General features: G+C 63.4%; 106 protein-coding genes and 3 rRNA genes (2 of these 109 cut by a window edge). 63 read left to right on the top strand and 46 right to left on the bottom strand.

The features are described 5' to 3' along the window. Positions 1–319 carry the 5' portion of a GNAT family protein gene (locus H4V99_RS15495; RefSeq protein ID WP_280679799.1) on the bottom strand. The gene continues 329 nt to the left of window position 1, outside the view, so the window shows 319 of its 648 coding nt (coding positions 1–319); it begins with the start codon at positions 317–319; the stop codon falls past the left edge of the window. 175 nt (positions 320–494) lie between these two features. On the opposite strand from H4V99_RS15495, the gene H4V99_RS15490 reads away from it, so the two are divergent. From H4V99_RS15490 to H4V99_RS15480, 3 genes are all read left to right on the top strand, one after another. Further along, positions 495–1001 carry a GNAT family N-acetyltransferase gene (locus tag H4V99_RS15490; RefSeq protein WP_280679797.1) on the top strand — a complete coding sequence of 169 codons (507 nt, stop codon included), beginning with the start codon at positions 495–497 and terminating at the stop codon, positions 999–1001. Positions 1002–1071: 70 nt separating this feature from the next. Then, positions 1072–1521, top strand: a complete 450-nt coding sequence (locus tag H4V99_RS15485; protein WP_280679795.1) for a cytidine deaminase — start codon at positions 1072–1074, stop codon at positions 1519–1521. Between the two features lie 71 nt (positions 1522–1592). Next, complete coding sequence (locus H4V99_RS15480; RefSeq protein WP_280679793.1) at positions 1593–2150, top strand: GNAT family N-acetyltransferase; 558 nt, start codon at positions 1593–1595, stop codon at positions 2148–2150. Between the two features lie 76 nt (positions 2151–2226). Here H4V99_RS15480 and H4V99_RS15475 read toward each other — a convergent pair whose 3' ends face one another. Together H4V99_RS15475 and H4V99_RS15470 are read right to left on the bottom strand one after the other, a co-directional pair. Beyond that, complete coding sequence (locus tag H4V99_RS15475; RefSeq protein WP_280679791.1) at positions 2227–2667, bottom strand: hypothetical protein; 441 nt, start codon at positions 2665–2667, stop codon at positions 2227–2229. 268 nt (positions 2668–2935) lie between these two features. After that, entirely contained in the window at positions 2936–3517 is a 582-nt protein-coding gene (locus tag H4V99_RS15470) for a recombinase family protein (protein WP_280679789.1), read from the bottom strand. A gap of 208 nt (positions 3518–3725) precedes the next feature. Between H4V99_RS15470 and H4V99_RS15465 the strand changes: the two genes are divergently transcribed. Further along, a complete protein-coding gene (locus H4V99_RS15465; protein WP_280679787.1) occupies positions 3726–4199 on the top strand; it encodes a cytidine deaminase in 474 nt (157 codons plus the stop codon). 36 nt (positions 4200–4235) lie between these two features. Here H4V99_RS15465 and H4V99_RS15460 read toward each other — a convergent pair whose 3' ends face one another. Next, positions 4236–4703 (bottom strand): DUF2087 domain-containing protein, encoded by a 468-nt coding sequence (locus H4V99_RS15460; protein ID WP_280679785.1) that lies wholly within the window; start codon positions 4701–4703, stop codon positions 4236–4238. Between the two features lie 91 nt (positions 4704–4794). Then, complete coding sequence (locus tag H4V99_RS15455) at positions 4795–5058, bottom strand: AAA family ATPase (RefSeq protein ID WP_280679783.1); 264 nt, start codon at positions 5056–5058, stop codon at positions 4795–4797. A gap of 292 nt (positions 5059–5350) precedes the next feature. Here H4V99_RS15455 and H4V99_RS15450 point away from each other — a divergent pair, with 292 nt between their 5' ends. Then, positions 5351–5752, top strand: coding sequence for an NUDIX hydrolase (locus H4V99_RS15450; protein ID WP_280679782.1), 402 nt, complete (start codon positions 5351–5353; stop codon positions 5750–5752). Positions 5753–5902: 150 nt separating this feature from the next. Here the strand turns inward: H4V99_RS15450 and H4V99_RS15445 are convergent, their stop codons facing one another. Both H4V99_RS15445 and H4V99_RS15440 read right to left on the bottom strand, forming a co-directional pair. Continuing rightward, entirely contained in the window at positions 5903–6796 is an 894-nt protein-coding gene (locus H4V99_RS15445; protein WP_280679780.1) for an alpha/beta hydrolase, read from the bottom strand. 125 nt (positions 6797–6921) lie between these two features. Then, positions 6922–7401, bottom strand: coding sequence for a hypothetical protein (locus H4V99_RS15440; protein WP_280679778.1), 480 nt, complete (start codon positions 7399–7401; stop codon positions 6922–6924). 902 nt (positions 7402–8303) lie between these two features. Between H4V99_RS15440 and H4V99_RS15435 the strand changes: the two genes are divergently transcribed. Together H4V99_RS15435 and H4V99_RS15430 are read left to right on the top strand one after the other, a co-directional pair. After that, a complete protein-coding gene (locus H4V99_RS15435) occupies positions 8304–8555 on the top strand; it encodes a type II toxin-antitoxin system prevent-host-death family antitoxin (RefSeq protein ID WP_280678385.1) in 252 nt (83 codons plus the stop codon). After that, complete coding sequence (locus tag H4V99_RS15430) at positions 8552–8812, top strand: Txe/YoeB family addiction module toxin (RefSeq protein ID WP_280678384.1); 261 nt, start codon at positions 8552–8554, stop codon at positions 8810–8812. Before H4V99_RS15435 ends, H4V99_RS15430 begins: the two co-directional genes overlap by 4 nt. 106 nt (positions 8813–8918) lie before the next feature. On the opposite strand, the gene H4V99_RS15425 is transcribed toward H4V99_RS15430, so the two are convergent. From H4V99_RS15425 to kynA, 12 genes are all read right to left on the bottom strand, one after another. Then, positions 8919–10190: a DUF4143 domain-containing protein gene (locus tag H4V99_RS15425; RefSeq protein ID WP_280679776.1), complete on the bottom strand. Its 1272-nt coding sequence runs from the start codon at positions 10188–10190 to the stop codon at positions 8919–8921. Positions 10191–10654: 464 nt separating this feature from the next. Continuing rightward, entirely contained in the window at positions 10655–11461 is an 807-nt protein-coding gene (locus H4V99_RS15420; RefSeq protein ID WP_280679775.1) for a hypothetical protein, read from the bottom strand. A 3-nt stretch (positions 11462–11464) separates the two neighbouring features. Further along, the gene (locus tag H4V99_RS15415) at positions 11465–11995 is read right to left on the bottom strand and encodes a hypothetical protein (RefSeq protein WP_280679773.1); all 531 of its coding nucleotides are present in this window, start codon (positions 11993–11995) and stop codon (positions 11465–11467) included. Between the two features lie 142 nt (positions 11996–12137). Then, on the bottom strand, positions 12138–12365 hold the full coding sequence (locus H4V99_RS15410) for a hypothetical protein (RefSeq protein WP_280679772.1): 228 nt from the start codon (positions 12363–12365) through the stop codon (positions 12138–12140). 713 nt (positions 12366–13078) lie between these two features. Then, the gene (locus H4V99_RS15405) at positions 13079–13639 is read right to left on the bottom strand and encodes a helix-turn-helix transcriptional regulator (protein ID WP_280679771.1); all 561 of its coding nucleotides are present in this window, start codon (positions 13637–13639) and stop codon (positions 13079–13081) included. Positions 13640–13678: 39 nt separating this feature from the next. Continuing rightward, entirely contained in the window at positions 13679–13948 is a 270-nt protein-coding gene (locus H4V99_RS15400) for a dihydrofolate reductase family protein (protein ID WP_280679770.1), read from the bottom strand. Between the two features lie 97 nt (positions 13949–14045). Next, the gene (gene panD, locus H4V99_RS15395; RefSeq protein WP_280679769.1) at positions 14046–14468 is read right to left on the bottom strand and encodes an aspartate 1-decarboxylase; all 423 of its coding nucleotides are present in this window, start codon (positions 14466–14468) and stop codon (positions 14046–14048) included. A 134-nt stretch (positions 14469–14602) separates the two neighbouring features. Beyond that, on the bottom strand, positions 14603–15301 hold the full coding sequence (gene purQ, locus H4V99_RS15390; protein ID WP_280679767.1) for a phosphoribosylformylglycinamidine synthase subunit PurQ: 699 nt from the start codon (positions 15299–15301) through the stop codon (positions 14603–14605). Continuing rightward, positions 15301–15558: a phosphoribosylformylglycinamidine synthase subunit PurS gene (gene purS, locus H4V99_RS15385; RefSeq protein ID WP_280679765.1), complete on the bottom strand. Its 258-nt coding sequence runs from the start codon at positions 15556–15558 to the stop codon at positions 15301–15303. Before purS ends, purQ begins: the two co-directional genes overlap by 1 nt. 63 nt (positions 15559–15621) lie before the next feature. After that, positions 15622–16857, bottom strand: coding sequence for an aminotransferase class V-fold PLP-dependent enzyme (locus H4V99_RS15380; RefSeq protein WP_280680162.1), 1236 nt, complete (start codon positions 16855–16857; stop codon positions 15622–15624). A gap of 87 nt (positions 16858–16944) precedes the next feature. Next, entirely contained in the window at positions 16945–17877 is a 933-nt protein-coding gene (locus H4V99_RS15375; RefSeq protein WP_280679763.1) for a hypothetical protein, read from the bottom strand. Between the two features lie 110 nt (positions 17878–17987). Beyond that, positions 17988–18842 (bottom strand): tryptophan 2,3-dioxygenase, encoded by an 855-nt coding sequence (gene kynA / locus H4V99_RS15370; RefSeq protein WP_280679761.1) that lies wholly within the window; start codon positions 18840–18842, stop codon positions 17988–17990. A 171-nt stretch (positions 18843–19013) separates the two neighbouring features. Here kynA and H4V99_RS15365 point away from each other — a divergent pair, with 171 nt between their 5' ends. Next, the gene (locus H4V99_RS15365; protein ID WP_280679759.1) at positions 19014–19718 is read left to right on the top strand and encodes a TetR/AcrR family transcriptional regulator; all 705 of its coding nucleotides are present in this window, start codon (positions 19014–19016) and stop codon (positions 19716–19718) included. A 341-nt stretch (positions 19719–20059) separates the two neighbouring features. On the opposite strand, the gene H4V99_RS15360 is transcribed toward H4V99_RS15365, so the two are convergent. The 3 genes from H4V99_RS15360 to H4V99_RS15350 form a co-directional block, all read right to left on the bottom strand. Then, on the bottom strand, positions 20060–20437 hold the full coding sequence (locus tag H4V99_RS15360; protein ID WP_280679757.1) for a VOC family protein: 378 nt from the start codon (positions 20435–20437) through the stop codon (positions 20060–20062). A gap of 270 nt (positions 20438–20707) precedes the next feature. After that, entirely contained in the window at positions 20708–21610 is a 903-nt protein-coding gene (locus tag H4V99_RS15355) for a phosphoribosylaminoimidazolesuccinocarboxamide synthase (RefSeq protein ID WP_280680160.1), read from the bottom strand. 56 nt (positions 21611–21666) lie between these two features. Beyond that, positions 21667–22368, bottom strand: coding sequence for a FadR/GntR family transcriptional regulator (locus tag H4V99_RS15350; protein WP_280679755.1), 702 nt, complete (start codon positions 22366–22368; stop codon positions 21667–21669). A 137-nt stretch (positions 22369–22505) separates the two neighbouring features. Between H4V99_RS15350 and H4V99_RS15345 the strand changes: the two genes are divergently transcribed. Genes H4V99_RS15345 through H4V99_RS15335 form a run of 3 tightly spaced genes read left to right on the top strand, consistent with a single transcriptional unit; the run spans position 22506 to position 26669 of the window. Further along, entirely contained in the window at positions 22506–23873 is a 1368-nt protein-coding gene (locus tag H4V99_RS15345) for an SLC13 family permease (protein ID WP_280679753.1), read from the top strand. A 41-nt stretch (positions 23874–23914) separates the two neighbouring features. Further along, positions 23915–25150, top strand: coding sequence for a CoA transferase (locus H4V99_RS15340; RefSeq protein ID WP_280679750.1), 1236 nt, complete (start codon positions 23915–23917; stop codon positions 25148–25150). Between the two features lies 1 nt (position 25151). After that, on the top strand, positions 25152–26669 hold the full coding sequence (locus H4V99_RS15335) for a carboxyl transferase domain-containing protein (protein WP_280679748.1): 1518 nt from the start codon (positions 25152–25154) through the stop codon (positions 26667–26669). A gap of 330 nt (positions 26670–26999) precedes the next feature. Here the strand turns inward: H4V99_RS15335 and purD are convergent, their stop codons facing one another. Beyond that, on the bottom strand, positions 27000–28265 hold the full coding sequence (purD, locus tag H4V99_RS15330; protein WP_280679746.1) for a phosphoribosylamine--glycine ligase: 1266 nt from the start codon (positions 28263–28265) through the stop codon (positions 27000–27002). Between the two features lie 61 nt (positions 28266–28326). Further along, positions 28327–28518 (bottom strand): hypothetical protein, encoded by a 192-nt coding sequence (locus H4V99_RS15325; protein WP_280679744.1) that lies wholly within the window; start codon positions 28516–28518, stop codon positions 28327–28329. A gap of 126 nt (positions 28519–28644) precedes the next feature. On the opposite strand from H4V99_RS15325, the gene H4V99_RS15320 reads away from it, so the two are divergent. Genes H4V99_RS15320 through H4V99_RS15310 form a run of 3 tightly spaced genes read left to right on the top strand, consistent with a single transcriptional unit; the run spans position 28645 to position 31339 of the window. Next, positions 28645–29487: a UbiA family prenyltransferase gene (locus tag H4V99_RS15320; RefSeq protein ID WP_280679742.1), complete on the top strand. Its 843-nt coding sequence runs from the start codon at positions 28645–28647 to the stop codon at positions 29485–29487. Next, a complete protein-coding gene (locus tag H4V99_RS15315; protein ID WP_280679740.1) occupies positions 29484–30920 on the top strand; it encodes an NAD(P)/FAD-dependent oxidoreductase in 1437 nt (478 codons plus the stop codon). Before H4V99_RS15320 ends, H4V99_RS15315 begins: the two co-directional genes overlap by 4 nt. A gap of 53 nt (positions 30921–30973) precedes the next feature. Further along, on the top strand, positions 30974–31339 hold the full coding sequence (locus H4V99_RS15310) for a sterol carrier family protein (RefSeq protein ID WP_280679738.1): 366 nt from the start codon (positions 30974–30976) through the stop codon (positions 31337–31339). 27 nt (positions 31340–31366) lie between these two features. On the opposite strand, the gene H4V99_RS15305 is transcribed toward H4V99_RS15310, so the two are convergent. After that, positions 31367–32275: a ribokinase gene (locus H4V99_RS15305; protein WP_280679736.1), complete on the bottom strand. Its 909-nt coding sequence runs from the start codon at positions 32273–32275 to the stop codon at positions 31367–31369. A 30-nt stretch (positions 32276–32305) separates the two neighbouring features. Here H4V99_RS15305 and H4V99_RS15300 point away from each other — a divergent pair, with 30 nt between their 5' ends. From H4V99_RS15300 to purM, 3 genes are read left to right on the top strand one after another with little or no spacing between them, the layout of a single operon-like run. Beyond that, positions 32306–32713: a hypothetical protein gene (locus H4V99_RS15300; RefSeq protein WP_280679734.1), complete on the top strand. Its 408-nt coding sequence runs from the start codon at positions 32306–32308 to the stop codon at positions 32711–32713. Positions 32714–32725: 12 nt separating this feature from the next. After that, positions 32726–34315, top strand: a complete 1590-nt coding sequence (gene purF, locus H4V99_RS15295; RefSeq protein WP_280679732.1) for an amidophosphoribosyltransferase — start codon at positions 32726–32728, stop codon at positions 34313–34315. Then, a complete protein-coding gene (purM, locus tag H4V99_RS15290; RefSeq protein ID WP_280679731.1) occupies positions 34312–35415 on the top strand; it encodes a phosphoribosylformylglycinamidine cyclo-ligase in 1104 nt (367 codons plus the stop codon). The genes purF and purM overlap by 4 nt, the downstream gene beginning before the upstream one ends. 174 nt (positions 35416–35589) lie before the next feature. On the opposite strand, the gene H4V99_RS15285 is transcribed toward purM, so the two are convergent. Beyond that, entirely contained in the window at positions 35590–35853 is a 264-nt protein-coding gene (locus H4V99_RS15285; RefSeq protein ID WP_280679729.1) for a DUF3073 domain-containing protein, read from the bottom strand. A gap of 170 nt (positions 35854–36023) precedes the next feature. On the opposite strand from H4V99_RS15285, the gene H4V99_RS15280 reads away from it, so the two are divergent. Next, positions 36024–37103 (top strand): NAD(P)-binding domain-containing protein, encoded by a 1080-nt coding sequence (locus H4V99_RS15280; protein WP_280679727.1) that lies wholly within the window; start codon positions 36024–36026, stop codon positions 37101–37103. 35 nt (positions 37104–37138) lie between these two features. Here the strand turns inward: H4V99_RS15280 and H4V99_RS15275 are convergent, their stop codons facing one another. Then, positions 37139–39262, bottom strand: coding sequence for an APC family permease (locus tag H4V99_RS15275; protein WP_280679725.1), 2124 nt, complete (start codon positions 39260–39262; stop codon positions 37139–37141). A 92-nt stretch (positions 39263–39354) separates the two neighbouring features. Between H4V99_RS15275 and H4V99_RS15270 the strand changes: the two genes are divergently transcribed. Beyond that, positions 39355–39615 (top strand): hypothetical protein, encoded by a 261-nt coding sequence (locus tag H4V99_RS15270; protein WP_280679723.1) that lies wholly within the window; start codon positions 39355–39357, stop codon positions 39613–39615. A 184-nt stretch (positions 39616–39799) separates the two neighbouring features. On the opposite strand, the gene H4V99_RS15265 is transcribed toward H4V99_RS15270, so the two are convergent. Both H4V99_RS15265 and H4V99_RS15260 read right to left on the bottom strand, forming a co-directional pair. Continuing rightward, a complete protein-coding gene (locus tag H4V99_RS15265) occupies positions 39800–41218 on the bottom strand; it encodes an integrase core domain-containing protein (protein WP_280676793.1) in 1419 nt (472 codons plus the stop codon). A 164-nt stretch (positions 41219–41382) separates the two neighbouring features. Further along, positions 41383–42222 carry a CPBP family intramembrane metalloprotease gene (locus H4V99_RS15260; RefSeq protein ID WP_280679721.1) on the bottom strand — a complete coding sequence of 280 codons (840 nt, stop codon included), beginning with the start codon at positions 42220–42222 and terminating at the stop codon, positions 41383–41385. A 50-nt stretch (positions 42223–42272) separates the two neighbouring features. On the opposite strand from H4V99_RS15260, the gene H4V99_RS15255 reads away from it, so the two are divergent. Continuing rightward, positions 42273–43430: a M20/M25/M40 family metallo-hydrolase gene (locus tag H4V99_RS15255; RefSeq protein ID WP_280679719.1), complete on the top strand. Its 1158-nt coding sequence runs from the start codon at positions 42273–42275 to the stop codon at positions 43428–43430. Between the two features lie 11 nt (positions 43431–43441). Here H4V99_RS15255 and H4V99_RS15250 read toward each other — a convergent pair whose 3' ends face one another. Next, on the bottom strand, positions 43442–44065 hold the full coding sequence (locus H4V99_RS15250) for a hypothetical protein (RefSeq protein WP_280679717.1): 624 nt from the start codon (positions 44063–44065) through the stop codon (positions 43442–43444). A 120-nt stretch (positions 44066–44185) separates the two neighbouring features. Here H4V99_RS15250 and H4V99_RS15245 point away from each other — a divergent pair, with 120 nt between their 5' ends. Both H4V99_RS15245 and H4V99_RS15240 read left to right on the top strand, forming a co-directional pair. Then, positions 44186–47584 (top strand): efflux RND transporter permease subunit, encoded by a 3399-nt coding sequence (locus tag H4V99_RS15245; RefSeq protein WP_280679715.1) that lies wholly within the window; start codon positions 44186–44188, stop codon positions 47582–47584. Beyond that, positions 47581–48078, top strand: a complete 498-nt coding sequence (locus H4V99_RS15240) for an NUDIX domain-containing protein (protein WP_280679713.1) — start codon at positions 47581–47583, stop codon at positions 48076–48078. Before H4V99_RS15245 ends, H4V99_RS15240 begins: the two co-directional genes overlap by 4 nt. Positions 48079–48088: 10 nt before the next feature. On the opposite strand, the gene hutH is transcribed toward H4V99_RS15240, so the two are convergent. Next, complete coding sequence (hutH, locus tag H4V99_RS15235) at positions 48089–49672, bottom strand: histidine ammonia-lyase (protein WP_280679711.1); 1584 nt, start codon at positions 49670–49672, stop codon at positions 48089–48091. An 89-nt stretch (positions 49673–49761) separates the two neighbouring features. Here hutH and H4V99_RS15230 point away from each other — a divergent pair, with 89 nt between their 5' ends. Further along, positions 49762–50592 carry an IclR family transcriptional regulator gene (locus H4V99_RS15230; protein ID WP_280679709.1) on the top strand — a complete coding sequence of 277 codons (831 nt, stop codon included), beginning with the start codon at positions 49762–49764 and terminating at the stop codon, positions 50590–50592. Between the two features lie 143 nt (positions 50593–50735). On the opposite strand, the gene H4V99_RS15225 is transcribed toward H4V99_RS15230, so the two are convergent. Beyond that, positions 50736–51194, bottom strand: a complete 459-nt coding sequence (locus H4V99_RS15225; protein WP_280679707.1) for a GNAT family N-acetyltransferase — start codon at positions 51192–51194, stop codon at positions 50736–50738. Between the two features lie 258 nt (positions 51195–51452). Between H4V99_RS15225 and H4V99_RS15220 the strand changes: the two genes are divergently transcribed. Next, complete coding sequence (locus H4V99_RS15220) at positions 51453–53681, top strand: DEAD/DEAH box helicase (protein WP_280679705.1); 2229 nt, start codon at positions 51453–51455, stop codon at positions 53679–53681. Positions 53682–53765: 84 nt separating this feature from the next. Here H4V99_RS15220 and H4V99_RS15215 read toward each other — a convergent pair whose 3' ends face one another. The 3 genes from H4V99_RS15215 to H4V99_RS15205 are packed head-to-tail and all read right to left on the bottom strand — an operon-like array spanning position 53766 to position 58044. Further along, entirely contained in the window at positions 53766–54083 is a 318-nt protein-coding gene (locus H4V99_RS15215; protein WP_280679703.1) for a transcriptional regulator, read from the bottom strand. Positions 54084–54094: 11 nt separating this feature from the next. Next, positions 54095–56515: a DUF2309 domain-containing protein gene (locus H4V99_RS15210; protein WP_280679701.1), complete on the bottom strand. Its 2421-nt coding sequence runs from the start codon at positions 56513–56515 to the stop codon at positions 54095–54097. After that, positions 56512–58044, bottom strand: a complete 1533-nt coding sequence (locus H4V99_RS15205; protein ID WP_280679699.1) for a proton-conducting transporter membrane subunit — start codon at positions 58042–58044, stop codon at positions 56512–56514. The genes H4V99_RS15210 and H4V99_RS15205 overlap by 4 nt, the downstream gene beginning before the upstream one ends. A gap of 108 nt (positions 58045–58152) precedes the next feature. Here H4V99_RS15205 and H4V99_RS15200 point away from each other — a divergent pair, with 108 nt between their 5' ends. Further along, positions 58153–58446, top strand: coding sequence for a winged helix-turn-helix domain-containing protein (locus H4V99_RS15200; protein ID WP_280679697.1), 294 nt, complete (start codon positions 58153–58155; stop codon positions 58444–58446). A gap of 13 nt (positions 58447–58459) precedes the next feature. After that, entirely contained in the window at positions 58460–59566 is a 1107-nt protein-coding gene (locus H4V99_RS15195; RefSeq protein ID WP_280679695.1) for a DUF2891 family protein, read from the top strand. Positions 59567–59588: 22 nt separating this feature from the next. On the opposite strand, the gene H4V99_RS15190 is transcribed toward H4V99_RS15195, so the two are convergent. After that, positions 59589–60260 (bottom strand): hypothetical protein, encoded by a 672-nt coding sequence (locus H4V99_RS15190; protein WP_280679693.1) that lies wholly within the window; start codon positions 60258–60260, stop codon positions 59589–59591. A 268-nt stretch (positions 60261–60528) separates the two neighbouring features. Here H4V99_RS15190 and H4V99_RS15185 point away from each other — a divergent pair, with 268 nt between their 5' ends. The 5 genes from H4V99_RS15185 to H4V99_RS15165 all read left to right on the top strand — a co-directional run bounded on the left by H4V99_RS15185 (position 60529) and on the right by H4V99_RS15165 (position 67028). Then, on the top strand, positions 60529–61713 hold the full coding sequence (locus H4V99_RS15185) for an acetyl-CoA C-acyltransferase (RefSeq protein WP_280679691.1): 1185 nt from the start codon (positions 60529–60531) through the stop codon (positions 61711–61713). After that, the gene (locus H4V99_RS15180; protein WP_280679689.1) at positions 61713–62606 is read left to right on the top strand and encodes a 3-hydroxyacyl-CoA dehydrogenase family protein; all 894 of its coding nucleotides are present in this window, start codon (positions 61713–61715) and stop codon (positions 62604–62606) included. Before H4V99_RS15185 ends, H4V99_RS15180 begins: the two co-directional genes overlap by 1 nt. Before the next feature lie 41 nt (positions 62607–62647). After that, the gene (paaZ, locus tag H4V99_RS15175; protein WP_280680158.1) at positions 62648–64714 is read left to right on the top strand and encodes a phenylacetic acid degradation bifunctional protein PaaZ; all 2067 of its coding nucleotides are present in this window, start codon (positions 62648–62650) and stop codon (positions 64712–64714) included. Positions 64715–65008: 294 nt separating this feature from the next. Then, entirely contained in the window at positions 65009–66226 is a 1218-nt protein-coding gene (fdhA, locus tag H4V99_RS15170; protein WP_280679687.1) for a formaldehyde dehydrogenase, glutathione-independent, read from the top strand. 187 nt (positions 66227–66413) lie between these two features. Then, positions 66414–67028 carry a hypothetical protein gene (locus H4V99_RS15165; protein WP_280679686.1) on the top strand — a complete coding sequence of 205 codons (615 nt, stop codon included), beginning with the start codon at positions 66414–66416 and terminating at the stop codon, positions 67026–67028. Between the two features lie 54 nt (positions 67029–67082). Here H4V99_RS15165 and H4V99_RS15160 read toward each other — a convergent pair whose 3' ends face one another. Genes H4V99_RS15160 through H4V99_RS15150 form a run of 3 tightly spaced genes read right to left on the bottom strand, consistent with a single transcriptional unit; the run spans position 67083 to position 69729 of the window. Then, complete coding sequence (locus H4V99_RS15160) at positions 67083–68369, bottom strand: M28 family metallopeptidase (RefSeq protein WP_280679685.1); 1287 nt, start codon at positions 68367–68369, stop codon at positions 67083–67085. A gap of 31 nt (positions 68370–68400) precedes the next feature. Next, a complete protein-coding gene (locus H4V99_RS15155) occupies positions 68401–68694 on the bottom strand; it encodes a hypothetical protein (RefSeq protein WP_280679684.1) in 294 nt (97 codons plus the stop codon). 54 nt (positions 68695–68748) lie between these two features. Continuing rightward, entirely contained in the window at positions 68749–69729 is a 981-nt protein-coding gene (locus tag H4V99_RS15150) for a zinc metalloprotease (protein ID WP_280679683.1), read from the bottom strand. A gap of 165 nt (positions 69730–69894) precedes the next feature. On the opposite strand from H4V99_RS15150, the gene H4V99_RS15145 reads away from it, so the two are divergent. Both H4V99_RS15145 and H4V99_RS15140 read left to right on the top strand, forming a co-directional pair. Next, positions 69895–71016: a M4 family metallopeptidase gene (locus H4V99_RS15145; RefSeq protein WP_280679682.1), complete on the top strand. Its 1122-nt coding sequence runs from the start codon at positions 69895–69897 to the stop codon at positions 71014–71016. Beyond that, entirely contained in the window at positions 71013–71324 is a 312-nt protein-coding gene (locus H4V99_RS15140) for a protealysin inhibitor emfourin (RefSeq protein ID WP_280679680.1), read from the top strand. The genes H4V99_RS15145 and H4V99_RS15140 overlap by 4 nt, the downstream gene beginning before the upstream one ends. Here H4V99_RS15140 and H4V99_RS15135 read toward each other — a convergent pair. Beyond that, positions 71321–71917 (bottom strand): hypothetical protein, encoded by a 597-nt coding sequence (locus H4V99_RS15135; RefSeq protein ID WP_280679678.1) that lies wholly within the window; start codon positions 71915–71917, stop codon positions 71321–71323. The two genes, H4V99_RS15140 and H4V99_RS15135, sit on opposite strands and share 4 nt — an antisense overlap. Positions 71918–72625: 708 nt before the next feature. On the opposite strand from H4V99_RS15135, the gene H4V99_RS15130 reads away from it, so the two are divergent. The 3 genes from H4V99_RS15130 (at position 72626) to rrf (ending at position 77969) form a co-directional block, all read left to right on the top strand. Then, positions 72626–74160 (top strand): 16S ribosomal RNA (locus tag H4V99_RS15130). A gap of 439 nt (positions 74161–74599) precedes the next feature. After that, positions 74600–77727, top strand: a 23S ribosomal RNA gene (locus H4V99_RS15125). A gap of 125 nt (positions 77728–77852) precedes the next feature. Continuing rightward, positions 77853–77969 (top strand): 5S ribosomal RNA (gene rrf, locus H4V99_RS15120). Together the 16S, 23S and 5S rRNA genes form the textbook arrangement of a ribosomal RNA operon. Positions 77970–78091: 122 nt before the next feature. On the opposite strand, the gene H4V99_RS15115 is transcribed toward rrf, so the two are convergent. The 3 genes from H4V99_RS15115 to paaI are packed head-to-tail and all read right to left on the bottom strand — an operon-like array spanning position 78092 to position 80498. Beyond that, positions 78092–78694 (bottom strand): TetR/AcrR family transcriptional regulator, encoded by a 603-nt coding sequence (locus tag H4V99_RS15115; RefSeq protein ID WP_280679676.1) that lies wholly within the window; start codon positions 78692–78694, stop codon positions 78092–78094. Between the two features lie 39 nt (positions 78695–78733). Then, positions 78734–80053 (bottom strand): phenylacetate--CoA ligase PaaK, encoded by a 1320-nt coding sequence (paaK, locus tag H4V99_RS15110; RefSeq protein ID WP_280679674.1) that lies wholly within the window; start codon positions 80051–80053, stop codon positions 78734–78736. Positions 80054–80069: 16 nt separating this feature from the next. Beyond that, positions 80070–80498: a hydroxyphenylacetyl-CoA thioesterase PaaI gene (gene paaI, locus H4V99_RS15105; RefSeq protein WP_280679672.1), complete on the bottom strand. Its 429-nt coding sequence runs from the start codon at positions 80496–80498 to the stop codon at positions 80070–80072. Between the two features lie 157 nt (positions 80499–80655). On the opposite strand from paaI, the gene paaA reads away from it, so the two are divergent. From paaA to H4V99_RS15075, 6 genes are read left to right on the top strand one after another with little or no spacing between them, the layout of a single operon-like run. Continuing rightward, positions 80656–81657 carry a 1,2-phenylacetyl-CoA epoxidase subunit PaaA gene (gene paaA / locus H4V99_RS15100; RefSeq protein WP_280679670.1) on the top strand — a complete coding sequence of 334 codons (1002 nt, stop codon included), beginning with the start codon at positions 80656–80658 and terminating at the stop codon, positions 81655–81657. Then, positions 81654–81959: a 1,2-phenylacetyl-CoA epoxidase subunit PaaB gene (gene paaB, locus H4V99_RS15095; RefSeq protein WP_280679668.1), complete on the top strand. Its 306-nt coding sequence runs from the start codon at positions 81654–81656 to the stop codon at positions 81957–81959. Before paaA ends, paaB begins: the two co-directional genes overlap by 4 nt. After that, a complete protein-coding gene (paaC, locus tag H4V99_RS15090) occupies positions 81956–82816 on the top strand; it encodes a 1,2-phenylacetyl-CoA epoxidase subunit PaaC (protein WP_280679666.1) in 861 nt (286 codons plus the stop codon). Before paaB ends, paaC begins: the two co-directional genes overlap by 4 nt. Then, positions 82810–83355 carry a 1,2-phenylacetyl-CoA epoxidase subunit PaaD gene (gene paaD, locus H4V99_RS15085; RefSeq protein ID WP_280679664.1) on the top strand — a complete coding sequence of 182 codons (546 nt, stop codon included), beginning with the start codon at positions 82810–82812 and terminating at the stop codon, positions 83353–83355. The genes paaC and paaD overlap by 7 nt, the downstream gene beginning before the upstream one ends. A gap of 2 nt (positions 83356–83357) precedes the next feature. Next, on the top strand, positions 83358–84482 hold the full coding sequence (paaE, locus tag H4V99_RS15080) for a 1,2-phenylacetyl-CoA epoxidase subunit PaaE (RefSeq protein WP_280679662.1): 1125 nt from the start codon (positions 83358–83360) through the stop codon (positions 84480–84482). Between the two features lie 27 nt (positions 84483–84509). Beyond that, on the top strand, positions 84510–85283 hold the full coding sequence (locus H4V99_RS15075) for an enoyl-CoA hydratase/isomerase family protein (RefSeq protein ID WP_280679659.1): 774 nt from the start codon (positions 84510–84512) through the stop codon (positions 85281–85283). 10 nt (positions 85284–85293) lie between these two features. On the opposite strand, the gene H4V99_RS15070 is transcribed toward H4V99_RS15075, so the two are convergent. Then, entirely contained in the window at positions 85294–86268 is a 975-nt protein-coding gene (locus tag H4V99_RS15070; RefSeq protein ID WP_280677374.1) for an IS481 family transposase, read from the bottom strand. A 280-nt stretch (positions 86269–86548) separates the two neighbouring features. Between H4V99_RS15070 and H4V99_RS15065 the strand changes: the two genes are divergently transcribed. The 21 genes from H4V99_RS15065 to H4V99_RS14965 all read left to right on the top strand — a co-directional run bounded on the left by H4V99_RS15065 (position 86549) and on the right by H4V99_RS14965 (position 113719). Continuing rightward, positions 86549–88432, top strand: coding sequence for an ExeM/NucH family extracellular endonuclease (locus tag H4V99_RS15065; protein WP_280679657.1), 1884 nt, complete (start codon positions 86549–86551; stop codon positions 88430–88432). Between the two features lie 52 nt (positions 88433–88484). Next, positions 88485–89105 carry a hypothetical protein gene (locus H4V99_RS15060; RefSeq protein WP_280679655.1) on the top strand — a complete coding sequence of 207 codons (621 nt, stop codon included), beginning with the start codon at positions 88485–88487 and terminating at the stop codon, positions 89103–89105. A gap of 132 nt (positions 89106–89237) precedes the next feature. Continuing rightward, a complete protein-coding gene (locus H4V99_RS15055) occupies positions 89238–89954 on the top strand; it encodes a copper resistance protein CopC (protein WP_280679653.1) in 717 nt (238 codons plus the stop codon). An 86-nt stretch (positions 89955–90040) separates the two neighbouring features. After that, positions 90041–92071: a DNA helicase RecQ gene (gene recQ, locus H4V99_RS15050; protein WP_280679651.1), complete on the top strand. Its 2031-nt coding sequence runs from the start codon at positions 90041–90043 to the stop codon at positions 92069–92071. 333 nt (positions 92072–92404) lie between these two features. Beyond that, a complete protein-coding gene (locus tag H4V99_RS15045) occupies positions 92405–94513 on the top strand; it encodes an acyl-CoA dehydrogenase (RefSeq protein ID WP_280679649.1) in 2109 nt (702 codons plus the stop codon). Positions 94514–94666: 153 nt separating this feature from the next. Further along, positions 94667–95623, top strand: coding sequence for an ATP-binding cassette domain-containing protein (locus tag H4V99_RS15040; RefSeq protein ID WP_280679647.1), 957 nt, complete (start codon positions 94667–94669; stop codon positions 95621–95623). Beyond that, the gene (locus H4V99_RS15035; RefSeq protein WP_280679645.1) at positions 95620–96483 is read left to right on the top strand and encodes an ABC transporter permease; all 864 of its coding nucleotides are present in this window, start codon (positions 95620–95622) and stop codon (positions 96481–96483) included. Before H4V99_RS15040 ends, H4V99_RS15035 begins: the two co-directional genes overlap by 4 nt. Positions 96484–96522: 39 nt before the next feature. Beyond that, complete coding sequence (locus H4V99_RS15030) at positions 96523–97827, top strand: histidine kinase (RefSeq protein WP_280679643.1); 1305 nt, start codon at positions 96523–96525, stop codon at positions 97825–97827. Next, entirely contained in the window at positions 97824–98483 is a 660-nt protein-coding gene (locus H4V99_RS15025; RefSeq protein WP_280679641.1) for a response regulator transcription factor, read from the top strand. The genes H4V99_RS15030 and H4V99_RS15025 overlap by 4 nt, the downstream gene beginning before the upstream one ends. A 53-nt stretch (positions 98484–98536) precedes the next feature. After that, entirely contained in the window at positions 98537–99493 is a 957-nt protein-coding gene (gene pip, locus H4V99_RS15020) for a prolyl aminopeptidase (protein WP_280679639.1), read from the top strand. Between the two features lie 239 nt (positions 99494–99732). Next, positions 99733–100836, top strand: a complete 1104-nt coding sequence (locus tag H4V99_RS15015; protein ID WP_280679637.1) for a Gfo/Idh/MocA family oxidoreductase — start codon at positions 99733–99735, stop codon at positions 100834–100836. Continuing rightward, positions 100833–101870 carry a GDP-mannose 4,6-dehydratase gene (locus H4V99_RS15010; RefSeq protein ID WP_280679635.1) on the top strand — a complete coding sequence of 346 codons (1038 nt, stop codon included), beginning with the start codon at positions 100833–100835 and terminating at the stop codon, positions 101868–101870. The genes H4V99_RS15015 and H4V99_RS15010 overlap by 4 nt, the downstream gene beginning before the upstream one ends. Then, complete coding sequence (locus tag H4V99_RS15005; RefSeq protein WP_280679633.1) at positions 101870–103018, top strand: DegT/DnrJ/EryC1/StrS family aminotransferase; 1149 nt, start codon at positions 101870–101872, stop codon at positions 103016–103018. The genes H4V99_RS15010 and H4V99_RS15005 overlap by 1 nt, the downstream gene beginning before the upstream one ends. Further along, positions 103011–103667 carry a NeuD/PglB/VioB family sugar acetyltransferase gene (locus H4V99_RS15000; protein ID WP_280679631.1) on the top strand — a complete coding sequence of 219 codons (657 nt, stop codon included), beginning with the start codon at positions 103011–103013 and terminating at the stop codon, positions 103665–103667. The genes H4V99_RS15005 and H4V99_RS15000 overlap by 8 nt, the downstream gene beginning before the upstream one ends. Further along, positions 103664–104878 carry a glycosyltransferase gene (locus tag H4V99_RS14995; protein WP_280679629.1) on the top strand — a complete coding sequence of 405 codons (1215 nt, stop codon included), beginning with the start codon at positions 103664–103666 and terminating at the stop codon, positions 104876–104878. Before H4V99_RS15000 ends, H4V99_RS14995 begins: the two co-directional genes overlap by 4 nt. Before the next feature lie 1057 nt (positions 104879–105935). Further along, positions 105936–107480: a lipopolysaccharide biosynthesis protein gene (locus H4V99_RS14990; protein WP_280679627.1), complete on the top strand. Its 1545-nt coding sequence runs from the start codon at positions 105936–105938 to the stop codon at positions 107478–107480. Then, on the top strand, positions 107473–108594 hold the full coding sequence (locus H4V99_RS14985) for a DegT/DnrJ/EryC1/StrS family aminotransferase (protein ID WP_280679626.1): 1122 nt from the start codon (positions 107473–107475) through the stop codon (positions 108592–108594). The genes H4V99_RS14990 and H4V99_RS14985 overlap by 8 nt, the downstream gene beginning before the upstream one ends. 80 nt (positions 108595–108674) lie before the next feature. Beyond that, entirely contained in the window at positions 108675–109697 is a 1023-nt protein-coding gene (locus H4V99_RS14980) for a glycosyltransferase (RefSeq protein WP_280679625.1), read from the top strand. Between the two features lie 10 nt (positions 109698–109707). Further along, positions 109708–110919: a glycosyltransferase family 1 protein gene (locus H4V99_RS14975; protein WP_280679624.1), complete on the top strand. Its 1212-nt coding sequence runs from the start codon at positions 109708–109710 to the stop codon at positions 110917–110919. Then, positions 110916–111728, top strand: a complete 813-nt coding sequence (locus H4V99_RS14970; RefSeq protein ID WP_280679623.1) for a hypothetical protein — start codon at positions 110916–110918, stop codon at positions 111726–111728. Before H4V99_RS14975 ends, H4V99_RS14970 begins: the two co-directional genes overlap by 4 nt. A gap of 104 nt (positions 111729–111832) precedes the next feature. Further along, positions 111833–113719, top strand: coding sequence for an O-antigen ligase family protein (locus H4V99_RS14965; RefSeq protein ID WP_280679622.1), 1887 nt, complete (start codon positions 111833–111835; stop codon positions 113717–113719). Here H4V99_RS14965 and H4V99_RS14960 read toward each other — a convergent pair. Next, positions 113667–114833: a glycosyltransferase family 4 protein gene (locus H4V99_RS14960; protein WP_280679620.1), complete on the bottom strand. Its 1167-nt coding sequence runs from the start codon at positions 114831–114833 to the stop codon at positions 113667–113669. The genes H4V99_RS14965 and H4V99_RS14960 overlap by 53 nt on opposite strands. A gap of 215 nt (positions 114834–115048) precedes the next feature. After that, on the bottom strand, positions 115049–115343 hold the end of the coding sequence (locus tag H4V99_RS14955) for a DUF4082 domain-containing protein (RefSeq protein ID WP_280679618.1). 1805 nt of this gene lie beyond the right edge of the window; only the last 295 of its 2100 coding nucleotides appear in the window; its start codon lies off the right edge, out of view; it ends in the stop codon at positions 115049–115051.

Raw genomic sequence — 115343 nt, 5'->3', positions numbered from 1 at the left:
CGCGTAGGACGGGGAAATCTCGTCCACGGAGGGCGACCATTCCCACAGGACGCGCCTCGTAGAAAAGGCCAAGTTCCAGAGTCCAGGCGTCGATGGTCCAATTTCCCCGTCGGCTCCAATGTTGCTGCACGACGTGGACGGCACGCTGTCGTGGTGACACTTCCGTCCACGGCGTCAGGTAGGGCCGCTCACCAGGGCTATGTACACCGTCAGCCGCGACCTCGGCAAGGGCCGCTAGCTCTTCCTCGGTCGGGAGCCGAAGCTCCAGTCGCGGTGTCGTCAGCCGTAGACGAAGCAGGGGCCAGAAGTCGCTAAGCACCGTATAAGCATGCCATGGAGGAAATTTACCTGTCTCTGTCCGGAGTCGAGAAGCAACCGTCCTTGTCGCGTCCGCTACGGCGATCCCCCACATGAGGTTCGTCTTGTGGGTGCTCCCGCTTCGTCCCTCCGATCTCGTTGGGTGTCAGGATCTCGTTGGGTGTCAGTATGAGGGCATGCATCGATTAGCGACTGTCAACGATCTCTTCAGGATCCAGGAGATTGAGCGCGCAGCAGGGCAAACGTTTCGCACGGTTGGCATGGAGAGCGTCGCGGAAGATGAGCCGATAAGTGCAGCAGTGTTCGAGTCCTTCTTGAACGAGGGTGAGGCGTGGGTGACGGTTTCTGACGACCGTTTCGTAATCGCCTACCTGCTTGTCGAGCCTCTGGATGGAGCCATGCATGTCGAGCAAGTAACGGTGCATCCGAGCGTTGCGCGCAGGGGCATTGGTGCGCGACTTCTTGATGTCGCAAATGAGCGTGCTACGGAACGCAAATTGGACGCGCTGACGTTGACCACGTTTCGCGATGTCCCATGGAACGCTCCGTACTACACTCGCCTCGGCTTCGGCGTCATCGCTTCAGAGCGCTGGGGGCGGGGACTGCACCAAAAAATGTCGGTGGAAGCGACGAACGGCTTGGGCAAATGGCCCCGCGTCGTCATGCAGCGACTTGTGAGCTGAGTGGCCGCCGACATTTCCGGTGCGATTCGTTTAGGAGGCAGAGCGTGTATTCCGCAATACGCTGAACAGTATGGATATGCGACAGCTCACCGAGGACGACTTGGAACTCATCGCGCGAGCGGAGGAGGCCATTGATGCCAACGCGGACGTTGAAGGTGGGGTGCACACGGTCGGAGCTGCTGTTCGGGATGCCGCGGGACGCATCCACGTTGGCGTCAATGTTTATCACTTCACGGGTGGCCCCTGCGCTGAACTTGTCGCGCTGGGAACAGCCCGAACCTCTGGAGCGCGCGAGCTGACGGCAATTGTGGCCGTGGGCGACAGTGGGCGCGGCGTGAAGTCTCCATGTGGCCGTGATCGCCAAGTCCTTGCTGATTACCACCCCAACATTCGAGTACTTGTCCCCACGCCACTGGGGGTTCGAAACGTCGCAATCGGCGATCTGCTGCCATTGGGTTTCGATTGGCTCGCCGAGGAGAAAGCGGCTGCTGACCGGTTAGCCAGCCCGATTGCTGGTTAACGCGATGGTCGTCCGCCAACGGACGGCTGGCCACCCTGCGAGCAGATAGCTCGCCGTGGCAAGGTTGGTTGATGGATATCGATCCCGATAGGGGTAACGAGTTGGTCCTCCCGCTACTGATGGGCCGAACCGTCGTACTGCGCTCGTTTCAGCCCAACGATGCGCCGATGATTCAGGAGGCATCCGGTGATCCTCTGATTCCACTCATCACCAGTGTCCCGTCCGACAACAGTGTTGATGCTGCTCTGGCTTTCATCGAGCGCCAACACCAACGTCTGCAGGTTCGTGCCGGGTACTCGTTCGCAATCGCTGACGAGAATGATCGCGCGGTCGGCCAGATCGGACTCTGGCTGCGCGACGAGGATTACGGGCGGGCGAGTGTCGGTTATTGGATTCGACCCTCGGCGCGACAACGTGGATACGCGGCGGACGCTCTCCTCACCTTGGTCACCTGGGCTCTGGCCCTGCCGAACCTCCACAGACTAGAGCTGTATGTAGAACCGTGGAACGAGGGCTCCTGGCGAGCCGCCGAGAAGGTAGGTTTCCAACGCGAGGGCCTCCTGCATGCCTGGCAGCAAGTTTCTGGCGTGTACCGCGACATGTTCATCTATTCGCTGGTCATGAGGTGAGATCGCCCGTAAGGGGTTCGGCTTACGGGCACAGAAACGATCAGGTTCTGGCGTTCTCCTGGTGTCGTCTAGCTAGCTACTTGGGGTCGATGATTCCCTGTTCGGCGCGCGCTTGTCTGATCAGTGCGTTGCGACCTTCGAGGTAGGGCTCGATGTCTTCGATGGGTGCGATATTCAGCTCTTCTAAACCGATACCGTGAGTGCGCAGCACGATGTGCTGCCCATCCACAGTGGCATCGGCCACAAGATAATCGTCCACACTGCGGACATCAAAAGTGACGTGCTGCCCTGAGACCGATACTTCGATTCGCTCGGACACGACGGGAAGTTGAGCGGTCCGCAACCGATTCATGCGTTCCTCGAAGGGTTCCTCCGATGGCAGGTTCCAAATGATGTGCTGAACCGGATCTTCAATGTCGTCCTCGGAGGTTGCCACCACCACTTGCCTCGGCTCACCGGCTTGGCCGTATTGGACGCTGCGGAACGTACTATCGCCCAGGGCCCATTCGGCGATCATGCGCGGTCCCGTCCAACAATCGAGTCCAAAGCACGGTCGCTGCGCGAAAGATCCACGCAACTGGACATCCATGGTCTCTATCCGCTCCCAGAACTCGTCCGGGTTCAGCGTTGGTCCGGTCTGCATCCGCCTTATTCCCATGAGGCCACGGTACCGGGAGACGTTCCGCTGTGACACGGCTCGACCCTGGAAATGACTGCTGCCGCCCCTGGGGTCGGCTGTCCCGTTGCTGACTTGCTTGGCTCGGCAACGGGAGCGCGAGTATGTTTCAGCGGTCGACCGTCTGCCGTTGGACGGTGCGGTAGAGGGTGGAGCGGGCGACGTTGAACAATTCAGCGAGCTCGCTCGTGGAATGCGTCCCCGCGAGGTGCACTTCCATCAGGTGACGTTGTTGCGCCGGCGACAGCTTCGGCTGTTTGCCGCGGAGGTGGCCTTTTGCTTTGGCCACTTGCATCCCTTCGCGTGTTCGGGCGCGGATGAGGTCGGATTCGAACTCTGCCACCATCGCGAGGACGTTGAACAGCAGGCGCCCGACCGGGTCGGTCGGGTCGTGGACGGATCCGCCGATGCTGAGTTTGACGCCTTTGACGGTGAGTTCGTCGATGATGTCTTTCGCATCCCGGAGAGAGCGGGCAAGTCGGTCGAGTTTGGCGACGACGAGGGTGTCGCCGTTCCGGCAGGCGGCGAGTGCTTCGCGGAGGCCGGGGCGTGCTCGGTTGGTGCCGGTGAGTCCGTGGTCGGTGTAGATCAGGTTCGATCTAACGCCGAGGGCTTCCAGGGCGTTTTGTTGGGCGGTGAGATCTTGCTCGTTCGTGGACACGCGTGCGTATCCGATCAGAAATTCATTCATAGTTCGAACGGTGCACCTCGGCCGGTCGAAGGGTCAAGAACAATCCCGCAAGCGGTCGCCCCCAACCGGGCACCCTTCCTAGGCTGCAAGCCCCGACAATTGGCCCCTCTTTGAGGACCTAATTTCGCGTCCGCTGATGGTCCGTCTTGCGGGCAGGCAGGCAGGCAGGCCAAGAGTTGGATCCGTTTCGATCCCTAGGATTACCCTCATGCTCCTAAACGCTGAACTTGCAGTGCCGACGGCCGAAGACCTTGAGCTCGTTGAGCTCGTTGAGCTCGCAAGGGAGGTCATCGACGCGAACACGGATGCCGGGCCCGATGAAGATGGTGCACACACGATGGGCTCGGCGGTTCGAGACGCCGACGGCCGCATGTTCGCCGGGGTAAATCTTTTCCACTTCACCGGCGGTCCGTGCGCCGAACTAATTGCACTGGGCGTGGCGCGTGCACAGGGCGCGCGAGACATCACGACAATTGTCGCTGTTGGCAATCACGGGCGCGGTGTTGTCGGCCCGTGCGGGCGTGACAGGCAGGTTCTTTTTGATTACTACCCAGGCATCAGGGTGCTTCTTCCCACCATGGAGGGCGTTCGCGTCGCCACCATTGAGGCCCTGATGCCGTTCGCCGCAGCATGGACCATGGAGGGCGGCACTCAGCAGTTCGACGAAGAGCGTTTTCGCTGACATCGAGCGGTATTGAATGACGTTCGGCTTCCGTAGTTAGCGCTGCCGGACTTCGTACACCGCGCCGTCTGGCGTGCGCACGAGAGTTTCGGCATCGACGAGGTACCGGCGAAGAGTCACGACATCGTCGGCAACCAGCGCGAGGCGGTCGCCAAGCTCGCGTTCGGTCATCTTGTATCCGGCCGGGAGTGCCCCGGCGACCCACTCAAGCAGTTCGTGGCGAAGTGACGGTTTCGCGGGGTAGTGCTCGATTCGCCCATTCCGAATGAAGCGATCGATGCCTTCACGACGCACCTCCGGTTCAATCGCCAACAGTTCATTGAACACGACGGTGACGGCGTTCCCCTCTTGATCGAGGAGGCCAGCATCCCGCAGCGCGTTGACGGCCTTTGCCCGTTTGGCGTCAGACAAGTCTGCAGAGGTGACGAGGACCGCGGCAGCCCAAACAGCTCGGCGGTCAGGATTAGCGAGTGCTGCAATGATCCGGCGCCATTCATTCGTCATGCGCGAATCGTATTGCCCGGCCTCACCCGGCACAAATCAGCGGGAGCGTCCGGATGCCGTTCCCCACTGGCATCCGGGTGGCGCGCCGAGCCTATGCGACCACGGTCAAGGGGCCCTCCTCAGGGGTGGGAACCTCAAAGTGATCGAAGTAGGCGGCCGCCAGCTCATCGGGTAGCTGGACGTCATTGGGCTCCTGCCCCGCCCGCGCGCGGACACGAGCCAGGACCACCTTTCGCGGAGTGGCCAGATAGATCGTCTCCGGCTCGACTCCCAGCGGCCGGAGGATGGCGCGGTAGTCCTCGCGCATGCGTCGGGACCAGAAGGAGTAGTCCAGCACCACATCGGTCTGTTTCATCACAAGGTCACGAAGTCTCTGGCGCAGGTGGCTTTCGATCTCGAGCCGGACCACCTCGACCAGAGGTTGGGATTAAATACCCCGCCGCCAGGCTTCCTCGTCAAAGTCAGCCGCGCCATGCCGCCAGACTCAAGCTCGCGTGCAACCGTGGACTTGCCTGAACCGGCTGGGCCACACATGAAGACGACACGGGTCATGCCGAGGATCCTATGTCGCCCTACCCATTTGGGGGTTCGGCACCCGAGCGTGGGTCCTGTCACCCCAGCTGGTGGGCTGTCCGTAGGCTCATCTCATGGATGAACACCTCACGCATCATGTGTCGTGCGGATTGCTCGTAAGCGCAGGGCGGGTGTTTCTCGTGCATCGATCACCGTCGAAGGCCTGGTATCCCAATGTTTGGGACCTCCCGGGAGGTCATCTCGAACCTGACGAGAATGGTCGCCAAGCTCTTGTGCGTGAGCTTCGAGAAGAGTTGAGCGTGGAGATCGCTCCACCTAGCGGAAACGCGTTATTTACGCGTCAAGAAGCTGGCCTCTTCCTGGAGGTCTGGAGGGTTGAGGAGTGGGACGGTGACATCATCAATGCCGCGCCGGATGAACACGATGCCTTCGGTTGGTTCAGTTTGGACGAGGCAGTATCTCTGGACCTGGCTGATGGTGACTACCCTGCGCTCTTCAAGCAGGTGCTGAGCTGATTCCTGTTCGGTAGGTGTTCCCCTTGCGGGCGGCCCTGCCTGTCGAAATAGGGCCTCGACCGCGCTCTGGTGAGCACCTGAAAACCCGTCCATTGGCCGTCCGTCTTGCGGGCCTCGCACGCGGCCGCGTTGAAGACGAGTAGACAATGCTCAGGTGAGCAGGCTCAGCACGGCGTCGGCGAACGCTTGCGGATTCTCCTGAGGAACGTTGTGTCCTATACTTGGGAGGACTCTTTGGTCATAACGGCCGGTGAAATGCTCCCGGTCCTCGCATACGTTGGTGCCGCCGACGCCGTCGTCCCCAGCTTCGAGCACGACCGTTGGAACTGTGATCTGTGGCTCTTGCGCGATCAGGTCTTCGAATCCCTGGTACTGAGGGTCGCCCTCGACGAGTCCATACCGGTGGCGGTAAGAGTGAATGACGACGTCAACGAAATCGGGGTTGTGAAGGCTCGGAGCGCTTGCGGGAAACGCCTGGGATGCGCCACGCCACGTCGGTGACCAAATGCGCCACAGCAACTCGCACAGCTCGTCACGGTTTCGGTCCAGTCCGCGGCGCCCTCGCTCCGACTGAAAGTAATACTGATACCAGTAGGTTCGCTCCCACTCCGGGTCTACAGGCTCGCCGGCAGACGCGAGATTTTGCATGTTGTAGCCACCCACCGAGACGAGCCCGGAGACGCGTCCAGGTTCCAGTGCTGCTGCGATGCATGCGGCCCGGCCGCCCCAGTCGTAACCCGCAACGACCGCTTTCTCGATGTTGAGCCCATCCATGAAGTCGATGAGGTCCTGCCCGAGGGCGCCTTGTTGTCCTGAGCGGATCGTTGTGTCATCGAGGAAACGAGTGGGACCAAAGCCGCGAAGGTAGGGCGCGAGTACGAATGCGTCTTGGTCGGCGAGGAGCGGCGCGACCTCGTCAAAAGCTCGAACGTCGTATGGGAACCCATGTAAGAGAATGATCGTTGTTCCGCCGGGATCGCCTGAAAACTCGTATGCGATGTCTAAGACGGGTGTCGTGATGCGACCGAAGGACGTAAAGCTCATACGCATATTCTCGCCCACCGACCTGTTCGCCCCGGTCTTCCGCAGGAGCCGCCCGCACAGCGTCCGGCTTGCGGGACGTCAGGTTTCAGGACCCCGAGAACTGTCGCAGTGATGTCCGGCGTCGGTCAGAATTCGTAGATCGTGGCGAGCTCATCCGACAGCAGCACTGTGTGCGGAAGATCGCGCAGTGCCTCGGCGTCAACCGCGATTCCCCTCAGCTGGGCGGCCTCCGCATATGCTTCCCACGGAAACGAATCGGGTTTCGCAGCATCATCCCCCCGCACCAGGATGAGAACTTCTGCGATCACGTCGGCCGCTGGGCGTTTCCAAGAGACAGGCCGGACGTGCCCATACTTGGACGAGGCCACCCCACGATCCATATCGAGCCGAATCATCGATTCGTCAGATAGGCGCAAATACTGGGTCATCGTCATGGTCATAGTTGGCCTTACGTTTTCTAGAACCGGATCACCGAGTTCGCAAATAATGACCAGACCGGTCACTGACAGGCGGGAAATGTCGAACGGTAGACGCTGAGCGCGCTCACTACCCACCGATCCTCGCTGCATCGGTACGTATCGACCCCGCTTATCGCTATCCGTCATGCTGGCAGCCTAGGTCCTTCGCTGTTCCACTGCGACGCAGCGTGCGAGCCACCCTGTGGCCCGCCAAAGCGACGTTCACCTGTTCCGCTCACCGTTCGACTTACGGGCACCTCCGCGCAGACGTCGGCAGGGTTGGCTTCACCCGATTCGGTCTCGTTGATCGTCCGGCTTACGGGCAGCGACTGAGTCGGGACTGAGTCGCGTGCTTGTCCGTCCGTGCGATACGGCCTTGTACGATCGAGCTGTGGAACTGCCCGAACTAATTCAGCGAATCGAGACGCGACGTCAAGAAGCCGCGCGACCGGTTGTGGTTGGAGTATCCGGATACGGCGGTTCCGGGAAATCCACCCTCACTCGTCAACTTGTTGCTCGACTCCCGGGTGCGGTGAGAATACGTGGAGACGATTTTCTCGACCCCACGCGATCTCACAAACGATCCGCTGACTGGGACGGTGTCGAGCGGCTACGGCTCGTCTCGGAAGTTCTTGCACCGGTACGAGATGGTCGGCCGAGCATATTCCGACGCTACGACTGGAGCAGCAGAAAACTTGGTGTGCCCGAACGGCTTCCCTACGCAGAAATCTTGGTCGTAGATCTGATTGGTCTGTTCCACCCTGACGCGCTTCCTTCGATTGATCTAGCGATCTGGTGTGACGTCGATCTGGAGACGTCGGCTCAACGAGGGATAAATCGGGACGCAGGGATGGGCCGAAACCACGATGCCCTCTGGCACGACGTCTGGTTGCCGAATGAGCGCGACTTTGAGAATCAATTCGCTCCTCGAACGCGGGCGAACGTCGTTTACCCGACGTCCGGCTGACGGTTCCCCTGTCGGGAGCGGAGCGCTTCCCTCGCCGCATCCTGCAGTGGTACGCTATCAAGTACCACTCAGGGAGGCAATCATGTCGGCGATCACCGCGACGGAAGCACGCAAGAGCCTATTTGGGCTTATCCAACAGGTCAATGACGACCACATCGCTGTCGAGGTCGTATCCCGGCACGGAAACGCGGTCATCCTGTCGAAAGAGGACTACGACGCGATGACCGAGACGGCCTACCTCCTACGGAGCCCCGCCAGTGCCGAGCGATTGCTCACGGCGATCGAGCGGGCCCGACGCGGCGAGTTCGAGCAACACGACCTCCTCGACGCGTGACGCGAAAGATCGCCTTCGACCCAAATGGGTGGGAGGACTGCATCGACTGGCAAACTCAGGACCGTAAAACTCTCAAGCGAATCAACCAGCTGATTACCGACGCACTGCGCGATCCGTTCGCCGGTATCGGCAAACCCGAAGCCCTCAAGCACATCCTCTCCGGCGCCTGGTCCCGCCGCATCGACGATACGAACCGCCTGGTCTATTACGTCACGGACGATCACATCGTCATCCTGCAAGCCCGCGAACACTACTAACCCGACGTCCAGCTCAGTTGCCGCAGGACGTTCGCCTTTCGGGCGGTCCTCATCAGTATCGTGCCACGAGCCACTGCACCAGTTCCGGCTCCCGCCAGGGCGTGCCTCAGACGGTGAGCAACGCGAGGGGGATGACCGCGACGCCATCCTGTCGACGATAGGCGTGGGCGCCGGTGTTGATGACGACGAGGTCGACGATTTGGTCGGGGAGCGATTCTTTCAACCAGATCAGGTGCCGCACGTCGTGGTCGGTGATCGAGGACTTGAGCTTCACTTCAACACCGACAGCTTCTGCGTCTCCTCGGTGCACGATGAAGTCAATCTCGTGCCGCCCATCATGGTCGCGGAAGTGCGACACCTGCGCGTCATTCGCCTGTGCATAGGTCTGGAGGCTGAGAGCGACGAGGGCTTCGAAGAAGTCACTGAGGCGAGTGCGGTCCCCGTTGTTGATCGCAGGTTGGGCGGCGGACATCAGTTTGACCTCGTTGAGGCCCAGCAGGCGCGCGGCGAGTGCCGGATCGGCGAGAAAATGCTTCGGCGACAGGGCAGCTCGCGATAGGAGCTTCTGGCTGGGCGACCAGGCGTCGACTTGGTCGAGCAAGTACAGGCTGCTGAGAACGTCCCGGTAGGCGATCGAGGTCTTCTTCGTCGGTCCTGTTGGTTCACCTGGGTCGAGACTGGCACCGATCTTCGCGAACGTGGTTGCCGAGGCCGTTGCCGAGGCGTAACCCCGCAACCAACCTCGCAGCAGCTCAGGCCGGCGAATGCGGTGTCCCTGGTCGGTGAAGTCATGGGTGATGACTCGCTCGATGTAGTCGTCCAGCCAAACTCCGCGGGCGCGATCGCTCATCTGCCGAGGCTGCGGAAATCCCGAGGCGACTATTTCGCGGACGTAGTCACGCAGATCGACGTCGCTGGAGCCTTGGATGTTCGGTTTGTCTGCGCTGAGCAGATCGCGGAGGCGGACGGTGGGCGTCGCTAGGCCGCGCTCCGCGATGGAGAGAGGTCGCATCCGGAATCTGATGATGCGGCCGGCGCCGGAGTGGAGGTGGGTGCCAACGGGTGCAGCACTGCCGGCCAAGATGAATCGTTCTCCGGTCGAATCACTGTCGACGAGGCGGCGAACACGATCCCACACCTCGGGAACATGTTGCCATTCATCGATAAGGACGGGGGTGTGTGCTCTGCTCAAATACTTGGGATCCGCTTGCACTAACTCTCGTACTTCGGGGAGGTCCAAGTCGAGAATTGTCTTCGCTCGCTGCCTCCCAGTGGAGGTCTTTCCGATTGCGCGAGCCCCATCGATGGAGATTGCAGCGAACGAAGGGACGAGCTCGTCGATTGCGTCATCGATGATCCGTCGCTTGTAGCCGTCCATCGTGATGAACCTCCCGCTCCTCGCATCTAGTACACCATTTTGAGCGTATTCAAGATACCATTTTGAGTGTAGCTAGTCCACTATCTTGAGCGGTACCGTTCCACCATTGCGAGCGGTCATTGTCCATCACCTCTGCGGACCGGCTCGCGCTCGATCGTCCTGCAGAGGGTTCGGCGAATTCAACTGGTCGTTGCAACGACCGGTTGAATCCGCCGTTCCTCTGCGAGACAACGTCGGCCACCTCGGCCGCCGGGTGCTGTGGCCCTAACTCTGTTTCGTTCGCGGTCCGCTCTGTGATTCGGCCGGCTGGTCTCAGAACGGAGAACACGGAAGGCGCGACCTGCGGCCTACATCATCTTCACCACGAACGATTTGATCGAAAACCACTACGGGGTGAGTCGTTCACCTAGCAGAATCTATTCACCGAGAAAAGCCGTGAAATGCCCTCACACTTCACTGCTGTTCTATCTGCCGACGAGAACCCCGTGCACGAAGATGATCGACGGAAATGTGGCGGTGAAGGCCCAAAAGAACGTGTCGAGGCCAATCAGCACGGATGTGCCGAGATGGAGCATAGCCCCGATAATAAGCAGCCCTATCAGTAAGCCCGGGGGAGCCACAGCAGCGACGGGAAAAATGATTTCCACGACGATAACTGACCATCCGACGAAGCCGCCAATCCACGGTCGTCTACGAAGTACGGTTGACGCCGTGGGGTGTCCGTACGTAGCTGTGTTGAGAATGCTTTGCATCGCTGATCCTTGACGCCACTGTGCGTTGGATAGCTTCGATATTCCAGCCGCGAAATATGCAAACAAAGCCTGCGCCGCGATGAAATACAAACCCACAGCCTGAAAGGCACTCGACGTTGGGAGCAGGAAGGTGAACGCCAAGCCCGCAAGGATGATGACCGATATTTGATTGGAGCCATCTTTGCCGTAGCGAATTTGATAAGCCAGGAAGAGGCTTGATAGCAAAATGATCGTTGCGTAACTGGCGTAGAGCAGGTTGCTTTGAAACGGAATGATGAGCGCTATGGTGCTGACGATTCGAGCAATCACAACAATACGTAGCCACATTGAGCCACTGCGCCCGACCATCCATCCACGTGACGCACCGTGTGACTTAGCGAGGATCTGTCTGCTATTCCAGTCAAACAGCCCGCTCGAGCCGAATTCTTTCAAACTGAAAAGCAATTGCAAAGAACCTTGAAGGATGCCTATTCCCACGATGACGGCGGTAATCCGTGCGGCACTTTCGATTGTCAACATGGTTTATGCCACCGGGTGGGTCAGCGAATAAAAAAGAACGAGTGGTACAGAAGCTCCGCTTGGACCGCGTGTTTCAACCAAAGCAAACTGGTAGAACGCCTGCGACGACAATGAACCTCCGAGTCGCTTGCGCGCAACGTCAAGCAAGATTATGTACGGCGCGGTGAACTGAAGCCGCTCTACAGAGGTGGTGATACTGGAAAGCGCCAGCAGCTGAAACAATTCGATCATGCCCTCTCGGTAGCGTTTCCGCGGGTTCCACAGGGGAAAGAGAGGTCCTCTCGGGGACAAATTCAATTCCAACCATGGGCTGACGCTCGTTTCATCGTTACGACTGCGATAAACAAAGTGATAGTTCGTCGCACCGGGATCTGGCGTAAAAAATGACCATTTTGGTACAAGTGTGAACCGGTCAAACCGTTTAGTTAGCCGGCTGAGCTGATTATTTTTCTGAAAAGCGATCGTCAGTAAAAACCAGACGGAGAAAACAACGATTCCAATAACGCCGAATACGGCGCTTGTAATATCAATCATGATGTGATCTTCCTCAGATCGAATTGGCCGACGAACAGTTTGTAACGGAAGCGACTTGACGAACGAACTCGTGGTGGGATCGTTTACCGTGTCTGGTAGCAGGCAGCTGTTGCTGATTTGAGAATACGAAGCAGAGTTCGGGTCATCTCGATCGGGCGGCACGTGCATCCGCTTGGTAGGCCCGAAGGACCTCCAACGTCTGTGCCGATCGGTGCTCTACAGGAACTGTTGCGAGCTCTTCGCTCATACCCTCTGTGTCGCAACGGATAGCCGAACCGCCGTCCGTGACGACCCAGTCGTCATTGGGGTCGACAGGGGTGATGCGGATGTCGAGGGTCGAGAGTTCGAGATCGGTGAGGCTGATCGCCATGTGCGTTCCGTCTTTCGGGCTCAGAGAAGAAGTGTCGACGCGCTCTCACTATGAATCTCGGATAACTTACGGCCGCTCATAATCAAGCGGGCCGGTCCACAGAAAGGCGAGCCGTGTCGGTCAACTAAAGGTCTATTCTGACAATCATTTTTTTCGACTATGAAAGTAAACAGTCTTACAGACACACTAGCTCGTTAGGGGAAGGCCCTGCAGCGATGTGTTCTGGGGGTGCCGAAGCATCAACCCGCCATCCCTGCTTACTGCGATTGCCTCCTGACGGCCGGCAACTTCTGGCATGCCGTTCAAGGTTCGCCTACCGAACATGGACGGGACCACCAGTCACTCGACTGTGTCGCGCAAACAACCGCCAGAAGTCCCAAACCCGCGGGAACGACCAATGGTCTGCCGCTGCCGCCTTAAACGATGAATTCTGATGAAACGCTGAATCGTCTACGGTCTTGACGTGATGTGACTGCAGGGTGTCGGCCGGAGGGCGGACCTCCCGCAACCAAGATGCCTCAGTTCCGTCGTCCCTGAGACGTCTGTTTGACCCCCTCGATTCACAGACTCTCAAAAGTCGGGCGCTTTTTGGGGCGTGACAGGCGTGGTGATTGGTCGAAATAAGTTGCTGCAAGCGGCAGATCATCGTCGGTCCTGACACTGGACTCGTGATGAGTAAGCACGCTATGAGCGACGCGACCGGCTTTTGCACACTAGGACATCGGCGGTCTTGAATCCGCTCCCTCTTGCTCAGTCGCGTTCTCTTCCCTGACTCGCCAGGAGCCTTTCGCTGAATCTCGCCGTGCTCGGATCTGCTGCTTGCTCATGGAGCGCGGATAGTCCTTCTGGAGCCTCGGTTCGAGGTAGATCCTGCGGACGGACACCAGAATCATGTACCCGCCGATCCAGTACGAGAAGAACACCGTGGCAGCGTACAGAGGAAAATTAATGCTAACGACGGTGATGACGACACCGATCCCGACGTATAACCAACGCCACCCCTTTTCGATCCGTTCACGAGCTGACTGCTCCTCCGCGACACGAGCATCGAAGAATTCGACCCGGTCACGAAGCACCGCGTCATCGATCTCGGAATAAAGATCGCGCACCGATACCCGAAGGGCAAACGCGACCAAAGACAATGTCTCGAGGCTCGCTTCATGCCCTGCTTCCAGCCGTTGAATGGTTCGTAGTCCAACACCGGCTGTCGTCGCGAGGCGGTCCTGCGTCCAACCATGATCCAGCCGAAGTTGCACGATCTTCGTTGTATTCATGGGTTGAATGGTGGCATGCCAGGCTCTGCCCGCACAACGTCACGTGGCCGCCAGTGCGCCGCCACGTTCCCGCCACACCTCGGCATACTCTCGAACGACCGCGGGCTCGTTCGTCAAGCACTGGTCATCCCCCCAGACGCGCATCGTCTCGTACAGGCGACGGCCATAGAGCGACGTGCCGATGTGTCGCTCGTGCTCGTTCCAGAACGCGTGCACTTCCTCATTGGGCACGGACCAGTCGAAGGAACCGTTCTCGTCTTCGAGGTAGCCGTCGAGAGAAATGTTGGCCGCGTAGATCAGCTTGCCCATGAGTGCCTCCGGTCGAACGGATGACTCCGTTCTACCGCGTCCGTGTGGCCCCGGCACGAGCATTCATGGAGAGATTAGGGCGGCGAGCCGGAGCCGGCTACTCGGACGAGACGCGGGCGAAGGGCGGGGTGGTGAGCCCGTCCGTGACCGCTTCGGCGGGGCGAGTGCCCACAGCCACGATGCGGTTGTCGGCGTCGACGTGCACGATACGTGGTCTGTGGGCGTGCGCCTCGGCATCCGTCATGAGTGCGTACGCAATGACGATCACGAGGTCGCCGGGAACGATGAGGTGCGCCGCCGCGCCGTTGATGCCGAGCACCCCGCTTCCGGGCTCGCCTTCGATCACGTAGGTTTCGAGCCGGGCCCCATTGGTGACATCAACGATGGCCACCTTTTCTCCCGGAAGAATGTCGGCGGCGGTGAGCAAATCACTGTCGATGGTGACCGAGCCCACGTAGTTGACATCGGCCTGCGTCACGGTGGCGCGGTGAATCTTGGCGGTGAACATTGTTCTGAGCACGGGAGTGCAGCCAATCTGTCGCCTCGAGCGGCGAGAAGGGTCCGGGCGGTGACACCGCGCGGGGCCAGGTGGAGCGCACCGCGGTCACAGGCCAGAACCGGCGAACCGAAACGGCCTGTCGACGCAGTGGCGGGCTAGGCGTTGACGAGCGCGCGCGTGATGACGGAGGTGAAGAAGGTGAGGCCGTCGACGCCGCTTCGCATGGCGTCGGCAGTGTCGGGGCCGAAACCAGCTTCAACCGCGTGCTCGGGGTGCGGCATGAGACCCACGACGTTGCCGCGCGCGTTCGTGACGCCCGCGATGTCATTGAGCGAGCCGTTCGGGTTGACGCCGAGATAGCGGAACGCCACCTGGCCTTCGCCCTCGAGGCGGTTCAGCGTCTCGGCGGAGGCGATGAAGGCGCCCTCACCGTTCTTCAGCGGAATGGTGATCTCCTGGCCGGCCGTGAAGCCGCCGGTCCAGTCGGTCGCGGTGTTTTCCACGCGAAGCAGCTGGTCGCGGCAGATGAAGCGACCGCCCTCGTTGCGAATGAGACCGCCCTCGAGCAGATGTGCCTCGGCGAGCATCTGAAAGCCGTTGCAGATGCCGAGCACCGGCATCCCCTTGCCCGCCGCGTCGATGACCTCGGTCATGATCGGCGACAGGCTTGCGATCGCGCCGCAGCGCAAGTAATCGCCGTAGCTGAAACCGCCGGGAAGAACGAGCGCGTCGACGCCGTGCAGGTCGTGGTCGCCGTGCCACAGGGCAACAGGTTCCGCGCCGGCCAGGCGAATCGCGCGCTGGGCGTCACGATCGTCGAGCGAACCGGGGAAGGTGACGACGCCGATGCGCACTAGTTGGCCGGCTCGACGACGTGGATGCCGACGACATCCTCGATCACGGAGTTCGAAAGCACGGTGTCGGCGAGCTCGGCGACGGCGGCGAGGGCCGCGGCATCCGCTGGGCCATCGATGGTGATCTCGAAACGCTTGCCGACGCGCACGGCGGAAAACTGGGTCTGACCGAGGCGACCGAGGGCGCCGGCGACGGCCTTGCCCTGAGGGTCAAGCAGCTCGGCCTTGGGCATAACTTCTACAACAATTGTGGGCACAGCGCACTCCGCTTGGATTCGAGGGTGGATGGGACGATTCTACAGGTTGGTCGGTGTGGCCGATCAGCCAGCGTTCAGCCCGCTCTGGCCGATCAACACGCCGCGCAGCACGTCGCGAATGGCCGCGAGACCGTCATAGGTCTCGACGAAGCTCGTGCTCAGCGGCGACAACCCGATGCGCAGGCCCTCGGGGCTGCGGAAATCGGGGATGACGTCGTGCTCCCACAGCGTTGTGGTCACCTGGCGCATGGCCGGGTGGTTGATGGTGAGGTGCCCACCGCGATGCGAACTCTCGCGCGGTGAGGCCACAGTGACGCCCATCGGTGCCAGCCAGTCGTCGGTCAGGGTAATCGCGAACTCGGTCAACGCCACCGATTTGGCGCGCACCTCGGCGATGCTCGCCTCCTCGATCATGCCGATCGTGTCCTGCATGGCCAGCATGGCCACCACGGCAGGCGTGCCGCTCATGAAACGGCGGATGCCCTCGGCCGGCACATACTCCGGCCCCATCGCAAACACGTCCCGCGTTCCCATCCAGCCTTGAATGGGCTGGGCGAGTACGTCCTGCAGGTCGGTGCGCACGTAGCCGAACGCGGGGGACCCGGGGCCGCCGTTGAGGTACTTGTAGGAGCACCCCACAGCGAGGTCGGCCTCACACAGGTCCAGTTCCACGGGGACAGACCCGGTGGAATGGGAGAGGTCCCACATGATGAGCGCGCCGTGTTCGTGAGCGATGCGGCTGATTCCGCGCATGTCCGCAATGTAGCTGGAGCGGTAGGCCACATGACTGAGCACTACGAGCGCGGTCTGCTCGCCCACAACCTCACGCACTTGCTCCGGCGTCACGCCGCCCTCGGTTGATGACCGAATCCAGCGCAGCGTGAGCCCGCGCTCGGCCGCGATGCCCTCGAGCACGTAGCGGTCGGTGGGAAAGTTGTCGGTGTCGAGCACGATTTCGGTGCGTGTGGGGCGCGAATCGACCGCGGCACGGGCGAGTTTGTATAGCAGCACCGTGGTCGAGTCGCCCACGAAGGTCTGCCCTGGCGCGGCGCCGAGGGCCACCCGGCCGATGTCGTCGCCGATTTTCAGCGGCAGTTCCATCCACGATTCGTCCCACCCTCGAATGAGGCGCTCGCCCCACGCGTGGGTGATGAACTCGGCAATGCGTTCGGCGCTGTCTTTCGTGGGCCGGCCCAGGGAGTTGCCGTCGAGGTAGGCGAGGGGATTCGCCTGCTCGGAGGGGGCATCCGTTCCAATGAAGCGCTTGCGATAGTGGGCGAGCCCGTCGATGCGGTCCATGCGCCGGGCGAACGTGAGGTGCGCATCGGTGCCCACCGTGGCTGCGGGGACGTGGCTCGAATCAGTCTGCGAGGTCATGAGAGTCCTTCATCGGTTGGCACGGAGTGAGGTGTGCTGGGGAGTGATTGCCGCGCGGGCCGTGCACAGCCAGGCGGCGAAGTCTGCTGGGTTACTTGGGCGCTCGCCCTCTATAACGGTAACCCGATCGGGGTCGGCGTGGCTCCAGTCGAGTCCCGCCTCGCTTGTGAGGGCCGCGAGCACGGCGTCCGGTGAGAGACCGGCGTTCAGGAGCGCATCGATCTCCCGTCGGTTCAGTCCCACGGGCAGCGCTCCGTTGCCGAGGTCGGTGCCATAGAGCACCTGTCCGCCGGCCCGGTGGAAGCGGGCGAGATTGTCACTCGCCAGCTCGAAACTCGGGGTGTGATCACCGTGTCCGTGAATATCGAGCGTGCTGATCCAGGTCAGGCGCCCCGCCATGGCTGCAATGACCGCGTCGTCGAGGCGTTCGGTGAACGGCGTGTGCGCGAGCATGTCCACACCGACCTCGAATGCGCGTTCGGCCTGCCCCGCCCCCTCGGCGTGCGCCACAACGGGCACCCCGAGTGCGCGTGCCCGGGCCACGATCGCGTTGAGAACATCACTGGCGAGCACGGGGCCGGCCACCGAATTCAGCGTGACCTTCACAACGGATGCGCCGCCCGCCACCTGCTCGTCAACGGCGGCCTGAGCGTCGCCGCGCGTGGCGACCTCGCGCACACTCCCCGTCGGAACCCACACCGTCTGCGCGGGGTATCCGCCGGGTGCGGCGAGGAACTGGCCGGCGAACACGGTGGTGGGGAGGCTCGGGGCGCTGGTGCTGGCCGGGGCGTGCTGGCCGGTTTTCTTCCGGCGGGGCAGCCCGGGTGGGCCCCAGTGTCCGCCCAGGTCCAGCACTCGGGAGATTCCGTTGGCCAGAAGCGGCGCGGGATCAATCAGCGCCAGGTGCACGTGGGCGTCGAGGAACGGCGGGAGCACGCTCATGCGAGCACCGGTGCGCGCTGCTGATCGAGGTTGTGAGCGGATGCGCGGAGTCTCGCGATCGCTGGCGATGCCGCACGGTGCCGGGGTGCGCGAAGATGAGCCGGCATGCCCTAGCGACCGATCTCGGTGCGCACCGCGAACAGCTCGGGGAAGAAGGTGAGTTCCAGTGCCTTCTGCAAGAAGGCCGCGCCGCTCGACCCACCGGTGCCCGGCTTCATGCCAATGATGCGCTGAACGGTTTTGAGGTGTCGAAAGCGCCACAGCTGAAAGTTGTCTTCGAGGTCCACGAGCTCTTCACACGCCTCGTACGCACTCCAATGCTCGCTCGCATTCTCATAGATGCCGCGGAAGGTGGCGACGAGGTCGGGGTGATACACCCACGCCTCGGTAACGTCGCGGTTCAGAATCTCGGCCGAGACGTCGTAGCCGTTCCGAGCCAGATACCGCAGAAACTCGTCGTAGATGCTCGGTGCCTCGAAGACGGCGGTGAGGAGTGCGAGAGCGGCGGGGTCGCTCGCAAACACGTCGAGCATCCGCTTATTCTTATTGCCTAACGCGAACTCGACCGCTCGATATTGGTAGGACTGAAAGCCCGAGGAATTGCCGAGAAATCCGCGGAATTCGGCGTATTCGGTGGGGGTGAGGGTCGCCAGCACCGACCACTGCTCGGTAAGTGTGCGCTGAATGTGCTTGACGCGGGCAATGCGCTTGAGCGCCGGGGCGAGGTGATCGACACGCAGCGACTCGGTGGCCGCCCGGAGCTCGTGCAGCATGAGTTTGAGCCAGAGTTCGGTGGTTTGGTGCTGAATGATGAAGAGCAGCTCGTCATGGTGCTCCGGAACGCTCACGGGCTTCTGCGCCATGAGCAGGGTGGGCAAGTCCAGGTAGGCCCCGTAGCTCATGCGCTCACGAAAGTCGGTGACGATCTCCGGGTCAAAGTCGCGGGTGTTGTGCTCGACAGGCATGCGTGGTCCATTTCCGAACTCGGTGAGGGTTCGCGATACCGAGTTGCGTTCCCTGAATTCTGCGGTGTGCGCGGCTCGGATGCAAGACTGGGGCCGGTTCGCGGGCCGGTGTACAGGCCGCACGGAGGATTCCCTCCGCCATTGTGGAGGTGGGGGACCTAGAATCGACCCATGACTTCGTCGACTCGTGCTTCCCAGGAAGGTTCGCAACCGCGGCGCCGTGACGCCCGGCAGAACCGGGAGCGCCTGGTAACCGAGGCGCGTGCGCTGTTTGCGACCGCTGGTGTCGATGCGTCCCTCGAAGAAATTGCGCGCCGCGCTGATGTGGGCGTGGCCACTCTCTACCGAAACTTTCCTACTCGCGACGACCTTATTCGCGCCCTGTACGAGTTGGCGCTCGCCGAGCTCACCTCCGTGCGCGGCGAGATCGAGGCGGCCCCTACGGCCTGGGACGGCGTGGTGGTGTACACCGAACGTGTGGCCGAGTGGCTCGTGGCCGACCCAGCCCTGCCGCCCATTTTGAAGCGGATGGCCCTCCTCGACCCCGCGAATCAGCCAGCCGCTCAGTTTGACGGCTTCATTGCCGCACTGGTGACCCAGGCTAAAAAAGACGGTGACCTGCGCCCCGACGTGGATGCCGTCGATATCGCCGTGCTCGTGACCATGGTGGGGTCACTGGGCAGCCTGGGTGACGGGTACGCCGGCCAGTGGCGGCGGCAGTTGTCGATCGTGCTCGACGGCCTGCGGCCGGCCGGGTATGCGCGGCCGAAGCTCGCCGGTCGTCCGCTCAACGCCAAGGAATTCCGGGCCACCCTGCACGGCCTCACCCGACGAGCCAAGCGCGCCGGCCGTTCCGGTCACGGCCCCGTCGCGTAGGTTCCCGCCGCGACTGTCCCGCGTGCGGGCATCCGCTGGCGACGTTTGCACCTTCCGGGTGCCCGCGAGGGTGTCATTGGCGCGACTCGCCTGCGTTCTGGTGGGGTCGCCGGCGTGACTGGCGGCGTTCGCGCCTTCCGGGTGCCCGCGAGGGTGTCATTGGCGCGACTCGCCTGCGTTCTGGTGGGGTGCGGGGTCGGTTGCTAGTTCAGGAGATGTGGCTGCGTGCATCCGCTGGGTGGCGGTTTGGCGCGGTGGTTGCGTGCGTGCGCGGGTGGATCTCCTGAACTAGCGACGGGGTGTGCCGGGTGAGGCGTCTGGCGGGGGAGCGGGAACCGTACCTAGTCCTGGTGCAGGCGGATGATGTTGCCGCAGGTGTCGTCGAAGTCGGCGGTGGTTCCGTAGACATCGGTTGTGGGGGCCGCGATGAAGCGCACTCCGAGCGCCACCAAACGCTTGTGCTCTGCCGCCACATCGGCGCTGCCGAAGACGATTGCGGGGAGCCCGAGGCGCGCAATGCCCTCCTGATAAGTCTTGGCCACCTTGGTATCGGTGGGTTCCAGGAGCAGACCGACGCCGTGGGGATCTTCGGGCGAGCGAACGATGTAGAGCTCTGCCTCGGGTGCCTTCATAAGCTCATCGAAGCCAAGGATCTTGGTGTAGAAATCGAACGCGTCGGCAGGATCCTTGACGTGCACGCTACACATTTTGATTCTCATGGAAGAAGACTATCGAAGCCGTGTTTCGCCGTGGTTTCCGTTGCGCCAAACGTCATCGGGAGCAGCAGAGTCGCCGCCGCTACGGGAAGTGGTGGCCGCTACGGAGACAGGCTGAGGTCGCTGCCGAAATCGAGGGGCGCTACCGTAACCGGCGTAGCGGCCCCCGATTTTAGGCGCGATGGCGATTTCCGACCGTCCGGGCCCGGGCGCGGGCGCGGGCACGGGCCAGGACACGGGCGCGGCTCAGGCCGGCAACGGGCCAGACACAGGTCAGGCGCGGGTGAGGCGCTCGAGCAGTTCGCGGTAGCGTGCGGCGGTCTGCTCCACGATCTCGGCGGGCAGCAGCGGCGGGGTCCCCGTGCCGTCCCAGTGCGCGGCGAGCCAGTCGCGCACGATCTGCTTGTCGAAGCTGGCCATGCGCGACTCCGGGGTCGTGCCGGTGCGCCACGCTTCGGCGTCCCAGTAGCGGCTGGAATCGCTCGTGAGTACCTCGTCGGCCAGCGTTGTGACGCCCGTCTCCCGGTTCGCGCCGAACTCAAACTTGGTGTCGGCGAGAATAACGCCGGCGTTCTCGGCAATGGTGGATGCCGTGGCGAACAGCGCGAGCGACAGGTCGCGCAGCTCAGCCGCTACGGTCTCGCCCACGAGCTCCACGGTGCGCTCAAACGAGATGTTCTCGTCGTGCTCACCCATCGGCGCCTTCCAGGCCGGTGTGTAAATCGGTTCCGGCAGCCGGTCGCCGTTCGTGAGTCCGGCCGGCAGAGCAATGCCGCACACCGACTGGCTCTCCTGGTATTCCTTCCAGCCCGAGCCGGTGAGGTAGCCACGCACCACGCACTCCACCGGAAACATGTCGAGAGTGCGGCAGAGCATCGCGCGCCCGGCAACGGCAGCCGGAATGAGCTCGCGCACCGTGTCGCCGGCAAGTTCGTGGTCGGCCACCAGGTGATTGGGTACCAGGGTCAGCCGGTCGAACCACCAGAGGCTCAACGTGGTGAGCAGCTCACCCTTTCCGGGAATCCCCGGCTCCAGCACGTGGTCGAACGCGCTCACCCGATCGCTCGCTACCACGAGCACGCGGGCGGCGGTCGTGAGGTCGGTATCCGCTGTCGGCGTTGTCGCAATATAGAGGTCGCGCACCTTGCCCGAGTAGGCATGGTGCCAGCCCGGCATGGTGAGGGCGACGGATGCTGTGGGCTGCTCGGATTCGATCACTCCAGTATTCTCCCCTACTTGAGCAAAGCCACGTCCGAAACGAGCACGATGTGCGCGAGCATGGCCGCCTTCGCCGCCTCGGGATCCTGCGCGCGAATCGCCGCTGTGATCACCCGATGGGAGGCCAGGGACTGCGCGGGGCGTCCGGGCTGGCCGAGGGATTCCAGCCGCGTCTCGAGAATCATCTCGGCGATGAAGGTCATCAGTTGGGCGAGCACGGTGGAGTGCGCGGCCGCCGTGACGGCCTGATGAAACAGCTCATCGCCGCGGGCACCCTTGCCGCCGGAGTCGATCTCGGCCTTCATGACATCGAGGGCGTTCTCGATGGCCGCGAGTTCGGCATCCGTTCGACGTTCCGCGGCCAGCTCGGCGAGCTTCACCTCGAGCGTGCTGCGGGCTTCGACGATGTCGGGTAGTCGATTGCGGTGTTCGCTCAGACCTTTTATAACGGATGCCACGCTCGGCCGGTGCACGAGAACCGCGCCGGTGCCGTGCTGCACGTCGATGACTCCCAAAACTTCGAGCGCAACGAGGGCCTGAGCGAGGGTGGCTCGGGACACTCCGAGTCGTTCGGCAAGTTCCCGTTCGGCGGGGAGCAGGTCGCCAGGGCCGAGGTGGGCGGACTCGATATACCCGAGAATCTGCGTCACCAGCTGCTCATAGAGGCGGGGTTTGGACACGCGTGTGAAGGGCTGGGGTAGTGGATCCCGATGCACGTCTGCCTCCCGCAATCTTGTTGGCACTCAGAATACACGCTTGACAACTCACCTACTGTCTAGGAGGCTAGGCCAGTGAGCCATTTGCTCACGAAGCTAATTGAGCCACTTTTCGTAGTGCCAATGGAGGAACAAAGATGTCCGCTCCCGTTATATCGATAATCATTCTCGCGGTGATGTTCTTGATCGCCACCCTGCTCCCCGTCAACATGGGGGCGCTGGCCTTCGTCGGGGCGTTCCTGCTCGGCGCCGTCTTCCTGGGGATGGAAACCAAAGATATTCTCGCCAACTTCCCCGGCGGCCTGTTCCTCACCCTCGTGGGCGTCACCTATCTCTTCGCCATTGCGCAGGGTAACGGCACCATTGACCTGCTCGTGCGCGGTGCCGTGCGGCTCGTCGGCGGCCGGGTGGCCCTCATCCCCTGGGTGATGTTCGTCATCACCGCCCTCATCACAGCCGTGGGCGCTCTCTCCCCGGCGGCCGTGGCCATCGTGGCCCCGATCGCCCTCGGATTCGCTCGCAAATACAAGATCAGCCCGCTTCTCATGGGCATGATGGTCATTCACGGGGCCCAGGGCGGTGGCTTCTCGCCAATCGCCGTCTACGGCGTCATCGTGAACAGCCTCATCGCCACCACCGGCCTCGAGGCCAGCCCCACCGCGGTCTTCCTGTCGAGCCTGATCTTCAACTTCCTCATCGCCGTGGTGCTGTTCGCGGTGCTCGGCGGTCGCAAGCTGATGTCGTCTCGCGTCGGACACTTCGTGGAGCAGGCCGCTGAGGCCCGCATGAGCGTGAGCGTTGCCGCTCGTGCCGGCGGAGATGTGAACTACAAGGGCTTCGGCTCGGGCATCTACGGCCCCCGCGACCCAGCCGGCGACGGCGTTGACGCCACGGAGACCGCGTCCCCGCGCGTTCCTCAGCTCGTCACGCTTGCCGGCCTCATTGCGCTCGCCGTGATCGCACTCGGATTCAAAGTGGATGTGGGCTTTGTCGCCATCACGATCGCCGTCATTTTGGCTCTCGTCTCGCCCTCCGCGCAGAAGGGTGCGGTCAACAAGATCAGCTGGTCCACCGTTCTGCTCATCTGCGGAATGCTTACCTTTGTGGGCGTGCTCGAAGAGGCCGGAACCATCGAGTTCGTGTCGAACGGCGTTGCCGCCCTCGGAATGCCGCTGCTGGCCGCGCTTCTGATCTGCTACATCGGCGCGGTTGTTTCTGCCTTCGCCTCCTCCACCGCTATCCTCGCCGCCCTGATTCCGCTCGCTGTGCCATTCCTGGCCACGGGTGAAATCGGAGCGATCGGCGTGATTTGTGCCCTGGCGGTGGCCTCGACCATCGTCGACGTGTCGCCCTTCTCCACCAACGGTGCGCTCGTGCTCGCCAACGCACCCGACGACGTAGACAAGGACCGCTTCTACAAGCAGATCCTCGCCTACAGCGGGATCGTCGTCGTGGCCGGCCCGGCCATCGCCTGGCTCGTGCTGGTTGTTCCCGGGTGGCTGTAGACCAACACAGCCACACGCATCCACTTGAGAAAGGTTCGACCATGACCACGCAGACCACCTCCGCACCGCTCACCGCTCCGCTCACCGAGACCCGACAGGGCCCGCTCGCCGGGTATGTAGTGGTGGATCTCAGCCGTGCGCTGGCTGGGCCGCACGCCAGCATGATGCTGGCCGACCTCGGAGCCCGCGTGATCAAGGTGGAGACCCCCGGCACGGGTGATGACACCCGTGGCTGGGGGCCGCCCTTCGTGGGCCCTGCCGACGACCCGCAGTCCACGTATTTTCTCTCGTGTAACCGCAACAAGGAATCCATCGCCCTCGACCTCAAGAGCGACGACGGCCGCAGCGTGCTGACCGAGCTGCTGCTGCGGGCCGACGTGGTGGTGGAGAACTTCCGTCCGGGCGTGCTCGACCGTCTCGGGTTCTCACCCGAAGCCATGCACGCCCTCAATCCCTCGCTGGTGATTCTCTCGATCACCGGTTTCGGCCACGACGGCCCCGAGTCCAGCCGCAGTGGGTACGACCAGATCGTGCAGGGCGAGGCCGGGCTCATGTCCCTCACCGGCTCCGCCCCCGACGACCCGCAGCGGGTGGGGGTTCCCATCGCCGACCTCCTGTCGGGCATGTACGGCGCCTTCGGTCTGCTCGCGGCGCTCCTCGAGCGGGAACGCACGGGAGTGGGGCAAGTGGTGCGCACCTCACTGCTCGCGTCGCTCGTGGGCGTGCACGCGTTTCAGGGAACCCGGGCAACCGTGGCGGGTGAGGTGCCTGAGGCACAGGGCAACCATCATCCGTCTATTGCCCCCTACGGACTGTTCGCGTGCCGCAAGGGCAGCGTGCAGATCAGCATCGGCAGCGAAAAGCTGTGGGCCACCTTTGCCCGCGAGTTTGGGCTCGACCCGGACCGGCCGGAGTATGCCAGCAACGCCCAGCGGGTGCGCAATCGGGACGACCTCAAGCGTGAGATAACGGATGTCTTCGCTCACTTTGACGCCGCCGACCTGCTCGCAAAATTGGATACCGCGGGCCTCCCGGCCGGCAAGGTGCGATCCCTCGACGAGGTCTACAAATGGGACCAGGTGTTGTCGCAGGGTTTGCTGATCGAGGTCGACCACGACGTGCTTGGACCGATCAACCTTCCGGGCCCGCCCCTGCGATTCTTCGGACCCGCCGACGAGTTCGAGACAACGAACACCCAGCACACCGCTCCGCCGGTTCTTAACCAGCACGGCGACCACATTCGAGCCTGGCTCGGCAACTCCCCGGAAGGTGTCTGACATGACCAGTGCAACCGCAGCAAAGACGACCCACCTGACCGCCACCGAACTCATTGGCGTGGTGCTCGATGAGGGCACCTTCGCGAGCTGGGACCACCCCGTGGTTGACCCCGACCCGAACGAGTCCTATGCGAGCGACCTGCAGCGGGCGCGGGAGAAGACCGGCATCGATGAAGCTGTGCTCACCGGCGAGGGTCTCATTCGCGGCCGCCGGGTGGCCGTGGTGGTCAGTGAGTTCTCGTTCCTGGCCGGTTCCATTGGGCTCTCGGCGGCAGACCGCATCGTGGATGCCATCGAGCGGGCCACGCAGGCCGGCCTGCCGCTCTTGGCCGGGCCCGCCTCGGGCGGCACGCGCATGCAGGAGGGAACGCTGGCGTTCCTGTCCATGGTGAAGATCACTGCTGCCGTGCACGCTCACCGTCAGGCCGGGCTGCCGTATCTGGTGTACCTGCGCCATCCCACCACCGGTGGGGTTATGGCTTCGTGGGGCTCACTCGGCCACATCACCGTGGCCGAACCGGGCGCTCTGCTCGGGTTTCTCGGCCCGCGGGTTTATGAGGCGCTCTACGGCAAGCCGTTTCCCACCGGCGTGCAGGTTTCCGAGAATCTTTTTGATAAGGGCATCATCGATGCGGTGGTGCCGCCCGAGCAGCTGCCGGAGATTCTCGATCGCGTGCTGACCGTTCTGCAGTCCAAGCCGCTCGGACCGGTGACGGCGCCGGACTCGCTTGAGGTGCGGCCCGTGGCCGGCGATGCGTGGGCATCCATTCAAATTTCGCGTAATCCCCGGCGACCGGACCTGCGTCAGCTGTTGGCGTGGGGCGCCCATGATGTGCTGCCGCTCAACGGGACCGGCGAGGGCGAAAACGACCCGGCGCTCATGCTCGCGCTCGCCCGGTTTGGGGAGCAGGGGTGCATTGTGCTCGGGCACCGGCGGCCGCGACCGTCGCAGGACACGAAGATGGGCCCCGCATCGTTGCGCGAAGCCCGCCGCGGCATGCGCCTGGCCGAAGAACTGGGCCTGCCGCTGCTGACCGTGATTGACACCGCCGGCGCCGCGCTGTCGAAGGAGGCCGAGGAGGGGGGCATGGCCGGTGAAATCGCTCGGTCTCTGCTCGAACTTGTTGGGCTGCGGTCGCCGACCGTGTCCGTGCTGCTCGGGCAGGGTGCGGGCGGCGGGGCGCTGGCCCTGCTGCCAGCCGACCGCACGATTGCCGCGCAGCACGCCTGGCTGTCGCCGCTGCCACCAGAGGGGGCCAGTGCCATTGTGCATCGCAGCACGGACTTTGCGCCGGCCATGTCGGAGGCGCAGGGCGTGAACGTGGCGTCACTGTATCGCAACGGAATTGTCGATCACATTGTGGACGAACGTCCCGATGCCACCCTCGAGGGCAAGGCATTCTGTCAGCGCATGGCATCGGCCATCGAATACGAGCTGTCCATGCTCTCGACCACTCCCGTCGCCCAGCTGTTGCCGCTGCGTGTGGCCAAGTACCGTGCCATGGGTCGCCTCACCTGACCTCGTTCACGCCGCCTGCCCCGTGCACGGTTGCTAGTTCAGGAGATCTGGCCGCGGGCAGCGGCTCGGCCGCGTGTTTGCGCGGGCTGGTGTGGTGCCGCGCGCCCGATCTCCTGAACTAGCGACACTGAAGCCGGGTAGGTGCATGCCGCCGGTCGGGGCGCGCGGGCGGTGGCTGGGTGCCGGCGCGGGGCTTGTTGCTGGGGTTTCCGCCGTGCGTGGTTGCTAGTTCAGGAGATCTGGCCGCGGGCAGCGGCTCGTCCGCGTGTTTCTGCGGGCTGGTGTGGTGCCGCGCGGCGGATCTCCTGAACTAGCGACGACGGCGGCAGGTCAGGCGACGCGAGCCGCGATGTCCGTGCGGAACTGGGCGCCCGAGAGGGACACCTGCGCGAGCGCGTCGTACGCGCGGGAGCGCGCCTCGCCGAACGACGCCCCCACGGCAACGACACTCAGCACGCGACCACCGGTGGACACGAGTGAGTCGCCCTCGGCAGCGGTCGCGGCGTGCGCCACGGTGACGCCGGGCACCACGAGCGCGGCATCGAGCCCGGTGATCGGGCGGCCAATGAGCGGGGTCTCCGGGTAGTTCTCGCTCGCGAGCACCACGGTCACGGCCACATCGGTCGAGAACTCGGGCCAGTCCCGGCCATCCAGCGCGCCGGTCGACGCGGCAAACAGCAGCTCGGAGAGCGGCGTGACCAGGCGCGGCAGCACCACCTGGGTCTCCGGGTCGCCGAACCGTGCGTTGAATTCGATCACACGAATGCCGTGCTTCGTGAGAATGAGTCCGCAGTAGAGGAGTCCGATGAACGGGGTGTCCTGTTGCTCGAGCTGGCGCACGGTGGGCAGTGCCACGGTGTCGATGATCTCCTGAACAAACAGGCGCTCGCTCCCGAATTCGGCATCGAGCCACGGCAGCGGCGAGTAGGCGCCCATGCCGCCGGTGTTCGGGCCCTCGTCGTTGTCGCCGAGGCGCTTGTAGTCCTGGGCGGGGGAGAGCGGCAGCACATTGTGGCCGTCACTCAGCAGGAACAGTGAGATCTCCTGGCCGTCAAGAAACTCCTCAACCAGGATGCTGCCGTGCTCAAGCCAGAAGGTGGCGTGCGCGAGCGCTGCGGCGAGATCCTCGGTCACGAGCACGCCCTTGCCGGCGGCCAGGCCATCGGCCTTCACCACATACGGGGCGCCGAACTCACTGAGGGCGGCTTGCACCTCGATGAGGGTTCCGGCGCGCACGGCACGCCCGGTGGGCACGCCGGCATCGTCCATGATGCGCTTGGCGAAGGTCTTGCTGCCCTCAAGGGCGGCGGCGGCGCGGTTGGGACCGAACACGGCGATTCCGCGGGTGCGCAGCGCATCGGCGACACCCGCCACGAGCGGTGCCTCGGGCCCGATCACCACGAGTTCCACGCTGTGCAGCAACGCGTAGTCGGCCACGGCCACCGGGTCGTTGGGGTCGAGCGCGACGACGGGCACATCGGCGGCGATGCCGGCATTGCCCGGGGCCGCCTCAATCACATGACCCGGCTCCTCCCGAAGCAGCGCGGTGATGATGGCGTGCTCGCGGGCACCGGATCCGAGAACCAGAATTTTCACAGCTTCAGGCTACCGGATGCCTTCGGCCACCCCCACCTGTCATTCTGCGTGGGGCGGTGGGTCAGTCCGTAGCCGCAGTGGGGGAGACCGCATCGGGGTGGTCCGGGTCCACTCCACCGGGGAAGTGTGTAATGGTCTCCTCCGTACCGCGGTCACCCGGCTTACCGGGATGAAGCGGCATCTCCACATCCGGGCCTTCGAACGAGTTCTCGTCGGTCTCGCTGGTGTCGCTGGTGTCGGGGGAAAAAGACATTCGGAATCTCCATCGATCGGTCAGGGTGAATATCTTGAGGCTAAGCCTTTTTGCTGATCTCTGACAGGGAACTCGTCGTCCACAGCAGAGGGACGGTACGTCGTGCACAACTACTACTGTGGAAGAGTGCTTCTTCGACTGATTCAGATCTCGCGACCCGTTTTATGGGTCAATACGATCGGCACGACCGTAATCGCCCTGTGGCTCACCGGCGACCTGTGGCGATGGGACGCCCTCCCGCTGCTGCTCTGGGCCACGCTTCCGTTCAACCTGCTGATTTACGGCGTCAACGACATCTTCGACCAGGAGACGGATGCCCTCAATTCGAGGAAGGGCGGACTCGAGGGTGCACGTATTGCCGCCTCCGAGTTCCGCCGAATTCTTGTTGCGGTTCTCCTGACCAACCTGCCGTTCGTGCTGTACTTTCTCTTCGTCCTGCCGCTCGGCGCACTGGTGTGGATCCTGGCGTATCTGGTGATCTTCGTGCAGTACTCGGCACCGCCGCTGCGTTTCAAGGCGAGAGCCTTTCTCGACGCGTTGAGCAATGCGGCCTACGCGTTTCCGCTGGTGTTCGTGCCACTTGCCTTCGGGGAATCCCCGGTCTGGGGCGCAGCCATTGGGCTGATGGCCTGGAGCGTGGCCAAGCACGCCTTCGATGCCGTGCAGGACATTGACGAGGACCGCACCGCGGGAATCGTCACCACGGCGGTGCGGCTGGGGCCGCGCGGCACCGCGCTGTGGAGCGCCGCGTGGTGGCTGGCGTCAACCGTGTGCTTTGCCTTTGTCAGTATTCCGGTCGCCTCGGTGAATCTACTCATTGCCGGCTGGCTTGTGCTGCGCCTCCTGCGGGATCCGACACCGAACGGTGCCCGTCGTCTCTACCGCTATTCGATTGCATTCCCGTACGTGGCCGGTTCGGTTGCGGGCGTGCAGATCGTCGCTGCCTTAATGCTGGGAGTCTTGTCATGACCACGAAATCACCTCGTCGAATTGTTGTGCTCGGAGCCGGGATTGGCGGTCTTACGGCTGCGGCACTGCTCGCTCGGGCTGGGCACACCGTCACGGTGCTGGAAGCAAACGAGTGGGTGGGCGGGAAGAGCCGTCGGCTCACCATCGATGGCCAGCGAATCGATACCGGTCCCTCGCTCGTGACGTTTCCGGCGGTGTGGGATGAGCTGATGCGCCGCTACGACGCCCTCGGTGGTGCGGGCGCTGCCGACAGCGCCTCTTCGGTTGGACAGCTTCAGCTGCGACGTCTCCCCGAAGTGGGGCGCTACTTCTACGCTGGGCAGACCGTCACGCTTCCGGTCGAGGAGGGACACCCGTGGCGGGCGGCGTGGGAACGCTTCGATCGTGAGCACGGCGGCCTCGGTCCGCAGATCACCGCGCTACTCACCTCGGATCCGCTCGACCCGAAGGCACTGCCCGCGGTGGGTGCCCTCGCTCGCCTGTATGGAACCCGGCTCACGACCAAGCGCTTCCTCGATGGCCTCACCTGGATGCCCGAGGGATTGCGTGAGGTGATCGCGATCCACACACTGAATGCCGGGGTGCCCCCCACGAAGAGCCTCTCGCTCTATGCGAGCATGCCGGCAGTGATGGCCCGGGACGGTGTCTGGGTGCCCGAGGGCGGGGTCAATGAACTGCCGCTCGCCCTGCATCGGCTTGCCCTCCACGCCGGAGCGACCGTGCACACCGGCGAGAGCGTGATCTCGGTGGAGCGCTCGCGCGTGCGCACGGCCACGGCCGAGTACCCGGCCGACCTGGTGGTGAGCGCCCTCGATCCGGGCGTGCTCGCCGGGCTGCTGCACGGCGGCCCCGTGCGGTCCCGCGGTCTGACCTGCTCGGGCGTTGCAATTTACGGTGTGCTCAACGAGCTTTTGCCCAGCAACACGGCCACGCACTCCGTGGTGATGCCCGACCACCCCGCCTCGCTTCATCGCAGCCTCGCCGCGCGGGTCGTGCCCGACCAGACGATGGCCTTCGTCAATTACTACCGTCCGGGCGAAATCTACCCCAATGAGAAGGCCACCGTGGCGGTACTGCTGACCGCACCCGCCGACGGTCGTCGCTATGGGCTCGACGACACCTTCGTAAGCCGCGAGGTGGAGCGAATCAGCACGGTCATGGGACTCGATCGTCCGCTCACCGACCTGCTCGGTGAGCACCAGATTCTTGATCCCGAGTATTTCTCCGGCTGGGGCGCAACGGGCGGGGCGCTGTACGGCGCGACCAAACCGCTCTGGCAGAGCGGCCCGTTTCACACGCCCGCCTACCGGGATGTTCGACGCCGCTGGCTCTGGCGGGTGGGCGCCTCGGTGCATCCCGGCGGCGGCATCCCGGCGGTGCTCGGTGGCGCAATGACATCCAGCGCCAAACTGTTGCGCACCCTGCGCGACTAAACCGGTGCCGCCCGGCGGCGCCCACGAGCGCGCCGATCGCGCAGACTAGAGACATGGCACGAGCACGAATAGATGATGGCGCTGGCAGGGTAGCGGTGCGCGCGGCGCTGGCCGAGGGAGCCGGCGCGAGCCGGGACATCCGTGCTCAGGCGGTGCGCTACACCCTGCAGCTGCTCGCGGAGCAGGCCGAGGGCAACACCCTCGAGGTGCGCGTGCCGCCATTTGGCGCCGTGCAGTGCGTGGCCGGACCCCGTCATACCCGCGGCACTCCGCCCAATGTGATTGAAACGGATGTCGCCACCTGGCTTGCCCTCGCCACCGGCGGCCTCACGTGGACCGACGGCGTCGCATCCGGTCTGATTCACGCCTCGGGCGCCCGGGCCGACCTCGCCGGCCACGTTCCGGTTCTTCCACTCTGACCTTCACGCGCCGGCGCCGCCCGGCTGTTAGGCGAGAATTGCGGCGACCTCGGTGAGTGTGGGCATCGAGGTGGTGGCGCCCACACGGGTGACCGAAATTGACGAGGCCACCGTGGCCCAGCGGAGCGCGTCGACCATGGTCTCCTCGGTCACCGCGCCGGTCGAGAGCGCCAGCCGCGCCACGAGGGCGCCCACGAACGTGTCGCCGGCAGCGGTCGTGTCCACGGCCTGCACCGGACGAGCGGGTGCCAGCCCGAGAACCTCGCCGTTGTAGGCGATCACCGATCCCTCCGCGCCGAGGGTCACAATCGCCCAGGTTGCGCCCGCACTCAGGCTTTCGGCCGCCCGCACCGGATCGGATTCGCCGGTGAGCTGCTCGGCCTCAATCTGGTTGGGCACCACCAGATCAACCGACGCGAGAAAACCCTCCGGCAGCGGCATAACCGGTGCCGGCGTGAGCACGGTGAAGACGCCGGCCTCCCGGGCCACGGCAATGGCCTGCACGAGCACGGCCACCGGCAGCTCGCACTGCATCACGAGAAACGCGGCCCCGGCAATCGTGGCCCGCTGCGCCGCCGACAGGTCGGTGACGGTCGCGTTCGCGCCGGACACCACCACAATCGAGTTCTCCCCGGAGTCCACCACCGAAATGTGCGCGGTTCCGGTCGGTTCGGTCGACACCGCTACACCCTCAGAACGGATGCCTTCGGTAGCGAGAACGTCACGCAGTTGCGCGCCATAGGCATCCGCTCCCACGGCCCCCAGAAAGTCGACCTCGCCGTCCAACCGGGCTGCCGCGACCGCCTGATTGAGACCCTTACCGCCCGGCACGGTGTGGAAACCGGTACCAAAAATGGTCTCTCCGGGTTGGGGGAGTCGGGTCTGACGCACGACCAGATCCATATTGGCACTACCCAGTACTGCAATTCTGTTCACTGCCTCAGTCTTGCATGGCAGAATGAGGCAGTGAGTTCTTACGAACAGCCCGAACAGCAGCCCACGCCCTCGACCGCCGACAGTACCGAACCTGCCGAGTCCCTCATCGGTGAGGACACCCTGTCGGTACACCGATCACCCCGCTACACGAACTTCATGGTTCTGGGCGCTGGCCTCGGTGTGCTGGTGGCGCTCGTGCTCACGACGACCTTTCCGGAAAACCCGGAATTCACCAAGGTGCAGGTCTTCGGTTTTCTTCTGCTCGTCTGCCTCGCCGGCGGCGTGCTTCTCGGCTGCATTCTGGCCCTCATTCTTGACCGCATCATCGGTCGCCGTGCCTACACGGTGGTCGCGGATAGACTCGGAACAGATGATGTTCGCGCCCCGGCGCCGCCTGAGTCAACCGACACCCAAACATTCATTGAGAAATCAGAGTAAAGGGGCTGTACCTTGGCCGGTGGCGATGGACTGCTAAATCATGACCTTCTTCCCAATGAGAAGGGGCCACAGGATGCCTGTGGTGTGTTTGGCGTGTGGGCTCCCGGTGAAGAGGTAGCCAAGCTCAGCTACTTCGGGCTCTACGCCCTGCAGCACCGTGGCCAAGAATCGGCTGGGATCGCTACGAGCGACGGCGACAAGATTCTGATCTACAAGGACATGGGACTCGTCTCCCAGGTCTTCAACGAGGCTTCGCTCAGCACGCTCCTCGGGCATATTGCCGTGGGACACACCCGGTACTCCACCACGGGTTCGTCGAGCTGGCAGAATGCGCAGCCCACCCTCGGCCGCACGGCTGCCGGAACGGTGGCCCTCGGTCACAACGGAAACCTCACCAACACCGCTGAACTTCTCGAGCTGGTGCGCGAACGCTACCCGATGGTCGATGGTGAACTGGCCCGTGGCAACACCACCGACACGGCGGTCATCACGGCCCTCCTCACCGGTGACCTCGACCACACGCTGGAGACCACCGCTTTGGAAGTGCTGCCGCGTCTGCGCGGTGCCTACTGCCTCGTGTTCATGGACGAAACCACCCTCTATGCGGCTCGCGACCCGCAGGGTGTGCGGCCACTCGTGCTGGGTCGTCTCGAACGCGGCTGGGTTGTCGCGTCGGAGACCGCCGCCCTCGACATCGTGGGCGCGAGCTTCGTGCGTGAGGTCGAGCCGGGTGAACTCATCACCATCGACGAGAACGGGCTGCGCACCCAGCGTTTTGCGAAGGCAGACCCCAAGGGCTGCGTGTTTGAGTACGTGTACCTGGCCCGACCCGACACCACGATCGCGGGTCGCGGCGTGCACGAGGCCCGGGTTGAAATGGGTCGCCGCCTTGCCGCGGAGCACCCAATCGAGGCCGATCTCGTGATTCCCACGCCCGAATCCGGTACGCCGGCCGCCATCGGGTACGCCCAGGCCTCCGGTATTCCATTCGGTCAGGGCCTCGTGAAGAACTCCTACGTGGGGCGCACCTTTATTGCACCGTCGCAGACCATCCGGCAGCGCGGCATCCGCTTGAAGCTCAACCCGCTGAAGAATGTGATCAAGGGCAAACGCCTGATCGTGGTCGATGACTCGATCGTGCGCGGCAACACGCAGCGTGCCCTCGTGAGCATGCTGCGGGAGGCCGGCGCCGCGGAGGTGCACGTACGCATCTCAAGTCCGCCCATCACGTGGCCGTGTTTCTACGGCATCGACTTTGCGTCGCGGGCCGAACTGGTGGCAACGGGCCTTGAGATCGACGAGGTGCGCCAGTCGATCGGCGCCGACTCGCTCGGTTACCTCTCCGAGGACGGCATGATTGAGGCCACCGAGCAGCCGCGCGAGCGACTCTGCACGGCGTGCTTCACCGGAATTTACCCCATTGCACTGCCCGAATCACAGCACCTCGGCAAGAACCTGCTGGAACGACAGCCCGCAAGCAACGGCTGCGACCCCGGCCCCGACTCCGAGTTGGAGGCGGTGCTTGCGCCCACCACCACGCGGGAAAACGCCCTCGCGGCGCTCGGGCAGGTTCCTTTCGGCGATCCAGGAAGACAAGAATGACGAATGCGTCCTATGCAGCAGCCGGAGTCGACACTGCGGCGGGTGACCTCGCCGTTGAGCTGATGAAGTCCGCCGTGTCCAAAACCCACGGTCCCGAGGTCTGGGGTGGTGTCGGCGGGTTCGCGGGACTCTACGACGTGTCGTTCCTCACCAAGTTTCGCCAGCCCCTGCTCGCCACGTCCACAGACGGCGTGGGCACGAAGGTCGCCATCGCGCAGGCCATCGATAAGCACGACACCATCGGCCAGGACCTCGTGGGAATGGTCGTCGATGACATCATCGTTGTCGGCGCGCGGCCGCTGTTCATGACCGACTACATCGCCTGCGGCAAGGTCGTTCCCGAGCGCATCGCCTCGATCGTGGCCGGCATTGCCCGCGCCTGCGCCGAGACCGGTACCGCCCTGGTGGGCGGGGAAACCGCCGAACACCCGGGGTTGCTCGGTGTGGACGACTACGACGTGGCCGGCGCGGCCACGGGTGTGGTGGAGGCAGACCAGGTGCTGGGCGCCGACAAGGTGGTTTCCGGTGACGTCGTCATCGCCCTGGCCTCCTCGGGATTGCACTCCAACGGCTACTCGCTCGTGCGCCACATTCTTTCTCAGCGCGGCATCGGCTACACCGACACGTCGGCAGAGTTGGGTGGTGTCGTGGGTGAGGTGCTCCTCGAGCCCACTCGCCTGTACACCGGCCCCCTGCTCGATGTGCTCGGCGACCCGGCACTCTCCGGCGTGGTGCACTCCCTCAGTCACGTGACCGGCGGCGGGATTGCCGCCAACCTGGCCCGCGTGCTGCCCGTGGGATCCTGGGTCGAGGTCGACCGCTCCACCTGGTCACCGGCACCGGTGTTCCGCGTGCTGAGCGACATGGCCGGATCCTCCCTCGAAAGCTCGGAGGGCACGTGGAACCTGGGCATCGGCATGTTCGCGGTCGTCGATGCGGGTTCCGCGTCCTCGGTGATCGCGAGCCTGAAGGCCAGCGGAATTGCAGCCTGGGTCACCGGGCGCGTGTCCCTCGCGCCGCGAGACATCACCGGCTTTGAGCAGGGCGCCAAGGGCGTCAACGGTGGCGCGGTGCGACTCGTCGGGTCCTACGCGAACTGACGCCGTACTGCTGAACCGCTGAGTTGCCGAGCGGATGCCGCGGGCTGTCGATCTGACTCCGCCCGCGGCGCGCGCGGCGCAGGGTCAGAGCCTGGTGGGTACACGAAAGACTCTCGGCACGCATGCGTGCCGAGAGTTGTGGTCTCGAGGTTCACCGGTGACGGTGCCGCGAACTCAGGCGCTTCGCTGCTCGTCTTCGGTCGCGTAGTGATCGACGTACTGGTCGTCGTCCTCATCGTCGTCGGACGCAACGGCCGCAGCCTTATCGGCTTTGTCCTTTTCATACTCCGGCCATTTGGCCAGATCCTCGTCGAGACGCGGGTCGGACGGATGCCCGGTGAGCTCGCGTTCGAGCGCGTTGTAGTTCGTATCGGGACTGAAATACTTCAGCTCCCGAGCGACCTTGGTGTGCTTTGCTTTTTGACGGCCGCGCCCCATGCGTGACCCCCTTACGATGCCAGGCCGAGTGAGCCGGAGTCACTCGGGAGTTGCCGAACAAAATGTGTAAAAAATCTAAACGCCAGTTTAGCATGACGCGTGGTGTTAGTCGCTGACGCGGGGCACAGGTGCACATGCGACACTGAGTTGTGACGGTTAGTGACTCAAGCGTGTCTGTCGTCATCATTGGTGCCGGTCAGGCCGGCCTCTCGGTGGCCTATTACCTGCAAACCCTCAATTTAGCCGCTGGTCGGGATTTTGTCCTCTTTGATCGCTCACCTCATGCGGGTGGAGCATGGCAACACCGGTGGGAATCCCTGCGGCTCGGCGATGCTCACCGCGTCAATGATCTTCCATTCTTGAGTGATTTGGGTCTTCGCTTTGATACCGCAGACCGGCAGCGGCCGGCGCGGGACGTGGTGTCGGAGTACTACGCCGCGTATGAAGAGCACTTCGCTCTGGCGGTCGTGCGTCCCGTCACTGTCACCGGCGTCACGGAGTGCGCGGGGGATCTGATCGTGGCCACGTCGTCGCCCGTGTTCGGGGAGCGCACGACCGCCACGCGGGTGCTGGTGAACGCGACGGGCACCTGGGGCGCACCGTTCATTCCGCACGCCTCGGGCGCCGAGACGTTTCTCGGCCGCCAGATTCACACCAGCGGCTACACCTCGGCAGAGGACTTTGCCGGTTTGAACGTGGTGGTCGTGGGCGGCGGCACGTCGGCCATCGGCTTCATGCTTGAACTGGAAGGCGCAGCCGACACGCTCAGCTGGGCAACCCGGCGACCGATCGGCTGGGTGGACTCGGAGCACCTTGACCTGGAGGAAGCCGTTGCTGCGGTAGCCATGCAGGACACCGCTGCCCGCGCCGGACAAGCCCTGCCCAGCATCGTGAGCGGAACCGGTGTGCCACTCACCGCGCGCCTGCGCTCCGCCCGTGACCGCGGCCTGCTCGTGCCGCGGGCCATGTTCACGAGCATTGAGCCCACCGGGGTGCGGTGGCCGGACGGCAGCTTCAGCCCGGCGGATGCCATCATCTGGGCCTCGGGTTTTCGGCCGGAGCTTCGACACCTGGCACCCCTGAAGCTGCGCGCCAAGGCGGGTGGGTACGCGGTCGCTGCCGGGGCATCCGTTGCCGATCCCCGGATATTCTTTGCCGGGTATGGACCCCAGGCCAGCACGATCGGCGCCAACCGTGCCGGTCGGCTCATCGCCCGACAAGTCGTGGCTCAGCTCGCTGCACAGCCCTGACCCGGTTCCGCCGCCGGTGGGGCGACCGGGCGGCGCTATTTGCGCTTGCGGCGCCGTGACGCCGACGGACGCGAGACCGTGGACACCCCGGGCGCGAGTGGTGTTGACCGCGTTGACCGGTCACCCCCGGCTGGCGTCAAGGGTTTGCGGGGTACCGGTGTAGGACGCACGGGCTCACCGCGACGATCCTGGCCGGGAATGGGCCGAGACCGGCGACCGTAGATGAGCGCGGACGAGTCGAGCAGCCACGGCACGAGGGCGATCGTGACGCCGTGCACCAGCATGAGCTTCTGGCGCAGGCGGCGGGCCTTGTGGTTGTGCAGCAGGCCTTCCCACCAGTGACCCACGATGTAGATGGGTGTGTACACGGTGACGACCTCGGAGCCGTGATCCTCGCGGCGGCCGCGGATGTAGCTGATCAGCGGCCAGCTGATGTCGCGGTACGGTGACGCCACGATGCGCAGCGGCACCTGAATGTTCTGTTTCACCCAGGCGCGCTTGAGAATCTTCGTCTCGGCATCGTCAATGGAGACGTGCACGGCCTCGAGGGTTTCATGGCGGGCCGCGATGGCGTAGTCGAGGGCCTTGAGCACGGGCTTCTGCATCTTGCCCACGAGCACAATGGCGTGGTCGCCGCTGGACCCGAAGGTGGTGAGGGGGTCAACCTCGATCTCTTTCGCCACGTCACGGTAGTAGCGGTTGACGCCCATCATGAGGGCGAACAGCACCGGCATGAGCACGAAGACAAGCCAGGCGCCGTGCGTGAACTTGGTGACGGTCACAACAATCAGCACCACGCCGGTGAGCGCCGCACCGAAGCCGTTGATCATCAGGCTCCCGATGATGGACGCGCGGTGCGGCGGATTGGTCTTGAGCAGGTTGAGCCAGTGCTTCACCATGCCGGTCTGGCCGAGGGTGAAGGACACGAACACACCGATGATGTAGAGCTGAATCAGCAGGGTGAGGTTGGCGCGGTACACGATCATGATCACGCAGGCGGCCAGCGCCAGCACGACAACGCCGTTGGAGTAGATGAGACGGTCGCCGCGGGTGCTGAGGGACTTGGGCGCGTAGGAGTCGCGGGCCAGAACGGAGCCGAGCAGCGGGAAACCGTTGAACGCCGTGTTGGCCGCGAGCAGCAACACTGCGGCCGTCGCTGCCTGCAGCACATAGAACATGATCGAGTAGTTGCCGAAGGTGGCCGCCGCCACCTGCGCGATCAGGCTGCGCTGTGGAGCGGTGGCACACTCTGCCCAGCCGATCAGATCGCAGGGGTCCTCCGCGTAGTGCACCTTCGAGGCGAGTGCCAGAGCGGTGAGGCCCACGAAGAGCACAATGGCGATGCCGCCCATCAGGGTGAGGGTGATCTGTGCGTTCTTCACCTTGGGGCGTTTGAAGGCGGGAACGCCGTTGGCGATGGCTTCCACACCGGTGAGGGCGCTGCATCCGCTGGCAAACGAGCGCAGCAGAAGCAGAATGAACGCGGCCTGGGCGAGGTTTTGGCCCTCCACGTTGAACCCGGCGGACTCGGCCACGGGGGTGTCGCCGAGCGCCGTGCGCACGAGGCCCACAATGATCATGAACAGCACGCTGGCGACGAACAGGTAAGTGGGGAATGCAAAGGCCTTGCTCGACTCGCGCACCCCCCGCAGGTTGACGGCGGCAAGCAGAATGATGAAGAGGACGGCCATTTCCACGCGGAACGGGTCCAGCGCGGGAATGGCAGAGATGATGTTGTCTACCCCGCTGGCCACCGACACCACCACGGTCATCACGTAGTCCACGAGAAGAGCGGATGCCACGATCAGGCCGGCCTTTTCGCCCAGGTTACGGTGGGCTACTTCGTAGTCGCCACCGCCGGAGGGATAGGCCTTGATCAGCTGGCGGTACGACGCGACAACGACCACGAGAAGAACAACAACCACCGCTGCCACCCAGGGGGCAAAGCTCAGAAAAGCGAGGCCACCCAGGGTCAGAATCATCAGGAGCTCTTGCGGCGCATACGCCACGCTCGAGAGCGGGTCGCTGGCAAAGATCGGCAAGGCCAGGTGCTTGGGAAGCAGCTGCCCTTCCAAGTGCTCGGTGGGGAGCGGATCGCCAATGATCCACCGCTTGGCGGATCGGTTTTCCGGTACGGGGGCGTTTGCCTCTGGTGTCACGAGGGATGACACTACACCTATCGTGGGCCGTGTCAAATGGAGCCTCCGTCCTTCGCATTCGAGGCACAGCTGAGGACGGTAAATTAGACCCCATGGTGCCAAAGAATTCGCGGCGCGGGGGCTGGACCTCGTGGATCAACCGCAAGCTTCTTCCTCTGATCGGTCCGCCTCCTCTCGGCCCCTATCCCGTGATCGTGGCGGCCGACGTGGAGGAGCAGAAGGCACGCGCGGTCTGCCCCATTTGCGGCGCGCTCATGTCGCTCCACGAGGTTGATCGCTCGGGGGAGCGCACCCAGATTTTTCACCCCACGGCGGAGCAGATCCGCGAACAGTCGGCGTCGCCCGAGAGTTGAACGCGTCGGCCGACTCTGTGTTCACGCATCAGGTTGTTTACTCATGCTCTCATGAGGTTGTTTACAACGTGTCTTACGACGTTGTTTACACTCGTGCTCGCGACGTTGTTTACATCCGATCTCATGACGTTGATGACACCCGGTGGCGGGCCGCGCAGCCGCCGGGTGCGACCGGGCGGTGCGGCTATTCCTCGGGGAAGTGCTCGAGTTCATACGACAAATGCTTGCTCAGCCATGCTGGTTTGGGGTCACGTATTTTGGCTCCTCTCACCTGCCAAAGCGCGACCTGGTCCCGCGTGGACGCGGTCTGCAACGGCAACGGGAAATAGATGCTCTCGTCGCCGCTGCTCCTGTCGAACATCGCGTATTCAGTCTCGGAGCTGACAACCTCGTAGCTGCCCACCAGATGGGTCGGGACCTTGATTCTCAGGCCCCGGAAGTAGATCTGCGGGTTGGTGCGGGTGATGACGACCTCGTCGGAGCCGTCACGCAGTCTGCCGCCGCGCGGCGCCAGCTGTTCGCTCTGCGCGAGTGTGGCCGCGGGCAGAGCCTCGGCACTGTTACTGTCGGGTTCAGCTGCCTGCTTGGCCAGTGATTTGTCCCGGTAGGCGTCGGCACGCGCTTGAAGTTCCTTATGACTGATCGGTGTTCCGTCCGAGGGCTGGTGTTCGGCCGCGTCCCAGGCCTGGCCCGGTGTCATAGAGCCGGGCAACGCTTGGTGCCGGCGACGGTAGTTGTAATAGTTGCGGTAATCCACGATGAGGGTGGCGAGCTGTTCGAGGCTCTCCGGGGCGCGGGCATCGAGGAACCGCAGCAGCGTTTGGTGGCTGCGTTCGTTTTTCCCTTGCGTCTGCGGGTGGCCGCCCCGGCCGCTGATCCCCAAGCACCCACGGTCGGCCAGGAAGCGTTCCGTCGCCGAGATGTTGCCGCGCCGGCTCTGGTTGAAAGCGGTCCCGTTGTCGCTGAGTAACTCTTTGGGCACGCCGTGATCGTCGATCGCGGCGCTCAGGGTGATGATGGCGTCGGTGCCGTTCTCGGGCTCGGCGAAGCACATACTGCCCACGTCGAAACGGGTGGAATCATCCAGCAGCTGGTAGACCGTCACTTTCGGGGCCAGCTTGGTCGCCAGGCGATACTCGAATGCATCCAGCTGCCACATCTCCATCGCCGGCGAGCGCGCGAAGCGCAGCCAAGCCGTCCGTGGCCGTTTACGCGGGTTGGAGTTCGTCACGCCGGATGATGACAGGATCCGGGCGATGGTCGCCACCGACGGAACCGGTTGACTGAATTCATTCGTGTCCACACCGGTGAACCAGATCGATTTGGGACCGTTATCCCAGCCCTCCTTTTTCAGCCGAGCACGGATGCGCAGGACAATTTCCGTCGTCTTCTTGTCGAACGTCCGCACGGGATTCTTCGGGGCCGACGAGTGCGGATTCAGCGCCTTATTTCCCTCCTGGAGGAAGCGTCGCCGGATGTTATAAAACGACGGCCGGCTGATATTCAGGCGTTGGCAGAGTTCGGAGATACTGGGGCCATCGGCGGCAAGAGGATCAAATTCGATGATCTGGCGGCGGACGGAAGGTGGAAGAGATTTGGGCACTCTCCATCAAAACCGAGGCCACGTGAGGATCCCGTCCACCGCTCAACGTGTATGCAAGGTCGTGAGACATCCTGTAAACAACGTCCTGAGACATAGTGTCAACAAGGTGGTGAGACAGGCTGTAAACACTGTGCTGAGACAACACACGCGTCGGCCGACTCTGGTCAGTACCAGAAGATGGCGAGCCACTCGGGGTGGTGGGCATGCACAATCACCAAAAAAACCATGGCGTCAAAGAGCAGATGCACGCAAACCACGTAGGTGAGCGATCGCGTGAGCGCGAACGTATACCCCTGCAGGAGCGCGAATGGGAACGTCATCAACGGACCCCAGCTTTGGTAGCCGAGTTCCCAGAGAAAAGACGTGAAGATCACGGCCTGCAGCAGGTTGGCCTGCCAATCCGGAAAATGGCGTCGGAGCAGGGTAAAAATCGTACAAATGAAGAAGAGTTCGTCCCAGATACCCACGAAACCCACGCCCACAAACAGCCGGGCGATCTCGTCGGGCGCGGTCACCGCGGGCCAGTTGAGGTACGCACCCGAGCCGATGAAGTACCACGGCAGAATCAGGTAGCCGAGAAGCAGCACCAGCGGGAGATATGCCCGTTCCAGCATGGACCAGCGTTGCCCCGTGCGAATGGGAAAACGAATGGCGTGGTCGCGGTACGCATAGCGCGAGAGCAGATACGGCACGAGCACGGAGAGGCTCAAAACCACACCCATCAGCGCCATATTGGGGTAATCAATATTGGCCTCGACCGAGATGGTGCTCACGATGCCGAGCCCGATGGCGATCAGCACTAGGTCACGAAAGAGCGCACGGTTCAGTACGAAGGCCAGCGCGAGCGCCACGGCCAGTGTGAGATAGCCGGGTATCGGCATCCGGAGGCCGAAGAGCAGCACAGCGGATGCGCTCACCAGCGCCGCCGGAATCAGCCCCCACGACGCGCGCGGTCGCGTTTGTGCACTCACCGTGGTGCCCGCGTTGGTCGACGTTCTAGCCATGCTCTAGCCTAACCAGCGGAGTGGATGCCCGCTGCGCGCGTTAGGTTGGAATGGTGCCCACTTCACCGAGTGACCTTGACCCCCGTGCCCTGCTGCAGCACCTCGTGCGCATTGATTCCGTTAACTCGGATCTCGTCCCCGGCGCGGCCGGCGAGGGGGAACTCGCGCTGTGGTGCGCCGACTGGCTGATCAGCCAGGGTTTTGCGGTGAGCCTACTCGAAGCGCGTCTCGGTCGACCCTCGGTCGTGGGTATCAAACGTGGCACCGGCGACGGTCGCTCTCTCATGCTCAACGCCCATCTCGACACGGTGGGTGTGGCTACCTACGAGGGTGACCCGTTCAGCGGGGACCTCGTTGATGGCCGAATCTACGGCCGCGGCGCAATCGACACCAAGAGCGGGCTGGCGGCCATTCTGGTGGCGGCGGCCCGGGCATCCGCTCTGCCGCTGTCGGGCGACATTGTGGTGACGCTCGTGGCCGACGAGGAGTTCGGCAGCCTCGGTACCGAAGAGGTGCTGCGCACCTACCGGGCGGATGCCGCCATTATCGTGGAGCCGAGCAACCTCGAGCTCACGACAGCCCACCGCGGGTTTGCCTGGTTTGATCTCACCCTCACGGGCCTTGCGGCGCACGGATCGCAGCCGGCCCTCGGGGTAGATGCGATTGCGCACGCCGGCCTCGTGCTGCAGGCGCTCGATGCCCTGCGCGACCGGTTGGAATCCGGCCCCGCGCACCCCACGCTGGGCCACGGCGCGGTGCGGGTGTCGAAAATCAGCGGCGGCGACGATGCCGCAACGGTGGCAGCGAGCTGCGTCCTCACCCTCGAGCGCCGCATGCTGCCGGGGGAGTCGCCGAGCCAGGTGGAGGCCGAGCTGCGGGCACTGCTGGTGGACCTTGCAAACCGGGTGCCCGATTTTCAGTTCGACCTCACGTGTGTGGTGGCGCGGGCGGCCTTTGAAGCGCTCGCGGACTGGCCGATCGTGCGGGAGCTCACCGCCAGTGCAGCTCGAACACTGGGGCACGAACCGGCCACACGCGGTGAGCCGTTTTGGACCGACGCCGGCCTCGTGCTGGAGGCGGGAATTCCGTGTGTGGTCTTTGGCGCGACCGGCGACGGGCTACATGCCGACACGGAATGGGTCGAGGCGGCATCCGTCGTGGCCCTCACCGACATTCTCGAGGGCACCATCGCCTCGTGGTGCCGCTAACGATCTAACCCTCAGCGGATGCGTTCGGCCGGCTCGTCGATGCCGGGCGTCGTCGGCGCGGGGCGCGTGATCGCGAAGAAGGGGATCGTGATATGGCAGAGCGGTCCGATCAGCACCGCGAACAGCACGGTTCCCACCCCCACGTTTCCGCCGAGCACCCAACCGATGGACAGCACGATCACCTCGAGCCCGGTGCGGACGATCCAGATGCGCCAGCCGGTGCGCTGGTGGAGGCCGGTCATCAGGCCGTCGCGGGGGCCCGGGCCAAAGTGCGCGCCAATGTACAGGCCGGTGGCCACGGCAATGAGCACGAGCCCCGCCGTAAAGAGCAGCACGCGCACCCACAGGTCGAGGCCCTCCGGAATAACCAGTAGTCCCACGTCGGCGGAGGGACCCACGAGCAGTGCGTTCAAGACCGTGCCGATGCCGAGCTTCTGACGAATGGGAATCCACAGCAGCAGAACCACCGCACTGACCAGAATGGTGACGAGGCCGAACCTGAGACCCGTCTGGGCAGCGATACCCTGCGCGAGCACGTCCCAGGGGGCCACGCCAATGGCGCCGCGCACAATCAACGCGATGCCTATTCCGTAGAGGAAAAGGCCAATAAACAGTTGCGTGAGGCGGCGGGTCATGAAACTCAATCCAATGGCATAACCGGTGGGTTATCAAGTCGCCGTTCCCCAGGCGGCCCCGTCGGGGGGAGGGTGTCGGCTCACCTTGATTTCGCAGGGACCGCGGGTAAGACTGTGTCAGTGTATTTTCTTGCGGTTCTGAGCATGCGGAATAGGGCGCTCATCGCCCTCATCACCATCGTCGCGGCCGTCTTCGGCGGCCTCGCCCTCACCAGTCTGAAGCAGGAGCTGATTCCGTCCCTGCAGTTGCCGCAACTGCTCATTTCCACGAGCTATCCCGGCGCCTCGCCCGAGGTGGTAAACGACGACCTCTCGACCCCGATCGAGACGGCCATTCAGGGTCTGGTCGGCCTCGAATCCACCTCCACCACGAGCAGCACCAATTCCTCCCTCGTGAGTGCCACCTTCACGTACGGAACCGACCTCGTGAAGGCCGAATCCAAGATCACCCAGGCCATCGCGCGCATCAAGACCGTCCTCCCCGAGGGTGTTGACCCGCAGGTAATTAGTGGAAGCATCGACGACTTCCCCATCATTTCCCTCGCCGTGGCCGGTGGTGACCCGGCAACCCTCGCCGATGAGCTGAAGCGCAGCGTGCTCGGCGACATTCGCGATGTGCCCGGCGTGCGCGAGGCCGCGCTGGCGGGCGACGTGGGCCAACGCGTCACCATCATTCCGGACACCACCACGCTCACCGAGCGCGGTCTCACCACTCAGGCCATCCGGGACGCGCTGCAGCAAAACGGCGCGTTCATTCCGGCCGGTGCTCTCACCGAGGGCGACACCACGCTGAGCGTGCAGGCGGGAACCAAGCTCCTTACGGTCAATGACGTCTCCGCGTTGCCGTTGCTCGGTCGCGCCGGTGCAGCGACTGCCGCCACGGCCGATGCCGCCACGGCCGATGCCGCCACCGATCCAGCTGCTGCCGCCGCGGCTGCCCAGGCCCAGGCGGATGCCGCCCCGCCGACGATCGGCGACGTCGCCAGTGTGGCGCTCACCGAGAATCCGGTGCAGAGCATCTCCCGGGTCAACGGTGAACCGGCTCTCACGATCTCCGTCACCAAGGTGCCGGCGGCGAATACCGTTGACGTGTCCACGGCTGTGCGTGCCATCCTGCCCGCGCTGGAGGACGCTGTTCCCGGCGCCACCTTAACCGTGGTCTTTGACCAGGCACCGTTCATTCAGGAGTCCATCGAGGCTCTCACCCAGGAGGGAACGCTCGGGTTGCTCTTCGCCGTGCTGGTCATCCTGGTGTTCCTGCTGTCGGTGCGCGCCACCCTCGTGACGGCCATCTCCATTCCCACAAGTGTGCTGATCACCTTCATCGCGCTGCAAGCCGTGGGGTATTCGCTCAATATCATCACTCTCGGGGCGCTCACCATCGCCATCGGTCGTGTCGTCGATGACTCGATCGTGGTGATTGAGAACATTAAGCGGCACCTGGTGCCGGGCGTCGACCGGGCGGAGACGATTGTCTACGCGGTCCGGGAAGTGGCCGGTGCCATCACGGCGTCAACGATCACCACCGTGACCGTGTTCTTGCCGATCGCCTTTGTGGGCGGGTCAACGGGCGAGCTGTTCCGCCCGTTCGCCCTCACGGTGACGATTGCTTTGCTGGCATCGCTGCTCGTGGCCCTCACCATTGTTCCCGTGCTCGCGTACTGGTTTTTGCGCGTGCCCGTGCCGAAGGTCGTCGCGGCAATCGACCCCGCTCCGGTATCCGCGAGTGCGGTGCTCGCGGGCACGGTGGCAGCCGAGGCGGCAAAAACCGCGGCGCAGAACCCGCCCGCGGCGGTGGCCACCCTCGAGGGGCCACGGCCCGGTGACGCGGGGGACGGCGACGTTGCACCCACGAGCGCACCGCCGGCCACCCGGCACACCCGGCATGCGGCATCCGCTGACGAACAGTTCGGTGGAGCGCCGGAAGAACTCGAGAATCCGAACCGCCTCCAGCGTGGCTACCTGCCCGTCCTGGGCTGGACCCTGCGGCACGCCGTCGCCACCCTGCTGCTCGCCGTTCTCGTGCTGGGTGGAACCGTGGCGCTGCTGCCGTTCATGAAGGTGAACTTCCTGGGGTCAACCGGGCAAGACACCTTCCGCGTGAGCCAGACCCTGCCGGTGGGGTCGAGCCTGGCCGCGCAGGATGAGGCTTCCACGAGTGTTGAACAGGCCCTCCGCGACGTCGACGGTGTCGACATTGTGCAGGTGTCGATTGGCGGTGGGTTTGGTGCAGAAAGTGCGTTCTCCGGTGGCGCGCCGTCATCGAACGTGGTCACCTACTCCGTGACCACGGCCGATTCCGCCGATGCCGACGCGGTGCAGGCCACGACCCGCGAGACCCTGGGGGCACTCACCGACGTGGGTGACATTTCGGTGGCCGCGGCAAGCGGCTTTGGGTCCTCCAGCGATATTGAGGTGAACGTGACGGCCGCAACGGATGCCGACCTGCAGACCGCCACGCAGGCCATTGCCGCTGCGGTAGCCACGCAGAGTTCTATTACGCAGAGCTCGGATACCCTCGCCGCCTCACGCCCCTACATTGCGGTGACCATCGACCGCACGGCGGCCGCACAGGCCGGACTCAGCGAATTCGCCCTCGGCACACTGGTCTCGCAGGCCATGCAGCCGAGCGTGGTGGGTACCATCGTCATCAACCAGACAAGCCTCTCCATCTACCTGCAGTCCGCCGCCTCCCCGGCAACCACGGCCGAGCTGTCGGCGCTGGAGATTCCCACCACCACCGGCCTCGTGGCCCTCGATACCCTCGCCGCCGTGGAGCAGGTGAATGGACCCGCCGCCATCACCACGGCCAAGGGACTGCGCACCGCCACGGTCTCGGCCACCCCCGACAGCAACGACCTGGGGACGGCCAACGCCCAGCTGGCCACCGTGCTCACCGACACCACGCTTCCGTCGGGTGCCACGGCAACCCTCGGTGGTGTCACCAGCGACCAAACGGATGCCTTCCGCCAACTCGGCATCGCCCTCCTGGTGGCCATCCTCATCGTCTACATCGTCATGGTGGCTACGTTCCGATCCCTGCTGCAGCCTCTGCTGCTGCTCGTATCGATTCCCTTCGCGGCTACCGGGGCGATTGCGTTGCAGGTGATCACGGGCATCCCGCTCGGTGTGCCGTCGCTGATCGGTGTGCTCATGCTGATTGGAATCGTGGTGACGAACGCCATTGTGCTGGTCGACCTCGTGAACCAGTACCGACGCCGGGGTCTGAACGTGCGGGATGCCCTCGTGAACGGTGCCTCCCGCCGGTTGCGTCCCATTCTGATGACCGCGCTCGCCACGATCTTCGCCCTGCTGCCCATGGCGCTGGGTCTCACGGGCTCGGGCGGGTTCATCTCGCAACCTCTGGCCCTGGTGGTCATTGGCGGGCTGGTCTCCTCCACAGTGCTCACGCTCGTGGTGCTTCCGGTGCTCTACCTCGTGGTAGAGGGCGGGCGGGAGCGCCGGGCCGAACGCCGCGCCGGGAAGCTCTCGGGTGCGGTGGTTAGGCTCAACGCATGACTACTCCCGACTTCGTGCTCGAGCTGCGCGAGCATATTGGCCACGCACCCCTCTGGTTGACCGGCATCACGGCCGTTGTTCTCCGCGGTGATGAGGTGCTGCTGGTGCGTCGCGCCGACACTCTGGAGTGGTCGCCCGTCACAGGAATCATCGATCCCGGTGAGGAACCCGCCGACGCCGCGGTGCGTGAGGTGCGGGAAGAGGCCGACGTGGTGGTCAAGGCGGTACGCCTGGTCTGGGCGCACGTGCTGGAGCCGATCACCTACGACAACGGTGATGCGGCCCAGTATCTTGATCTTGTTTTCGCCTGCAACTGGCTGAACGGTGACCCGGCTCCGGCCGATGGGGAGAACCTCGAGGCAGCCTGGTGGCCACTGGCCGAACTTCCGCCGCTGAGCGAGAGCTGCGAGCGACGCATCCGTTTGGCCGCTGAATCGTTTGGTCCGGCGCTCTTCACTCAGCTCCTGCCCGTGGCTCTGCCCGAGGTCGTCTGACGCTTCGCGCTTAGCCTAGAGTGCCGGTGATGTGCGCGGCGGCATCGCGCACCGCGCCGCTCTGCACGAGGCCTACGACACCCTCGATCTCGGGCGATAGAAAGCGATCGTGGCCGGGACCGGCGGCCACGGTGCGCACGACTCGGCGTACGGCATCCGTTGCGGCCCCCGGCGAAACCGGGGCTCGCAGGTCGATCGAACGGGCGGCGGTCATGATCTCGATCGCGAGCACGCGGCCGAGGCCGTCGAGGGAGCGGCGCAGTTTGCGGGCGGCGTGCCAGCCCATCGACACGTGGTCCTCCTGCATGGCCGAGGAGGGGATGGAATCAACCGATGCGGGCGCGGCGAGACGCTTGAGCTCGGAGACGATCCCGGCGGCGGTGTACTGCGCAATCATCAGGCCGGAGTCAACGCCCACCTCGTGTGCGAGAAACGGCGGGAGGCCCTTGTTACGGCTGGCGTCGAGGTGCCGGTCGGTGCGGCGCTCGCTCATGCTCGCCACATCGGCGGCGGCGATCGCCAAAAAATCGAGCACGTAGGCCACGGGGGCGCCATGGAAGTTTCCGTTGGACTCGATGCGGCCATCGAGGGTGACCACCGGGTTATCCACGGCGCTCGCCAGCTCACGCTCGGCAATTCGAGCCGCGTGGTCGGCGGTATCACGGGCGGCCCCGTGCACCTGGGGTGCGCAGCGCAGGGAGTAGGCGTCCTGCACCGTGGGATCCTCGGGGCCGGCGTGGCTGGCGAGTAGCGGCGACCCGGCGAGCAGACGCCGCAGGTTCGTGGCGCTCACGGCCTGACCGAGCTGGGGCCGCAGGGCGTGCAGGTCGGCGGCGAAGGTCGCATCCGTTCCGAGAAGCGCCTCGATGCTCATGGCCGCGGCAATGTCGGCGGTCTGCATCAGCATGGCGAGGTCGTCGAGGGCGAGCACGAGCATGCCCAGCATGCCGTCGGTGCCGTTGATGAGGGCGAGTCCCTCCTTTTCGGCCAACACCACGGGGGTGATGCCGGCTGCGGTGAGGGCGCGGGCGGCGCTCATGGGGGTGCCGGCGGCATCGCGCACATCACCCTCACCCATCACCACGAGGGCGCAGTGGGCGAGGGGAGCGAGGTCCCCGGAACAGCCGAGCGAGCCGTACTCCCGCACCACGGGGGTGATGCCGGCATTGAGGAGGGCCGCGTACACGGCGATGGTTTCGGGCCTCACGCCGGTGCGCCCGGTCATGAGGGTGGAGAGGCGGAGCAGCATGAGGGCGCGCACTACCTCACGCTCCACCTCGGGTCCGCTGCCGGCGGCGTGCGAGCGCACGAGGCTCGCCTGCAGCTGTGCCCGGCGATCGGCGGTGATGAACGTGGTGGCGAGGGCGCCGAAGCCGGTGGAGATGCCGTAATGCGGATTCGCGTCGCTCGCCAGATTGTCGATGATCAGCCGAGTGGCGGCCACACCCTCGAGCGCGCGCGGGTCAAGATCGATCCGCGCGTTGTGCCGGGCCACGGCCACGACGTCGGCGAACGACACCGCGCCGACGCCGATGCGAACGGATGCCGCGGGCGCGGACGATAGCAGGGCAGCGGAGGCGTGGGGCTGGTTCATGTTCTTGATTCCACACCCTTTTGTGCGGCAAAAGTTGGTGCTACTGTCGGAACAGTCCGGGATACCGGACACTTGTGGGCAGGGGCCTCATGGACGCGCGCAACGCCGGGGCGACGGCTTCGACCAGTGCCACCGCACGCCTCCGCTCGGCCGCACCGCCGAAGGTTCCGGCGGCCGACAGCACCCTGCGCATCCTCTCGCACCTCGCCGCCCAGCGCGGGCCGGTTGCGGCCAGCGCCATTGCCACGGCGCTGGATCTGCCGCGCTCCACGGTGTACCAGCTGCTCGCCGTGCTGGCCGAGCGCGGTTTCGTGCTGCATCTGCCCGAGGAACGGCGCTACGGACTCGGGGTGGCCGCGTTCGAGCTCAGCAGTGGTTTCTCCCGGCAACAACCCTTGTCGCACCTGGGCCGGCCGCTGATTGCTCAGCTGGTGGACCGCCTCGGCGAGAGCGCTCACCTCGTGGTTTTGCACGGACGCGACGTGATCTACCTCGTGGAGGAGCGCGCGCCGCGCCGCCCGTCACTCGTGTCCGACGTGGGGGTGCGGCTGCCGAGTCACCTCACCGCCAGCGGTCGAGCCATGCTCGCGGCGCTCCCGGCTCCGCAGCTGCGGGCACTATTTCCAAACGCCGCGGCCTTCTCCACCCGGCACGGGCAGGGTCCGCGCACGTCGGGGGAGCTGCGCCGGCTTCTGGAGCAGGTGCGAACGCGGGGTTTCGCCGAGGAGGACGGTGAGATTACGCCGGGCATCGCATCCGTTGCCGTGGTGGTGCGAGACCACGCGGGCTGGCCTGCGGCCGCGATTGCGGTGACCTTTGCGCGCCTCGATGTGGCAGCGGATGCCTGGCCCGCGCTCGCCGCGCAGCTCGCCGGCACCGCGGCCGAACTGTCCCGGCGCATCCGCGGCCGCGCTGTCTGAGCGTCGCTGCGCTGCCCGTCGGCACGCCCCACGCGTGGCCGCGCCCCACATCGGTGGCCGCTACGCCGGTTACCGTGGCGGCCACCCGTTTCCGGCGCGGCGGCGCGCAAGAACCGTAGCGGCCACCCGTTTCGGGTGCGGTCCTACAGGTTTTTTGCGAAGCAGACGCTGAACTCGTCGCCCACGTAGGGTCCAAATGCCGGCGTGCGCTCGTAACCCACACGGGCATAGAACGACAGCGCGGCGTCGTGTCGCGACCCTGTCTCCAGCCGCAGTTGGCGGATGCCGCGGCCAGCGGCATCCGTTTCGATGCGGTTGAGCAGCTGGCGGGCCAGACCTAGACCACGCGCGGACGGGCGCACGAACATGCTCTTGAGCTCCACCGTGTCAGTGTCAAGGGGCACGACCGCGGCAATGCCGATCGCGTCGCCGGTGTCAGCGCGGGCGACGTACACCCGAACACCCGGAAGTTCGAGCTGCTCGAGACTCAGTAGATAGTTGTTTTCTTCCGGATAGAGGGCGAGCGTGAACTCGGAGCTGAGTCGCAGCAGCGCTCTCACATCGCTCTGGCGAGGCGGTTCGATGGAGATGGTGACGGGCATAGTTCAGAGTAGAGCAGAACGAACCCGCACTATAGCGTGACATTTGCGGCCCTGTCGTGTAGCGTAGGCAGGTCGGCTCTTGACACCGCGCTGTGCGTGGATGGGTTTGTAAGTCAAGTTGGGCCGGTTTCCCAGTAATCCGCTGGTGAAAAATCACTGTATGTGAACGGCCCCGGCCATAGACTGCCCGGGTTCTCAGTTACGTCGCATGTGCGATGTTGTTCTGCCATGTACTGAACACAACCCAGGAATATTCCTATGCCCCAGAGCAAGAACAATTACGATCCGAAGTACGCCGGCAAGACCGGCCCCAACCGTGGCGGATCAAACAACCAGGGCAGCAAGAGCCCCAGCCACCGCGGCTTCAAGGCTGACGAGGGTGCCCCCAAGAAGCAGCGTTGGAACGCCGACGAGCGCGCCTCCCGTGCAGCCGAGCGTCCCGCGAGCGATCGCGGCAGCTACGGCGACCGTCCCTCCTATGGCGCACGCTCCGACCGCCCGGCCACCGGCCAGCGCACCGAGCGTCCTGCCTACAACAACGACCGCAACAACGAGCGTCCCGCTCGCGGTGGAGACCGCCCGTCGTACAACGACCGCGCTCCCCGTGGCGACCGTCCCTCGTACGGTAACGACCGTCCCTCTTACAACAACGACCGTCCGGCTCGCACCGAGCGTCCCTCGTACGGCGACCGTGCCCCGCGCACCGACCGTCCCGCGTACAACAACGACCGTCCGTCGTACAACGACCGCAACAGCGACCGTCCCGCACGTCCCTCGTACGCCGACCGCGCTCCCCGCACGGACCGTCCGGCCTACAACAACGACCGTCCGGCCCGCACGGAGCGTCCGTCCTACGGTGACCGCGCCCCGCGCACGGATCGTCCGGCCTACAACAACGATCGTCCCTCCTACAACAGCGACCGTCCGGCTCGCACGGAGCGTCCGTCCTACGGCGACCGCGCTCCGCGCACGGATCGTCCGGCCTACAACAACGACCGCCCGGCTCGCACCGAGCGTCCGTCGTATGGTGACCGTGCCGAGCGCACCGAGCGTCCCTCCTACGGTGACCGCGCTCCGCGCACGGATCGTCCGGCCTACAACAACGACCGCCCGGCTCGCACCGAGCGTCCGTCCTACGGTGACCGCGCCGAGCGCGCTCCCCGCAACTTCGACCGCAACGACCGCCCGGCACGTGGCGACTCCGGCGACAGCACGTTCTACCCGAAGCGCTCCGAGAACGGCGTCAAGCCGTCCTTCGCCGGTGGCGACGATGTGGTTCTTGAGCGTCTCGAAGCCATCGCAACGACGGCGTCTGACGTTGTCGGCGTAACGTTTGGCGACCTGGGCCTCGGCGAGAACATCGTTCGCGAACTCGCGACCCTGGGCGCTCCGTCCCCGTTCCCGATCCAGGCTGCAACCATCCCCGACGTTCTCGCCGGGCGCGACGTTCTCGGCCGTGGCAAGACCGGCTCGGGCAAGACCATCGCCTTCGCCGCTCCCATGGTGGAGAAGCTCATGGAGAACAACGGCGCCAAGGACCGCAAGCACGCTCGCAAGCCGCGCGCGCTCATCCTGGCCCCCACCCGCGAGCTCGCGCTGCAGATTGACCGCACCGTGCAGCCGATCGCGCGCAGCGTTGGACTCTTCACCACGCAGATCTATGGAGGCGTTCCCCAGTACCGTCAGGTCAGCGCCCTCCAGCGCGGCGTGGACATCATTGTGGGCACCGCCGGTCGCATCGAGGACCTCATGGAGCAGGGTCGTCTCGACCTCTCCGAGGTTGTCATCACGGTCCTCGACGAGGCCGACTACATGTGCGACCTCGGGTTCCTTGAGCCCGTTCAGCGCATCCTCCGCGCCACCAAGGCCGGCGGCCAGAAGCTGCTCTTCTCCGCAACCCTCGACAAGGGTGTTGCCTCGCTGGTCAAGGAATTCCTGACCAACCCGGCCGTGCACGAGGTCGCTGGTGAAGACCAGGCCTCCTCCACGATCGACCACCAGGTTCTCGTCATCGAGCACCGCGACAAGAGCCGTATCATCGAAGAGCTCGTCAACCGCGAGGGCAAGACGCTCATCTTCAGCCGCACCCGTGCATACGCCGAGCAGCTCGCCGAGCAGCTCGAAGATGCCGGAGTGAAGGCCACCAGCCTGCACGGTGACCTCAACCAGGCTCGTCGTACCCGCAACCTCCAGATGCTCACCAGCGGACGTGTCAACGTTCTGGTGGCCACGGACGTCGCGGCTCGCGGAATCCACGTTGACGATATCGACCTGGTCATTCAGGCCGACGCTCCCGACGAGTACAAGACCTACCTGCACCGCGCTGGCCGTACGGGCCGTGCGGGCAAGACCGGTACCGTAGTGACGCTCATCCCCAAGCAGCGCAAGCGCCGCATGGACGAGCTGCTCGACCGCGCCGAGATTGACGCCAGCTACACGTCTGCCGCTCCCGGCGACCAGGCTGTGCGCGCGCTCGCGAGTATCTAGCATCCGCTTCGCCTAGAAAAGGGGCACTCACCATCTGGTGGGTGCCCCTTTTTGTTTCTCAAGCGCTATTTCTGAAGCGGATGTCTAGGCAAAGTACTCGGGCCGGCTTACGTAGGTGTCGGCCACGAACATGACTCCCGGGCCACCCTCGAGGAGCTGGCGCAGAGCGTTGATCAGTGCCAGTGCCTTCTCCGGTGGCAAGACCGTGATGAGCATGGTGAGCGTGTCGTAATCGTTGAAGAGCAGAGCGCCCGAATGAGGTCCGTGATGCCCGAGCCCCGATACCCCGGAGACGGACGTGTAGCCGGTGGCGCCGGCGGACGTGATGAGATCTCGCACCGATGCGGCTTCCCGGCCCGGGATCACAATCTCGATGCGAATCATTTTGGTGAGGCTGTCCATGGCTAATCTCCTTATGGGGTGGTGTCGAGGTGCGAAGCAGAGGTCCACCCGTAGGCGCTGTACCGGAACCACGCGCTGGTCTGGTCGTTGCGAGCGGTAAGGGTGATCCAGTTGTTGTCGAACAGGTGCCGAAGAACCTGGTTGCGGGAGATGATCGTGCCGATTCGGTCGAGGGGTGCCTGAATGAGCACGCTGAGCCGCAGTGGTTCGTGCAGAGCGCGGTCCCCAACGGCGATCGACTGCAGGGGCAGGCCGGCCTGCAGGTCGCCCGTCTGGCCCGACAGCACGCCCATTGTTCCAATCGCGTTGTGCACGGTCTTCGTGCCGGCTCCCCAGCGGTCCTGGTCCACCGCGGAGAAGTAGTACTGGTGGTTGATCCACTGGGCGACCACCAGCGGAGCCGTCATGATCGTTTCCAGCGCGGAACCGTCCGGGTCGCATTCCGGGCGGTAGGAGTGCAGGAAGACGCGACGTTGGAGGTCGACCCCCCGCGTCATGTCGCGCGGACCAATGATCATCGCCGAATTTCCGGCGAGGCCCAGCTCCGGATACACCTCCGCCCAGTCGTGTGCGCGCTGGCGCACGCGGGTGAGGGAGTGTCGTCGTGCGCCCGGTAGCTGGGCTGCCCGCTCGGAAACGAGCAGATCGGCAGCCACGCTTTGGCCGCCTCGGAAGTTCTGCACCGCCGTCGTGTGGCTGTCGGGGATCAGGTGCTGGTCCACGATGTCGATGCGGTCGGACATGGTGTTGTGTTCTGCGGCCACAAAGTAACTCGTGTCCGGAATCGAAAACCCCCGGTCAGCGAGCAGGCGACGCACCTCGGGGTCGTTGAAGTTCGCGGCCGCGGCTCGGGCGTTGGCGGCTCCCGGGTTTCCGCCGCACGCACCGCAGTCCAGCGCCGACTGGTACATGTTGTTGCTGCTGGTGGAGCCGTGCGCGGCCAGCACAATGAGCGGGGCGAAGGCGTCGAGGCCCATCATGCGCAGGCCGGTTTCGGCCAGCGCCACCCGCTCGTCGAGAGGGAAGGCATCCGCTACGGTCACGCGTGTTGCCAGTGCGGGCGTCGAGCGGTGGTGGAGGCGCGTCACGGCGTGAGCGGCGCTGGGCCAGAGGGTGCGCAGCAGAGTGCCGGCCCCGTGAAACCAGCCGAGCGTTTCGGCAAGGGCGAACGGTGCCGCCGGCACGGATTCACTGGCGTGCACACCGGCGGCGAACGCGTCTCGCAGGCGAAGTGCCCGCGTGCGACGGCGAGAACGAGGCAGGTCGGTCGTGGTCTCGGTCACCGAGTGGCGCGCGGAAAGCAGGGCGGGAAGGGCGTCAATGCTGCCCCGCGCCTCGTAGTGCGCAAAGCGAATCGGGATGCCGAAGAACCCCGCGAAACCGTAGGTCTCGATGGTGGGATCAGCTTCCAGATGGCGGCGGATGCCCTCGGAGCGCACGTCGATGCACATCACCACCTGCGCACTCGGCTTCACGGTGTTGGTGTTGGTGTTGGTGTTGTCGAGGGAAAGCAGCAGCTGCCGCCGATAGTGCTCTTCGTAGGCGGCTTGCCACGTGAAGGCGTGCGCCTGCGGAGAATGCAAGCCCAGAATTCGGGCTACCTGCGCCAGCGTTTCGCCCGACGCGGGGGCATCCGTCAGTACTGCAGTCAGCGCCTGGGCCCGATCCCAGACAGTCGCTGATTCGGGCTGCGGAGTCGCCATCGACGAAAGGACGGGCAGGTCGAGTGCCCACCGCAGGGTGAGGCGGATGGCCAGATATGAGGTCACGTCGATGTCTCCGACACGATCGCTGCGCCACTTGATGTGCGCTGCCCAGCCCGGGAGCCGCTGCGTCTCGCGCCGAAGAATCGTCTCCGTGTCACCTGCCGGTACACCGAGGAGGGCGAGGGCGCGGGCGAGCCCCGCATCGGGAGTGCCCGGCAGATCGCGTAGCCGTCGGCGGGCGACTGCCGGCAGGCGCGGGTCGTAGCGAACCAGTGCCGTCCACGCCGCCCATGGGCCCCGCTCGCGCTGGGGCATCGGCCAGAGTGGGTGCGGGTCGAGATACGCGGCAATCCAGATCGACACGAGGTCGTCCACGAGGTCAGGCTGCCCGGTGGGAGTCGGCGGTGTCCCGTGATGGTCGGCGTGCACGAGTTCCGTTGTCACGAGCTCGGCGGCGGTCCACTCCCGTTCGCCGAGGCACACACTTCCGGCGCCGGCTAATTCGGGCATCCGCTGTCTGGCCGCCACCAGGAGGTCGCGGTCGGTGATGCGTGCAGACCGGTAGTCCGCGAGGAACGCGGTGCGGGGTCGAGTGGTCGCGGCCTGGTCGAAATCTTCCGATTCCTGTGCGCCCAGGGGATTGACGGCAATGAAGGAGGACAGTGGCCAGAGCGGGATGACGCTCCGAGTGGCGCGGGCGACAGCGGCTCGAATCTCGAGGTTCATAGCAGGGCTCCTTCCGGAACGGCTTTCGGTGTGCGCGTCGGGGCCGCAGTCGCGGTCCCGGCAGCGAGGGCCAGGGCATAAAGGTGATGACTGACACGGTTGCCGGGCGGCAACCGTTGCAGGAGGGGCAGCGCGAACAGTGCCGCGGCCGGAACGAGCATCCACCAGGGGTTCACCGCAGCCGGCACCGATTCGACATTGAGCATGGTGTCAAAGGCGTTGATGAAAGCCGTGTACCCCAGAGTGAGTGCGATGATTGCGCTGCTTCCCAGCAGGGCCGTGCTCACCGAAAAATGTGTCCGGAGTGTTGTTGCGAGGGCCACGGTGGCGGTGAACACCACGAAGAGTTGAAGTGCCTGACTGGCCGGAGAGAGTTCGATTCCGAGCACGATTCGGGCGGCGATGATCGCTCCCCCCGACACGGTGACGGCCACGACAAGGGAGCCGATGGCGTGGGGCCGCGAGGTGAGCTGACGAGCTGGCCACGCCCGCTGGGTGGCTTCGCGCTCCACCGCCGATCCGGCACCGAGAAACAGTGCGGACTTGAAGAATCCATGGGCGATGAGATGGAACACGGCGGCGGCGAAGGCTCCCATGCCGCAGGCCAGCATCATGAAGCCCATCTGCGCCATGGTGGAAAAGACCAGTCGACCCTTCACGTCCGGTTTGATCAAACGAACCGTGGACGCGTAGATCAATGTCAGGGTGCCCGCCCCGAACAGCACCGCCATCGCCGGCACGGACTCGCCGATCGCGGGGGAGAAGCGCAGGATCAGGATGGCGCCGGCGTTGACGACCCCGGCGTGCATCAGCGCCGACACGGGCGTCGGGGCGGCCAGGGTGGCCGGAAGCCACCCGTGGAAGGGTACCTGGCTGGATCGTGCGAGGGCTGGTATCACCAGGAGAAGGGCAATCACGGCGGCAAGGGCCACCGGCAGTGTGCCCAGCACCGTGCCGAGATCGGCGAGCGGCACATCTCCGCCGGCGGCCACCATCAGTATCACGATGGCGGTCACGAGCGGCGCATCCCCGATCACCACGCGTGTGGCGGTTCGGCGCACCCCGTCACGCGCCTGAGGAAGGTGGGGATAGGTGGCTAGCAGGGCGACCAGGCTGGCCCCTGCCGCCATCCAGGCGAGGCCGAATCCGAGCACTGTGCTGGTGCACACCAAGAGGGCTGTGAACCCGGTGACCAGGTTCACGGTGACCACGAACCACACCTGTCGGGTGTCCCCGCGCAGGTAACGCACGGCGAAGAACTGAATGAGGGCGCTCAGACCGAGCACAAAGATGAGCATCAGCAGTGACAGAGCATCGACGCTCAGTGGCCCCAGGAGGAGCGGGCCACGATCAGCGGATGCCGTCAGGCGGAGCAGTCCGAGGCATATCGCCGCGAGTGACCCGTTGAGCACCAGCGTGGCAGCGCACCGCGCCGCCGCGTCAGCAGCCCAGCGGCCCAGCAGAGCTCCGCTGAGGGGGGCCAAGAAAACGGCCGTCAGTATGCACGCCATGAGCGCTGCTTCGACCATTGAGACTCCCTGATAACCCGTCAACTAAAACAGGAAAAACATAGCACGTAATTTGATTCCGGAGAAACGTTTGGGGATATCTTCGGGTGGCACCGATAGGATCGGCGTATGGCGCACTGGACTTTCCTTACCAATCACGCCCACGTTCTGCTCTGCGTGTCCGAGAATCCGAACACTCGCCTGCGCGATATTGCCGACATGGTGGGGGTTACCGAGCGCGCCGCGCAACGCATTATTAGTGAGCTCGAAGAGGCCGGTTACCTGGAGCGTGTGCGCGAGGGGCGTCGCAACAGCTATCTTCTGAACCCGGCCATGCCCCTCCGGCACCCCCTCGACAGCGACCATCGCATCGGCGAACTCCTCGCCGCTTTTACCCCTCACACAGCCACCCCCACGAGCTAATCCCGGGTGGGCGATGACTGACACGTCGACACCACCGGTATCCGGGAGCACCGCGCTTGCCGCCGCGGCGCCGCGTTATGCCGATATCGTGCTCGAGAATCTAGCCCGCCCTTTTCCCCACTCGGCTCATCACACCGTTTTGTCCGCCGAGGGCCGGCCGTATCCGCAGCAGATTCACCCCGCATTCTTCACGTCTTTCGACTGGCATTCCTGCGTGCACATGCACTATCTCGGGGTGACGTTGCTGGAACACGGTCTCTCTGCCTCCCGCGATGCCGCGCTCCGTGCCGCGCTGAGTGCCACCCTCACGCCAGAGAACCTGCTCGTTGAAGCGGAGTATTTGCGTGCACACCCCGGCTGGGAGCGGCCCTATTTCTGGGCCTGGCTCCTACGCCTGGCGGCAGCGTGCGCAACGTCAACGGATGCCCAGATTCGCACGTGGGGTTCCGCGTTGGCGCCCGCAGTTGACGTGGTTGCCGACCTCGCTGTGGCATGGACATCCGCTGCGGAGTGGCCCGTTCGGCACGGTCTGCACACCAATTCTGCTTTCGGACTTGGGCTGATGCTCGATGCCTTCCGAACGCTGGGGCACTCCGACGCGGCTGCGGCATGCGCGAGCGCGGCACGCGCCTGGTTTCGAGCCGATGTGGCCTGGCCTGCCGACTGGGAGCTCAGCGGGCAGGATTTTCTCTCCGCCGGCCTCAGCGAGGCCGACCTCATGCGCCGCGTCCTTGGCCCGGAGGAGTTCAACGACTGGTTTACCGCTTTTCTGCCGGGACTGGCTGCCGACTCGCGCATTCTGCAACCTGTTCGGGTCACCGATGAAAGCGACGGGTATCTCGTGCACCTGCACGGCCTGAATCTCTCCCGCGCGGGACAGGTCGCGCGTATTCTCGAAACGCTTGAGAGCACCGAGAACGCGGCCGGCGGCATCCGTTCAGATGGTGCTCGTGCACTGCAGGCCGCACTCGAACCACTGCTGCGGGCGGGGCTTGCGGCCACCGTCGCCCCTGATTTCATGTCGACACACTGGCTGGCAACCTTCGCGTGGGACGCTCTCGTTTCCACCGAGCGTCTCGTAGCTACTCACACTTCTGTGCACCCCAACGAAAGGTACTGACTCTGAAACAGGTCAGTGCAGGTCAGGACTGCAGGGCGGGGGTCGCGGTCCAGTGGAGAAGTCGTCGAGCAGCGCGCACGACCTCCGCGATGGCTTCGTCGTCGGTCGTGTGCGAGGTGTCCACAATGACGCAGCCGCGATCTTCCGCCATGGTGCGATAGCGCTCGATAAGGTGCTCATGGCGGGCAATAGTTGCCGCGGGTGCGGTGCGGTGCCCCAGTCGCTTCAGGGTGCTGGGGAGATCGGCCCAGCAGAGGATGGTCGGAATCCAGAGTTGCCAGCGCTCGTAAAACACGTCGTCAGGAAGGAGCGATCCCACGGTCAGCCACGAGCGCTCAAGCACCACGGGACGCATCGAACCGGCGCGATGGATCGCGGTTGTCAGAGCGGCCTCGCCCACGCGGAGCACGCCGTCCGTGTCTCCCGCTTGGCTGGCGTGAGCCAGCAGTGTGCCACGCTCGTTACCGAACGGACGGTGAAACGAGGCATGCAGCGCCCGCGCGGCACCGCGCGCGATGGTGGACTTGCCGGTTCCCTCGTGGCCGTCGACGCCAATCACGCCCAGAATTGCGGCGGAATGGGGCAGTTGGGGGCGTGAGTTCATGGTGATGGGCTGCGTATCCGTCCCTGGCAGATCGATGGGCTGCGTGTCATCGGACTCGTCGGCGGACCCTGGGTCGGTCGGTGCGCTCACGGCGGTCCTCTTTCGGTCGGAGATGCGGATCGCTACAGAACTATCGCCACGCATGATTTCGCTGCAGCAGGGCACTCAGTGGCTCAGCTGCTCCGATTATGGCCCGGTCAACGAGCCTGTCAATGGCTCCCCAGCTATGGTGAAGAAAGTGCAGGGTTGCCGCACAGCCACGGATCTGCCAGAATTACTTTCCGAACGGTCGGTTACTAATTCCCCGTTATGATTTCGTTCAGGCAACACACCGCAGACACCGTCGTCAGGAGAAACCATGGCCGAGGCCTACCTCGTTGGAGGAGCACGCACGCCCGTGGGTCGTTACGGTGGAGTGCTCGCGGGCGTTCGCCCCGATGACCTTGCCGCGCTGGTCGTGGCCGAATCGGTGCGCCGTGCGGGCATCGACCCGGCACTCATTGACGACATCATCTTTGGTGCAGCCACCCAGGCCGGTGAGGACAACCGCAACGTGGCCCGCATGGCCGCCCTGCTTGCCGGATTGCCCGACGAAATTCCGGGCATCACCGTGAACCGTCTCTGTGCGTCCGGGCTGTCGGCGATCACCATGGCCGCGCAGGCCATTCGCGCCGGAGATGCTGACCTCATGGTGGCTGGCGGCGTCGAATCGATGACCCGCGCCCCCTGGGTTCAGGGTAAGCCCGAGCGCCCCTGGGCCAAGCCGAGCCCGCAATTCGACACCACTATCGGCTGGCGGTTCGTGAACCCACGCCTCGCCGCACGCGACAAGGCCACCTTTTCAATGAGCGAAACCGCCGAAGAGGTAGCCCGGATCGACGGCATCACGCGCGCCGAAGCGGATGCCTTTGCGCTGCAGAGCCAGCAACGCGCCGCCGCCGCCATCGATGCGGGGCACTTCGTCGACGAAATTGTGGGTGTTCCCACGAAGAACGGCGAGGTGCTGGTCGACGAGGGGCCGCGCCGAGACACCACGCTTGAGGGCCTCGCGACGCTCCGACCCATCGTGCCCGGTGGCTCCGTGGTGACGGCAGGCAATGCCAGCTCCCTCAACGACGGCGCCTCTGCGGTGATCGTGGCCAGTGGCGAGGCCGTGAAGCGCTACGGTCTCGTGCCACGCGCGCGCATCGTGCTCGGCGCGAGTGTGGGGCTCGCTCCCGAGATCATGGGTCTCGGACCGGTCGCCGCCACCCGCAAGGTGCTTGACCGCAGCGGCTTGAGCATCGCCGATCTCGGCGCGATTGAGCTGAATGAGGCCTTCGCCACCCAGTCGCTGGCCTGCATCCGCCGCCTTGGACTGGACGAGAGTATCGTCAACCGCGACGGCGGCGCCATCGCCCTCGGCCATCCGCTTGGCTCGAGTGGAGCACGACTCGTCGTGACTCTGCTCGGTCGCATGGAACGTGAAAATGCCCAGCACGGACTGGCCACCATGTGTGTGGGCGTTGGTCAGGGCTCGGCCCTCATCCTGGAGCGTGTCTGATGACCACAGTAGGACTCGAAATTGGCGACCGCGGTGAAAATGGTGTGCCCGATCGGGTGGGGGTGCTCGGCGGCGGACGCATGGGGGCCGGAATCGCCCACGCTTTTTTGCTCGCAGGGGCGCACGTCGCCCTGGTGGAGCGCAATGAGGCTGAGGCCGAGGCGGCCCGGGACCGGGTGCTCCGCGCCGTGGCGGCAAGCATCACCCGCGGTGCCACCGGGGAGACGCACGCGGACCTGTCCGACCGCCTGCAGGTGGGCTGGGACTTCGCGGCCTTCGCCGACCGGGAGCTTGTCGTCGAGGCCGTCCCCGAGGTGTGGGCCATCAAAGTGGATGCCCTGCAGCAGGTCGAGGCCGAGCTGAGCCCTGATGCCGCCCTCGCGAGCAATACGTCCTCCATCTCCATCGACGATCTGGCGGCGGAGCTCGAACGCCCCGCGCGCTTTCTCGGACTGCACTTCTTTAACCCCGTGCCCGCCTCCCGTCTCGTGGAGCTGGTTGCCGGGAGCGACACCTCGCCCGAGCTGATAGCGGATGCCCAAGCCTGGGTCAGCGCCCTCGGCAAGACCCCCATCACGGTGAGCGATGCGCCGGGATTCGCGTCCTCGCGCCTCGGGGTTGCGCTCGGATTGGAGGCCATTCGCATGCTGGAGGACGGCGTGGCGTCGGCCGAAGACATTGATGCGGCCATGATGCTCGGGTACAAGCATCCGGTGGGTCCGCTCAAACTCACCGACCTCGTGGGACTCGACGTGCGACTCGGCATCGCCGAGTACCTGCATTCCCAGCTCGGCGCCCGGTTCGAACCGCCCGCGCTCCTGCGCCGCCTCGTGGCGGAGGGGAAGCTCGGACGCAAGTCCGGTCAGGGCTTCTACACCTGGCCCACCGACTAATGACCGTTTCGCCCATTCTCACCGCCGAGGAGACCCCGCTCATGACACAGATTCTGCCCAGCTACGTGAACGGAGTCTGGTTTGTTCCCACCGACGATTCTGCGGCATCCGCTGCAATCGACGTGCGTGACGCCTCGACTGGCGAGGTTGTCGCCCGCGTGAGTACGGCGGGCCTCGACCTCGCGGCCGCGCTGGAGTATGCCCGCACGGTGGGGCAGGCTTCGCTCGGCGCCCTCACGTTTCACCAGCGGGCGCTGTTGCTCAAGCAGATGGCGCTGGTGCTGACCGAGCGCAAAAAAGAGCTGTACGCGCTCTCGAGCCGCACCGGGGCGACGAAGATCGACTCGATGGTGGACATCGATGGCGGCATCGGCGTGCTCTTCACCTACTCGTCCAAGGGGCGCCGCGAGTTGCCCAACGCCACGGTCTATGTGGACGGCCCCGTGGAACTGCTCTCGAAAGACGGATCCTTTCTAGCTCGGCACATTTACTCGCGCCTGCCGGGCGTGGCCGTGCAGATCAATGCGTTCAACTTTCCGGTGTGGGGAGCCCTCGAAAAGTTCGCCCCGGCATTCCTCGCCGGAGTGCCCACGCTCGTGAAGCCCGCCACGCCGTCCGGATATCTGGCCGAAGCCTTCGTGCGCATTCTGGTCGAGTCCGGTCTGCTTCCCGAGGGCGCCTTGCAACTCGTCTCGGGAAGCGTGCCCACCCTCTTTGACGATGTGCGGCTCGGCGACCTGGTGGCCTTCACCGGGTCGGCATCCACGGCGGACAAGCTGCGCTCGAGCGACTCCGTGCAAACCGGTGGCGTGCGGTTCACGAACGAGACCGACTCCATCAATGCCTCGGTGCTCGGCACCGACGCCACGGCCGGAACACCCGAGTTCGACGCCTTCGTCAAGCAGGTCGTCACCGAGATGACGGTGAAGGCCGGTCAGAAATGCACCGCTATCCGCCGGGTGATCGTGCCCCGCACCGCCATGGGCGACGTGATCGACGCCGTGCAGCAGCGCATCACGCAGCGCATCGTGCTGGGTGACCCGCGCGCCGACGGCGTCACCATGGGTCCGCTCGCCTCCACCGAGCAGCGCGCCGAGGTGCTCCGTCAGGTGGCGCGGCTGCAGGCGGCCGGCGGTACGCTCGTGATCGGCTCCACGGATGCCCCCGCCATCGTGCACGCCAATGGCACCACCGCGTCCGCCCCCGACGGCGCCTTTGTGGCTCCGATGCTGCTGCGTTTTGACGTGGCAGCGGATGCCGTGCACGAGGTCGAGGCGTTTGGCCCGGTCTCGAGCGTGCTCGGTTACGACACCCTCGAGGAGGCCATTGCCCTGGTTCGTCGCGGCGGGGGATCGCTCGTGACGAGCATTGCAACCCACGACCCGGAGGTGGCCGTGGCGCTGATGACCGGTATCTCGGCCTTCAACGGGCGCGTTCTGGTGCTGGACCGCGATGACGCCCGCACATCCACCGGTCACGGCTCGCCGGTTCCGCAGCTCGTGCACGGCGGCCCCGGTCGGGCCGGCGGTGGCGAGGAACTGGGCGGTATTCGCGCCGTGCTGCACCACATGCAGCGCACCGCCATTCAGGGTTCCCCGGACATGCTCACCGCCATCACGGGCATCTGGCATCAGGGGGCCACGGCCCGGGCCGGCGACACGCATCCGTTTCGAAAGAGTCTGGCGGAACTGCGGCTCGGCGACCAGATCGTGTCGGGTTCGCGTACCGTCACCCTCGACGACATTGAGCACTTCGCCGAGTTCACCGGCGACACGTTTTATGCGCACATGAATGAAGAGGCTGCCGCCGCGAACCCGTTCTTCCCGGGGCGGGTCGCGCACGGGTATCTGCTCGTGTCGTGGGCGGCTGGGCTCTTCGTTGACCCGGCGCCGGGCCCTGTTCTGGCCAATTACGGCCTCGAAAACCTGCGCTTTGTCACCCCGGTGTCGCCGGGTGACAGCATCCGCGTGGCGCTCACGGCGAAGCAGATCACCCCGCGCGAGACCGACGAGTACGGCGAGGTGCGCTGGGATGCGCAGCTCACCAACCAGAACGACGAGACGGTCGCCTCCTACGACGTGCTCACCCTGGTGGCCAAGCACGCCTAGCCCCAGCAGCAGCTGTGTCGCTAGTTCAGGAGATCCGCGTGCGGAACACCTGCGACCCGCGTCTTTCCGGGGTCGGGGCGCGCGCCCGAGGCCGGATCTCCTGAACTGGCAACCGCAGACGGCGGTGAACCGGCGCGGATGCGGCTTCAGCTGTCCGGCGGTCTTTTTTCCGAGCTAGCACTCAGTTTGGGGTCAGGCACAACGAATAACATACTGTCGAACACACTTGAGAAATCCACGTGTCGATCAGCCCTTTTGGGGAAGCGATCGGCTGAAGAATTAGGAAGGTACGTCATGACGGCCAACAGAGCAGTTGCCTACAAGAGCCCGGGCGAAGTCCAGGTAATCGACATCGACTATCCCACGTTTGAATTGAAAGACGGTCCCGGCGTCAACCCGGCTAACGTCGGCCGCAAGGTGCCGCACGGAGTCATCCTTCGCACGGTGACGACCAACATCTGTGGTTCGGACCAGCACATGGTGCGCGGGCGCACCACAGCCCCGATGGACCTCGTTCTCGGCCATGAGATCACCGGCGAAGTGGTGGAGTGCGGCCCCGACGTCGAGTTCATCAAGGTCGGCGACATCGTTTCGGTCCCGTTCAATATTTCCTGTGGACGCTGTCGTAACTGCAAGGAGCGCAAGACCGGTATTTGCTTGAACGTGAACCCGGACCGTCCGGGAAGCGCCTACGGCTATGTGGACATGGGCGGCTGGGTCGGCGGTCAGGCCGAGTACGTTCTCGTGCCCTACGCCGACTGGAACCTGCTCAAGTTCCCGGACCGGGACCAGGCGCTGGAGAAGATCATGGACCTCACCATGCTCTCCGACATCTTCCCCACCGGTTTCCACGGTGCGTACTCGGCCGGTGTGGGCGTCGGATCGACTGTCTATGTGGCCGGAGCCGGACCGGTTGGCCTCGCGGCCGCCGTCTCGGCGCAGCTGCTGGGTGCAGCGGTCGTGATTGTCGGCGACATGAACGCCGAGCGTCTCGCGCAGGCCCGCAGCTTCGGTTGTGAGACGATCGACCTCACCAAGGGCGAGCCGGGCGAGCAGATTGAACAGATCCTCGGTGTACCCGAAGTGGATGCCGGTGTCGACGCGGTCGGATTCGAAGCCCGCGGTCACGGCAAGGACGCCGATCACGAGGCCCCGGCCACCGTGCTCAACTCCCTGATGACCATCACCGCCGCTGGTGGTGCCCTCGGTATCCCGGGACTTTATGTCACGGGAGATCCGGGCGCCAAGGAAAAGTCCGCGCAGGTCGGCTCGCTGTCGATCCGGCTCGGGCTTGGCTGGGCAAAGTCGTTGTCGTTCACGACCGGCCAGACCCCGGTCATGAAGTACAACCGCCAGCTCATGATGGCGATCCTGCACGACAAGGTACAGATCGCCAAGGCCGTTAACGCCAAGGCCATCAGCCTCGAGGACGCCCCGCGTGGATACGCCGAATTCGACGCAGGCGCAGCCACAAAGTATGTGTTGAACCCGAACGGCTATGTAAAGAACTAACCGTCTCGCTGGTCGTGGCCCGTCTGCGGACCGGACATTCCTTCCCCCGGAGTGTCTGTTTCCCAGGCGGGCCACGCTGGCGTTCGGGTCTTACACAGGCCTACGCCTATGCAGCAGGCGAAGACCGCACGATACTGGCCGTGATGCGGCCGATCCCGGCCTCACGCGTTACCCACGGAGGTTGCAGGTGAATTCGGTGTCAGTGAACGACAGCTCGATAACGGTCAGTGAAGAACTCGTGGCAGCGTGTCGCCTCTTGGCGGCAGAAGACCCGGCCCGAGAATCTGATCTGGCCCTTGCTCTGACGCGGCTGTCCAATCGGCAATCGACCGCCCTGAACTCCCGCAAGGCCCTGCTGGCCGCCCAAGAGGCCGTGCATATTTACCAGAGGCTCGCTGACGCCGATCCCGACGGAGACGTAGAGCCCCTGGCACGAGCGCTCAACATTCTCGCTCTTCGGCTGGTTGAGGTGGGCCGCCGCGACAAAGCACTCTTCGTCAGCGAGCGCGCGGTGTCAATGGAGCGGATGCGTCCAGCCGGGCCCGCAGAAGGCACGCCCATTCCCGGTGTTGGTTCCGAGCGTGTTGGTTCCGAGCGTGTTGGTTCCGAACGTGCTGATTCGGAGCGGGCCGGTTCGGAGCGTGCGGCTTCTGACCTCGCGGATTCCCTGGACACGCTCGCGCTGTGTCTGCGTGAAACCGGGCGGGAGCAGCAGAGTCGGGCGTCTGCCCGCGAAGCGACGGAGATCCGAGAGGGTCTCCGGGAACATCGTCGTCGCGAACACCGCACCGACACCGTCTGATTGCGGCTGGAAACGGCCCGCTTGTCAGTGCCGATCCAGTCAGTGCCGGTCCAATCAGTCGAGATCCATCGAGGATTGACGCCACCGTTCCAGATCGTTGATGGACGTCTTCGTGCCGATCAACTTTGCCGTCGTCACGAGGTTCATCCGGATGATGTCGCAGAGCAGTGAGTAATTGATTGTTGCGAGCGTGTCGTCGCGAGTGTGAACGTTGTGGTTCGCGGAGTCCGAACCCTCAATGGTGAGCACGGCGGGTAGCCCGGCAGTGATAAACGGTACGTGGTCGCTCGCAAACGGGTGGAGAGAGACGTCAACGGCGAGCGTTGTGTAGTCGTGCGCGCTGGCCGCAAGCTCATCAATGAGTCCCTGCGACACGGGAGCACCCTCGAGCAGCACGGCGGGTCTCGCCGAGTTGAGGCTTCCGACCATGTCCATATTGATGACCGCCAGCAGGCGGTTGCGATCACGTTGACTGAGGCCCTGAACATACTGCTCACTCCCCAACAGGCCCTCCTCCTCCCCGCCAAAGAGCACCAGGCGCAGATCCTGATCATCCGCTCGGTCGGCGAGAATTCGGGCGATCTCCAACACTCCGGCACTCCCGCTAGCGTTGTCATCTGCTCCGGGGGCTGGGGCAAGCGGGCCGTCCGCGTGGTTAATGGAGTCGAGATGTGCCGTCACCAGAACGAGCTGGGGGTTCCCCAGCCTGCCCGGTTTGTCGGCGACGATCGAGAAACTTGATCCCGTCCCGACGCTGATCGCGATTCGGGTCACCGCATATCCGAGGGTTCGAAGCACCTCCGTGACCCAGTCTCCAGCCTGCCGGTACCCCTCACTGAGAGAGTGTCGGGTGCCGAATGTGGTGAGTGTGAGGAGGGAATCCTTAAGGTGCGTCGCGGAGACCTGATCGGCGAGCACGGTCAGTGCGAGGTCAGTGGTTCGCGCGCGTCGACCGGCATGCCGCGCTTCGACCACAACGGTGACGTTCGGGGGGAGGGGTTCAACGCCGTAGTCTGCGCCGGAACCGTGTGAAACGGCCAGCACCTCGTCATCGCTGAGCTCGACCGCCAGGTAGCGACCGCAGTCGACAATCACGCGGATGCCGGGAAAATTTTCTCGAAAGGAATTGCCGGACTGCACCACGAGGTGGGGGAGTCCCCGGCTCGACTGTTCCGCGGTGCCCAGCGTGCGCACTCGACGCCCGGCGGCAGAGTCGGCGACACCGGTTGTCCAATAGATCACCCGGTCGCCAAAGCGACACCACTTCAATCCCGGTTCGCGCCGAGCCGAACGCCCGGCAGCGAGATCAACGGATGCGGGAACAATGACATAGGTATACATGGCCCCTGCTTTCCAGCCTGACCAGCGGTGGTCAGGGCTGACGAATTTTAAGAATGTGGTCGTTCACTTCAATGACGATGACGCCCTCGGATGTTGGGTCAAGCCCCGCCCGGAGTCCGGTGGGGCGAGGGCGGTCATCGGGTCCCGGGGACAGGGCCGTGATTGCGCCGTCATCGCTCACCCGAAGCGAGTCTCTCCCGCCCCGCGTGGGCGGGAACGGAAAAGACGTCGCTGGGCGGTAAACCAGAATGTCGTCATGGTCTTCCTCTTGCGAGTGCGTCCACTCGCCAGCAGGGATGGATGCTTCCGGGTTTATCGCCGACATTCGATGGGTTATTCCTTTCACTAGGGGGAATGGTGAGTGTTGAGGCGGTGGGGCTCAGTTTGTATCGGCTCCCGACCCACGGTGGCGGTTCTTCTCGGTGACGTAACTGTCCGTCAGGATCTCGAAGGTATTTCGCGGCCCCTCCAGGCAGGCCTGCATGCGAGCGACTTGGCCAGCAGAAAACATCACCATGACGTCGTCGTCCACGTAGTCCATGTAGTCCACGAACAGGTCACCGCTCGGCGCGTTGTTGCAGGACACATGGGGAAATTCGGGCTTCCCGGTGTTCGCATCGGCTTGGTTCGGAGTGTCCTCCACCTTGTCAGTTCCCACGCAGCCGGGTTCGTCCCCCCAGATGTGGTTGAGATTGAGCCAGTGTCCGATTTCGTGGGTTGCGGTGCGCCCCAGCCCAAAGGGAGAAGATGCCGTTCCCACGGTGCCGAAGGCGGTGTTCAGAATGACCACACCGTCGGTGGATGCCGCACCTCCGGGGAATTGGGCATATCCGAGTAGGCGGCCGCCCAGCCGACCCACCCACAGGTTCAGGTAGGCGTCCGCGGGCCACGCGTCCTTGCCGCCCGACGAATCGAACTTGATGGCGTCGTCGTAACTGAACGATGTGGTGTCCGTATGCGTGCGAGTGATGCCGTCGGTGTCCGCACCGTTCGGGTCCGTTGTGGCGAGGGCGAACTCCACCTGAGCGTCCTCGGCCAGAGCCTTGAAGGCTTCGGGGAGCCGGGAAATGTCGGGGTTCGTCTTGCGGAAGTCCTGATTGAGAACGTCAATCTGGCTCCGAACCTGCTCGTCGGAGAGATTCTGATCATCGTTATTCCAGATCACATGAACGACCACGGGAATGCGCGTAATACCGGTTTGAGCGGCGAAAATGCCGCGGGCCACCATCTGCCGGGACTCAACGTCCAGGGCGAGGCGGGCTTCCGCGAATCCCGGCTGCTCGGCCAGCTGCTTCGTGTAGACGTCGGGAGTGGCGCAGTAGCGCGTTGTGGGCAGGTCGCGTGCAACAGCATCGGCCATGATGTGTTCCTTTCCAAAGAGACGGTGTGCGTACTCCAATATTTTGACCCGTTTTGCGTTACTGCGGCGTTATCGACGGCACGGTAGCGTGCGGGGCGGGGGAAGGCCATACTGTGTGCGTACCGAACCGTATCGTGCCGCACTGTTGGTGAGAAAAGGGGAACCATGCTCGAGCGCAACGTGCATCAGGACGAGCCAACAGCTCATGTCAGCTCGGGGCTCGAACGCCGTGCCACCTGCAGCATCGCTCCGCCCGACCTCTTGGCGTGGCTGGCGATGCAGGGAACAGTGAGTGAGCGCGAGGCGGTCTTGTCGGCGATCGCTACCTCGGCGGCGATGCGATCTCGCCGAGCGGTGCTCGGTCACTTCAGTCGTGAACTCAATCAGAACATCGGACTTATCGGACTTGTCTCGCTCACCGAGCAGGGTGTCTCCGTGTATGACAACGAGACCAACGGGCGCAATTTCCTTCCCGGGGTCAAGAAACGTGCGGTGGGGGATCCGCTCGCGACCGATCCTGCCGTGAATGAGGCCTTTGACGGTAGTTCGGCCACCGCGAGCTTCTTTCGCGATGTGCTCGGTCGAAATTCGCTCGACAACGCCGGCATGGAACTGGTTTCCTCGGTGCATTACGGCGTGGGGTTCGACAATGCTTTTTGGGATGGCAGTCAAATGGTCTACGGCGATGGAAGCGGCCGCATCTTTCAGGTGGGCGGCCTCACTCGCGCGATCGACGTGATTGCGCACGAGCTCACCCACGGTGTCACTGAGTTCACCGCCGGCCTCGTGTACAGCAAGCAGTCCGGAGCGCTGAACGAATCCTTCTCCGACGTATTCGGTACCCTCGTGAAGCAGTACGGGCTCGGGCAGACGGCGGCGAATGCGGAGTGGTTGATTGGTGAGGGCATTCTGGTGAGCAAGCTCGGACTCGCCCTGCGCTCCATGAAGAGGCCCGGTACCGCGTTCGCAGGCGATCGTCAGCCCGGCCATATGGACCAGTACGTGGATTTACCCGATGACAATAATCCAGCCAATGATAATGGTGGTGTGCACATCAACTCGGGCATCCCCAATCGCGCTTTCTATCTCGCCGCCATGGGTCTCGGCGGTTCCGCGTGGGAAAAGGCCGGAAAGATTTGGTACAGCGCGCTGACCACAAAAATGGGTCCGCACACGCAGTTCGCCGAGGCCGCACAGTTTACGATCGATGCAGCCGGAGAACTTTTCGGAACCGACGAGCAAGCTGTTGTTCGCGGGGCGTGGACGGAGGTGGGAGTTCTGTCATGAAACTCAGCGTGCGGCGAGGTGGGGGTTTCGCCGGTATCGTCGCGCGCACCGATCTCGACAGTGCACTCCTCATCACAGCGGATGCCGCGGCGCTCGCCGCAGAAATCGAGCGCGCAGGCCTACGCGAACGTTCGGAGCCGGCCGCTGGCATCCGCTGGCCTGACGCGCAGCTGTATGAAATCTCCCTCACTGACGAGGGACGGGACTACCGCTATCGATGCACGGACGCCACGATCCCCGACGAAGTGCGTGCCCTCCTCATCTGGATCGACGCACGCCCGGAACGCGTGGAGTCCATCGAGCCCTAGCGCCCAGCGGGAGCACGCGCACAGACTGGCGTCATCCGCCATTGATACGGGCGATGAATGTCGTCGGCCTCCACATAGTGCACCCCGGCCTCCGGGCCGACGGGCACGGTTGCGTGGGCTTCCGCGCAGCAGGCCTCCCAGACCTCCAGGCGCGAGAGCGCGTGAATTTCCCCGTCAATGACACCCCACCCGCGCACGGCCTTGTAGGGAATGTTGCCGTGTGGTGACGCAAAACGCGCGCCGACCTCCACGGTTCGAAGCAGCAGGGTGAATGACTGCGACGTCCCAATGCTCCGAGTGACAAACTCGAGCAGTGCGGAGTGCGCGAGCGCGGGAGGTCGGTGACCGGTCGGGTCGGTGTGAAAGTACACGAGCCCACCGTGCTCGGCGGTTACCCGCAGCTCGTGAGTCCCGCTTCCGTGGCGGGTGCCCACCAGTGCGGCCACCAGGAGATCCTGATTGTCACGTCGCACACTCGTGCGGTCACAACCTGAACAGGTGAGCACGTAGAGGGGAAGCGGTCCGTTATCGACATGGGCGGCATTGGGAGTGAGGGTCGCGTCGGAATGACAGTAGGGGCAGGTAATTCTCATGAGATGGTTCCTCACCTGTGTCGGCAGCACGGAGTGTCGAGGACCTGACTGGACTCCCCTACGACGCCCGATTGCCCCTGTACGACGACGGTAGCAGCGCACTTTCCCCTGCGCAGTCCTCATGAATGAGGACAGACACGCACCGCGCACCTGTGCAGGGGGAGTGGGGATGCGCACCGTCACGGCGCGACGCGCCCGGGATACACCCAAAAGAGCGGCCGATTTGCGTGCTCGCGGGAATGGCCGTAATGTCATCTAAGTCACCCCACAGGTGCGGGAAGCTGATCAGCTTGCCGGCCTCATGCGGGACCAATCCCAAGTCCAAACATCCTGCTCTGCAGATTGTTTGACTTGATGAAGTTTCATCTCACACTCTCGAGTGCGGGTGGAGCTACACGAAAGAAGTGAAGTGCTCCAGTGCAATGGCCTTTGGGTCGGCGGCTGGGTGCGTCCGATCCTTGAGAACTCAACAGCGTGCACAATGTCAAATGCCAAAAACCTCGTGATTGTTGGTCGGTTTCTAGCCGATTGCAGTCAATGAGATTCCTTTGGAATATGAATTGAAAGTCCTGGTTTCGATCAGGCACTATAACAAAGCAAGTCAGTAATGATTTGTTCTTGCTAGTTTCAAACTTGTATCTTGTTCGCCTATTCCGGCGGCAGGGTGCACTAGATGGGCGCTCAACTTGTTGGGTAGCTATTCAAACATTTACGGAGAGTTTGATCCTGGCTCAGGACGAACGCTGGCGGCGTGCTTAACACATGCAAGTCGAACGGTGATGAGGAGCTTGCTTCTTTGATCAGTGGCGAACGGGTGAGTAACACGTGAGCAATCTGCCCTTGACTCTGGGATAACTGCGGGAAACTGTAGCTAATACCGGATACGACCTTGGAAGGCATCTTCTGTGGTGGAAAGAATTTTGGTCAAGGATGAGCTCGCGGCCTATCAGCTAGTTGGTGAGGTAATGGCTCACCAAGGCGACGACGGGTAGCCGGCCTGAGAGGGTGACCGGCCACACTGGGACTGAGACACGGCCCAGACTCCTACGGGAGGCAGCAGTGGGGAATATTGCACAATGGGCGCAAGCCTGATGCAGCAACGCCGCGTGAGGGACGAAGGCCTTCGGGTTGTAAACCTCTTTTAGTAGGGAAGAAGTGACTGGGTTTTCCTGGAAGTGACGGTACCTGCAGAAAAAGCACCGGCTAACTACGTGCCAGCAGCCGCGGTAATACGTAGGGTGCAAGCGTTGTCCGGAATTATTGGGCGTAAAGAGCTCGTAGGCGGTTTGTTGCGTCTGCTGTGAAAACCCGAGGCTCAACCTCGGGCCTGCAGTGGGTACGGGCAGACTAGAGTGCGGTAGGGGAGATTGGAATTCCTGGTGTAGCGGTGGAATGCGCAGATATCAGGAGGAACACCAATGGCGAAGGCAGATCTCTGGGCCGTAACTGACGCTGAGGAGCGAAAGCATGGGGAGCGAACAGGATTAGATACCCTGGTAGTCCATGCCGTAAACGTTGGGAACTAGATGTGGGGACCATTCCACGGTCTCCGTGTCGCAGCTAACGCATTAAGTTCCCCGCCTGGGGAGTACGGCCGCAAGGCTAAAACTCAAAGGAATTGACGGGGGCCCGCACAAGCGGCGGAGCATGCGGATTAATTCGATGCAACGCGAAGAACCTTACCAAGGCTTGACATATACCGGTAACGGCTGGAAACAGTCGCCCCGCAAGGTCGGTATACAGGTGGTGCATGGTTGTCGTCAGCTCGTGTCGTGAGATGTTGGGTTAAGTCCCGCAACGAGCGCAACCCTCGTCCTATGTTGCCAGCACGTAATGGTGGGAACTCATGGGATACTGCCGGGGTCAACTCGGAGGAAGGTGGGGATGACGTCAAATCATCATGCCCCTTATGTCTTGGGCTTCACGCATGCTACAATGGCCGGTACAAAGGGCTGCGATACCGCAAGGTGGAGCGAATCCCAAAAAGCCGGTCTCAGTTCGGATTGAGGTCTGCAACTCGACCTCATGAAGTCGGAGTCGCTAGTAATCGCAGATCAGCAACGCTGCGGTGAATACGTTCCCGGGCCTTGTACACACCGCCCGTCAAGTCATGAAAGTCGGTAACACCCGAAGCCGGTGGCCTAACCCCTTGTGGGAAGGAGCTGTCGAAGGTGGGATCGGTGATTAGGACTAAGTCGTAACAAGGTAGCCGTACCGGAAGGTGCGGCTGGATCACCTCCTTTCTAAGGAGCACGTGCATCTCTCCTCTGTATACAGGGAGATCAAAGATGCCAGTCACACTGAAACGAACGTTTCGGGTGGCGCTCATGGGTGGAACATTGACATTGATGCGAAGACGGTTGATTTCAACTCGGTACGCCCTTTCGAGGGTTGGAAAAGTTGGTCTCAAAGAGAATCGCATATGCACGCTGTTGGGTCCTGAGGGACCGGAACATTCCTGGCTTTGGCCGGGGTGGACCTTTCCTCTGGATCCTTTTCTGTTGGCATCAATCGCTAGCAGGTAGGGGTACCGCCCGTACTTTGAGAACTACACAGTGGACGCGAGCATCTTAAATTTGACTCTCTTAGGAGAGCAAATTACAAAGATCTAAGCAATTAGATCATTGGTCAATTTCGACTCTGAATTTATTCAGGGTACTTAATCGATTCAAACTCATGTGATTTCAAATTTTTAAGAGCAAACGGTGAATGCCTTGGCATGTAGAGCCGAAGAAGGACGTAGTAATCTGCGATAAGCCTCGGGGAGTTGATAAACGAACTGTGATCCGAGGATGTCCGAATGGGGAAACCCCGCCAGGCCCGTGAGGTGACCTGGTGACTCCCGCCTGAATATATAGGGCGGGTAGAGGGAACGTGGGGAAGTGAAACATCTCAGTACCCACAGGAAGAGAAAACAATAGTGATTCCGTTAGTAGTGGCGAGCGAACCCGGATGAGGCTAAACCGATCATGTGTGATAGCCGGTAGGCGTTGCATGGTCGGGGTTGTGGGACTTTTCAGCCAATTCTACCGAATGGTAAGGGTTAGAGCGTTGTATAGACGAACAGGATTGAAAGCCTGGTCATAGAGGGTGCGAACCCCGTAGTCGAAATGCAGTAATCGCCCGAAGAGTATCCCAAGTAGCACGGGGCCCGAGAAATCCCGTGTGAATCTGTCAGGACCACCTGATAAGCCTAAATACTCCTACATGACCGATAGTGAACAAGTACCGTGAGGGAAAGGTGAAAAGTACCCCGGGAGGGGAGTGAAATAGTACCTGAAACCGTTTGCTTACAAACCGTTGGAGCCAGCTCTGTTCTGGTGACAGCGTGCCTTTTGAAGAATGAGCCTGCGAGTTAGTGATATGTGGCGAGCTTAACCCGAGAGGGGAATGCGTAGCGAAAGCGAGTCTGAATAGGGCGATTCAGTCGCATGTCCTAGACCCGAAGCGAAGTGATCTATCCATGGCCAGGTTGAAGCGACGGTAAGACGTCGTGGAGGACCGAACCCACTTCAGTTGAAAATGGAGGGGATGAGCTGTGGATAGGGGTGAAAGGCCAATCAAACTTCGTGATAGCTGGTTCTCTCCGAAATGCATTTAGGTGCAGCGTTGCGTGTTTCTTGCCGGAGGTAGAGCTACTGGATGGCCGATGGGGCCCAAAAGCTTACTGACGTCAGCCAAACTCCGAATGCCGGTAAGTGAGAGCGCAGCAGTGAGACGGTGGGGGATAAGCTTCATCGTCGAGAGGGAAACAACCCAGACCACCAACTAAGGTCCCAAAGCGCGTGCTAAGTGGGAAAGGATGTGGAGTTGCACAGACAACCAGGAGGTTGGCTTAGAAGCAGCCACCCTTGAAAGAGTGCGTAATAGCTCACTGGTCAAGTGATTCCGCGCCGACAATGTAACGGGGCTCAAGCACGCCACCGAAGTTGTGGCATTGATATTTTTGGTAAGCCGCCACCTTGTGTGGTTGGTTCAGCCGTGTTGATGGGTAGGAGAGCGTCGTGTGGCCAGCGAAGCGGCGGTGTAAACCAGCCGTGGAGGCTACACGAGTGAGAATGCAGGCATGAGTAGCGAAAGACGGGTGAGAAACCCGTCCTCCGAAAGATCAAGGGTTCCAGGGCCAGGCTAATCCGCCCTGGGTAAGTCGGGACCTAAGGCGAGGCCGACAGGCGTAGTCGATGGACAACGGGTTGATATTCCCGTACTGACGAAAAACCGCCCAAGCTAATCCAGTAATGCTAAGTATCTGAATCCCCTAGACCAATCCCTTCGGGGTGAGGCGTGGGGCCTAGCGTACGACCCTATTCTGGTGCGGTTAGCGTATTAACAGGTGTGACGCAGGAAGGTAGCTGAGCCGGGCGATGGTTGACCCGGTCTAAGGATGTAGGGCGAACGATAGGCAAATCCGTCGTTCATGATGCCTGAGACCCGATGGGTAGCCCGTAAGGGTGAAATCAGTGATCCTATGCTGCCAAGAAAAGCATCGACGCGAGGTTTTAGTCACCCGTACCCCAAACCGACTCAGGTGATCAGGTAGAGAATACTAAGGAGATCGAGAGAATCGTGGTTAAGGAACTCGGCAAAATGCCCCCGTAACTTCGGGAGAAGGGGGGCCTGAGGCGTGAACGGACTTGCTCCGGGAGCGTTCGAAGGCCGCAGAGACCAGTGGGAAGCGACTGTTTACTAAAAACACAGGTCCGTGCTAAGTCGCAAGACGATGTATACGGACTGACGCCTGCCCGGTGCTGGAAGGTTAAGAGGAACGGTTAGCCGCAAGGCGAAGCTGAGAATTTAAGCCCCAGTAAACGGCGGTGGTAACTATAACCATCCTAAGGTAGCGAAATTCCTTGTCGGGTAAGTTCCGACCTGCACGAATGGCGTAACGACTTCCCAGCTGTCTCAACCGCGAACTCGGCGAAATTGCATTACGAGTAAAGATGCTCGTTACGCGCAGCAGGACGGAAAGACCCCGTGACCTTTACTACAGCTTGGTATTGGTGTTCGGTGTGGCTTGTGTAGGATAGGTGGGAGACTGTGAAGCTTGGACGCTAGTTCAGGTGGAGTCATCGTTGAAATACCACTCTGGTCATATTGGATACCTAACTTCGAACCGTGATCCGGTTCAGGGACAGTGCCTGGTGGGTAGTTTAACTGGGGCGGTTGCCTCCTAAAAAGTAACGGAGGCGCCCAAAGGTTCCCTCAACCTGGTTGGTAATCAGGTGTCGAGTGTAAGTGCACAAGGGAGCTTGACTGTGAGACTGACAAGTCGAGCAGGGACGAAAGTCGGGACTAGTGATCCGGCAGTGGCTTGTGGAAGCGCTGTCGCTCAACGGATAAAAGGTACCTCGGGGATAACAGGCTGATCTTGCCCAAGAGTCCATATCGACGGCATGGTTTGGCACCTCGATGTCGGCTCGTCGCATCCTGGGGCTGGAGTAGGTCCCAAGGGTTGGGCTGTTCGCCCATTAAAGCGGTACGCGAGCTGGGTTTAGAACGTCGTGAGACAGTTCGGTCCCTATCCGCTGCGCGCGCAGGAAATTTGAGAAGATCTATCCCTAGTACGAGAGGACCGGGATGGACGAACCTCTGGTGTGTCAGTTGTTCCGCCAGGAGCACCGCTGATTAGCTACGTTCGGAACGGATAACCGCTGAAAGCATCTAAGCGGGAAGCCGGCTTCGAGATGAGATTTCCATCCCTTCGGGGGAGAGGCTCGCAGCTAGACTACTGCGTTGATAGGCCGGATGTGGAAGTGGGGACTAAAGACCCATGAAGCTGACCGGTACTAATAAGCCGATAATTTGATAACACTCAGTTTGAAGAAGCTGCTTTAGCGTCCACTATGTGGTTCTCGATGTACGGTCGAGAACAACGCCCCACCTCATACGAGGGCTCTATAACTAAAAAATATAGGTTCGAACCATCGAAAGATGTTTCGGCGGCTATAGCAAGAGGGAAACGCCCGGTCACATTCCGAACCCGGAAGCTAAGACTCTTTGCGCCGATGGTACTGCAGGGGGGACCCTGTGGGAGAGTAGGACACCGCCGGACATAACTTAGCAACACCAGAAAAGCCACCCCACGGGGTGGCTTTTTCTGCGTTAACCCACCAGGTCTCGACAAGCTCGACCAGCGCAAAGGGCTCGACCAACGCAGGGCTCGACAACCGAGCCTCAGAGGCGGGGGCGCAAGCCGTCGAGTGCCACGGTGAGTACGTCGTCGGCGAGGTGCGCCGCGTCTTCGGGCCCTTCGGGGCGATACCACTCCGTGATGGAGTTCACCATGCCGAAGAGCAGGCGTGTGGCCACACGGGCGTCGATGTCGCTTCGGAGTGACCCGTCGTCGCGCGCCTCCAGCACCAGTGCAGACACCGTGCGGTCGAAGGTGCGCCTCCGGGTGAGGGCATCGCGCTCCACTTGAGAATTACCGCGCACGCGCAGGAGCAGGGTTACCGACGGGAGCTTCGCCGCCAGGACCTGCACGGCGCCACGGAGCACATAGGCGAGCCGGTCAATTGCCGAACCCTCGAGGGCGCCGGCCTCGAGCAGCACGCCTTCCAAAGCGGTCAGTGCCTCGTCGAGGGCAAGCTGCAGCAGCTCTTCTTTCGACGCGAAGTGGTGGTAGATCGCGGCCTTGGAGAGATCCAGGCGTGCAGCCAAAACCCCCATAGACGTGGCGTCGTAGCCATACTCATTGAAGGCCGCAACGGCAATGTCGAGGATGGCGCGCTGATCGTAACCGGGGCGTCCACGTTTGGCCGTGATGAGATCTGACATGCTCTGAATTATCTCACGTGGTCGACGTTCACCCACGAATCACCGCAGGTCGTAGACGCGTTTCAGCTTGCCGGTGCTGCGCTCCAGCGTGCCGGGCTCTGCAATCTCCACGTGCACGGTGGAACCGATTTGGTCTTTAATCCGCGCGATAAGTGCGGCTCGAGCAGTGTCGGAGGAAGCGCCGTCGGCATGCTCGTGACGTTCGATACGGACGGTCAGTTCGTCCATCCGTCCCGGCCTTGTCAGCTCCAGCACAAAGTGAGGAGAGAGGTGCTCGATACCGAGCACGATCTCTTCAATCTGAGTGGGAAAGAGGTTCACGCCACGCAAAATGATCATGTCGTCGTTGCGGCCGGTGATCTTCTCCATGCGGCGCATTCCGGGACGGGCTGTGCCGGGGAGCAAACGCGTGAGGTCTCGGGTGCGGTATCGGATTACCGGAAATGCCTGCTTGGTGAGCGATGTGAACACCAGCTCTCCGGTGTCGCCGTCAGCGAGGGGTGCCAGTGTTTCGCCGTCGATGATTTCGGGATAAAAGCAGTCTTCCCAGAGGTGCGGACCGTCCTTGGACTCGATGCACTCATTTCCCACACCGGGGCCCATCACTTCGCTGAGCCCGTAAATGTCCAGCGCATCGAAGTCGAGACGGTTCTCGAGTTCCACCCGCAGCTGGTTGGTCCAGGGCTCCGCCCCGAGCACCCCAACCTTGAGGCTCGAGCGGCGAGGGTCTAGGCCGGCTGACACCATGGCATCCGTTATCGTCAGCAGATAACTGGGTGTGGAGAGAATGACGTCAGGCTCGAAGTCCCTGATCATCTGCACCTGTTTGTTGGTTTGGCCACCCGACATGGGGATAGCAACCGCGCCGAGGGCTTCGATACCGGCGTGGGCGCCGAGGCCACCGGTGAAGAGGCCGTACCCGTAGGCGTTGTGCACCTTCATGCCGGGACGCACGCCCGAGGCGCGCAGACTCCGAGCCACGAGCCGGGCCCAGATGGCGAGGTCTTCTTTGGTGTAGCCCACGACGGTGGGGAGGCCCGTTGTTCCGGACGACGTGTGGATGCGTGCCACTCGGTCCATGGGGACCGCGAACATGCCAAAGGGGTAGCTCTGGCGCAGGTCCTCTTTGGTGGTGAACGGCAGCCGCGCCACGTCGTCGAGGGTGCGAATATCGTCGGGGTGCACGCCAACGGCGTCGAACTTCCGCGTGTACAGGGGCACATTCGCGTAGGCGTGCCGAACGGTCTGTTGCAGGCGGTGAAGCTGAAGGGCAAGAATCTCGTCGCGGGACATGCGCTCTTCGGGATCGAGTTCGTTCTGGGACGGTGCGTGCAGGCGGGTCTTGGTCAGCAGTGACATGGTGCCTCCGAAGCAATCAGTTGTGGGAGCGCGGGGGTGTTGCGAGGTTGGTAGTGCGACTGCGGCCACGAAATTCCGCGACAGGAACGTTGTGCTCATCGGTCACGCGCACATCGTACAGTCCGCTGCGCCCGCTCTTGGTCCGGAGTACGGCGGTAGCGGTGAGTGTCTGGCCGACGGTGGTCGGCTTCAAAAAGGTAATGTCGGCGCCTGCTGCGAGAGTGACGTGGTGGTCGTCGTTGCAGGCTATCGCGAAGGCCGTATCAGCAAGGGAGAAGATCATGCCGCCGTGAGCGACATCGAAGCCGTTGAGCATATCGTCGCGAATGAGCATCGACACGATGGCGCTACCGGGCTCACTGTGCTCCACAACCATGCCGAGTGCAGCGGATGCGCGATCACGCTGCATCATGGCGCGGTTACCCAGATGGGATGGTGTGTTCAACGTGGTTCTCCTCTTTGAGTGACCGGGCGGTGAAACCTGTACTGGCGCGGGGTTGCCGCGCCGATACCGTGACTATATACTAACTGAACGATCGGTTGGTAAAGCTTCCGCCGGCCGGCCGGTAATTTTGAGTGCCACTGATGATCAGGAGTCAATGATGACAACCCCCGCAGGGCCGTATGCCCTTGCTCCGGATGCCTCCGCAGAGAGTGCGGCGCTGTCGCCCGACGAGCAGCAGTTCAATGATCTGATCGCGGCGGACTCGCGCATTGAACCTCGCGACTGGATGCCGGAGGCGTACCGTAAGTCACTCGTGCGGCAGATCTCCCAGCACGCGCACTCCGAGATCATCGGCATGCAGCCGGAGTCCAACTGGATCACGAGGGCTCCGAGCCTGAAGCGCAAGGCTATCCTGATGGCCAAGGTGCAGGACGAGGCCGGTCATGGTCTGTACCTGTACTCCGCCGCACAGACCCTGGGGGCTACCCGTGACGGCATGACCGAAGCCCTCATCGCTGGCAAGGCGCGTTACTCATCGATCTTCAACTACCCCACCCCCACCTGGGCCGACATGGGTTCCATCGGCTGGCTCGTCGACGGTGCCGCCATTTGCAACCAGGTGCCCCTCTGCCGCGCGAGCTATGGCCCGTATGGGCGAGCGATGGTGCGCATCTGCAAGGAAGAGTCGTTCCATCAGCGCCAGGGTTTCGAGATTCTGCTGGAGCTGATGCAGGGCACCCAGGCGCAGCGCGACATGGCGCAGGATTCGGTGAACCGCTGGTACTGGCCTGCGCTCATGATGTTCGGTCCGCCCGACGACGATTCGCCCAACTCCGCGCAGTCCATGGAGTGGAAGATCAAGCGGTTCTCCAACGACGAACTGCGCCAGCGTTTTGTTGGCATGCTGGTGCCTCAGGCTGCTGTGCTCGGTGTCACGTTGCCAGACCCCGACCTGAAGTGGAACGAAGAGACTCAGAAGTACGACCTCGGTGAGATTGACTGGACCGAGTTCCACGAAGTGCTCGCCGGCCGCGGCGCCAGCAACGCGCAGCGTCTGCAGCGAAGGCGTGACGCGCACGACGAGGGTGCCTGGGTGCGCGAGGCTGCCGCCGCGTACGCCCGTAAGCAGTCCGCACGAGCCGAAATGGTGGCCTCATGACCGCGCCCGGCGATTCCGCCGCTGAAATCTGGCCCCTCTGGGAGGTGTTCGTGCGTTCCAGCCGTGGGCTGAGCCACGTGCACGTGGGTTCACTGCACGCTCCCGACGAGATCCTCGCGGTGCGCAACGCCCGTGATCTCTACACGCGTCGCGCCGAGGGCGTGTCCGTGTGGGTCGTGCCCGCCGCCGCCATCACCACGAGCGACCCCGACGCCAAGGGTGCCTTCTTCGAATCGGCCGCCGGCAAGAACTACCGCCACGCGAGCTACTACTCCAAGAGCGAGGGCGTGAAGCACCTGTGACTATCGAAAAGGACATGAGCATCGAAACGGATGCGACACCCGCCGCCGACGAGCACGGTCACGTTCAGGTTGATGTTGCCTTGCTTCCGGACGAACTGATTGCGTCGGCATCCGTTGCCTCGCCCGATGTGGCCGAGTACGCACTCTGGCTTGGCGACGACTCGCTGGTGCTCTCGCAGCGCCTCGGGTCGTGGATCTCCCGTGCGCCCGAGCTCGAGGAGGATGTGGCGCTCGGCAACATCGCCCTCGACCTGATCGGACACGCCCGCTCCCTGCTGCACTATGCCGGCACGGCGAGCGGACGCACCGAAGACGACCTCGCCTACTGGCGCGACGAGCCCGAATGGCGCTCCCTGCAGATCGTGGAGCAGCCCAACGGCGACTTTGCACACACCATCGCGCGGCAGTTCATCGTGAGCCACTTTCTCTTCGAGCTCTACACCCGCCTTCGTGAATCCACCGATGACACCCTCGCGGCCGTCGCCGACAAGGCGGCGAAAGAGGTGGATTACCACCGTGACCACTCCGTGCAGTGGGTTCTTCGGCTTGCCCAGGGCACCGACGAGTCCCGCCGCCGCATGATTGTCGCCTTCTCCGACATGTGGCCCTACGTGGATGAAATGTTCCGCGACGAACCCCTCCTTGACCGCCTGGAGGGCGTGGCGGTGCGCCCGTCAACGCTGCGCGCCGTCTTCGAGGGCGCGATTGCCCCGGTGTTCGCGGAGGCCGAGCTGGACGAACCCCGTGGCTTCATCGCCTCGGGTGGCGGGCGTCGCGGCATCCACTCCGAGCACCTCGGACTTCTGCTCGCCGAGATGCAGGTGCTTGCCCGCGCTCACCCCGGAGCGACATGGTGACCTCACCGTCCCTCGCGCAGCTGGCTCGACCTCGACCCGTCGACGCCGAATCCCTGCGTGCTTGGCTGGTGGCCGCCACGGTCGTTGACCCCGAGATTCCGGTGCTCACCATCGAAGACCTCGGCGTGCTGCGCTCGGTGACCGTGACGCCCACCGGCGTTGACGTGGCGCTGACCCCCACCTACAGCGGATGCCCCGCCCTCGACGCCATGCGCGACGACGTTCGCGACGCACTCACCGCTGCGGGTTACGTGGCCGTCACGGTACGGCTCGTACTCAGCCCGGCCTGGACCACGGACTGGATGAGCGAGGAGGGCAAACGCAAGCTCATTGAGTACGGCATCGCAGCCCCCACCGGTCACGCGGCCGCTCGACCCTCGGGGCCGGCTGGACCTGTGCGTCTGCAGCTGGCCGTGAAGTGTCCGCGTTGCAACTCCCTGAACACCCGTGAACTCGCCCACTTCGGTTCGACCTCGTGCAAGTCGCTCTATGAGTGCAAGGCCTGCCTCGAACCCTTCGACTATTTCAAGGTGCTGTGACCATGACTGCAACGAACCTCGGTTCCACCAAGCACCGCGCGCGTTTTCATACGCTCACGGTGTCCGACGTGCGCCAGCTCACCGCGGACAGCGTGGAGGTAACTTTCGCCGTTCCGGAGACGCTGCGCGGAGACTTCGACTACGCGCCGGGTCAGCATCTTGCCCTGCGCGCCACCATTGACGGTCACGAGCTGCGTCGCAGTTACTCCATCTGCCGCCCGCCGAGCACGAGCAGCGTGGGGTCGATCAGCGTGGCGATCAAGCGCGATCTGGGTGGTGTCTTCTCCAGCTGGGCCAATAGCGAGCTCCACGTGGGCCTGGACATGGAGGTGATGAGTCCCCAGGGCACGTTCACCTCCACCCTCCCCGACCTCGACGACCGGCACGTGGTGGGCGTTGCCGCAGGCTCGGGCATCACTCCACTGATGGCGCTGGCGCACACGGTGCTCGCGGCATCCGCTACTTCACGCTTTACGCTTGTGTACACAAATCGCACGGCCCTCGACGTGATGTTTCTCGATGAACTGGCCGATCTGAAAGACCGCTACCCGGCCCGCCTCGCGCTGTATCACGTGCTGTCGCGGGAGCAGCGGTCGTCTTCGCTGCTCTCGGGGCGCATCGACGAGGAGAAGTTTCGCCGCATGCTCGACTCGATTCTGCGCCCGGCGACCGTGGACGAATGGTTCCTCTGTGGACCGTTCGAACTCGTGCAGCTCTGCCGCGACACCCTCGAGGACGTGGGCGTCGAACGCGCGCGGGTGCGCTTTGAACTGTTCACCACCGGCGAGAGCAACCGCGCCAGCGGTGACACCGGACGGCCTGTTTTGGTGGCGGCCGGCGACAAGACGTTCCAGATCGAGTTCACCCTCGACGGCCAGAGCAACACGGTCACCACGCCGGTGAATGCCCACGAGAGCATCCTGAACGCCGCCCTGCGGGTGCGTCCCGATGTGCCCTTCGCGTGCGCCGGGGGAGTCTGCGGCACGTGCCGGGCCAAGCTCGTGAGTGGCAATGTGACCATGACCGAGAACTACGCGCTGGAACCCGACGAACTCGAGCGCGGCTACGTTCTCACCTGCCAGTCTCACCCCACCACCGAGAAGGTTGTCGTCGACTACGACGTGTGACCTCAGCCCGACCGAAAGCGCCCGCCCATGATCGAGTTGACCCTGCACAACGACGTTGCCTACGTGGTGCTGAACGCGCCCGAAAAGATGAATGCGCTCGACGAAGCGGCCGTGCGCGCGCTCGATGCGGCGTACGCGGAGGCCGAGGCGGCCGGGGTGCGGGCACTGGTTCTGCGCGGGGAGGGTCGGGCGTTCTGTGCCGGCCGGGACATTTCGGCCGTCGACCCGCGCACCGACGACGTGCAGGGTTACCTCGGTGGCCACGTCACGGCGCTGCTGCACCGCATGAGCGCGTTTCCGGCGCCCACTTTCGCCGCCGCTCACGGCGCGTGCCTCGGCGTGGGTCTCGGTCTGCTCATCGCCACCGATGTGGTCTACGTGGCCGACACCGCCAAAATCGGTTCACCGTTTGCGAACCTCGGTGCCACTCTCGACTCGGGTGGACACGCCCTCTTCGTGGAGCGACTCGGTGCCCATCGCACCCTTGACCTCATCTATTCGGGCCGGCTCATGTCGGGCGCCGAGGCCGTGGCCGCCGGACTGTTCAGCCAGGTTTTCCCGGCGGCTGAGCTAGCGGATGCCACGGTGCAGGCCGCCGAGCATGCCGCAGCCGGTGCCACTCAGGCGTTTCTGGCGAGCAAGCACCTTGTGGCCGCTCTCCGCGACGAACGCCTGGGCCTCTGGGACAGCATGACGGCGGAGACCGCTGCCCAGGTTGCCCTCTGCGACACCGCCGATTACCGCGAGGGTTTCGCGGCGTTCCAGCAGAAGCGCAAGCCCGCCTTCACCGGCCGCCCCTAGCTGTACTGAGTCATGAGGTTGGTGACACTCGGCTGAGCGGTGTCTGTCCGATTCCAGTGTGGATGCGTTCAGTGTTGTAGAAGTTGAGCCAGGGCGCAAGGGCTTGGGCGCGTTCGTGGTTGCTGGTGTATTTGCGGGCGTAGGCCCATTCGGTGGCGAGGGTGCGGTTCAGTCGTTCGACTTTCCCGTTCGTCCAGGGGCAGTGCGGTTTGATGAAGCGTTGCACGGCCCCGATCTTCGCGACGGCTTCTTTGAATGCGGTCGAGTTTCGGTAAGCGAAGGCGTTGTCAGAGATGACGCGTTCAATCTGGGGGATGCCGTTTGCCGCGAAGAAGGCTGCGGCACGTTCGAGGACACCAGCAGCGGTGATGCCCTTCTCGTCGGGCTGGATTTCGGCGTAGGCGAGGCGGGAGTGATCGTCGATGACCGCGTGGACGTAGTCAAATCCCACGCGCCGAGACCCCTTTCGATGATTGCGGGGACTTTGGGTGGGGTCAGCGCGCCACCCGCCACCGTTCGGGATGCGGCCGAGTTTCTTCACGTCGATGTGTACCAGTTCGCCTGGCCGGTCGCGTTCGTAGCGTTCTGCGGTGGCGCGTGAAGATCGGATGACCGCGCCGGTGACGGGGTCCAGCCACGACAGGGGTGGGAGGTCGTAGCGAGTCAGTATTCGCGACACGGTCCGTGCTGGCACTCCCGTCACCGCCGCGATGCGCAGGGGCCCATTCCGCCCCAGGAGACGGGCAACAACAACTTTCGCTTCTTGCGGAGCACTGGTCTTCGTCGGGCAATGGTGTGGCCGGGACGAGCGGTTCAGGAGCCCCGCGGTGCCCTCAGCGTGGTGCCGGTTAATCCAGCGGTGAGCGCATTGACGCGAGATGCCGAGCTCTTTAGCGACGTGTGAGACAGGGCGCCCGTCATTGATCACTCTGTCAATCAGTAAGGCCCTCCCATGAAGGGTCAAACGGGTATTAATGTGGGGCATGAGAACCTCCGTTTTCGTGGCGACTTTGACATCACCACTGAAACCGGAGGTTCTCCTTTTTTCAACCCCGAACTGTCACCAACCTCTCGGCTCAGTACACCTAGCCTCGCCCCGTCCTTCCGGTAGCGTCGGCAAAGCCTCCACAACCGAGCAACATTCCGAGTGCGCCACTCACTCGTAGCGGATGTCGGAGGTGGCGTTTATGGTCTGTCGTAAGCCCATATCGGTCAGCTCGTATTGGTCGGCTCGTATCGATCACCACAGAGGCAAGGAGTGGCTCATGCTTCCGATCTCCACCGCAACTTCTGCAGACACCGTCGCGCGCTGGCGAGCCGTTCTCGTGCTCCTGTTGGCCGGTTCCCTGGGCTGCGGAATCGGTGTCGTTGTGGCGACGCGTGCTCCGGGTGCCAGCGGAGCAGATTCTGGCACCGCGGTACCCATCGCTGCCGTGCAGGGCACCGCAGACCAGAGCTCCCTCGTGGGGTCGACCGTCACCGTGGAGGGAGTTCTCACGGCAGACCTCCGTGCGGGCGGCTATGCCGGCGTGTTTCTGCAGACGGCGGGATCTGGCGGGGCAACGCATCCGCTCTCCGGTGCCTCCGACGCGATCTTTGTCCATCTGGGCTCGGCTACGCCGTCGGTCACCCGGGGAGACCTCGTGCGGGCAACCGGTCAGGTCAGTGAGTATGACGGGCTCACTCAAATCACGGCCTCGGCGTCCGGCGCGACCGCACGCGTGGCGGCAGGCGTTGCCCTGCCGGAGGCGACGCCGCTGCCCGACACGCTGATCGGCAGCGCTCGGGAGTCTCTCGAGGGGATGCTCGTTGCGCCGGACGGGACCTATCGGGTCAGTGACAGTCACGAGCTTGATCAATTTGGCGCTCTGTGGTTGTCTGCAGGAACAGACGCCGCCGTGCACGGCACCGAGCGTGCTCGGCCCGGCAGCGAAGCGGCTGCGGTGACCTCCATGAACGAAGATCGCCGTCTGATTCTCGACGACGGTCGCAGTGAACGCTTCGGCACGAGTTCCCCCGGTACGGCCACCCCCACCGCCGGCCAGCCGTACATTGTGGGAAGCGAGGTCGTTCGGGTCGGTGACACGGTGATGTGGCCGGCCGAGCCCTGGGTGCTCTCGTACGGGTTTGGTGATTGGCGGTTGCAGCCCACAGGGGTATTCGGTGGCACCCGCCCCACGTTCACCACTACGAATCCGCGCCCGGTCACGCCGCCCGCGGTGGGCGGCACGCTGCGCGCGGCCACATTCAACGTTCAGAACTACTTCACGACACGCTCGAGCAACAACCCGCGGGCGCGGGGCGCGGCCACTGCGGCGGAGTTTGCCGTGCAGAAATCGAAGATTGTGGCGGCCATCACCGGCCTGGGCGCCGATGTGGTGTGCCTGCTCGAGATAGAAAACTCCCTCGCGCTCGGCGGCCCGGTCGATACCGCTGTCGCCGACCTCGTGAGCGCCCTGAACACCGCAGCCGGCCGGCACCTCTGGGACTTCGTACCCACTCCCGAGGCGCTCCGAGACCCCACCGCGACCGATGTCATCACCACGGCGCTTATCTACACAGCGGATGCGCTCACTCCCGTGGGCCCGAGCCGCACCACTCCGCCGGGCCCGGTCGGCTCGGCAGTCTCCGCTGCGAATACCCGTGCGCCCATCGCTCAGGCGTTCCGCACCACGGATCGCACGTTCACGGTGGTCGGGAGCCACTTCAAATCCAAGGGTGGTGACGGTGCGGAGCCCGCAGACGGGCAGGGACGCTTCACCGAGGTGCGGGTGGCACAGGCTCGCGCGCTCACCGCCTTCGTCCCCGAGTTGCAAGCCTCCTCGGGTAGCCCCGACGTGCTTCTGCTGGGTGATTTCAACTCTTATGCCGAGGAAGACCCCGTCACGACGCTGACCGCAACGGGCCTGGTCGATCTGGTTCCCACCTTCTCGCCCGGTCAGTACACCTACGTCTTCGATGGCGAGGTGGGTTCCCTCGACCATGCTTTTGCCACGCCGTCGCTCGCGGAGCACATCACCGGCGCCGCCGTGTGGGCGATCAACTCAGCGGAGTGGTCGGGTCGCGGCTATGCCGGAGCAACGGCGGAACCCGGCAGTCCCTTTCGCTCGAGTGACCATGATCCGATTCTGGTGGGTGTCGCCCCGTGAACGTCCCTCGCCGACCTCTTGTAGTCTTAAGGGGAGCGGCAGAGGAGGAACCATGACCACACGTTGGGCACGTTTCGCTCGCGGCTGGATTGTGGCCCTCGTCTCCACCTTGGTGGCTGCCGTATCGCACACCATCGGCGGTGGCGGCGCACCGGGCATGGTCGCTGTCGCCCTCTCGCTTGCCTTTGCCGGCATGATTTGTATTGCGCTCGCCGGCCGCACCCTCTCATTCTGGCGCGGTGCACTGGCCGTGCTCACGAGCCAGCTCATTTTTCACGGTCTCTTCTCGCTGGGCGCAGCGGGGGGTGCCATCTCACCCGACGCGATTGCCGCCTCCGGGACGCACCAGCACTCGATGCTTCCGGGACTCATCGAGTCCAGCGGAACCGCGATGCCTGCTGGCCATGATGGTGCGACGATGTGGATTGCCCACGGCGTTGCAGCCGTCATCACGATTGCGGCGCTGCGGTTCGGCGAGCGGGCCTTCTGGGGACTCCTCGAGAATGCTCGGCTCATTGTTCGGGCGCTCTTTCTGCCGACTCCCACCGCCGTCATGCCTCCCGTTCTCGCGCGGCGGGCCGCCACGGCCCGCGTCAGTCTGCCGCGCAATCTGTTCGTGTTGTTATCGTCTCTGCGGCGCCGTGGGCCGCCGCTGGTCACTGTTTTCGCCTGAATGCTCCCGGCTCCGGCCGCCCGCACTTGAGCAACAGCACCAGACCATTTCCCACTTCGCATGAGACGCAGACCGTGTTCTGCGCTCCCGCGGCTCTGACCGGCCGCCGTGCATATTTTTGAAGGAACTCTCATGAAGCATTCCCCGTCTACCTCCGCCCCGTCGACATCCGCACTGTGCACATCCACGCGACGCTCGCGGTTGCCGCTGCTCGCCCGAGTGATGCTCGGCGGCGGTCTCGTCGTTGCCGCGGTGGGCCTCTTCGCGGCGCCGGCCTCGGCGCACAACTCTCCGATCGGCTCCGTGCCGGTTGATAACTCGGTCGTCACCGAACAGCCCGGGGTGTTCTCGGTGACCACAAGCGATCTGCTGCTCGACCTCGACGGCGCGGGTGCGGCCAGTGCCATGCAGATCAGCGGACCGACCGACTCGCCGACGCCCCTCTTTTACGGTGATGGCTGCGCCACGGTCTCGGATGCCACCCTCGAATCGAGCGCCCAGCTCGGCGAGGCCGGTGACTACACGGTCATCTGGCAGACCGTCTCCATCGACGGCCATGCCATCTCCGGCGAGTTCGCGTTCACCTGGCAGCCCGCCGCAGGACAAGAACTCAGTACCGGTTCGCCCGACGCGCCCACGTGCGGTGGAACGGCGGCTGAGGTCACCACGCAGACAACGGATGCCGCCGCCGACGAGTCGGACGCATCCGCTACCGCACCGGGTGCCGGCGCTGATGTGCTGTGGATCGGTGCAGCCCTGGGTGTCGTGGCTCTCGCAGTGGGCGCCACGCTGTTTTTCGTACGTCGCCGACCGCAGCCAGCCGCTCAGTCGGAGCACGAACAGAAGTAGGTCAGGAGGCGAAGATCGCCCCCGCCGACCCTGCAGAGAAGCCCCGTTTCTCGGTTGTGCGTCGCTGGCGCAGGTAGACTCGCACGGTGAGTTGGAACGCCGAAATCCCGTGGAATCCTGACGAGTTCGAACCACCGGAAGACTTCGATGCTCCACCCCCGCCGAGCGAGGGCGGGTACGGTCCGGCCGGCGGGGGCGCGTCCCGTGCGAGCGAGCCAGCGGATGAGTCGAACACGGGTGCGCGTCCGATATCCGCTCCTCAGCGTGTGGCCACAGCCCCAGCCAGCCGCAAATTTGCGACCGCGGCCGAGGCCCTGCACACCGTTTTTGGGTACGACTCGTTTCGCGGCGACCAGGCGGAGATTATCGCTCAGGTGGTCGACGGCAACGACGCCGTCGTGCTCATGCCCACCGGTGGCGGAAAGAGCCTCTGCTATCAGATTCCGTCGCTCGTGCGCGAGGGAACCGGCATCGTCGTCTCTCCGCTCATCGCTCTTATGCAAGACCAGGTGGATGCCCTCACCGCGGTGGGCGTGCGCGCCGCGTTCCTCAATTCCAGCCAGGATGCCGCCTCCCGTGGCCAGGTGGAACGCGACTACCTGTCCGGCAACCTCGATCTGCTCTACGTGGCACCCGAACGCCTGTCGAGCGAAGCCACCAAGCGGTTTCTCGACCAGGGCACCATTGCGCTTTTCGCCATCGATGAGGCGCACTGTGTGTCGCAGTGGGGGCACGATTTTCGTCCGGACTACCTCGCGCTGTCGGAGCTGGCCGACCGCTGGCCCGACGTGCCACGCATCGCCCTTACCGCCACGGCAACGGATGCCACGCATCAGGAGATCACGACCCGCCTGCAGATGGGCGACGCCAAACACTTTGTGGCGAGCTTTGACCGCCCCAATATTCAGTACCGCATTGTGGGTAAATCCGAAGTGCGCAGGCAGCTGCTGTCGTTCATCAAGACGGAGCACCCCGAGGACGCCGGGATCGTTTACGCGCTGAGCCGCAAGACCGTGGATCAGACGGCCGAGTTTTTGCGCCAGAGCGGACTCAATGCGCTGCCCTACCACGCGGGACTCGACGCGGGGCTGCGGGCCCGCACGCAGTCCCGGTTTCTCCGCGAGGAGGGCGTCATTATTGTCGCCACCATCGCTTTTGGCATGGGAATCGATAAGCCCGACGTGCGCTTCGTGGCCCACATCGACCTGCCCAAATCAGTGGAGGGGTACTACCAGGAGACCGGTCGTGCTGGTCGTGACGGCGCCCCCGCCGACGCGTGGCTCGCCTACGGCCTCGCCGATGTCGTGCAGCAGCGCCGCATGATCGACGAGTCGCCCGGCGATTTGTCGCACCGCCGCAAGCTGTCGGCACACCTCGACGCCATGCTCGCGCTCTGCGAAACCGTGCACTGCCGACGCGTCAATCTGCTGCGCTACTTCGGGCAGACCAGTGAACCCTGCGGCAACTGCGACACCTGCCTCGAGCCGCCGGAGGCCTGGGATGGCACGGTACCCGCCCAGAAGCTGCTGTCCACCATCGTGCGTCTGTTGCGCGAGCGCAACCAGAAGTTCGGTGCGGGGCACCTGATTGACATTCTGCGCGGCAAAGACACTCCACGAGCTGCTCAATACGGACACAGTGCTCTCAAGACCTGGGGAATCGGCGCCGACCTCAGTGACCAGCAGTGGCGCGGCGTGGTGCGACAAATGCTCGCTCAGGGTTTTCTGGCCACCTCGGGCGAGTATGGCACGCTCATTCTCACGGATGCCGCGGCTGATGTTCTCGGCGGATCTCGCAGCGTGCAGCTGCGCACCGAACCTGACCGGCCGGTGCGGTCCGCAGCCGCACGCGGTTCGAGCAAGAAGGCCGCGGCGGCCGACCTCTCGCCCGCGCAGACCGAGCTCTTTGAGGCTTTGCGCGCGTGGCGCTCGGCCCAGTCGAGAGAGCAGGGTGTTCCGGCCTACATCGTGTTCGGCGATGCGACCCTGCTGGCCGTCGCCGCGGCCAAACCTGCCCAGATGAGCGACCTTGACGGCATCACCGGCATCGGTGCCAAGAAGCTGGAGGCCTATGGTGAGGCCCTCCTCGAGGTGGTTGCCGCGGCATCCGTCGCCTGATCCGGCGCCGCCACCGCCGCCGCGCCCCAAATCGGTGACCGCTACGGCGGTTACTGTAGCGGCCTCCGATTTCGGGCGCGACGCCGCACAACTTCGACTGCGGCCACCCATTTGCGTAGCGGCCACCCCGGTGTGGCGCGGTGACGGCGGTCCTGTGCGAGCCACGCTTGTGGGGGATAGCTGGGAGAATGCCCAGTCGGTTGAGGAAACCTACAAGATGGATGCCGTGCTCAGCATGCTTCTTTGTAGCCCGGTCACGCACTATTTCGCGGTGGGCCGGGTTGGTTCTAGCGTAGGCACACAGTCACGATTACGCCCACGTTAGGAACTTCGATGCTTGACACTGCTCAGCGTTCCACAGCCCGTTCCGCCGCTCGCCCCACCATACCGAGCGCGCGCAGCGAAACCGCACCCATCCCGGTGAATGGCGTTACGGTGCAGCCCGTTGTCGACGTGGAGCGCCTCGGTCGACAGCTTCTCGGCACGTGGGCCGACGTGCGCCTTCAGGCCCGGGAGCTGTCTGCCCGCCCCGAGATGCAGCGCATCGAGGGCCTCAGCATGGCCGATCACCGCACTCGGGTTTTTGGCCAGCTCAAGGTGCTCGCCGAGAACGGCCACGTGCTGCGGGCGTTCCCGAAGCACCTCGGTGGCCAGGACGATCACGGTGGAAACATTGCGGGCTTCGAAGAGCTCGTCATCGCCGACCCGAGCCTTCAGATTAAGGGTGGCGTGCAGTGGGGCTTGTTTGGTGCGGCCGTGCTGCACCTCGGCACCCAGAAGCACCATGACAAGTACCTGCCCGACATTATGGACCTCACCGTTCCCGGTGCGTTTGCCATGACCGAGATCGGCCACGGATCCGACGTCGCCAGCCTGGGCACCACGGCCACGTTCGACCCCGAGACCGATGAATTCGTCATCCACACCCCGTTCCGGGCTGCCTGGAAGGACTACCTCGGCAATGCCGCGAAAGACGGCATCGCCGCCGTGCTCTTTGCGCAGCTGATTACCCACGGCGTCAACCACGGCGTGCACGCCTTCTATCTCCCCATCCGCGATGAGAACGGCGACTTTTTGCCCGGTGTCGGCGGCGAAGATGACGGCCTCAAGGGTGGCCTCAACGGCATCGACAACGGTCGCCTGCACTTTGACCACGTGCGCATTCCCCGCGAGAACCTGCTCAACCGTTACGGCGACGTCACCGCCGACGGCACGTACACCAGCCCGATCTCCAGCCCCGGTCGTCGCTTCTTCACGATGCTCGGCACGCTGGTGCAGGGTCGCGTGTCGCTCGACGGGGCGGCGACAGCGGCATCCGCTCTCGCTCTCACCATTGCCATCACGTATGGTGGCCAGCGCCGCCAGTTCAACGCGGGCAGTGCCACCGACGAAGAGGTCATTCTCGACTACCAGCGTCACCAGCGTCGGCTGTTCCCGCGCCTGGCCACTACCTACGCGCAGACCTTCGCACACGACGAGTTCCTCGTGAAGTTTGACGATGTGTTTAGCGGCAAGGCCGACACGGATGCCGACCGGCAAGACCTCGAAACCCTCGCCGCCGCCCTCAAGCCGCTCTCCACCTGGCACGCCCTCGACACGTTGCAGGAGTCCCGCGAAGCCTGCGGTGGCGCCGGATTCATTGCGGCCAACCGTCTGGTGGGTCTGCGCGCCGACCTCGACGTGTACGCCACTTTCGAGGGCGATAACAACGTGCTGCTCCAGCTCGTGGCCAAGCGCCTGCTCACCGACTTCAGTCACAAATTCAAGAAGGCGGATGCCGGAGCTCTCGCCCGCTACGTCGTCACCCAGGCTGCCGGTCGCGCCTACAGCGGTTCCGGCCTGCGATCGCTCTCCCAGCTAATGGCGGACCGCGGATCAACGGCTCGCTCCGTTGGTGCGCTACGGGACACGGACGTGCAGCGGGAGATGCTGACGGATCGCGTGGAGACCATGATCGGTGACATTGCCGGCACGCTGCGTCACGCCACCAAACTTCCCAAAAAGGAAGCGGCTGCCCTCTTCAATGCGCATCAGAATGAGCTCATCGAGGCGGCGCGTGCTCACGGGGAGCTGCTGCAGTGGGAGGCCTTCACTCGGGCGCTCGAGACGACCGAAGACGCCGGAACGAAGCAGGTCCTCACCTGGCTGCGCGATCTTTTCGGCCTCGGCCTCGTGGAGAAGAACCTGGCCTGGTACCTCATCCACGGGCGGTTGTCCGCCAAGCGCGCGCAGGCCGTCACCGCCTACATCGACCGGTTGATTGCACGCATCCGTCCGCACGCGCAAGATCTGGTCGATGCGTTTGGGTACACACCCGACCACCTGCGGGCCCCGATCGCCAGCGGACTCGAGCGTGAACGCCAGAGTGAGGCGCGCGAGTACTACGCCGCGGCACGTGCTTCCGGAACCGCTCCCCGCGAGGAGAAGGCCGCCAAGAAGTAGCCCGCCCCGCACTCCCGCCGTCGTACCGCGGTACGAGAAACCCGGGAGCAGAACCGTCCCTGCGGGTGATGCGCCGAGGCATCCTGGGTCCGTAACGTCTTTCAGTGGGGCCGCAGAGTGTGCGGCCCCAGCACTCACTGAAAGAGGAAATTCATGATTCAGGCACAGTCCCTGACCAAGCGCTACGGCAGCAAGACGGCCGTCGATTCGGTCGACTTCACCGTGCAGCCGGGCAAGGTCACTGGCTTCCTCGGCCCGAACGGCGCAGGCAAGTCCACCACGATGCGCATGATTGTGGGACTCGACAAGCCCACCTCCGGCTCCGTCATCGTGAACGGCAAGCCGTACCGCGAGCACAAGGCCCCTCTGCACGAGGTGGGCGTGCTGCTCGATGCCAAGGCCGTGCACACGGGCCGCAGCGCTTACAACCACCTGAGGGCCCTGGCCGCAACCCACAACATTCCGCCGCGCCGAGTCGACGAGGTCATCGCCCTCACCGGCCTCGAATCCGTCGCCCGCAAGCGAGTCGGCGGTTTCTCCCTGGGCATGGGCCAGCGACTCGGCATCGCCGCAGCACTGCTCGGTGACCCAGCCACCCTCATCCTCGATGAGCCCGTCAACGGCCTCGACCCCGAGGGCGTGTTGTGGATTCGCCGCCTCACCCGTCAGCTGGCCGGTGAGGGACGCACCGTTCTGCTCTCCTCGCACCTCATGAGCGAGATGGCGCTCACCGCCGACCACCTCATCATGCTCGGTCGCGGCCGAGTGATAGCGGATGCCCCGGTCGCCGACATCATCGCCTCGGCTACCCACAGCACGGTTCGGGTGCGCACGCCCAGTGCGACCAGGCTCGCGAATCTGCTCGCCCAGGCCACGGTCACGAACCTCGAACAGGACGTTCTCGAGATCGTGGGCGTAACCGCCGCCGAGATTGGTGACGCGGCCGCTCGTGCCGGGATCGTGCTGCACGAGCTGACGCCCGTGAACGCTTCTCTTGAGGAGGCCTACATGTCCCTCACCCAGGATGAGGTTGAGTATCGCACCGGCGGTACCGCTATGTCCACCGAGTCCGAACCGGCAGAGCCGGAACTGCAGGAGGCAGCACGATGACCACCCTGACCCACTCCACCGTTTCCGCTCAAATTTCCACCGACAGGAAGTATGCGCCCACCGGCTCCGGCCTCAGCTTTGTCGGCCTGATGCGCTCCGAGTGGATCAAACTGTGGAGCGTTCGCTCCACGGTGTGGTTGCTCTCCGTGGCCGTGGTCGTTTCCCTCGGTATGGCCGCGGTCACAGCATGGGCCACGACCCTGCAGATTTCGAGCATGGGCGGCCCCTCCGACCTCAGCACGCTTCCCGCGGCCGACCAGGCCGGAATCATTCTGCAGGCCTCCACATTCGGGGTCTTCTTCGGCCAGCTGATCGTGGCGGTGCTCGGTGTTCTTGTCATCAGCGGCGAGTACTCCACCGGAATGATCATGTCTACCCTCACCGCGGTTCCGCGTCGCCTCGGCGCACTCGCGGCCAAGGGCGTCGTACTGTTTGCGGTGACGTTCCTGGTGGGCGTCGTCAGCACCGTGGGTTCGTTCCTGGTGGCGACTCCGATGCTGGCCGGGCTCGGCCTCAGTTCGAGCCTGCTCGATCCGGCCATCAGTCTGCCGCTGCTCGGCGCCTCGCTCTACCTCGCGCTCGTCGCCGTGTTTGCGCTCGGAATCGGAACGGTGGTGCGCAGCGCGGCCTTCGGCATCAGCGCGGCCCTCGGTACGCTTCTGGTGCTTCCGATTGGCCTCTCCATGATCCCGGCCCCGTGGGCCACTGACGTGTCTCCCTACCTGCTCTCGAACGCTGGAACCTCGCTGTTCTCCACGACAGCGGGCATGGAGCCGGGGCAGGGCGTGCTCGTCGTGCTCGGCTGGGTCGTTGCATCGGTGGGAGTGGCTGCCGTGCTTCTCAAGAAGCACGACGCCTAAAGCGAACACGGCGCCCCTCTGCCGCGTAAAATCAACGAAATGACCGAAACACAGCTTTCCCCCCAACGGAACACTCCGTCGCGGGGAGATTTGCTCCTGCCCACCCAACCTGGCATGATCCGACGGTTCTGGTCGCGGCACCCACTCGTGGCCGACGTGCTCCTGGCCAGTGTGTACTTTGTACCGATGTCGATCACCCTGGTCGTTGATGCGGCCGTGAGCGCCGGCACGGCGCCGGCGATGCTCGCGCTCAACGCCCTCATCGTGGCTGTGGTGAGCGCGGCGTTGCTGTTCCGGCGGCGTGCACCTCGGCTGGTCCTCGGCATTGCGCTGCTGGGCATGGTGGTGGGATTCGCCGAATACGGCGAGGGGCATCTGGTGCCTGTGCTGCTCGCGTTGTACGCCGTGGCGGTGTATCGCGATGAGCCAACGGCCTGGATCGGGTTCGGTGCCTCTGCGCTGTTTGGTGCGTTGGCGGCTTGGGCCAACGAGGGCTCCGCCCTGCTGTGGTGGGGAGCTGTCGCGAGCCAGGTGGCGATCATGATGCTCGCCGCGACCCTGACCGGTATCAATGTCGGTAACAGTAAGCGCTACGTGGCCGCACTCGTTGACCTCGCCGCGCAGCTCGCCGCCGAACGCGACCAGCAGGCGCGGTTGGCGCGCATCTCCGAGCGTGCCCGCATCGCCCGGGAGATGCACGACGTCGTCGCGCACAGCCTCTCGGTCATGGTGGCTCTCGCCGACGGTGCCAACGCGATCGCACCGAAAGATCCGGAGCGCTCCCGCGAAGCCATGCTCGAGGTCGCCTCCACGGGACGCAGCTCCATGCATGAGATGCGTCGCCTTCTTGGCGTGCTGGCCGAAGATTCCGAAACGGATGCCGAGGCCCGCCTCGGCGGAACTGATCGGTACGATCCTGCCTCCGTGGTTGCACCACTCGCACCCCAGCCCGGAACCGAACAGCTCGTCGAACTCGTTGAATCCTTTCGCGCGGCGGATCTGCCCATTCGGCTGGAGCAGAACGGGCGAGGTCCCCGCAACACCGGAGTGCAGCTCACGATCTTCCGCATCGTGCAGGAATCGCTGACAAACGTCCTGCGCTACGCCGAGAACCCCACCGTTGTCACGGTGCGAATCGTGGCAACGTCGGGCCGCGTCGAGGTCGTGGTCGCCGACAATGGGGCGCGGCACGCACCAGCGCCCTCGCAGGGTTCCGGCCGGGGCATTATTGGCCTTCAGGAGCGTGTCGGCCTGTACGGCGGCACCCTCGAGGCAGGACCGGCAGCCAATCGTGGCTGGCGCGTGAAGGCGACCATGGTCTTCGATCCTGAGGAAAATGCGTGACCGTTCGTATCCTGCTCGTCGATGACCAGACGCTGCTGCGGGTGGGCTTTCGCATGGTGCTTGATGCAGAGGATGACCTTTCGGTGGTGGCCGAGGCGGGTGACGGGACCGCGGGCGTTGCGCTGGCGGCCCGCGAGCAACCCGATGTCGTGCTGATGGACGTGCGCATGCCCGGCATGGACGGCATCGAGGCCACGAGGCGAATCGTCGCGGCGAATCCCGCCACTCGGGTGATCATCCTCACCACCTTCGACCTGGACGAATACGCCTTCGGGGGGCTTCGGGCGGGAGCGAGCGGGTTTCTGCTGAAGAATACCGAACCCGGGGAGCTGATAGCCGCGATCCGCTCGGTGGCGTCGGGGGACGCATCCGTTTCACCCCGCGTCACCCAGCGGATGCTGGAGCTGTTCGGCGCGAAGCTGCCCGCGCAGGGGGGAGCCGAGAACGCGGCGAACCAGCTTGACGCGCTCACAGCCCGCGAACGGGAGGTGTTTCTTGCCATTGCTGAGGGACTCTCGAACCCGGAACTCGGCGCGCGGTACTCTCTGTCGGAATCGACCGTGAAGACCCACGTCGGCAGAATCCTGCAGAAACTCGGGCTGCGCGACCGCGTGCAGGCCGTGATTCTGGCGTACGAGCTAGGCCTGGTGGGCTGACCTCTCCGGCGGCTTGGATGAGCGGCTCACGGGGTGGGGAATAGGCTCAGGTCATGCGCACTTTTTACCCTGAGATCGAACCCTACGAAACCGGAATGCTCGACGTGGGCGACGGGCAGATGATCTACTGGGAGGCCTCCGGTAACCCGGAGGGCAAACCGGCCGTGTACCTGCACGGTGGCCCGGGCGGAGCCAGCAGTGCGGCGCAACGCCGGGTCTTTGACCCCGCGAAGTACCGCATTGTGCTCTTCGACCAGCGTGGATGCGGCCAGAGCACTCCGCATGCGAGCGCACCGCAGGCCGATCTGGCAACGAACACCACGTGGCACCTTGTTGCCGATCTGGAGAAACTGCGTGAGCACCTGGGCATTGACCGTTGGCTGGTCTGCGGTGGTTCCTGGGGGAGCACGCTGGGACTCGCGTACGCCGAAACGCACCCGAGCAAGGTGTCCGAGCTGGTGCTGCGCGGAATCTTCACCCTGCGTCCGGTGGAACTCGACTGGTTCTATGAGGGCGGCGCAGCGGCCATTTACCCGGACCTGTGGGAGGCATTCCTCGCACCGGTACCGGAGGCCGAGCGGGGTCACCTGATCGAGGCATACGGTCGCCTGCTGCACGACCCGGACGGGTTCGTGCGCGAGCGCGCGGGCATTGCCTGGGCAACGTGGGAATCATCCACGATCACGCTGCTGCAGGAACCCGACAAGATCGCACATTTTTCGGAGCCAGCCTTCGCCGTGGCCTTTGCCCGCATCGAGAATCACTTCTTTAAACACGGTGGCTGGTTCGAGCCAAATCAGCTGATTCGCGACGCCGGTCTGCTTGCCCACATCCCCGGCGTTATCGTGCAGGGACGCTACGACATGTGCACGCCCGCCTTCACGGCGTGGGACCTGCACAAGAACTGGCCGGAAGCTGACTTCCACATGATTCCGGATGCCGGCCACGCGTTCGACCAGCCCGGAATTCTGCACGCCATCATTGAAGCGACCGACCGCTTCGCCGACTGAGCTCCAGGCAGCATCCGCCCACGACGGGGAGCGCCGAGTGCCACTCTTCTGCCCATGTTGGGGGGCCGCGCAGGATTAGTTCCTGTGTCACAGTATTGATCGTGAGACAACCTCATCGAGGGTGATCTTTGCTGCGCCTGATCATGTGCCCTAATACGTGGGTCTAATTGTGTTGCCCGGAACTAGGCATCTGATCGAGTCGGAGGAGAGAACCACCGGCACAGAGCAGAAGGATGGCTATGACCGTATCGACGACGCAGGCACGGCTCCGGGTTGCTGTTATTGGAGCGGGTTACTGGGGGCCCAACTTAGCTCGCAATTTCACCGCCAGTGCATTCTGGGATCTCGTGGCGATCTGCGACCTCGACGCAGATCGCGCGCAGGGTGTTGCGGATCGAGTGGGCGGCGACGTTGCGGTGTACTCCGACGTGGCGGCTGTTCTCGCTCGGCCCGATATTGACGCGGTGGCCATTGCAACTCCGGCGCGCACGCACCACGCTCTCGTGCTCCTCGCCCTTCGTGCCGGCAAGCACGTTCTGGTGGAGAAGCCGCTCGCCGACAACCGCGATCACGGTGCCGAAATGGTGCAGGAAGCGGCGGAGCGCGGTCTCGTGCTCATGGCCGACCACACATATTGCTACACACCTGCCGTTCTCAAGATTCGGGAACTCATCGCGGCGGGCTCTCTCGGGGAGATTCTGTTCATTGACTCCGTCCGCATCAACCTGGGGCTCGTGCAACCCGACGTCGACGTATTCTGGGATCTGGCTCCGCACGATCTGTCCATCATCGATTTCGTGCTACCGGGTGGCCTGCGCCCCGAGGCGGTGTCGGCTCAGGGCGCGGACCCGCTGGGAGCGGGGAAGGCCTGTATCGGATATCTCACGATCCCGCTGCAGAACGGCGCTATCGCTCATGTCCACGTCAACTGGCTGAGCCCCACCAAGATTCGACAGATGGTCATCGGCGGCACGGAACGCACCCTGGTTTGGGACGATCTCAATCCTCAGCAGCGTCTGAGCGTGTACGACCGCGGGGTCGATCTCACCCAACAGTCGATTGACGGAGCGGATGCCGCGGCATCGCTGGTCTCCTATCGCCTGGGCGATACGTGGTCTCCCGCACTGCCTGAGCACGAAGCGCTGGGCGCAATGGTGAGCGAATTCGCGGCGAGCATTCGGGAGGGACGTGCGCCTCGAACCGACGGGGAGGCTGGTCTGCGCGTACTTGCAGTGCTGGAAGCGGCCAGCCGCAGCCTGACTGATCACGGACTGATGTCCCCCGTGCAGAGCAACATTCATGGTGCCTCGACCGATGCTGACCTCGTGGAGGTTGGCCGTTGACCGCCCTCGCAGCACACGACCTCTCGGGACTACGCATTCTGGTGACCGGGGGTGCGGGTTTCATCGGCAGCCATCTTGTCGACACGCTCTTGGCTCGCGGTGTGTCGGAGGTGCGGGTTCTGGACAACTTCAAGAACGGAACGCATCACAACCTCGCCGCAGCGCAGCTCGACCCGCGGTTCTCTCTGATCGTTGGCGATATTCGTGATGGCAACACGCGCGAGCACGCTTTGCGCAACATCGACGTCGTGTTTCACCTCGCCTGCTTAGGCGTGCGTCACAGCTTGCACGATCCACTGGAGAATCACCAGGTCAATGCTCTCGGCAGCCTGTTGATGCTGGGCAGCGCGCGCGCCGCAGAGGTACGTCGTTTCGTCTATGTGAGTACGAGTGAGGTCTTTGGCACCGCTCAATACGCCCCAATGGACGAGCGTCACCCCACCTGGCCGGAGACCGTTTATGGTGGGAGCAAACTCGCGGGTGAGGCCTATACGCGGGCCTATTTCCGCACCTACGGTATGGACACGGTTGTGGTGCGCCCGTTCAACACATACGGGCCACGAAGCCATTTCGAGGGAGACAGCGGAGAAGTCCTGCCTCGAACTATTGTTCGTCTCCTCGCCGGAGAGCGGCCCGTCATCTTCGGTGACGGTAAGCAAACGCGGGACTTTATGCACGTATACGACACCTCGGCTGCGCTCGCACTGCTGGCCGATACCTCCGGGCTCGCCGGGGAGACACTCAACCTAGGCTCCGGCACCGAGGTGAGCATGAACGATCTGTGCGAAGCGGTGGCTGTGGCGGTGGGTCGCCCCGATCTCGTTCCCGTGCACGATATTGCCCGTCCCGGTGATGTGCGCCGCCTGCTTGGTGACCCAACTCACACAGCATCCCTCACCGGATTCGCGCCCACGGTCGAGTTTGCGGATGGTGTAGCCGACCTTGTTGAGTGGTTCAAAAAAATGGCGACGGAAAATCCTGACCGTGTCAATCGCATCGAAGACCGCAACTGGGTTGCGATGGAGGCCGTCTGATGACCCGAGTGAATGTGATGAAGCCCTGGATGGGTTCCGAGGAGATCGCCGCTGTGACGGCCGTGATTGAGTCCGGTTGGGTGGCTCAGGGCCCTCGGGTCGCGGAGTTCGAACAGCTTTTCGCGCTGACCATGCAGAGTCCGTTTGCGGTGGCAACCTCCAACTGCACCACTGCCCTGCACCTCGCTCTCGTCGTGAGTGGAATCGGCGCCGGTGACGACGTTGTGGTTCCGTCATTCTCGTTCATTGCTACCTCGAACGCACCCTCGTATGTGGGTGCGCGGAGTGTCTTCTGCGACGTGGATGCAACAACGGGAAATGTCACGGCCGAAACGGTTCGGTCCGCTCTCACTCCGGCCACTCGAGCCGTGATTGTAGTCGACCAGGGTGGCATGCCCGTGGATCTTGACCCCATTCGTGCCCTCTGTGACCCTCTCGGCATCGTTGTCATTGAGGATGCCGCGTGTGCCGCGGGATCCCTCTACAAGGGGCGCCCGGTCGGGTCGGGGGCCGAACTGACAGCGTGGTCATTTCATCCTCGCAAGATCCTTACCACCGGTGAGGGCGGCATGCTCACGACGACGCGCTCTGAGTGGGCGACGCGCGCTCGGCAGCTCCGCGAGCATGCAATGAGTGTGTCTGCAACGGACCGCCATGCCTCGGTGCTGTCCCCGCCGGAGGAATACAGGGAGATAGGTTTCAATTTTCGTATGACGGACCTGCAAGCCGCGGTGGGTATCGTGCAGGTCGGGCGTCTGCCCGCCATTGTGAAGCGACGACGGAGTATCGCGGCCGGTTACACAGCCGCCCTCGCGGGGATCCCCGGTCTGCGCGTTATCTCCGATCCAGTCTGGGGAACAACGAATTTTCAGTCCTTCTGGATCGAGGTGAGCTCCGAATACGCGTTGAGTCGTGACGGTCTTCTGGAGCGGCTCGCTGAAGCTGACATATCGGCTCGACGTGGCATCATGGCGGCACACCGCCAACCCGCCTACCGCGGTCACGATGGTGGCACCGCACCGCTACCAGTCACGGAACGGCTCACGGAGACGACGCTTATCCTGCCGGTGTATCACCAGCTCACGCTGGAAGACCAGGAACGGGTCATTGAGGTGCTTCAGGTCGAGAATGCGGTCGCCCATGCCTGAGCTGCTTCTGGTGGGGGCGGGCGGCCTCGCCCGCGAGGTGCTCAGCCTGCTGCGCACCCAGTCGGACCCACGCACCGTTCTGTTCGTCGACGACGACCCCGCCCTCTGGGGGACAACACTCGATGGTGTGATGGTCACGGGCGGAATCGATACGGTAACCGAGCACGCGCTCTCACAGGTGCTTCTCTGCGTCGGACACGGGTCGGGTCGAGCTCGGATCGCGTCGCGACTCGCCGATCTCGGCGTCGCCGTCGAGCGGTATGCCACGGTCATTCACCACTCGGTAGAGGTTCCCGCGTCGTGCACGGTCGGTGCGGGAAGCATCGTCTTGGCAGGTGCCGTGCTCACCACTAACGTGCACCTCGGAAATCATGTCGTGGTCATGCCGCACGTCACGCTGACCCACGGCACGAGCGTCAGCTCCTTCGCCACGCTGTGTGCCGGAGTGAGCCTCGGCGGCGACGTTCGCGTGGGTGTAGGTGCCTACCTGGGCATGAACTGCTCCGTGCGTCAGGGCGTGCAGATTGGCGATGGTGCCACAGTTGGCATGGCCGCTGCCGTTCTCACCGATGTTCCTGACCATGACACCTGGATCGGCGTGCCTGCAGCCCCGATGTCCCTGACGATGAAGGCACGTGTGAGCCCATGAGGATCCTCATTTGTGCGCACACCCTTGAAATAGGAGGGAGTCAGATTAACGCAATTGAGCTCGCGGCTGCGGTGGCCGAGCTTCCTGGTCATGACACGGCCATGTACGCTCCCGATGGTGTTCTTGCCGATGACATTCGGGCGCGTGGACTGCCGTTGTACCGTGCACCGGAGACACATATGGTCCCGTCGGTCCGGTCGTCTGCCCGGATGACGGCCCTGGCCGCGTCCGGAAAATTTGACCTCGTTCACGCCTACGAATGGAACACCACTCTCGATGCCCTCGCGGGACCCGGTCTTGTTCTCGGCACGCCTATCCTCTCCACAATTCTGTCCATGGACGTTCCCTACCTGATCCCCCGCAGTGTGCCAATGATTGTGGGTACGCGTCAGATGTATCGGGAAGAACTTCGATGGCGTCCCGACGTTCACCTGTTAGAACCGCCAGTCGACACAGTATGCAATGCGCCCGGGGTAACGGGCAAGGCCGAGCATGTTCGGGCAGAATGGGGAATCAGCGCGACGGATCTGTTGGTCGTGGTCGTCGGTCGGCTCGCGGCCCGGCTGAAGCTCGAGGGGTTGTTGGCAGCGATCGCAGCGATCGATCGGCTTGCCCCGCGCTACCCCGTTCGCCTGCTGATCGTCGGTGATGGGCCGGAAAGGCCCCGGGTTGCGGCGGCCGCTGCTCTGGTCAATACCATCGGCAATCGTCCTGTGGTTCAGCTTGTCGGTGAGCGTGCCGATCCAAAGCCCTTCTACGATGCTGCGGACGTGATTATTGGAATGGGTGCGTCCGCCCTTCGTGGTCTCGCATTCGCGAAGCCACTCGTTGTCCAGGGGGAACGCGGCTACTGGGAGACGCTCACGCCTGAAACGGCCGAGACCTTTCTGCGGCAGGGTTGGTATGGCATCGGAGACTCGAGTGACGCGCGCCAACGTTGTGAATCCAAGCTTGAGGGCCTCCTCGCGGCTACAGCGGAGGCCCGGGCCTCGCTCGGGACTTTTGGCCGCGGCGTTGTCGAACAACGTTATAGTCTCACGGCCGCTGCACAGACGCTTGAGGGTATTTACGAGCTCGTCGCAGATCGACGGGTGTCGGTGGCAAATCGCGTCCGAGATCAGTTTGGTGCAGGGTTCGTCATGGCCAAACATCACGCAGCGTTGTTGGGGCATCGGGCGAGAGCATCCGCTCCGGGGAGAAAGCGCTCATGATCAAAGTGCAGCCAATTGTTGACGGCCCCCGGGTGTCTGGAACGGCCCCGCCGAGTGTTTCGGTCGTGATTCCGTGTTACAACTACGGCCGGTATCTGCGGGCGTGCGTGGAGTCGGTTCTCACTCAAAAGGGTGTCCGTGTAGACGTCACAATTGTTGACGATGCATCGACGGATGACAGCGTGTCAGTCGCCGAGGCTCTTTGCGCTGACGACGACCGGGTGACGCTTCGGCGGCACAGCAGCAATCAAGGTCACATCGTCACGTTCAATGATGCCCTCGCCTGTGCCACGGCGGATTTTGTTGTCAAGATGGACGCTGACGACCTGCTGACCAGGGGGTCGCTTGCCCGGTCAGCCCATCTCTTACGCTCATTCCCCACTGTGGCCTTCGTTTACGGTCACCCTCAGTCTTTTAGCGGTGAGCCGCCGACAGACGTTTATCTCCGAGAACGTAATTGGAGTATCTGGGCGGGGAACGAGTGGATCGAACACATCATTCGTCGGGGTCATAACGTGATCATGCAACCCGAGGTGATGATGCGGCGTTCGGCTCTCGAGCTCGCAGGCGGACATTCGGCCGAGATTCCCGAGGCCAGTGACCTCCACCTCTGGCTCCGACTCGCGTCCGTTGGATCGGTCGGTCGTGTTAACGGGCCAGTGCAGGGTCTGTATCGAATCCATGATCAGAGCATGCAGCGCACGATTCACTCGGGGTACCTATCCGATCTCAAGGCTCGGAGAACCGCTTTCGATCTGTTCCTGGGTGCAAGTTCACTGAACGTTGAGGATTCGGACGGTATGCGCGTGCGAGCCCATCGGGCCCTTGCCCGTGATGCACGGCGTCTGGCGGTGCGAGCTCGAGACCTTGGTGCCGAGCACACGGAGCCAGTTGCCGAATACCGAGCACTTGCTGAGGCGTTGGACCCGCGGAAGACGTACCGTTCCCTCGCGTCAGCAGCGAAGCGATCACGGTTCTTCCGCAGAATCGATCCGGGGCGGCCATATCGGAACCTCGAAGATCGAATCCTGTGGCGCCGTTGGCGGAGGTTTGGCATATGAGCGGCTCCCGTGGAACGGTGAGCCGAGCAATTGTCTGGAGTGGTGGAGGTGCAGTGGCGCTTCGAGCCGGCCAATTCGGCATCGGTATCGTGATCGCACGCATCATGTCGCCCTACGACTTTGGTGTCTTTGCGGTTGTTCTCGTTGTTTACTCGCTCATCGTCAATGTGAGTGAAATTGGAATTGGATCTGCTCTGATCCGGGTTCGCGGCAGCGTTGACCGGCTGGCCCCGACTGCCGTGACGTTGTCGGCGGCGAGTTCAATCGTGCTCGGAACGGGAATGTGGTTCGCCGCCCCGCTGGTGGCTTCGCTGATGCGAGCGCCAGGCGCCGGTGAGGCGATTCAGGTTATGTCCCTCGTTGTGGTCTTGGCGGGCTTCAGCTCGGTACCACTCGCGTTGATCACACGGAACTTTCGGCAAGATCGAAAATTCATTGCTGACATGGCTAACTTTGTTGTGAGCAACATCCTTCTGATTATCCTCGCGCTGGCCGGACTGGGCGTGATGGCGTTGGCGTGGTCCCGAGTGGCGGGCCAACTCGTATCCGTAATCACGCTTGTCGTCCTCGCCCCGCGCCGTTACCGACCGGGGTTCAATCGCGGCGCGGCAAAGACTCTCATCCGGTTTGGAGCACCCTTCGTCGGCGCAAACCTTGTCGGATACGGTGTGGGAAACGTAGATGCCATCGTGGTGGGACGAATCCTCGGCCCTGTCCAACTGGGGACATACGCTCTGGCCAACAACGTTGCCGGCTGGCCGCTTAGCCTCTTCACGAGCGTCTTGAACAGCGTAGGACTGCCTGTCCTCTCGAAAATCGCACACTCTGCGCATGCGCTCCGCGATTACCTAGCAAATGCCACCTTCTTACTAACCGGTGTTTTTTTCTATGTGAGCGCTATGTGTGCGGGTCTGGCGCAACCTCTTGTCGACGCCGTCTACGGTCCGAAATGGTCGGCAGCGGGACCGGTGCTGGCGATTCTCGCTGTCTACGGGTCAGTCCGGGTGCTGCTCGCACTCCTGTTCGATGCGCTCATCGCATGCAACTCGCCTCGTAGCCTGCTCCTCGTTCAGGGGATCTGGCTCGTTGCTCTCGTCCCTGGAATGTTGGGCGGCGCGATGTTAGGTGGCCTTGTCGGTGCCGCAGCAAGCCAAGTGCTGATTGCACTTCTGGTTTCGCTGCCGGCAAGTTTTCTCTTTCTGAGGCACGCTTCGGGCGTGAAGGTGCTTCCTATCGTGTTTCGCACGGTCTTGCCGTTGACGGCCGCCGTGTCCTCTGCGGTCATTGCTCACGTTGTGGCAGGGTTTGTCGACAACGCATGGTTGGCGCTGCTTTTAGGCGGCTGTGCCGGAACAGCCGTGTACGCAGCGGTGATGTTCAGGTCCATCGTTCGCACGAGGGACGAAGTTCGCCGACTTTACGGCAGTGACGTGACACATTTTTCACCGCACGACGATTCTGTTTCCGAAGCAGCTGCACCGCTCCCTCCAATCTCTTCGTTTGCACTTCCCCTGAGAGGCACTGAGAACCGTGATGATTAAGACCCAAGAGATTCCCCTGGTCGACTTGAGAATCCAGCACGCCCAGATAGAAGAAGAGGTCAATGTTGGGATTGCCGGTGTACTCCGGCATCAGGGATTCATCCTCGGACCGGAAGTCCGCGCCTTTGAAACCGAGTTCGCTCGCTACTCGGGTGTGGGTCATGTTCTCGGCGTTGGCAATGGCACAGATGCTCTCGAGCTTGCGCTGCGAGCGGTGGGGATTGGTCGGGGTGACGAGGTCATTGTCCCAGCTAATACCTTCGTGGCCACGGCGGAGGCCGTTCTGCGGACCGGAGCCGACATTGTGCTTGTGGACAACGACGAAAACTATTTGATCGATGTGGAGCACGTCGGTGAACGCCTCACGCGGAAGACTCGGGCGATCATGGGCGTACATCTCTACGGTCAGACAGCGCCGGTTGAACGGCTTCGAGAAATCGCCGGTCCCGACGTGGTGATTATTGAAGACGCTGCTCAGTCTCAGGGGGCTCGACGTCATGGAATTCGCGCGGGTTCGCTCGGCGATATTGCGGGAACGAGTTTCTATCCCGGAAAGAACCTGGGTGCCTACGGTGATGCGGGCGCAGTGATGACCAACAGCCCGGAGTATGCAGAGGCAGTGGCGCAATTGCGCAACCACGGTGGCCAGAAACGTTATGAGCACAATCTGGTGGGCATGAACTCCCGCATGGACAGCATTCAGGCCGTTGTGCTTTCGGCCAAATTAGCTCACCTCGACCGCTGGAACACACAGCGACGTGAGGCTGCGGCCTACTACGCTCACTTATTTGCCGATGACGTGCGCTTCGTTACTCCGTGTGTTGCCGAGGGCAACGAGCACGTCTTTCACCTGTACGTCGTTCGTGTTCCGCGGGCAGCGCGCAACGGTGTTGTCGAGTGGATGTCCCGAAACGGTGTCGGAGTTGGCATCCATTACCCCGCACCTATCCACAGGCTAGGCGCGTTTCAACAGCTGAGTGACCAAGGCTCCTTCCCTCTGGCGGAGAAATTTGGTGAGGAGATTCTTTCCCTGCCAATCTTTCCAGGAATCACGCGCGAACAGCAGGATCATGTCGTGGAGATGCTCATCGCTGCCCTCAGGGAGTGCGCATGAAGAAGAACCACCACCGTCCAGATGTTCTGGCGCGACGGCGCCTACATGGTGTGCGTGACAGGCCGATTAGACCCGTAACTGTGAGCGTGATTATCCCGTGTTATAACTATGCTCGGTTCCTGCCGGCAGCGATCGAAAGCGCTCTCAGCCAGCAGCACGCTCTGATGGAGGTCATCATCGTGGACGACGCGTCGACAGATGACTCCGTCGCGGTCGCAAGATCAGTCGCACGTCATGATTCCCGGGTTCGCGTCTTGGTTCACGAGGTGAATCAGGGTCCTGTAGCCACCTTCAACGATGGCCTGGCGGTGGCGACGGGGGACTACCTCATTCGGCTCGATGCCGATGACCTTCTTACCCCTGGTTCCGTTGGGCGGTCCACGGCTGTAGCCGAAGCCTTCCCGAACGTTTCCATGGTTTACGGTCACCCGGTGCATTTCTCTGGTGACCAGCTGCCAGCGTATCGTGGCACGGCCGTGTCGTGGACAGTGTGGGGTGGGCGGAGTTGGCTCGAAATGCGGTGTCGACTCGGCGTTAATTGCATTACGTCCCCCGAAGTGCTCATGCGCGCTACCGCTGTTCGCGAGGTCGGTGGGCAGCGTGAACTTGCCCACACTCACGACATGGAAATGTGGTTCCGGCTTGCACTACACGGGGACGTTGGCTGGATCAGTGGAGCTGATCAGGCATGGCACCGCGAGCACGACGACAGTTTGTCGGCGCGGGAAGTGGATGTCCTGACCGACATGGAGGAGCGGGCCCGCGCGTTTGAGATATTGTTTTCAAGCATGTCGGGCGGTGCCACGGAGAATCGTCAACTCCTCGTTCTGGCTCGCAACGCGCTGGCAAATGAGGCGATCGCTCGCGCGGCGCAGGCCTATTCGCGTGGTCGAGGAGGGACGCCCGAGGTCGATCGATATGTGCGGTACGCCGAATCGCTGTGTTCTGTGCCAGCCGATCTACCGCACTCCAGAATCCTGGCCCATGCGCGCAAGCTCGGTCCCCGTCAGGCCGTTTATTCCCCATACCTCTTTGCCCAAGCTGTTGTTTACCGCGGCACTCGTGAGCTTCGCGCTCTGCGTTGGCGTGCCACGGGACTGTAAGGAGACATGAATGAGTCAGATAACGAATATGCAAAAACTCGTCAGGGTCATGCGTCGCGAAGGTATGGACGGTGTTGCTGAGCGGCTCGTTCGTCGGGCGGCTAAACGCTGGGGCGGGGACAGCGACCCGATGTTTCTCCGGCCACACGATGTTGTCAGTTCACAGAGTGTTCAACCATTCGGACTCTGGCCACCGACCGTCGAAGGGAACCCCCTCACAATCGGCTGGGTGTTAACGGCGCCCGGACCCGCTTCGGGAGGCCACACGACTATTTTTCGCTTCGTTGAGGCGCTGGAGACAGCAGGTCATACCTGTGTGCTTTACGTCTACGACGGACAGGGTGGTGACGCCAGCCAGTACGAGGACCTCATCCGCACGTGGTGGCCGCGGGTGCGCGCAGAAGTACGAAATGTTTCAGACGCGACAGAGGGATTTCAACATATCGACGCCTTTGTTGCCACGGCGTGGCCCACAGCTCATATCCTGGCCGGATTTTCGGAACTCGTCGGCGCGCGGTTCTATCTTGTTCAGGATTTCGAACCATATTTTTATCCGCGCGGCAGCGCATATGAGCTTGCCGAGGACACCTATCGATTCGGATTCATTCCCCTCACGGTCGGTCACATGGTTGCCGATGAACTTCGTGCCCGTTTTGATGTCACACCGATCGTCGCCGAGTTTGGTTGTGATCGGGAAAAATACCACGTGACTAACCATCGCAAACGTGATGCTGTGGTCTTTTACGCTAAACCGGGAACAGCTCGGCGTGGCTACGAGCTTGGCCTCATGGCTTTGGAACTCTTCCATGAAGATCATCCCGAGGTCGAGATCCACACGTTCGGAATTGAAGCACGCCGAATCCCTTTTCCTGCAACGGTCCATGCGCACATGAACCCATCCGCTCTCAACGATCTGTATAACCGTTGTGCGGCTGGGCTCGCCCTGTCCTTCACCAACGTTTCTCTGATTGCGTTCGAACTCCTCGCCGCCGGGGTCGTACCTGTTGTCAACGACTACGCAGGGACACGCGCCGACCTCGTAAATCCGCATGTTGCGTGGTCACAATCGAATCCGCGTTCGCTGGCGGATTCCCTTGCCCGAGCGCTTGATGATCACCGACGCACAGGACCAGATGGGCTTGCGGCAAGCGTTGCGAGCATGTCCTGGGCCCCGGCTCAAAGTGCCGTTGTAACCGCGATTGAAAAGGAGTGCGCCCGGTGACTCTTCGAATATTCTGGGACATCATTAGCCGATGGCGTTGGATTGTGATTATTGGCATCATGATGGGGCTTGCCGGGGGAGCGTACGTGGCGTGGCTCACACCGGTGGTGTATCAGGTGAAGGCAACCTATCTGTTCCTCTCACCAGTTCTGTCCGGAGACGGCAAAGCGGGGAATCCCTTCCTGCAACTGGGGAACAGCGTCTCGACGACGGTTGACATCCTGTCTGTATCTCTTCGAGACGGTAAGACAGCCAGTACCTACGTGGATGTCTACCCAAACCTCACCTACACGGCAACCCGGGACACATCGCTCTCGGCGCCGCTCATGATTATTAGCGTGGAAGACGAGACCCTCGAATCGGCGACCTCGACGTTGGCTAGCCTTGGGGGCGAGCTGTCTCGGCGCCTTGACATACTTCAACAAAACGCAGGAGCCCCAACAAGCCAGTGGATCACCGTGTCCCAATTTACGCTCGACCCCAAACCGGTGATCAGCTTCGCGACGCCGATGAGAAATGGTGTCGTTGTCGCATTGGGAACGATTCTGCTGTCGTTGATCATCGTGCTGACTGTCGAACATCGGCGGGGGGTCGTGGGTCCGCGGCGTTCTCGGCGTTCTCGCAGGTCGCGGCGTTCTCGGCGTTTGAGGGCCTTGCAGGCTTTGCGGGCAGCCCGAGATAAGCGGAGCCAACAAGGTGCCGCAGGCACGGAACCCCCCGAGCCAGACAGCGATGCCGAGTGGCCCTCTCCCTCCCCGGCCTCCACGCCGACGCTCGTGAGCAAGCTGGTGGGATCATCTCCGAATTGAAAGCGCGAGCACCGGACACCAAAAAGACGCCACGCGGGACTGGCGTTCAGCCTCCTCTGCGGAGAATTTCTCGGGATCCGCTGGTCGCCCTTCAGGTTTATGTCGTGGTGCTCTTTGCGTCGCCGTCCATCTACATCATCAAACCGCTCGGCGCTGCCGGCACACCTGCGACGGTAATCGGCGTCTTCTTACTGATTCTCTGGCTCATGGGGACGCTCACTCGAACGGCACATCGTGTGCGCCCAACGCCGATGCACTGGCTGTTGGGGGCCGTAGCTCTGGCTGCTCTGGCAAGTCTGGTGGCAGGTATGCTCCGGCCGACCACCGGTGCCGAGGTTTCGTCTGCAGAGCGGGGCCTTATCATGCTCGCATCGTGGGCGGGCGTTGTGCTGCTTGCGGCGGATGCATTACATAGTCGGCGTCGCCTTGACGTGTTCCTTCGCTTCCTCGTGCTCATGGCGTCGATTCTGGGCGCAATGGGCCTGGTGCAATTCGTCTTCCAGGTGGATTTTGTCAGTCTGCTTCACCTGCCCGGACTCACCCAGAACAGCTCGGGCGGGGGGCTCTACCTTCGGTCAGGGTTTCCCCGTGTGAGCGTGACGTCCCTGCACTCCATCGAATACGCTGCCGTTCTCGGCGTCATTCTGCCCATCGCCATTTACCTTGCATTTACAGCTCCCCGCGGCAGAGTGTGGCCCTGGTGCCAACTCGGTTTGATCTTCGTCGCCATTCCGCTAACGGTGTCCCGATCCGGAATGGTTGGGCTGTTGCTTGGCATTACGTTCGCTTTTGTTATCGCCACACGACGACAGCGTCTGTGCCTCCTTGCTGCGTTACCAGTTATCGTGGTGATGTTTCGGTTTTTCATTCCGGGGCTTGCGGGGACCATCCGTGATCTCATCCTCGGATCGCGAACCGACCAATCGGTTGTCGGGCGCACCCGAGACTACGAGGCGGTCAGTGCATTCTTTGCCCAATCTCCGATATTCGGGCGCGGCGCTTTCACTTTTTTACCGGACGTATATCGCACTCTCGACAACCAGTTTCTCGGAACTCTGGTCGAGCAGGGACTTGTGGGACTGCTCGCTTTTGTTCTGTTCATCATCTGTGGCATCCTCATGTGTATCGTGGCAGGTTACTCGGCCCCCACTAGAGAACTCCGCAGCCAGGCCTGGGCGGTGGCTGTCGGGATCACCACAGGCTTCGTGTTGTGTGGCACGTTCGACGCTTTCGGCTTTCCGATGGCTATGGGCATCTTCTTCTTACTGCTCGGGGCTGCTGGCGCAGTTTGGCAGTTTCATCGTCGTCCAGCACGGCGGTTACCTCTCAGTGACGGGGTGAGGCTTACTCGGCCTGGGCACATGTTGATTGCCGGCTGTATGATTCTTACTCTGGTCGGTGGTGCGTGCGTGATCGGCACGGCCAAGGGTGAATTTGAAGCACAGGGAAGCGTTGTTGTCGCGCTCCCAGGTGAATCAGGCCAAAATATTTACGACCAGAAAGTAGAAGTCGCAGGAGTGTCCGATGTCGTTGCGGCCCTGATGGCAAGCAGTTCCGTGAAGCAAGCCCTTGAGGCTCAGGGCGTTGCTGCTTTCACCGTAACCGTGGGGGACGGGAGCCGTGAACCATATACGGAGGCCCAAGGGAATGGGCCCATGCTGTGGATCTCAGCTCGGGGTCCGACGGAACTGTCGGCCAGTAATCGAGCCGATGTCGTGCGCGAGGAGCTCAAAACGCAGTTGAAGGCGATTCAACTCGGTCGAGGAATCCCGGAGGGTTATTTCATTGTCGCCGGGGATGCTTTCGTGCAGCCCAACGTGTTCGCGCGTCCCGTCAACCGCAGCGTGGCGGCGGCGGCGCTCCTCCTGATGACTGTGCTGGGGGCTATGTTACTGGGGGCCGCGTTGCGGCGCACGCGCAGATGGTCAACCCGGGGAATCATCGATCTCGCTGGACTACCTCGTCGTAGCATCGCGCCAACGATTCGCTAGCCCGGTCCCAAGAGAGAAACTGACGCTGGGCAGAGCCACGTGCGGAAAGCCTCTTGAGGAGCGCTGGCGTGGTGGCGAGCAACACCAAGTGTTCCGCCAGCGCCTGCCGAGATCCGACGGCATGTTCAAGAAAGTCGATACCCGGCGTTCCGAGTGCCCCTGACGCCGAACTCACCAGGGGAACGCACCCACTGGCCTGCGCCTCCAAGGTGACGAGAGCGCTTCCTTCGGTCCAGGTGGGCAGCAGCAGCACATCCGCACTCCGTAAAAGCGCGGGAATGTCGTCCACGAAACCCAAGGTCGTGACGTTGGGCTGAGCGAGGAGGGCGGAGAGTGAGCGACCATAGTCTGGCTGGATCGACCCGGCAATCAAAAGCTCAGCATCCGCTAACCCTGCGCTGCGCCAGGAATCAAGAGCGACGTGGAGTCCTTTGGTGGGGTCCCCCCGACCAACGAACACTGCTCTGAAAGGTCGCGGTGATGCTGAGGGATCACACGTGCGCGCAGCAAAGCGGGTGAGGTCACATCCATAACGGTGCTGCAGCATGCGTGAGCTCGGGAATCCTTCAACGATGAATTCGTCTCGTGCATAGTCCGACGGGACAAGTACCGCCGTCGCCGCCTCATATTCCGCACATTCCCGAGCTAGAACGGTCAGGTTGGCCGCATGGGAGTGTTGGGGTGGCAGGGGAACTCCTGCATCGGCAGCCGCCAATGCCGACTGCCGGATAACGCTGGCGGTGTGTGGGTTAGGTGACTCGCGCAGAGTGGCGATTCCCGCTTTTGTCGCTGTCGTGAAGGTGTGGAGGCAGGCTCGGGGCCACGCGTGAACCACATCGATGCGCTTCGTGTTTTTGCGCAGCCACCCAGCAACCTGAATGTCGTGAAACGTGTACGCCCGCTGAACGCCCAGTGCCCGATGGGGTACACGAAAGGTGCCGACCATCATCGTCTCGTGCACCTCGACGGAAGAAGGAAGCACCAAAGTGCCGACGGACGTGCAGAACAGCACCACCTGCACCCCAAGCTGAGCGAGACCCAGCACTTGCTGGCGCGCCGTGAGGGCGATCCCGGCCCGATCAAGGGAGTGCGGGAAGCTATACAAAACTCTCACTAGTGGCCGGCCCTTCGGTAACCGTTTCTTGTCAATCGCCGCAATGGCGGACGTTTGTGGCTGAGCATAGCGGCCGGAGGGGGACGGGACCGTGAGCATTAGGGGGGTACCGAGAAAATCAGCGTTTTCACGGCGGTAGGGAGCCGGAGAAAAGCTCGAGCGCCCGTCAGATTCGACGGGCGCTCGAGCTTAATAAGGTCTGGAAAAACTAAGGGTTAGCCGATAGGAGCCCCCACAACTGCGCCGGTTGACATGACGTTGCCTGACCAGACGTTACCTAGCCCCGACGTGTAAGACGTGGCTGGGCCCCAGTAACCACACTTCGGGAACACACTCGTGCCGAAGGTATTGTTCGTGAATTGGGCATTGTAGGCTTGCCTCCCGTTTGTGCTTCCCGCATACAGGCAGTATCCGCCACCGTTCATCAGGTTTCGATCAACGACAACGTTGCGAATAGTTTCCAACTGGCTGTACAGGGCCACGGAGGCCGAGAAGTTTGGTTCAGTTCCA

Origin of the sequence: Cryobacterium sp. CG_9.6 (assembly GCF_029893365.1) — a bacterium.
Lineage (GTDB): Bacteria > Actinomycetota > Actinomycetes > Actinomycetales > Microbacteriaceae > Cryobacterium.
Note: the sequence above shows the minus strand (reverse complement) of the source record. Positions and strands in the feature narration are given on the sequence as shown.

Coding starts and splice junctions, on each gene's coding strand:
- H4V99_RS15490 (WP_280679797.1), top strand. CDS start 495: ATGCATCGATTAGCGACTGTCAACGATCTCTTCAGGATCCAGGAGATT.
- H4V99_RS15485 (WP_280679795.1), top strand. CDS start 1,072: ATGGATATGCGACAGCTCACCGAGGACGACTTGGAACTCATCGCGCGA.
- H4V99_RS15480 (WP_280679793.1), top strand. CDS start 1,593: ATGGATATCGATCCCGATAGGGGTAACGAGTTGGTCCTCCCGCTACTG.
- H4V99_RS15475 (WP_280679791.1), bottom strand. CDS start 2,667: ATGATCGCCGAATGGGCCCTGGGCGATAGTACGTTCCGCAGCGTCCAA.
- H4V99_RS15470 (WP_280679789.1), bottom strand. CDS start 3,517: ATGAATGAATTTCTGATCGGATACGCACGCGTGTCCACGAACGAGCAA.
- H4V99_RS15465 (WP_280679787.1), top strand. CDS start 3,726: ATGCTCCTAAACGCTGAACTTGCAGTGCCGACGGCCGAAGACCTTGAG.
- H4V99_RS15460 (WP_280679785.1), bottom strand. CDS start 4,703: ATGACGAATGAATGGCGCCGGATCATTGCAGCACTCGCTAATCCTGAC.
- H4V99_RS15455 (WP_280679783.1), bottom strand. CDS start 5,058: ATGAAACAGACCGATGTGGTGCTGGACTACTCCTTCTGGTCCCGACGC.
- H4V99_RS15450 (WP_280679782.1), top strand. CDS start 5,351: ATGGATGAACACCTCACGCATCATGTGTCGTGCGGATTGCTCGTAAGC.
- H4V99_RS15445 (WP_280679780.1), bottom strand. CDS start 6,796: ATGAGCTTTACGTCCTTCGGTCGCATCACGACACCCGTCTTAGACATC.
- H4V99_RS15440 (WP_280679778.1), bottom strand. CDS start 7,401: ATGACGGATAGCGATAAGCGGGGTCGATACGTACCGATGCAGCGAGGA.
- H4V99_RS15435 (WP_280678385.1), top strand. CDS start 8,304: ATGTCGGCGATCACCGCGACGGAAGCACGCAAGAGCCTATTTGGGCTT.
- H4V99_RS15425 (WP_280679776.1), bottom strand. CDS start 10,190: ATGGACGGCTACAAGCGACGGATCATCGATGACGCAATCGACGAGCTC.
- H4V99_RS15420 (WP_280679775.1), bottom strand. CDS start 11,461: ATGTTGACAATCGAAAGTGCCGCACGGATTACCGCCGTCATCGTGGGA.
- H4V99_RS15415 (WP_280679773.1), bottom strand. CDS start 11,995: ATGATTGATATTACAAGCGCCGTATTCGGCGTTATTGGAATCGTTGTT.
- H4V99_RS15410 (WP_280679772.1), bottom strand. CDS start 12,365: ATGGCGATCAGCCTCACCGATCTCGAACTCTCGACCCTCGACATCCGC.
- H4V99_RS15405 (WP_280679771.1), bottom strand. CDS start 13,639: ATGAATACAACGAAGATCGTGCAACTTCGGCTGGATCATGGTTGGACG.
- H4V99_RS15400 (WP_280679770.1), bottom strand. CDS start 13,948: ATGGGCAAGCTGATCTACGCGGCCAACATTTCTCTCGACGGCTACCTC.
- H4V99_RS15380 (WP_280680162.1), bottom strand. CDS start 16,857: ATGGACCGCATCGACGGGCTCGCCCACTATCGCAAGCGCTTCATTGGA.
- H4V99_RS15375 (WP_280679763.1), bottom strand. CDS start 17,877: ATGAGCGTGCTCCCGCCGTTCCTCGACGCCCACGTGCACCTGGCGCTG.
- kynA (WP_280679761.1), bottom strand. CDS start 18,842: ATGCCTGTCGAGCACAACACCCGCGACTTTGACCCGGAGATCGTCACC.
- H4V99_RS15365 (WP_280679759.1), top strand. CDS start 19,014: ATGACTTCGTCGACTCGTGCTTCCCAGGAAGGTTCGCAACCGCGGCGC.
- H4V99_RS15360 (WP_280679757.1), bottom strand. CDS start 20,437: ATGAGAATCAAAATGTGTAGCGTGCACGTCAAGGATCCTGCCGACGCG.
- H4V99_RS15355 (WP_280680160.1), bottom strand. CDS start 21,610: ATGCCGGGCTGGCACCATGCCTACTCGGGCAAGGTGCGCGACCTCTAT.
- H4V99_RS15345 (WP_280679753.1), top strand. CDS start 22,506: ATGTCCGCTCCCGTTATATCGATAATCATTCTCGCGGTGATGTTCTTG.
- H4V99_RS15340 (WP_280679750.1), top strand. CDS start 23,915: ATGACCACGCAGACCACCTCCGCACCGCTCACCGCTCCGCTCACCGAG.
- H4V99_RS15335 (WP_280679748.1), top strand. CDS start 25,152: ATGACCAGTGCAACCGCAGCAAAGACGACCCACCTGACCGCCACCGAA.
- H4V99_RS15325 (WP_280679744.1), bottom strand. CDS start 28,518: ATGTCTTTTTCCCCCGACACCAGCGACACCAGCGAGACCGACGAGAAC.
- H4V99_RS15315 (WP_280679740.1), top strand. CDS start 29,484: ATGACCACGAAATCACCTCGTCGAATTGTTGTGCTCGGAGCCGGGATT.
- H4V99_RS15310 (WP_280679738.1), top strand. CDS start 30,974: ATGGCACGAGCACGAATAGATGATGGCGCTGGCAGGGTAGCGGTGCGC.
- purM (WP_280679731.1), top strand. CDS start 34,312: ATGACGAATGCGTCCTATGCAGCAGCCGGAGTCGACACTGCGGCGGGT.
- H4V99_RS15285 (WP_280679729.1), bottom strand. CDS start 35,853: ATGGGGCGCGGCCGTCAAAAAGCAAAGCACACCAAGGTCGCTCGGGAG.
- H4V99_RS15270 (WP_280679723.1), top strand. CDS start 39,355: ATGGTGCCAAAGAATTCGCGGCGCGGGGGCTGGACCTCGTGGATCAAC.
- H4V99_RS15260 (WP_280679721.1), bottom strand. CDS start 42,222: ATGGCTAGAACGTCGACCAACGCGGGCACCACGGTGAGTGCACAAACG.
- H4V99_RS15255 (WP_280679719.1), top strand. CDS start 42,273: ATGGTGCCCACTTCACCGAGTGACCTTGACCCCCGTGCCCTGCTGCAG.
- H4V99_RS15250 (WP_280679717.1), bottom strand. CDS start 44,065: ATGACCCGCCGCCTCACGCAACTGTTTATTGGCCTTTTCCTCTACGGA.
- H4V99_RS15240 (WP_280679713.1), top strand. CDS start 47,581: ATGACTACTCCCGACTTCGTGCTCGAGCTGCGCGAGCATATTGGCCAC.
- hutH (WP_280679711.1), bottom strand. CDS start 49,672: ATGAACCAGCCCCACGCCTCCGCTGCCCTGCTATCGTCCGCGCCCGCG.
- H4V99_RS15230 (WP_280679709.1), top strand. CDS start 49,762: ATGGACGCGCGCAACGCCGGGGCGACGGCTTCGACCAGTGCCACCGCA.
- H4V99_RS15225 (WP_280679707.1), bottom strand. CDS start 51,194: ATGCCCGTCACCATCTCCATCGAACCGCCTCGCCAGAGCGATGTGAGA.
- H4V99_RS15220 (WP_280679705.1), top strand. CDS start 51,453: ATGCCCCAGAGCAAGAACAATTACGATCCGAAGTACGCCGGCAAGACC.
- H4V99_RS15215 (WP_280679703.1), bottom strand. CDS start 54,083: ATGGACAGCCTCACCAAAATGATTCGCATCGAGATTGTGATCCCGGGC.
- H4V99_RS15210 (WP_280679701.1), bottom strand. CDS start 56,515: ATGAACCTCGAGATTCGAGCCGCTGTCGCCCGCGCCACTCGGAGCGTC.
- H4V99_RS15205 (WP_280679699.1), bottom strand. CDS start 58,044: ATGGTCGAAGCAGCGCTCATGGCGTGCATACTGACGGCCGTTTTCTTG.
- H4V99_RS15200 (WP_280679697.1), top strand. CDS start 58,153: ATGGCGCACTGGACTTTCCTTACCAATCACGCCCACGTTCTGCTCTGC.
- H4V99_RS15195 (WP_280679695.1), top strand. CDS start 58,460: ATGACTGACACGTCGACACCACCGGTATCCGGGAGCACCGCGCTTGCC.
- H4V99_RS15185 (WP_280679691.1), top strand. CDS start 60,529: ATGGCCGAGGCCTACCTCGTTGGAGGAGCACGCACGCCCGTGGGTCGT.
- H4V99_RS15180 (WP_280679689.1), top strand. CDS start 61,713: ATGACCACAGTAGGACTCGAAATTGGCGACCGCGGTGAAAATGGTGTG.
- paaZ (WP_280680158.1), top strand. CDS start 62,648: ATGACACAGATTCTGCCCAGCTACGTGAACGGAGTCTGGTTTGTTCCC.
- fdhA (WP_280679687.1), top strand. CDS start 65,009: ATGACGGCCAACAGAGCAGTTGCCTACAAGAGCCCGGGCGAAGTCCAG.
- H4V99_RS15160 (WP_280679685.1), bottom strand. CDS start 68,369: ATGTATACCTATGTCATTGTTCCCGCATCCGTTGATCTCGCTGCCGGG.
- H4V99_RS15155 (WP_280679684.1), bottom strand. CDS start 68,694: ATGTCGGCGATAAACCCGGAAGCATCCATCCCTGCTGGCGAGTGGACG.
- H4V99_RS15150 (WP_280679683.1), bottom strand. CDS start 69,729: ATGGCCGATGCTGTTGCACGCGACCTGCCCACAACGCGCTACTGCGCC.
- H4V99_RS15145 (WP_280679682.1), top strand. CDS start 69,895: ATGCTCGAGCGCAACGTGCATCAGGACGAGCCAACAGCTCATGTCAGC.
- H4V99_RS15140 (WP_280679680.1), top strand. CDS start 71,013: ATGAAACTCAGCGTGCGGCGAGGTGGGGGTTTCGCCGGTATCGTCGCG.
- H4V99_RS15135 (WP_280679678.1), bottom strand. CDS start 71,917: ATGAGAATTACCTGCCCCTACTGTCATTCCGACGCGACCCTCACTCCC.
- H4V99_RS15115 (WP_280679676.1), bottom strand. CDS start 78,694: ATGTCAGATCTCATCACGGCCAAACGTGGACGCCCCGGTTACGATCAG.
- paaK (WP_280679674.1), bottom strand. CDS start 80,053: ATGTCACTGCTGACCAAGACCCGCCTGCACGCACCGTCCCAGAACGAA.
- paaA (WP_280679670.1), top strand. CDS start 80,656: ATGACAACCCCCGCAGGGCCGTATGCCCTTGCTCCGGATGCCTCCGCA.
- paaB (WP_280679668.1), top strand. CDS start 81,654: ATGACCGCGCCCGGCGATTCCGCCGCTGAAATCTGGCCCCTCTGGGAG.
- paaD (WP_280679664.1), top strand. CDS start 82,810: ATGGTGACCTCACCGTCCCTCGCGCAGCTGGCTCGACCTCGACCCGTC.
- paaE (WP_280679662.1), top strand. CDS start 83,358: ATGACTGCAACGAACCTCGGTTCCACCAAGCACCGCGCGCGTTTTCAT.
- H4V99_RS15075 (WP_280679659.1), top strand. CDS start 84,510: ATGATCGAGTTGACCCTGCACAACGACGTTGCCTACGTGGTGCTGAAC.
- H4V99_RS15070 (WP_280677374.1), bottom strand. CDS start 86,268: ATGCCCCACATTAATACCCGTTTGACCCTTCATGGGAGGGCCTTACTG.
- H4V99_RS15065 (WP_280679657.1), top strand. CDS start 86,549: ATGCTTCCGATCTCCACCGCAACTTCTGCAGACACCGTCGCGCGCTGG.
- H4V99_RS15060 (WP_280679655.1), top strand. CDS start 88,485: ATGACCACACGTTGGGCACGTTTCGCTCGCGGCTGGATTGTGGCCCTC.
- H4V99_RS15055 (WP_280679653.1), top strand. CDS start 89,238: ATGAAGCATTCCCCGTCTACCTCCGCCCCGTCGACATCCGCACTGTGC.
- H4V99_RS15045 (WP_280679649.1), top strand. CDS start 92,405: ATGCTTGACACTGCTCAGCGTTCCACAGCCCGTTCCGCCGCTCGCCCC.
- H4V99_RS15040 (WP_280679647.1), top strand. CDS start 94,667: ATGATTCAGGCACAGTCCCTGACCAAGCGCTACGGCAGCAAGACGGCC.
- H4V99_RS15035 (WP_280679645.1), top strand. CDS start 95,620: ATGACCACCCTGACCCACTCCACCGTTTCCGCTCAAATTTCCACCGAC.
- H4V99_RS15030 (WP_280679643.1), top strand. CDS start 96,523: ATGACCGAAACACAGCTTTCCCCCCAACGGAACACTCCGTCGCGGGGA.
- pip (WP_280679639.1), top strand. CDS start 98,537: ATGCGCACTTTTTACCCTGAGATCGAACCCTACGAAACCGGAATGCTC.
- H4V99_RS15015 (WP_280679637.1), top strand. CDS start 99,733: ATGACCGTATCGACGACGCAGGCACGGCTCCGGGTTGCTGTTATTGGA.
- H4V99_RS15005 (WP_280679633.1), top strand. CDS start 101,870: ATGACCCGAGTGAATGTGATGAAGCCCTGGATGGGTTCCGAGGAGATC.
- H4V99_RS15000 (WP_280679631.1), top strand. CDS start 103,011: ATGCCTGAGCTGCTTCTGGTGGGGGCGGGCGGCCTCGCCCGCGAGGTG.
- H4V99_RS14995 (WP_280679629.1), top strand. CDS start 103,664: ATGAGGATCCTCATTTGTGCGCACACCCTTGAAATAGGAGGGAGTCAG.
- H4V99_RS14990 (WP_280679627.1), top strand. CDS start 105,936: ATGAGCGGCTCCCGTGGAACGGTGAGCCGAGCAATTGTCTGGAGTGGT.
- H4V99_RS14985 (WP_280679626.1), top strand. CDS start 107,473: ATGATTAAGACCCAAGAGATTCCCCTGGTCGACTTGAGAATCCAGCAC.
- H4V99_RS14975 (WP_280679624.1), top strand. CDS start 109,708: ATGAGTCAGATAACGAATATGCAAAAACTCGTCAGGGTCATGCGTCGC.